A 115,343-nucleotide genomic window follows, 5' to 3' on the forward strand; every position below is an offset into this window, starting at 1 on the left:
CCCGCGTTTCGCATCGGCGATGGTAAATACATCCTTTGGCATGTATTCCATCGTCTTTTGTAAACTCTCCCAACCTTTAGGACCAAAGGCTTCGTAAAAGGCGATATTAGGCTTGTAAGCTACCGCGTAATCAGCTGTCGCATCAATCACCGCTTTATTAAATGCAAAAACGGGATCTACCTCTTTTTGAAATGCCGCAGGAATTAAAACGGGATCCGTATCCAAGCCCACGCATAGAAATGAGCGCTTATTTTCTATATGCTTAACTAATTCGGTTGAATTCATGGTGATTTAGGAAAAGGCATTGTATTAATGCCTAAATATCGATAATTTTGGCACAAATTAAGGCCTTTCCTAGGCAATATCAAACAAAGGAATTTATTTTCTATGCAATTTATCCAGCACGATCTACCCGGAATTATTGAATGTATCCCTACTAAATTTCACGATGACCGCGGTCATTTCTACGAATCATACAACCAAACGCGTTTTGCTGCGAATGGGATTCCGGAAAATTTTGTGCAAGACAATTATTCCTATTCAACTGCTGGCGTTATTCGTGGACTTCACTTCCAAAAAGAACCGCACGGCCAAGGAAAATTGGTTCGTTGCATGACGGGCAAAGTGATGGATGTGGTGGTCGACTTGCGTAAGAGTTCGCCGACTTTTGGCCAACATGGAACATATATTCTAGATGCTGAAATAGGCAATATGCTTTATGTTCCCGTGGGATTTGCCCATGGATTTGTGGCCTTGGCAGACGCCATTTTTGTATACAAATGCACTGATTTTTGGAACAAAGAGGCTGAGTCAGGAATCCGTTGGAATGACCCAACCTTGAACATTGATTGGGGAGTGGATAATGCCATTGTATCAGACAAGGACCAAATATTACCCCTATTTGACCCAAACGAAACAATATTTAAGTAATTTTCATACCTTTGCAACAATGACTCGCAAGCTGATTTTATCAAGCCCATTATTGGAAATAACCATCTCAAGGTTATGCCAAGAGCTCATTGAAAATCAAATTCAAGATACAGAAACGGTCATTTTAGGCCTTCAACCCCGCGGAATTTATTTCGCAGAACGTATCGCCGCCGAATTAGGCAAACAATTAAATACCTCTTTCCCTGTTGGACGCTTAGACGCTACCTTCTTCCGCGATGATTATCGTCGTCGTGATACGATTGCGCCTAGTACAACAGACATTTCCTTTTTGATCGAAAATAAACGAGTCATTCTGGTGGATGATGTGCTAGCAACCGGTCGGATGGTACGTGCCGCTTTGGATGCGATGAACTCCTTTGGCCGACCAGCTAAAGTCGAACTATGTGTCTTAATCGACCGTATATATAACCGAGATTTACCCATTAACGCGGATTACGTAGGTAAAAGTGTCAATACGCTCCCTACTGAAAAAGTACTCGTGGAATGGAAAGAACAAGGACACGAAGCAGATAAAATTTGGTTAATTACCCAATAACAATATGTTGAAATCGCCACACTTATTAGGAATCAAAGATTTAGATGAAGAATCTATTCACCTAATCGTTAAAACGGCTAAAGAATTCAAAGAAGTTCTCAACCGACCGATTAAAAAAGTTCCTTCTTTGCGTGATGTTACGATTGCCAATGTATTCTTCGAAAATTCTACCCGGACACGTTTATCTTTTGAACTTGCAGAAAAACGCCTATCTGCGGATACGATTAATTTTTCAGCCTCTGGAAGTTCAGTCAAAAAAGGAGAAACACTACTTGATACAGTAAATAACATCCTAGCGATGAAGGTGGACATGATTGTCATGCGCCATGCAAGTCCTGGTGCACCGCATTACTTAGCGAAACACATCAAAGCAAATATCGTCAACGCCGGCGATGGAACGCATGAACACCCTACGCAAGCACTTTTAGACACCTATTCCTTACAGGAAAAATTAGGTGATTTGTCTGGTAAGAACATCGCGATTATTGGAGATATCCTTCATTCACGTGTCGCGCTTTCGAATATTTATGCCTTGAAAAAACAAGGAGCCAATGTCCGCCTTTGTGGACCTAGCACCTTGATTCCGAAGCACATACAATCACTTGGCGTCGAAGTTTCCCACGATGTAAAAAGCACGTTGCAATGGTGTGATGCTGCGAATGTTTTAAGAATACAGTTGGAGCGCCAACAAATTAAATACTTCCCAAGCTTGCGTGAATACTCCCAATTTTTTGGAATCACACGTCAAATGTTGGAAGAACTGCCCAAAGAAATCGTCTTGATGCATCCAGGCCCGATCAATCGCGGGGTGGAATTAAGTTCCGATGCGGCAGATTCACCTCATTCGATCATTTTAGATCAAGTAGAAAATGGTGTGGCGGTTCGGATGGCGGTGTTGTATTTACTTGCTTCGCGCGGCTAATAAATCCTTATAGGCTTCGAATAATTGATTCCCTGTGATTTGATTTCCACAGGCATAATGGCCTAATGGACAAGATTTTTTCCCGTGGTCACCACAAGGCCGACAGGCTAAATCAACCTCAACAATTCGATTCCAAGTTGCCAAAGGTCCAAATCCAAAAGCAGGTATCGTTGAACAAAATACCGCAACCGTAGGCGTGTCTACCGCTGAACAAATATGCATCGGTCCAGAATCATTCACAAAGGACATCAAACTATGTTGATAGATTCGAATCGCATCGACTAAGCCATGTTTTCCAGCTCCATTGATAATCTGGCTTTCCGGACAGGCTTTAGCTATTTTCTCTGCTAAATGAACTTCATTCGGGGCACCCATTAAAACCACAGGCTGCGATGCTGGCAAAAGCTTGATGAAATCAATCCAAACGCTAACAGGTGTCCGCTTCGTTTCCCAAACAGATCCGGGAGAAATACAGATATAATCCTGGACAGGCAAAATATTGTCACCTGGAAGAGACAAAAAGGGCTTATAAACCTTTGGTCCTAACCAAGAAGTTAATAATGCCGTATTGCGTTCCGTTTCATGTTTTCCATTTCCCCATTCGTGCTCCACACGTTCCGTAAAGAACCAAGACAACGGGTTTTTATCGAACCCTATGACCTTGTTAGCGCCAATGGTCAAACTCAATAAACCCATACCAAAGAATCGTTGGGCCACGAATACCTGATCAAAGCTTTCCGATTTTAAATCCTTTTGCAAAGCTTTCCAAGAAGTCCATTTGTGCTTTTTATCATAAGCCCAAACTTTGGTAAGATTCTGATGTGGATATGCTTGAAAAATGGATTCATTCCCTTTACGGACCAATAAATGAATAGATGTTTCTGGGGATTCGAGGCGAATTTTCTCCAACAAAGAACTAATCAGAATGGCATCCCCAAGGAAAGCCGTTTGAATAATAAGTACTTTGTTTGATATGGACATGAAAGAAATATGCGTGATTCGGCATAAAATTAGTTAATTTTGAAATCTTTTGCGCTACGATTATTTATGAATTCAATTCAGTTAACAACTTTGGACAATGGGATAACGATTGTTCACCGACAAGTTCAGCATACCGAAATTTCACATTTGGGTATTATGTTGGACATAGGCAGTCGGGACGAGTTGGACAATGAACAAGGATTAGCGCATTTTTGGGAGCATTTAGCCTTCAAGGGTACCCAAAAGAAGAACAATATGCAGATCATCAATCGCCTCGAGGTAATCGGTGGTGAACTGAATGCTTATACGACAAAAGAAAAAATCTGTTTTCACGCATCGGTTTTGAGTCCCTATTTCGAGCGGGCTTTGGAGTTAATCACTGATATAACCTTTCATTCAACATTTCCAGCGAAGGAAATTGAGAAAGAGCGCAGTGTGATTTTGGAGGAAATGTCCATGTATTACGAGGCTCCAGAGGATGCAATACAAGATGATTTTGATGAATTATTGTTCCCAAATCATTCCTTGGGTGTTAATATTTTAGGCACGAACGAAACCGTTAATTCGTTTAAAAAGAAAGACTTAGACGCCTTTATTGCACGCAATTTGGATACGAGTCGGATTGTTATTTCGTCGATCGGAAAACACAGCCACGATAAAGTATTTAAATGGGCAGAAAAGCATGTGGGTCAAATTCCAGTTAAACGGAATCAGGTTAAACGCATTACGCCCCCAAGTATGTTGCCCTTGGAGCGCGTGACAAAACGGGGATTAAATCAATCGCATGTAGCTTTAGGCCGACAATCCTATGCGATCAAGCATCCCGATCGATTGGCATTTTTCATGTTGATCAATTTATTGGGGGGCCCATCCATGAATTCCTTGTTGAATGTTTCCATTCGCGAAAAAAGGGGCTTGGTTTATTCCATTGAGGCTAATTTCACATCATATGTAGACTCGGGTTTTTGGGCGATCTATTTTGGTACGGAATCGAACCAGGTGAATAAATCAATCAAATTGATACATAAGGAATTCGATAAATTAAAAGATCGTAGTTTAAGTCCGGCACAATTATTGAAGATTAAATCCCAATTAAAGGGCCAAATGGCCATGGCGGAGGAAAGCAATTTGAATTTCATGTTGATGATGGCCAAAAGCCTCCTTGATCGTGAGAAGATTGAAACAATCGAGGAGATTTTTGAGCAAATTGATCTAGTTTCTTCCGAGCAATTACAAAGCTTAGCGCAGGAAATGTTCCAGTCGGAGCAATTAAGTTACTTGATTTTTGAACCCTAATCCCGGTGCATCTTTACCTGCATATTCCATTTTGTCATCAAGCTTGTCACTATTGTGATTTTCATTTTTCTACGCGTTTGTCGGGAAAAGCGGCTTTAGTTGAAGCATTGATAAAAGAGATCGAACTGCAAAAAGATTACTTAAATACACGCGAATTATCGACCATTTATTTCGGAGGCGGAACTCCGTCGACCTTAAGTCCTGATGAATTATCAGCCATATTCAAGGCCATACACAAGCATTTTGAGGTATTAAAGGGGGCAGAAATCACCTTAGAAGCCAATCCAGAGGATTTAACACCTGAATACCTGTTGGTCTTAAAGGAATTAGGTGTGAACCGACTGAGCATCGGAATTCAATCATTTCACGGATCTAATTTGACATTTATGAATCGGAATCATGATGTCACACAAGCTCGAAAATCTATTCAGGATGCGCAAGCCATCGGTTTAAGCAATATCAGCATCGATATAATTTATGGAATTCCATCGAACGATTTGGACATGTTGGAACAAGATCTTGCCGCCGCAGTTGCCACAGGAGTCCAACATATTTCGGCTTACAGCTTAACCATAGAACCGAAAACGGTTTTTGGACATCAACTGAAGAAAGGCATTTTACAGGAAACGCCTGAGCAACACATGGCAGCAGCCTTTGAATTCACGCATCAATACTTAGAAAAACAGGGTTTCACGGCGTATGAGACGTCAAATTTTGCTAGAACAGGATTTGAATCCCAGCATAATTCAAGTTACTGGAAGCAGGAATCGTATTTGGGCATTGGTCCGGCGGCACATAGTTTTAATCAAACGACCCGACAATGGAATGTGGCGAATAACGCGACATATGTCAAGCAGATAGCCTCAGGCATCATTCCTGCGGAAGTGGAAGAATTAAGCCCGGAGAATCAAATCAATGAATATATCATGACTCAGCTGCGCACGCATTGGGGAATCGATTTGAATTATTTGCGGGAGCGCTTTGCTGCCATTGAAATTCCTTTTCCTGAAAAAGAGATTGTTAGCTGGGTTTCATCTGGCTATGCTATGATGGAAAATAATCGACTAAAGCTTGTGGGCCAGGGGAAATTGATTGCAGATGGATTGGCGGCGGAAATATTTATTGTTGGCGAATAAACGCTTTGGCAAACCTTTCAGGATTGCCAAAGCTTGAGGCGAATTTCATTCGTCAACTCCTCAGACTAAAGTCTGAGGCTATATAACACGTATTAACCCCAGACTTCAGCCTATGGCACGGTTTATAACCCCAGACTTCAGTCTGGGGAATTAAAACGATCATAAGGTCTATACATCCAATCACTTCTATCTTAGCTCATTTTTTGTATTTTTGCCTTCATAACAAGACAGAATTTATCAAATGGCCAAACGCGTCGACTTAAACAACACTTCCCGCTCCACCCCTCGTGGCAACAAGTTCGACCGTTTAAATAGAGCCCCTAAAAAAGGTACATCTTCCTTCTTTAAAAAAATAGGCCGACTAATCTTATACATTTGGATCAGTACCATCGTGGCCGTTGTCCTTTTCAAATTTGTTCCCGTATATTTCACTCCTACGATGGCATCGCGCAAAATCGATGCACTTATGGATGGCGAACCGAGCAAAATTCATAGCCAGTGGACTTCATACGAGGAAATCGACCGGAATTGTCCATTAGCCGTCATCGCTTCCGAAGATCAATTATTCCCAGAACACCACGGTTTTGATTTTGAAGCAATGGGTACCGCTTTAATCAAAAACCAAAAAGGGAAACGAATTAAAGGGGCGAGTACGATATCCCAACAAGTTGCTAAAAACGTATTTCTTTGGCAGGGTCGCTCTTATTTTAGAAAAGCTTTAGAAGCCTATTTTACCGTATTAATTGAGTTTATCTGGGGAAAAGAACGCATCATAGAGGTCTACTTAAATGTCGCTGAAACAGGAAAAATGACCTTTGGCGTGGAAGAGGCTTGTCGGCGATATTACGGCCACACCTCCGCAGAAGTCAGTACCACCGAAGCTGCCCGCATTGCCGCATGTCTTCCAAACCCCATTCGCTTTTCAATTAAAAACCCTTCGGGTTATGTCAGCAAACGCACATCTTTCATTAAACGTCAAATGAGTGCTTTGGGTGGTAAAAAATTCCTAAGAAACTTATAGTAATTCGATGGCAGGGTCCCAGAAATGGGATTTAAATTCAAGGATTTGATCATCTTGAACGCGAATTCCTTCGGAAGCCAGCAATTCCTGCATCCGATCGCCCCCAAAGAAATTCTTTCCTGTTAATACTCCATTCCGATTAACCACTCGATGTGCAGGGATGTCCGCGAGCGTATGCGATGCATTCATCGCCCAACCTACCATGCGAGCTCCGCCTTTCATTCCTAAATAAGCAGCTATCGCTCCATAGGTTGTTACTCGGCCCACAGGAATCTCGCGAACCACCTGATAAATTAAATCAAAAGAATTAGTTGAAGTAGACATTAGTCTAATTGGCGTTCTTCAATCTCACGCTCCAATTCCGCATACCATTTTGTCCCGAATTTACGAATCAATGGATCCTTCAAAAACTTATAGACAGGCACGCCTAATTCCTTTCCATGCGAACATGCATCAGAACAAATAGTCCAACGCTCATAATTAATCGCCTGGTATTCAGCTAATTTTTGAATTCGGATCGGATATAAATGGCAAGAAATTGGCTTACGAAAATCGGTTTTACAGGCAAAATACGCCTGCTCAATCCCACATTTCAAATAGCCTTTATCATCGTAAATCGCATATACACATTCACGCCCCGCGATAATTGGCGTAGAATAATCCCCATCGGGCTCTAAAATATAATTACCTTGCTTCGCTAACTCCGATAAGCCATCTTCCGACAAAAATGGTTTGATTTCATCTTGAATTCGATCCAAAATGGCTAATTCATCTTGCTCCAAAGGTGCTCCCAAATCCCCTTCCACACAACAAGCTCCTTTGCATTTAGTCAAATCACAGACAAAATACTCATCTGCCACATCTTCACTGATAACTGTATCGTCAATTAATATCATAGAATTCAAAATTTACACAAAGGTAAAGCTAATTCCACGATGCGCAATAAAAAGCAAGGGCTTCCGTTAAATCAAATATTTTGGTAATTTTACAATTGCATCAATAAAAAGCCCGCTTGAAAAAATCCTTCCTACTCATACTGCTTCTTTTATCTGTTGGAAATCTTTGGGCTAACCATGCGATTCCGGACACCATTTCCATCGGGAATGTCCGTGTATCCATTCACCCTTCTGCAAAACCCATTTTTGAAAAGGAATTTGCCATGTTGGGGGCCAATAAAAAATACGTCGCTTCGCTTGTCGACAAGATGCGCCTCTATTTCCCTGTCATTGAACCCATTTTAACGCAAGGAAATATCCCGCCAGAATTCAAATTTTTATGCGTTCAAGAAAGTTCTTTGAACCCAAATGCCATCTCCACATCGAATGCAGTAGGATATTGGCAATTTAAATTAGAAACAGCAAAGGATGTGGGATTAAAGGTGGATCAAGACATTGATGAGCGCCGACATATCATCGAGGCAACCAAAGGAGCCGTCAATTACTTTACACGCAATAATGGAGTTTTAAACAACTGGGTTAGCACATTACTCTCTTATCGTGTTGGCCTTGGAACAATCAAAAAACTACCTTATGCAAGCAATTGGGCAGGAAAAACAGAGATAGAGGTTGATTCATCGACCGATTGGTACGTCTTGCGTTTTTTAGCTTACAAAGAGTTTTGGGCTGAACAAATGGCTAGCCTACCTGTCCTAAATGACAGCACAAATTTGATTACACATGTAGACACCAAAGGCAAAAACCTCTACGAATTATCAGATGAATTGAAAATCAGTTACGATGATTTAAAGCGCTACAATGCCTGGATATTAAAAGATTGGATTCCCACGGATAAGAGTTATACGCTCTATCACCCATCGAATCTAAAGGTTTTCAATTCCGAAGAAGTCAAGCAAGAAGAGCCTATTTTTACCGCTTCTGTCGATTCAACGAAATTGTATGTTCCTACCAAAAAGGTAAAAACACAAAACAAACAGATTCTCAGCGATCAATTTGAAATTAGGACGCATACCGTTGTTTCAGGTGACAATTTAAGCAATATCGCCGCGCGCTATGAAATGAAATTAGCCGACTTGCTTCGTTTAAATGATATGAATTTGTCTAGCATGATTACGATCGGACAAAAAATCAAGGTCAACCGTCGGGTACCCATGCTTGAAATCATCGCGCAAAAACTAGATGAAAAAAGTGCCAAAGAAGAACCCGTCAAAAAAGCTCAAGAAGCACCTGCACAAGATTTCAAAGTAGAAGTAGAAGAAGTTCGCAAGATCTCATCCGTTGATTCTGAAAAATCCTTTTACATCGCTCCAGCGGAATCACGCGAAATCGTGATCAAATCAGATGCAAAGGAAGAAACCAAAATCATGGAGCAAACGCAGGTTAATCCTATAAAAGAATCGCCGATTATCGCACCTGAAGTAGCGAAACAACCTACGGGTACCGTTTTCTATATTCATGAAGTAGAAGCTGGCGATACCTTGTTTAAGATTTCAAAAATTTACCAAGTCAGCATTGAAGACCTAATCAAATGGAATAATTTGGGTAAAAACCCAAGTATTCGAGTAGGCCAAAAAATCAAATTGAAACCTTAGATTACCCGGAGCATGTAAAGCCCATCACGGAGAGGCAATAGCATTTTTTCTACCCGTGTATCATCTAAACACTTTTGATTAAAATCACGCAAAGCATTCGTGGATTTATCAGTTGCCTTGGGATCAACTATTTTGCCACTCCAAAGCACATTGTCAACTAAAATCAATCCACCAGGTCGCATTTTAGAAATGATTAAATCGAAATATTTGGCATAATTACGTTTATCCGCATCGATAAAAACGAGGTCGATAGGCCCATCAATATTGGCTAATTCTTGCTGCGCATCTGCAATCCGATAATCGATTTGCTTCGCATAATCTGAACATTCAAAAAAGGAACGAGTGAAACTTTCTAACTCCTCATTAATATCAATCGTAATCAATCGGCCATGGGGCTGCAAACCCTCCGCTAAACAAAGGGCTGAGTAACCCGTATAAGTACCTATTTCAACGATTAATTGCGGAGATATCAGTTTGGCCAACATAGACAAATACCGTCCCTGTAAATGACCAGATAGCATTCGAGGCTGCAAAATGCGCGCATGCGTCTCCCGATCCAAGGATTGCAATAAATCAGAGGGTTTATCTGAAAATTGTCTTGAATACTCCTCGATGGCTTCGTCGATGAAATCCATTACTTAATTCCTGTATAAAAGAAGTCCAAGGATTCAGCTGGCTTATCACTCAAGAAATAATCATCTACCTGAATGGAATTAACCAAATCATTGCTCGATTTCGAAATCGATAAGCGACTCAAGCGATTCGCGATATCATAAGGAACCTGCAACCACGTACGTGGCAAGCGATATTGTAAATTGAAAATATCAAAACGCGTGATTTTCTTCACCGATTTCTTATTCGCTTCGTAATAATCCATCACTTTTTGATTGCCATGGACACCTTGCATAATCACCTCTGAGAAGTATTTCTTCATCAAATCCCCCAATTCATTCGCTAAATACTCGCGCACATGCCATGGATTACGCGATAATGAAAAATCACGGTTCACCGTTGTCAAATATAATTTCCCACCCGGTTTTAATACCCGAGCTGCTTCTTGCAAGAAAAACGCATCGTTCTCTATATGCTCAATCACCTGAAACGTAATCACAAAATCGAAGTGATTATCAGGCAAATCCTGCAAAGGGGGCAAAAACATATCAATAAACTTGAAATCTGGATATTGCGCCGACAAGCTTTGCATCAATTCCGTGTTTTTATCTACACCTGTATAGGCACTTACTTTATCCGCCAAAACAGCCACGCCACGACCTGTACCACATCCTATTTCTAACACATTGCCGCCAACTAACGAGCTAACATGTTGGTAAGGAAACAATAATCGTTGGTGAACCGGATTATCCGAAGGAATTTCAGATGAGGCAATTTCAGTAGTTTTGTACATGCAGATTAAATTTGACACAAAGGTAAAATTTTTAAGGCAGAATCTGTAATTTGAAATATGCTTTCCTTGTTTCCCGTTTCAAGTTCTGAAAACCTGTTGCCATTTGATGGTGAGGTATATTATTATCCAAACTTCTTCAATCCTTCTGAAAGTCAGGCCTATTTAACGCAACTGACTACTGAAATCCCTTGGAAACACGATGAACTGGTCATTTTTGGCAAAGTCATTCAAACGCGACGCAAAGTGGCCTGGTATGCAGATCACAATAAATCCTATACCTATTCGGGCCGAATGAAGGTGGGACTTTCCTGGACGCCTACCCTATTAAGCATCAAAACAGCTATTGAACAAAAACTAAAAACGAGCTTTAATGGATGTTTACTGAATTACTACCACGATGGAGATGATGGAGCTTCTTGGCATGCTGATGATGAGAAATCCATCCAAGTCAATAGCCATATCGCTTCCATTAGTTTAGGAGCCACACGTAAATTCGAATTCAAACATAAGCAAACACAGGAGAAGATCAGCCTTCTTTTAGAACCGGGAAGTTTACTCGTTATGAAAGGAACAACCCAAACTCATTGGATCCACCAATTACCAAAATCAAAAAAAATCAAGGTTCCTCGGCTTAATTTGACATTCAGACAAATGATTTAAAAAAAAATGCCGACCTTCGTGTCAAATTTACAGCAATCAACGTGTCAGAAGAAAACGAATCAAGACAGCCATTTAAGCGCCCATTTAGACATTTTACTAGTCCTAAAACAGAAAACAAAGAGTTTGTTTTTGGGGTACAATCCGTATTGGAAACACTTCGTTCGGGAAAAGAAATCGACCGTTTATTGGTTCAACGCGAATTAGGAAACAGTGAAATCCTAGACCTAGCACGTGAAAAGGGCATCCAAGTACAGAAAGTTCCTTTGGAAAAATTGAATCGCATCACGCGTAAAAATCACCAAGGAGCCATCGCTTTCGTTTCAGCCATTCATTATGCCAAATTAGAAAATGTCATTGCAGATACGTTCGAAAAAGGCGAAATTCCTTTCATTTTGATTCTAGACCGCATCACAGATGTGCGTAATTTTGGTGCGATTGCCCGTACAGCTGAATGTGCAGGAATCCATGCCATCGTTATCCCAGCACGTGGAGCCGCACAAATCAATGGCGATGCCATGAAAACTTCTTCAGGCGCCTTGAACTTCATACCGGTTTGTCGGGAAGATAGCTTATTGCAAACCGTCGATTTTCTACAAAACTCTGGATTAAAAGTCGTTGCTTGTACGGAGAAAGGTCGTAGTTCAGTTTATGCAGTTGATTACAGCGGACCTGTTGCCATCATTATGGGATCAGAAGAAGATGGAATCTCCGACGAATTAATTCGCAAATCCGATGATTTAGCTGTTATTCCTCAAAGCGGACAAGTAGGCTCACTCAATGTATCTGTTGCGGCGGGAGTAGTTATTTTTGAAACCGTACGCCAAAGAAGCATTTAATTTTTGCGCAAAATTTGTGTAGCCGAAGCCTGTGCTTTCGGAAGAATGGTTACGTCCGCTATGTTCACATGTGCTGGAGCTGTGACAATATACCGAATCAAATCCGCAACATCCTCTGCAACTAAAGGTTCATACCCTGAATAAACTGCATCCGCTTTTTGTTGGTCGCCCTTAAATCGAACAGCCGAAAAATCCGTATTCACCGCGCCAGGTGCCACATTCGAAACTTTGATCCCGTGAACATTTAAATCTTGACGCATGCCCTGTGAAAGCGCCTCTACTGCGGCTTTGGAAGCGCAATACACATTCCCATTCGGATAGGTTTGCTTGCCAGCTATCGAAGATAAATTAACGATATGACCCGCAGCACGTTGAATCATCCCTGGGATAACCAAACGGGAAACATTCAATAAACCATCCACATTACTATGCATCATCGCATCCCAGTCGTCAGGATCCCCATCCTGAATCGCACTCATTCCATGCGCATTTCCCGCATTATTAATCAAAACATCAATGTTTTGCCAAGCTTCGGGAAGTGATTGAAATGCTGCCTCTACCCCATTGCGATCACGTACATCAAAAGTTAGTAAATAGGAATCCGTAGGCAATTCATTTTTCAATGCTTCCAAACGCTCTAAGCGGCGTCCACAAAGAATTAAATGATATCCAGCAGCAGCTAATGCTTTTGCCGTCGCTAATCCGATTCCTGAGCTCGCGCCCGTGATGCATGCAATCTTATTCATGGTAAAATTTTTATCGAAGGTAATGCCTTCGAGGTGTTCTAAAAAATTTGCGCGTAATTTGTATTAAATATTATAACGCATGAACTTCTTAATTGTTGGACTAGGCAACATCGGCCCCGAATATCTTTTCACTCGACACAACATCGGCTTCATGGCTTTGGACTACCTAGCCAAAGATAAATCAATCAGCTTTAGCCAAGACCGCTTAGGCGCCATCGCATCTTATAAGCTTAAAGGACACCAAATACATTTATTAAAACCGAGCACTTATATGAATTTGAGTGGCAAGGCGGTTAATTATTGGTGCCAACAATTAAAAATAGAAAAAGAACGTCTATTAATATTGACAGACGATATCGCATTGCCATTCGAAACACTACGTTTAAAGCCCAAAGGGTCTAGCGGTGGCCATAATGGACTAAAAAGCATCGAGGCAACATTGAATACACAAGAATATGCCCGCTTACGCATGGGAATTGGATCGGATTTTTCGAAAGGCCGACAAGCGGATTTTGTATTAAGTAACTTTTCCGAAGAAGAAATTGGACTTATTCCATTCATCTTGAATCGATCGAATGAAATCATTGATTCATTCTGCCTACAAGGCATCCAACAAACAATGAACAAATACAACCAATGATTGTACTTTTTAAAGAATTTTATAATTTTTCCTAAATTTTTAAATTAGAATTATCCCAAAGGTTTACAATTGTTATCCAAATTTAATTTGGAATAAAATGAAAAAACATAAAATTTATTCTGATTTTTAACTCAAAATCGAAAAATAATAAATTTTACATTCCAAAATTGTCCAAAAGCAAGTTTTGCTATATTAAAAAAATGCAATAATTTTGTATCGTTGATTTAGTTAATAAATATAACGAATTTATGAAAAAGCAATTTTTAATGGTTAGCGTTTTAGTAGGACTAAGCCTAACAGCAACAGCGGTAAAAGCGAGCGGAACGGCATCAAATGTAGATGCGTCGACAACAGTATTGTCACACAAAAAAGAAACCCTATCTGAAGTTATTCAGTCATTGATAAAGAAAGATTTTGTAGGAGCATACGCATCTACATCAGCAAGTTTAACAATTTCGATTTTAGAAAATTACCAAAACAACCAGTCGGCTTATTTAAAAGCTAGCAAGGCAGAACAAGCTCTTTTCAACGAGACAGTTCAATCCATTGTGAATCAGGCAGGTGTTTCGGATGAAAAAACGAGTAATTGGGTAAAAGAAATTAACAAATCTGCGAAAGCAATTAACGCTATATGGTCTGTTTTGGCCATCGAACCGAAAATTGAAGCAGATTTCAACAACGAAACAGAACAAAATCAAGATTTGATCGTTGTATTTCAAAATTAGATTGTAAGTAGTTTTCATAGTTAAATAGGTTTAGAGGTAATCAAAAAAGGCGCTGTTTCTGACGGCGCCTTTTTTATTTTTTTTGCATTAAACTCATATTATTTAAACAAAACATCTATATTTGTATAAATTTTCATAGTTAAATAGGTTTAGAGGTTAAACAAATAAGGCCAGAAGTTTCTTCTGGCCTTATTTTTATTTCAACAATTGGATAAGCTATTAGCTAATCGAAGCACCATTCCAGATCGCCTTACTAGGTTGCATGAAAGCTAAACTACCATCAGCATCCTCCGCCATTAAGATCATCCCCTCACTCTCCTGCCCCATAATTTTACGTGGTGCTAAATTCGCCAAGAAACAAACTTGTCGGCCTATCACATCCGCTGGCTCAAAATGCTCAGCAATACCACTTAGAATGGTACGCACTTTTTGACCATCATTAACAGCCAATTTCAACAACTTTTTACTCTTTTCGACTTTCTCCGCCGCAGTGATGTGCCCCACGCGCAAATCCATCTTGGTAAATGATTCAAAATCAATGGTCTCCTTGATTGGATTCACTTGCTTACTCGCTAATTCCATCGCTTCTTTCGTTTGCTTTAATTTATCAACCTGTGCTTGAATCACATCGTCTTCTAATTTCTCAAATAATAATCCTGGATTAGCCAGTTTTTGACCCGTTGGGATTAATTCAAAATCACCGATTGTTGACCAATCAGCTTCTTGAATTCCCAATGCTGTCCTTAACTTAGCAGCCGTAAATGGAATAAAGGGCTCCAAAGCAACAGAGGCATGAGCCACCAATTGAACTGCAAAATTCAAAACAGTTCCTGCCTTCTCTTTATCTTCTTTGATAATTTTCCATGGTTCCGCATCGGCTAAATACTTATTACCAATCCGCGCGATTTCCATCGCTAACACCAAAGCATCCCGGAATTTGTAATTCGCTAAAGCAGCCTCCAACTTCGCTGGAATATCAGCTAAAGCATGCTTGACATCATCTTCCAAACCCGTTCCAGCAGCCTTTGCAGGCACAATACCTTCAAAATTCTTATCAATCAACACAAACGCACGATTCACAAAATTGCCCAAAATAGCTACGAGTTCCGAGTTGTTTTTGGTCTGAAAATCGGCCCAAGTAAAGTCGGCATCTTTAGTTTCTGGACTTGAAGCCGTTAATGCATAACGCAATACATCTTGCTTACCTGGAAAATCCTGTAAATATTCATGTAACCAGACCGCCCAATTACGCGAAGTTGAAATCTTATCCCCTTCTAAGTTCATGAATTCGTTCGCCGGCACCTGGTCTGCTAACTGAAATTCCCCATGTGCCATACACATGGCAGGGAATATCAAACAATGGAAAACAATATTATCTTTCCCGATAAAATGTACAATCCGACTATCCTTCGCCTTCCAGTACTTCTCCCAATCCGTCGTTAATTGGCTTGTCATTGAGATATATCCAATCGGTGCATCAAACCATACATAAAGCACTTTCCCTTCCGTATCTGGCAATGGAATAGGCACTCCCCAACTTAAATCACGGGTCATGGCACGCGGACGAAGTCCATCTTGCAACCAAGATTTAACTTGACCACTAACGTTTGGCTTCCATTCAGGATGCGAATTCACATAATCCTCTAATGCTCCTTGCCATTGATCCAAAGGCAAGAACCAGTTTTTGGTTTCTTTTAAAATCGGCGAAGCACCACTTAGAGACGACTTAGGATTGATTAACTCTGTAGGTGACAACGAAGACCCACATTTCTCACATTGATCCCCATAAGCACCCGGCTGATGACATTTTGGACATTCGCCTGTAATGTATCGATCAGCTAAAAACTGATCCGCAGCCTCATCAAAATACTGTTCAGTTACCTCTTCAATAAATTTTCCTTCCTTGTACAAATGCAAGAAAAAATCTTGCGACATCTTGTGATGCACAGGATCTGATGTTCTACCATAAATATCAAAGGAAATACCAAAGTCTTCGAAAGAAGATTTGATGTTCGCATAATAGTAATCAACCACTTCTTGTGGCGTTTTCCCCTCCTTTTGTGCCTTAATCGTAATAGGCACCCCATGCTCATCCGTACCGGAAACAAAAATGACATCCTGCTTCTTTAAACGTAAATAGCGCACATAAATATCAGCTGGCAAATAACATCCTGCTAAGTGTCCGATGTGAATTGGACCATTCGCATAGATTAAAGCGGCCGTGACAGTTGTCCGTGAAAACTCCGACATACAATAGTTTTAAAATGAACTACAAAAATAGGACATTTTCACTCATAAAATTCCAAAAGACTACTTGCACAATCAAAAAAATAAATTTATCTTTGCGAACATTTTAATTCAAAAAGGAAAAAATACATGTTAATTATTTCGATCAAAGAGAACGAGTCAATTGATAAAGCCCTTAAGCGCTTTAAAAAGAAGTTTGAAAAAACAGGTGTAGTAAAAGAATTACGTAGAAGATCTGCTTTTGAAAAACCATCAATCGCTCGTCGTACGGAAATGATTCGTGCTGCTTACAAGCAAAAGACATACGGAAATATCAACAACTAGTTTGTTTCGATTTTTCTTAGAATTGACTACTTTCGATCTATGAATCGCGAAGTAGTCAATTTTTTTTTAAAGCACCTACAAGTAGAACGGCGATTAAGTCCTTTAACACTTCGCTCCTACGAAATTGACCTCCTTCAATTTCTCGATTTCCTTGCTCCCGAAAACCTGCTTGTCAATCAAATCAAAAGTCAAACGATTCGTGCTTGGCTCGTAGCATTATCTAATCAAGGCATACAAAACCGTTCCATTAATCGGAAACTGGCTACACTTCGAACTTTTTACAAGTATTTACAGCGGCGCGGAGATGTGACCGACAACCCCATGCAAACGATTCGCATGGTTAAAACGAGCAAGACATTGCCCACATACCTGCGAGAATCGGAGATGGAACAGGTCTTTGCCCAACAAGAAATTCCTAAAAATACATTTGAAGAGGTACGCGACCAACTCGTTTTAATGTTACTCTACGGGACTGGAATGCGCTTGGCGGAATTGATTCAATTGACGCCCCAACAAGTTAACTTATCCGCAAAAACCCTACGGGTTATCGGGAAACGCAATAAAGAACGTATTATTCCCATGCCAACGATACTCGTAGATCTCGTGAAGCAATATCAAGCGCTGAATCCCTTTCAGAGCCAATATTTAGTAATCACCGACAAAGGAGAACCCTGCTATCCGATGTTCGTCCAGCGCTTAGTCAAGAAATATTTAGGAGAAGTAAGTACCCTAGAAAAGCTTTCGCCCCACGTGTTGCGGCATAGTTATGCAACCCATCTGTTAAATCGAGGGGCCGATTTAAATGCAATCAAAGAATTATTGGGACACTCGAACCTAGCTGCGACACAAGTCTACACACATAATTCAATGGAAAAGCTGAAGGAAATCTACATACAAGCTCACCCCAAAGCCTAACGAATCATTGGGCCTTGTTGGTTAATTTGTGAAACATAGGCCTCAGACCCAATACCCACAGCATTAAATGCTTCAGACATTGCTTTAGCGACCAGTTTCGCAGTTTCTTCCCCTTTCGATAAGGCAAATAAAGAAGGTCCAGAACCTGAAATAGAACAACCTAAAGCGCCAGCTTGTAGCGCAGCCGCTTTCACTTCTTGAAATTGAGGGATTAAAATAGAACGTGCAGGCTCGACAATCACATCGACCAAAGAACGGCCAATTAAATCATAATCCGACGTTAATAAACCCGCCACTAAACCCGCCACATTCCCCATCTGCGTAATCGTTTTACCTAAGGTAATTTCACGTTCAAGGATGCGACGAGCATCTTTGGTATTCACTTCAATCTGCGGATGAACAATACTTGCATACAAATCCGAAGGCGTAGGCAATTGAATGATATCCAAGGGATCATAGCTACGAATCACAACAAAGCCCCCTAATAAACTAGGACCCACGTTATCCGCGTGCGCTGAACCACAGGCCACACGCTCTCCCTCCATGGCGAAAGGCAATAATTCTTTTTGACTTAAGGGTTTCCCCATCAATTCATTGGCAGCAAAAACACCCGCTACCGCAGAAGCCGCAGAAGAACCCAAACCGGATCCCAAGGGCATGTCTTTATGCAAAGAAAGCTCAAAACCTTGATCGGGCTGACCGATAAATTCCAAATATTTTAAAATAGCAATCCCAGCCGTATTTTTAGCAACTTCCTTAGGCAATCGACCTTCATCACCTGTAATTTCTTTGATTACAATACCTGGAGTTAATTTTTTCGTCAAGACAACTTCATCACCCGGACGATTCACCGCAAATCCAAAAATATCAAATCCACAAGCTACATTGGCAACAGTTGCAGGGGCATATACGCGAATACTTTCCATATTAAGACAAATAGCTTCCAATTGACACGATATCCGCAAAAACACCCGAAGCGGTTACCTCAGCACCTGCACCAGGCCCTTTAATTACCAAAGGACGATCATGGTAACGCTTTGTCGTAAAGGCAATTACATTATCCGCACCATCCATTTGATAAAACGGATGATCAGCACCTACAGCACGTAAACCAATCGAAATCTTTTGATTTTCTAGTTTAGCAATGTAACGAAGCACTTTTTTCTCCGCGTATGCATCATTGACCAAAGCTTCAAAATAAGCATTCGCCTTGTCCAATTCTTCAAAAAACGCATCGACTGTTGGCGCTGCCTCACATGCCGGAGGGATGATTTTCTCAATCGTTATATCTGCAAACTCTAGTTTCAATCCAATTTCCCGACTCAAAATCAAGATCTTTCGCGCCACATCCATACCGCTCAAATCTTCCCGAGGATCGGGTTCTGTATAGCCTTTGGCTTTTGCTTCACGCAATACAGCAGCAAATGATTTACCAGGCACAAACTGATTGAATAAGAATGACAAGGTTCCTGAAAGAATTCCTTCAATTTTCTCGAATCGATCGCCTGAGGCAATCAAGCCTTGCAAGGTATTAATCACGGGCAAACCCGCCCCTACATTCGTCTCATACATAAACTTCACTCCTTTGCTTAAAGCTGTTTGGTGCAAAGCTGCATATTGCTCATAAGGCCCAGAATTGGCAACTTTATTCGGTGTTACCACCGAAACGTTCGCTTCAAAAAGGCCTAAATAATGTTGGTGTATTTCCTTACTCGCCGTACAATCCGCAAAAATGGAATTCGGCAAGTTCAATTGCTTGATTTCTCCCACAAATTGATCCAAAGATTCAGCAACACCCGTAGACTCCAATAACTCAATTGCTTGATCGATTGGAATACCTGCAGGGTTAATCAGTTGTTTACGCGAATTTGCGATACCCACTAATTGGATGCGCAGGCCTTTGTATTTTTCTAAATAGCGTTCTTGCCCAACCAATTGGTTTAACAAGGTTTTACCAATCAAACCAGCCCCAACTAAATATAGGTTCAAGGTTTTGATTTGTGAGAAGAAGAAGGTCTCATGAATGACATTCAAGGCCTTAGAAAGGTCTTTCTTCTCGATAACAACGGAAATATTCAACTCGGAACTACCTTGTGCTGTGGCAACAATGTTAATTCCATTTTTACCTAAAACAGAGAATAAACGGCCACTCACACCCGTATGCTTACGCATCCCCTCGCCTACAACCGCAATCACTGATAAATCCTGTTGGATATCAATCCCTTCAATATCACCGGAAGCAATCTCCTGAGCGAATTCTTTGGCTAAAATCTTATCAACTTTCGAAGCCACTTGCGGATCAATCGCGAAACAGATTGAATGTTCCGATGAGGCTTGCGAAATCAATACCACAGAAATCTTCTCTTTGGCCAACACGGTAAAGAGTTTTGCGGAAACACCCGCCACACCGATCATCCCTGACCCCTGAACATTCACAAGCGCCAACTCATCAATGGAGCTAATACCTGTAATAATATAAGGGCTCGGTGAAGATACGCGCGATACGACGGTTCCCTCAAAAGCTTGATTAAATGTATTTAAAACCCGAATCGGGATATTTTTCGCAAAGGCAGGCTGAAGTGAAGGAGGATAGATAACCTTCGCGCCAAAATGGGTTAATTCCATCGCTTCGGCGTAAGAAATCGAAGGAATCGTAAATGCGGCAGCCACTTTTCGTGGGTCAGCAGTCATCATTCCATCGACATCAGTCCAAATTTCAATCTCCTGAACCGCTAATGCAGCCCCAAAAATGGATGCTGTATAATCGGAACCACCGCGACCCAAGGTTGTCGTTTCACCAGCGTCATTGGAACCAATAAAACCTGTGATAAGCGCAATTTCATTTGGATGAGCTGCAAAATTGGCCTGAATCAACGCATTGGTTTCTTCAAAACGAACCTCCGCTTTACCAAAATGATTATTAGTTTTCACTACATCCCGTGCATCCAAAAAACGAACAGGTAAACCGCGCTGTTCCAAAATAGCAGCAATTAAGGCAGTTGAGAGTCGCTCACCAAAACTCACTAATAAATCCGATGTTTTGGGCGAAATCTCATGGATTAAATTGATTCCTTTCAGCACATCGCGTAATTCATTCACTAAGGTACGAATCTGAGCAATGACCTGCGATTGTGCAGTTACTGGAATAAAATGACGTATAACTTCAAAATGACGTGCTTCAATCTGTTCGATGATCGTAGGCTCAAGCGTCTTCTTACTTGCGGCCGTTGTTCCTGCTGCTAACAATGCATTCGTAACTCCACTCATGGCAGAGAAAACAACAGCGAAAGAAGATTTTACTTGATGATTGGCTTCGATAATTGCCAAAACTGATTCGATACTCGCAATGCTCCCACAACTGGTACCACCGAATTTTAAAATTTTTTCCATCAGAAAAGAAAATGAAATGATTCTTGACTCTACAAACAGCCAAGTAATTCTACAAATATACTAGTTTAAGCCGTATTTCCCCCAAGAACCTTATGTCCTTTCCGCTTTCTTTTCGAAATTTTATGATAATTTTCTGACATCACCGAGATATTCCCATCCACCTCAAAAACCGCCAAATCCACTTCCTCCAATTTCAATATCCCATGTTCCCGAATGGCCGCATTCAATTGCTCCACATTCAAGGATGCTTTCGATAAGCCATTAGCAATAATCTTTCCCTGATATACCAAAACAATAGGCTCCCCTTCCACAACCTTACTCAAACCCGGAAAAGCTAATTCGAGTTTTTTAAAGATTAAATTAGTCACAAACAAGGCAAAGGCAGCAAACAATCCACCCGAAAGTGATGTATCCGTCCCCACCATGGCGTTTTGAACTGAATTTGAAATCAACAAGATGAAAACTAAATCTACGACCGACAATTGTGCAAACTCTTTCTTCCCAAAAAGACGAATAGCCGCCACGATGAACACGTAGACGGCTATTGACTTGAGGGCTATGATGACAAAGCCTTCCATATTACTTTTTCTTTTCGGCTGCCATCACCATGGAAAGGTTATTTTTGGCAGCTAAATCATATACATCCGTTAAATCCTGAACTGTTCTTGATTTATCAATTGAGATAATCAAAGAATTGGCTTTTTTCGTTTTTAAGATTTCTTTCAATTGACTATCTACTTGATCCAAGGCAAATGGCTGAGCATTTCCATCGATAAAGAAGTTGTTATTCGCATCCACTGAAACACGAATCGACTCCACAACAGGTGGGGTAACTTTCGTTGAATCTGCTTTTGGCAACAATAAACGAATGGCATCCGGAGATGCTAACGTCGAAATCATTAAGAAAAACATCAATAGAAAAAATAGAATATCCGCTAGGGCGCCTGTTTCTACTTCCGATGCTTCTCGTTCGCGCTTTCTAAAATTCATAGGATAATTTATTTTTTATTAGCAGGCTTGTGTAACAAGTCGATGAAATCCATCGCTACAATTTCCATTTTGTTAATTGAACGATCAATCATCGTTGTCAACAAAGTATACATCACATAAGCAATGATACCAACGATCAAACCCGAAGCAGATGTCACCATCTTCTCATAAATACCCGATGCAATCGTTGAAATTTCAATTTTATTTGAAGTCGAAATATTATGGAATGTACGAATCATACCCGTTACCGTTCCCAAGAAACCGAACATCGGCGCAATACGTGCAATCGAACTTAAGATACCCAAGTTCTTTTCCATGTTATAAATCTCCAACTTCGCTTTGTTCTCAATAGCATCTTCAATATCACGAATAGGTGAACCTAAACGTCCTAAACCACGCTCTAACAAATTAGCAATTGGAAATTTTGAATTCTTGCAATAAGTCACAGCACCTTGAATATTACCAGCTAAAAGCAATTCATTGATGTTGTGAAGGAAATTCTCATCAATACGGGATGTCTTACGGATGTATAAATAACGTTCAATGAAAAGAAATAAGGCTGCTGTAAACAAGAATAAAATCGGATACATGACATATCCACCCTTTTCCAATAAACTTAATACCGTGAATTCCTCGACCTGAGCCGCATCTAACAGAATAAAATTAAGTAATGAAGACATATAGCTTTGTTGAAAATTTTAATGATTTAATATAAACTTAAAGTTGGCCAAAATTATTGTCTTTTTCAAAAAAATCGACCGCATTTATTCAATTATTCTTGCGTGCTGTACCAATACCCCTCCTTCAAACTGAACATCGACATCCACAATTCCTTTATTGAGGTCTTTGCCATTACCTGAGCAATCAAATGATTGGCATAAGGCAACATGCTCGCACGAAATGCCTTCATTCCTGGGATTGCTTGCCTTTCAGCAACTGTCAGTTTCGCTATTTGGTCCATTAATGCATAAAATGCAGGTAAATCCAATTGATTAGCTTTTTCAATGTGCATTAAATGTCCTTGAGCCAATTGAATATCGGCCAAAGTTTCGAAGGCTCCTGCTGCTCCAATCAGTCTTTGCGGTTGATGTAGTTCACAAGCTTCATACAAACTTTGTAAGCCTGATTGAATATAGGCCTCCAATTCTTTGTCTAGATCCACATGGTATTCACTTTCTTTCTGAAAAAGGGATTGCAATTTAAGCCCACCCAATTCGAGACTTGTTTTAAACAATATCGTTTGGCCTTGAAACAGGATAAATTCCACGCTACCTCCACCTATATCCATCACCAGAGAAACGGCATCCCAAGGCTCAGGCAAGGAATGACGAATGCCTTGGAAAATATAATCCGCCTCTTGAATTCCTGAAATCACTTTAATCGGTATCCTCAGTTGGCTCTCCACCAATTCAATGAAACCAGATGCATTTCGGGCGTTCCGAAGGATACTTGTTCCAATGCCTTGAATCGAAACACAGTTTTTGTCTTGCGCATGCCAAAGAAATCGTTCTAAAGCTTCGAGGGCTCTTGCCATGGCGTCCAACTGCAATAAACCCGTTTCCATGGCACCTTTTCCTAATCCCACGGGACGATGGTCTTCATACAAAATCTTCATCCCCCCATTTGAAGGGTCTTGCTCAGCAATCAAAAGCTGAAACGTATTTGTTCCTAAATCAATAATTGCACGTGGCTGTGGCATCCTAAAAGGGTTTGGAACAAAAGTACATCGAAAGGCTGTTTATTAAAAAACAATTCGTAATTTAGAAACTATTACAACCCAAATTTCCTACATGCTGGATCCAGAATTTGATGACCATAAGGAGGATATCCAATCTTCGTTAAATCGCTTCGAGAAAATGCTCAATGAGGATGAAAATTCATTCTTTGATTTGGACACGTTGGAGCAAATTGCGGAGCATTATTTCATTCAAGGGAAATTTGATGAGGGCTTAAAAGCCTGCAACATTGGCTTAGAACATTTCCCCTATACCCTCGAATTAATCACGCTTAAAGCCCAAATTTTGGGTGAAATGCAACAGGCTGAGGCAGGTTATGAGTTGATCGAAAATGCGATGTTGCTCTTCCCAACCGATCTTGATTTATTAATGGTCAAAGGTTCGCTTTTGAGCCAATTAAAGCAACACGAAAAAGCAGTAGAGATTTTCTTACACATTTTAGAATATTCGGAGGAAAAAGACGACGTCTATTTCCGTTTGGGACTTTGCTATTTAACTTGGCCAAAACCCCGCGAAGCTGTAGATATGTTCAAGAAATCACTTGAGCATAACCCAGAAAATGAAAATGCGCTTGTCGAATTAGCAAATGCCTTGGATGAAATTGGCAAAATCGAGGAGAGTATCCCCTATTACGAAAAGTTCATCGATCAAGATCCATTTTCGTACACAGCTTGGTATAATTTAGGGATAGCCTATTCCAAACAAAAGAAATACGAAAAGGCCATCGATGCCTATGAATATTCATTGGCCATCGAACCCACCTTTGCCTCTTCCCTATTCAATTTAGGCAATACCTACATGAATTTGGAGGAATATGTGAAAGCAGAGGAAGCTTACCGACTCTGTTTGCAACACGATGAGCCGAACCCGGAACTCTACTGCTGTTTAGGTGCAAGTTTAGAACGCCAAAAACAATTCAATGAGGCCTTAACTTTTTATAAAGATGCGGTTAAAATTGATCCACTTTGGGACGAAGGTTATTATGGTTTAGCTGTTTGTTTAACAGAATTAGACAAGTGGTTTGAATCCCTGCATTTCCTTAAAAAAGCGATCAAACTTAACGAGACAAATCCATTGTACTGGACAGGATTAGCCGATGTTGAGGCTTATTTAGGTAATTCCATTTCAGCAGATGAAGCTTTCCAAAAATCCATCGAGCTCGACTCATTTTTTGCCCCTACATGGGTTAAATGGGCCCAAATGCACTTTGAATTAGGGGATTATGAGAAGTCGGCCGACATCATGCTTTCCGCCATCGATGAACTACCCGAAGAAGCAGAATTGTATTACCGTTCAGCCATCTTTTTAATCAAAGCTGCCCAATTTAAAGAGGCATTTCATTTCTTAGAAACAGGCTTAATGCTGGACTACGATAAGCATGTGCTTATATTCGATTATTTCCCAAATTTGGAAACCCAAAAGGCTATTTTCAAGTTAATCCAGCAGTACAAAAAATAATCATTTTCCAATTGCCCCGATTTTCTGCCACTCATCCAAAAGGATATGCACGGAAAACTAACTTCCTTAAATTCGTAAAATTTATAAATTTTTTCTATGAAAAAACTACTCTACACAGGTTTGGCAATCTTCTGCCTTGGCATGCAAGTTTTTGCCCAACAAAAGTCTAAATCCTTACCTATTCCAGAAAAAGTCACTGCGGCTGAAGGAATTACAGAATACAAATTAGCCAATGGATTGAAAGTTTTACTTTTCCCAGATCCATCTAAACAAACGATTACCGTAAACATTACCTATTTAGTGGGCTCACGCCACGAAGGATATGGTGAAACGGGTATGTCCCATTTATTGGAACACATGGTTTTTAAAGGAACCAAGGAAAAGCATAAAGAAGTTGCCAAAGAAATCTCTGACCACGGTGCACAATTCAATGGTACAACCTGGTTAGATCGCACAAACTACTTTGAGACATTTGCTTCTACGGATGAGAATTTAGATTGGGCATTGGACATGGAAGCAGATCGTATGATCAACTCTCGCATCGCTAAAAGCGAACTAGAGACGGAGATGACTGTCGTTCGAAATGAATTTGAAAGTGGCGAAAATGACCCAGGATCTGTTTTGATGGAGCGTGTTGTGTCTACTGCATTTTTATGGCATAACTATGGAAACTCAACCATTGGTGCTCGTTCAGATATCGAAAAAGTGCCTATTGAGAATTTACAAGCTTATTACCGCAAATATTACCAACCGGATAATGCCGTGTTATTGGTAGCTGGAAAATTTGATGTAACGAAAACATTGAAATTAATCAATGAGAAATTTGGTATCATTCCGCGTCCTGAGCGTGTATTAACTCCTACTTTCACAGCAGAACCGACACAAGATGGGGAGCGCGAGGTGACTTTACGTCGGGTGGGTGATGTCCAACAAGTAGGCATGGCATATCACATCCCATCAGGCTTACATCCTGATTTCATTGCCTGCGATGTATTAGTTGATTTATTGACTGATGCACCATCAGGACGCTTGTACAAGGCATTAATTGATACAAAAAAAGCTTCGAGTCAGTTTGGTTATACGATGCAATTAAAAGAGCCAGGTTTGGTGTATTTCGGTGCTGAGGTATTGAAAAGCAAATCGGTGGATTCTGTTAAGAACATTATGATTGAAACGATTGAGCAATTTGCTAAACAAGCACCAACTCAAGAAGAAGTTGATCGTATCAAGACCAAAGGCATCAAAAACATCGAGTTATTATTGAACAATGCACAACGTGTTGGCGTGGGTTTATCCGAATACATTGCTCAAGGCGACTGGCGCTTGTTATTCCACACAAGAAACCTATTAGAGAAGGTTACTGCGGCCGACGTACAACGTGTAGCAGCCAAATACTTCAAGTCGGCGAATCGCACATCCGGTATTTTCTATCCTACCGAAAAACCTGACCGTGCGGAAATTCCAGAAGCAAAAGATGTGGCGGATGTATTAAAAGATTTTAAAGGAAAGGCGGCTGTTGCAGAAGGTGAGGCATTTGATCCATCCCCGAGCAACATTGATGCCCGTACAAAAACAGAGAAGATTGCCGGTGTATCTTTGGCATTATTACCTAAGAAAACGCGTGGAAATTCGGTTTATGCACGTTTAACCTTGCGTTTTGGCGATGAAAAGACCTTATTAGGAACAGCAACTGCAGCGGATTTGGCGGCGGATATGTTGACGAAAGGAACAGCGAAACATACACGCCAACAATTCCAAGATGAATTGGATAAGTTAAAAGCTCGTGTTTCAATAACAGGAGAAGCTCGTCAGGCGAATGTATCGATCGAAACGACACGTGAGAATTTATTGCCCGCCTTGCAATTAGTTGCGGAAGCCTTGAAGCAACCAAACTTCCCAGCTGACGAATTCGAGAAATTGAAGCAAGAGAATTTGACGCAAATTGAAGGTCAAAAATCAGAGCCTCAAGCGAAAGCGATGGATGTATTAGGACAATGGCGTTCAGGACATTATCCTAAGAACGACGTTCGTTACCAACCAACGATGGCCGAGCAAACAGAACGTTATACTGCGGCTAAATTAGAAGAGGCGATTGCTTTCTATAAAGGTTTTTATGGCGCATCGAATGCAACCTTCTCGGTAGTTGGGGACTTTGACGAAGCCGCCATTAAAACATTCGTAAAATCAGAATTAGCTGACTGGAAATCACCTAAGGCTTATACACGGGTTCCAGATAAATTCCACGAAAATGGTAGTCAGGTAAAATCGATTGAAACACCGGATAAAGCGAATGCATTCTTCTTAGCTTATCAGCCTTTGAAAATCTCGGATTCAGATCCTAATTATGCAGCTCTTGAATTGAGTAATTATATGTTGGGCGGCGGCAGTGGCCTAAGTTCACGTTTAATGAATCGTATCCGTCAGAAAGAAGGTTTATCTTATGGCGTAGGTTCACAATTTGCAGCGAGTCCGTTGGATCAAAATGGAGCTTTCTTAGGGTATGCTATTTATGCTCCTGAGAATATTGCCAAATTAGAGGCAGCCTTCAAAGAGGAAATTGAGAAGGTATTGAAAGAAGGCTTTACACAGAAAGAAATTGATGAGGCGAAGAAATCGTGGATTCAAGCGAAGCAAGTAACGCGTTCACAAGACAATGCGTTGGTGGGAACGTTAAATAACAATTTATTCTTGGGACGAAATTTAAAATGGTCTGAGGAATTAGAGAACAAGGTGAAAAACTTAACACCGGAACAAATTCTAGAAGCTACGCGCAAAACAATCGACTTGACAAAGATGTCTTTCATCAAAGCGGGGGATTACGAAGGTGCTGCTAAGAAGATGGCTGAGAAGGCCAAAAACACACCGTCAGAGTCTGGCGCTGTGGGTGGTGCACCGAAGCAGTAAAACAAGAATAGCCGTTCATGGAACGGCTATTTCAAACATCAAAAAAGGAGCCTCTCGGCTCCTTTTTTATTAACAATACTCTTCGAATACCCCTTCTAAATGCTGAGCAATCAAAGCCGCCGAACGGCCTTCAATGTGATGACGCTCAACAAAGTGAACTAATTCACCGTCTTTGAACAAGGCAATTGATGGAGATGATGGTGGATAAGGCAAAGTATATTCACGCGCTTTTTGCGTAGACTCTTGATCCACACCCGCAAACACTGTTGCTAAATTCGTTGGTTTCTTTGCAGAAGCCGCAACTGCAGCTTTAACGCCTGGACGAGCAGTAGATGCAGAACAACCACAGACCGAGTTGATAAACAACAAGGTCGTACCTGGTTTTGCCATGGTATCTTCTACTTCAGCAGCCGACTTCAATTCTTGAAATCCACCCTCTACGATATCCATCCGCATGGGATGTACTAAATGTTCTGGATACATATTATTTCTATTTTAATTTGCTAAACACACTTACATAAAGCCAAGTTCCAATTTGGCAACTTCCGACATCATATCTTGTGAATACGGTGGATCAAACGTTAATTCGACAGAAACCTCTGCAACGCCTTCCACTTCCCGAATAGCCTTCTCGATGTCCACGGGAATACTTTCCGCAGAAGGACATGAGGGCGACGTCAAAGTCATCAAGATATATACATTGTTCACCGGAAAAATCTTGATTTCATAAATCAACCCAAGCTCATACACGTCCACCGGAATTTCGGGGTCATATACCGTCTTAATTGCTTTTACTACTTCTTCCTTTAATTCTGCTTCCGTCATGCTTCTATTATCTTAAGCCATTGCATTAAACGCAACCGCATAATTTTTCATTTGTTTTACCATGGCTACCAAACCATTTGAACGTGTTTGGGCCAAATGCTGCGCCATCCCAATCTGATCAATAAAATACAAATCAGCTTGCATAATCTCTGCTGGCGTGTGATTCGATAAAACCCGAATCAACATACTGATCATTCCTTTTACAATAATCGCTTCCGAATCTGCAAAAAAGACAATATGATCCCCATGCTTTTCGGCATGTAACCAAACCTTACTTTGGCAACCTTTAATGACATTTTCCTCCGTTTTGAAGGCTTCGTTCATCGGGCTTAATTTCTTACCCAAATCAATCAAATATTCGTATTTATCAGCCCAATCTTCAAAGAGACCAAACTCTTCGATTAACTCGTCTTGGGTTTCATTGATCGTTGCCATATTAACTCAACATTGTTATCGTACGTTTCAACGCTTTCACAAACAAATCAATCTCTGATTTGGTATTGTAAAACGCGAAGGACGCCCGACAAGTTCCTACTAATTCATAACGTGCCATCAGCGGTTGGGCACAATGGTGACCCGTACGAATTGCGACACCAAACTTGTCCAACAAAACACCGATGTCTTGTGGATGTACACCATCAATCACAAAACTAACCACGGCAATTTTCTCGGGTGCCTGACCTACGATACGTAAACCATCAATTTGCATTAATTGTTCTGTTGCATAGTCCAACAAAGCTTTCTCTTGTTCCCAAACGGCATTCTTTGGCAAAGATTTCAAATAATCCAAGGCAAAGCCAAAGGCATATACATCCGCGATGTTTGGTGTTCCAGCTTCAAATTTGTAGGGTAACTCATTGTATGTTGTACCCGCAAAACTCACTTCCTTAATCATCTCTCCCCCACCTTGATACGGCGGCATCGCTTCTAGCAATGTACGTTTTCCGTACAACACACCCACACCCGTAGGACCAAATAATTTATGTGCCGAAAAGGCTAAAAAATCAATATCCAACGCTTGAACGTCAATTTCAAAGTGTGCCACTGATTGTGCTCCATCGATTAACACCTTCGCTCCTACGCGATGCGCTTGCTCGATGATATAGGAAATCGGGTTAATCGTTCCTATCGCATTCGACACATGGTTTACAGCAACAAACTTAACTCGGTTTGAGTCTAATAATTCCACATAGGCCTTCATATCCAACACGCCAGCCTCGTCGACTGGAATCACTTGAACCTCCGCTCCTTTTTCTTCAGCAATCATCTGCCAAGGAACAATGTTTGAATGGTGTTCCAAATTCGATACAAGAATTACATCGCCTTTGGAAAAATTAGCCCGACCGTAAGTCTGAGCCACTAAATTAATCCCAGCAGTCGTTCCGGAAGTGAAGATGATTTGATCCGTAGATTCCGCATTCAAGAAATCTTTCAACTTCTTTCTGGTCAATTCATAACCCGTTGTCGCACGCTCTGCAAGCGTGTGTAAACCGCGGTGGATATTGGCATTGTCTCGTGTGTAATAATGATTCAGCGCATCAATCACCATTTGAGGCTTTTGCGTCGTTGCTGCATTATCAAAATACACCAAAGGAGCCCCATTGACCTGTTGGTCTAATATGGGAAAATCCTTCCGTACTTGCTCAATATCAAATTTATCTGCCATGATTATACACCTAATGCTTGTTGTATTTTCGCTACGACCCGATCAGAAATAGATTCTTTCAATTCAGGTATTTCTACTTTATCAATGACTTGTTGGACGAATGCCAACATCAACAAAGTCTTTGCTGCTTCCTCCGAAATACCGCGTGAACGCATGTAAAACAAGGCCTCATCGCTCAATTGACCTGTTGTCGTTCCATGTGAACATTTCACATCGTCCGCCCAAATTTCCAATTGAGGTTTGGTATTCATCGTTGCTTTATCAGAAGCCAACACATTTTTACATGATTGAAAGGCATTCGTTTTTTGCGCGTCAGGACGAACAAAAATCTTTCCGTTAAATACACCCGTTGAATTACCTAGCAATACACCTTTGTATAATTCGTTCGATTCTGAATTGGGTTTGCGATGATCTACAACCGTGTGTGAATCAATAAATTCATTGTTTCCGGGAACATACAATCCATTCAAATTCGAAAGGACATTTTCTCCATCCACATAGAAATGTAGGTTATTGCGCACAAATCCTCCATTGATGGAGAAAGTAAACATATCCACCTGGCTATTAGCTTGTTGGAAAATAAACGTATGATCAACATGCGTCGTTTTCAGCGCAAAATCTTGCGTTTTGACGAATGTCAAGTTTGCTGATTCTTCCACCCAAATCTCTTGAACATAATTCGAAAGAATGGTTTCTGAAGATGAATTTGATCTTAAATCATCGACCCAAGTGACATTCGCCCCTTTTTCGATGTAAATCAACAATTTACTTTGAATGGCTGAGGCAATGCTTACATCTGCCAAAAGTTGGTGTACAATGGGTTGGGGCAAAGTAGTTCCTGCTTTAACCCAAATAACTTGATGGGTGGTCGTTAAGGCATCATTCAAATCATAAAGGGAGTTTTGATCCAAGATTTGATTCCGCTTTTCCCATTTTGTAATGAAATCAGGGTTTTGGGCTGCGAAAGCTGAAAATTCAAGAATTTCAACGCCGTTTGGCAAAGAACCTACGGTGGTGAATTTTCCATTCAACGATTGCAATTGGAGAGATCCCTCAATAGATGTAGAACTTGCATTCGTAGGAGTTTCCGACGAATTCCAATTCCAATCGATGTCATTTAAGGACTTCAGGGATGCATATTTCCATTCCTCCCATTTATTTGTAGGAAATCCTTTGGCCAAGAAACGATCCATGGCCGCTTGTTTTTCTTTCCCGAGGGAAATACTTACTAATGTATCAGTTGCCATGTGTTAATCTACTAAAGCCGAAATAATCCAATCGTATCCTTTTTCTTCTAATTCAAGAGCCAATTCCTTCGTTCCTGATTTAACGATACGGCCTTTGTAGAGGACGTGAACGAAATCTGGCACGATGTAATCCAATAAACGTTGGTAGTGCGTCACGACAATCGTCGCGTTCGTTGGACTCTTTAATTTGTTAACACCTTCCGCAACAATACGAAGGGCATCAATATCTAAACCTGAATCGGTTTCATCCAAAATAGCCAATTTAGGATCTAGAACGGCCATTTGGAAAATCTCATTCCTTTTTTTCTCTCCACCTGAAAAACCTTCGTTTAATGAACGACTCAATAATGACTGATCGATGTTCACATAGGCCATTTTCTCTTTGAACATTTTCAAAAATTGAACAGCGTCTAGGGGCTCTTCGCCACGGTATTTACGAATTTCGTTCACCGCAGACTTCATAAAGTTGGTCGTAGAAACACCTGGAATTTCAACTGGGTATTGAAATGCTAAGAAAACACCTTCAGCAGCGCGTTCTTCGGGAGCTAAATCCAATAAGTCTTTACCTTGAAACTCAACTGAACCTTCTGTTACTTCATAATCTTCCCGACCAGCTAATACGGACGCTAAAGTTGATTTACCAGAACCATTGGGTCCCATGATGGCATGAACTTCGCCGGCTTTGATTTCCAGATTAATCCCACGAAGAATTTCTTTTTCTCCGATGCGCGCATGTAAATTTTTAATTGATAACATATCGTTCTAATTGAATAAGGCTAATGAGGCACAAAATTAAAACCTAATCAGATACAAAACCACACTTTATTTAGATTCACTCTAAATAGTATGAAATTTTATCTAATTTTTGCTTATCTTTGTGACACAAAAAGCAAAATACCATGATCACGATCTCAGAAATTGCAGCGAATCGCATTAAAGAAATTCGTCAGAAAGAAGGATTAACGGAAGCATTCAACGTTCGCGTTGCCGTGGAAGGTGGTGGATGTTCTGGCTTGATGTATCAATTAGACTTCGCATCTGAACCTCAGGCAAGCGATATGATATTCGAAGACAAGGGCGTTAAAGTAATGGTCGACAAAAAATCCATTCTTTATTTAGCTGGAACGGAACTCGATTTCTCAGATGGCTTGAATGGCAAAGGATTTCAATTCAAAAACCCGAATGCAACACGTACTTGCGGTTGCGGCGAGAGCTTCTCGATCTAAATTCCCAAAGGAATCTGTTTGGATTCCAAAATGAACGGTTTCATTAATTCATAAACGCGGTAGATAGGTAAACCCATCACCGTGTAAAATGACCCATTCAATTGCTCAATACCGGCCATACCAATAAAATCTTGTACGCCATAGGCACCAGCTTTATCTAAAGAAGACCCGCCACGTATATACCACTCCATTTCCCAGTTGGCCAATTCCCTAAAACTAACAAAAGCCGAATCAGCTGCCGTTACGATTCCTTGCGGACTAGCCAATGCAATTCCCGTCACAACCTCATGCGTTTTACCTGACAATTTTTTCAGCATTTGTAGCGCATCTTGCTTATCCAAAGGCTTATTCAAAATCTCACCATCCAAAATTACTACCGTATCAGCTGCTAAAATCAGGGCATTTTCACAAGACTCTAACAAAGCTTTCGCCTTACGTTCAGCGAGCATGACAGGAACTTCTTGAGGCTTCATATCAATCGGGAAAGATTCATCCACATCTGAAGGCAATACCGAAAATTGAAATCCAGCTTGTGATAAAATCTCTTTCCGACGAGGGGAATTCGAGGCTAGAATGAAAGGAAATTGAAGGCTAAATGAATCTTGCATGACCAAAAATAGGATATAAATGTGACCTTTTGAAAAATAAATTTTAAAAACATTTGTAATTAATGTAATTACATTTAATTTTGCTACATCAAATTTCAGTTATGGGAATTTCAGAGGATTTAAAGCAGAGCAAATTTACAACGCCAACTAGCAAGGCGATTGTAAACATTATATACACAGGCAACTGGATGATGCAGCAACAGCACGATCTTTTGAAACCCTTTGGTTTGACCGCCCAACAGTACAATGTACTACGGATATTACGTGGACAACAAAACAATCCGATGACCGTTTTAGGAATCACAGAACGGATGATGGATAAAATGTCTAATGCCTCCCGATTAGTCGACAAGCTATTAGAGAAAAAATTAGTGTTAAGACGTGAATGTCCGCATGACCGTAGAGCGGTTGATGTCATTATTCTACCGGCAGGTTTGGCCTTATTAGAAGAAATCGATCAGGTGCAGTTGGCTTGGGAGAAAAATTTCGCAAGCATAAGTTCCGAGAAGCTAGATCAAATCAATGAGATCTTGGACGAAATCAGAAATGTATTTACTAACAATTAAACAATAAATAAAATGAAAAAAGTAAGCCTAATCTTGACAGCGCTCGTAATGAGCATCGCATCTTTCGCAGCACCAAAAGCAGTGAAAGTAAACACAGCAGCAAGCTCAATCGCTTGGTATGCAGAAAAAGTAACTGGTAAGCACAATGGTACAGTAGGTATCTCAGCAGGTGCTTTGAACGTAGACGGTAACAAATTAGTAGGTGGTAACTTCACAATCGACTTGAAAACAATCAAGGCATTGGATATCACGGATCCAGGTTACAACCAAAAATTTGTTAGCCATATCTCTTCAGGAGACTTCTTTGAAGTTGAGAAATTCCCAACAGCTACTTTCGTGATCACGAAGATTGCAGGAAACCAAGTAACAGGTAATTTGACAATCAAAGGAATCACTAAATCAATTTCTTTCCCAGCTGAAATTTCAGTAAAAGGAGGAAAGGTTGCTGCTAAGGCTTCGATCACAATTGATCGTACAGATTACAACATCCAATACGGTTCAAAGAAATTCTTTGATTCAATTGGCGACAAAGCTATCATGGATGACTTCAAATTAGTTGTATCTTTAGTTAGCGAATAAATTAATCCGCTTAAGAGCCGAGGTGCAAATCTGCATCTCGGCTTTATTATTTACTCATAAAAAATCAACAACATGTCTTTAATTAATGATTTATCTTGGCGCTATGCGACCAAGCGTATGAATGGCAACAAAGTATCTGCGGATAAAATTGAAAGCCTTTTAGATGCGATTCGTCTTTCTGCTTCAGGATTTGGTTTACAACCTTACCAAGTATTTGTGATTGAAAATCCAGAATTGCGTGCGCAAATCCAACCGATTGCTTATGGCCAACCGCAAATTACAGAGGCGTCGCATATCTTAGTTTTTGCTGCGTGGAATGATATTACAGAAGAAAAAATCGATGCATTTATTCAATTGGTTTCTGAAACGCGTAATGTCCCTGTAGAAGCTTTAGCGGATTACCGTGGAGCAATCGCAGGATCTATGTTACAATTGCCTATGGAAGTTCAAGCCGGTTGGGCTGCTCGTCAAGTGTATTTGGCAATGGGAACAGCTTTAGCAGCTGCCGCTGAATTGAAAATCGACACAACACCGATGGAAGGTTTTGTTCCTGCGAAATTGGACGAGTTATTAGATTTATCTGCCAAAGGATTACATTCTGTATTAATTCTAGCTGTAGGCGAGCGTGACGCTGCCAATGATTACATGGCAAACGCTGCCAAAGTTCGTTACTCAAAAGACGAATTATTTGTTCGCATGTAATAGAAACAGTCTATTTTTTTCAAAAAAGGTCGCCCCAACAGGCGGCCTTTTTTTATTATCAGTTTCTTAAACCTTTTACGAATTTCTTACCTGAATATAGAATAATCATTGGGGCAAAATGACTGTAATTTTAACATGCAGCTCGAGCAATTCATAATCTAATACCTAACCCTTTAAACATGAAAAATCATGAAACAAGAATTTTTCCCCATGTCTGCATGGGGTATGCAAGAATTGAATTCGATGGAACTTATCCACATTGATGGTGGTGGTTTCTGGGAGACTTTTGGCATAATCACGGGAGTCGCCGTCGTGATAGCAGCAGTTATTTACACGGGCGGCTTAATCGCTATTTTACTTTAATTAAATCATGAAAACGACAACGAATTGGACACGTGTCACGGAACAGGAGCTTCGGGACATACAAGGTGGAGGCTGGTTTGATGATTTCAAAAAAGGCTTTAAAGAAGGCTTCGACTGGGCAATTGGCGTCCTCAAAGACCTTACTGATTTTTTCAAATAAACAGGCGGGGCTTTGCCCCGCCAAAAATCTAAACCCATGAAAACACAAACAATCGATGATATAAAAATCCAACTGGAACTATTCCGCAACAACCTCGTGGAGGAATTTGAAGACGCAAATAAGCGAGTTCAGCTGAAGATTAATGGTCACTTTAAAATACTCTATCTTAAAGTACCTGATAATCTCCCTGCAGAGGAAATCGAAAAGATTGTCCCTGAATTGTTCACGAAAGCTATTGAGACTATCGGGAATCGAATCCGACAGAAACTCGAAGAAATGCAAACGGTCCCTCACTAGGGACTGTTTACAATTTTATTAATTCTTCTACAGTAACGTTAAAATAAACAGCTAGTTGATATAATCGATCAATGCTCAACTTGGATTGGCCGGATTCCAACTTTGCATAACTGCTTTGTGAGATTTGAAGATTAAATGCGACGTTCTCTTGTGAGAGTTCGCGATCCAATCGCAAACGGCGAATATTTCGAATAACATGTTTCATAGTGGTTAGATTTAACCACCCAATGTATCAAAGCTACAAGCGCTTCAAACCTAAAAAACTGATAATTTAAATCAAGAAATTGATTTAAGAAATTCCGGAAGCGTAAAAACAGGGCTCAATCCCAAAACCTCACCCTCTTTAATCATTAAAGGCCAACCAGATTCAAAATCATTGCGAATACTTCCTTCGAGTATTGCCTCCCGAACTGCAATTTTAATCAAACCAATTTCTTTTCCTGGACCAATATCGAATACTTGCATAATCATCTCCCCTGTGATAACAGGTTGGAAATTACGAAGGGAGTCACTCGCTTCCACTTCTTTGAGCTTTTCCTCTACTAAGTCGAAGTTTCTTAAATAGCGTTTCACCTTGTCGCCATTTTTGGAGGTGATATCTGCCCGACAAAGTGTCATAAGTGCCTCTAATTCATCACCGGCTTCGAAGAGTAATCGGCGTAAGGCAGAATGGGTTATTTCCTCTTTAGATAAGGCAATCGGGCGTAAATGTAAGCGGACCAGCTTTTGCACCAACTTCATTTTCTCATTCAAAGGCAATTTCAAACGCTTGAAAATCGACGGAACTTGTCGGGCACCCATTTCCTCATGACCATGAAACGTCCAGCCTTTCCCTTTGACAAAACGTTTGGTTTGCGGTTTCGCAATATCATGCAAAATCGCTGCCCAGCGCCACCAAAGATCATTAGTATGTTGGGAAATATTATCCAATACCTGTAAGGTGTGATAGAAATTATCCTTATGCCCCTTCCCTTCTTCGGTATCCACCCCTTTGAGTTTAACAAACTCGGGAAAAATGCGGGCTAATAATCCGCAAGCATCTAATAACAGAAAGCCATAAGATGGCTTTTGGCATAAAATAATCTTATTTAACTCTTCCGAAATACGCTCCATGGAGATAATTTCCAAGCGCTCATTCTCTTTTTGCAAGGCCTCAAAGGTCTCTGGATAAATATCGAAACCCAATTGGCTCGCGAATCGAACCGCGCGCATCATCCGCAATGGATCATCTGAAAACGTGATTCCAGGCTCTAAAGGAGTTCGAATAATTTTCGATTTTAAATCAGCAATTCCGTTAAAAGGGTCTAATAGCTTCCCCCAATTCGACTGATTCAGTTGAACCGCCATCGCATTGATGGTAAAATCTCGCCGATTTTGGTCATCCTCCAAAGTCCCTTCCATCACCAGTGGCTTCCGAGAATCCCTTTGGTAAGATTCCTTACGGGCTCCAACAAATTCAAGATCCCAGTCATCGACCTTTAACATCGCTGTACCGAAATTCTTAAAAATCGAAACACTGTGATCTGGCAAATCAAATTCACGGGCTACTTCTTCCGCCAAGGCAATACCAGAACCGATACAAACAACATCAATATCCTTACAAGGTCTACCTAAAATTGAATCACGCACAAATCCACCTACGACATAGGATTCCATTTGAATACGATCGGCAGCTAGCCCGATGCGACGAAAAATATCTTCAGAAATGATCTCCTGCCCTGTCTTCATTTATCCTCTAATCAATGAATAATCACCACCTAAGCCCAATTTGACAATTTTGGATGGTTTATTATTCCCCTTCGTTGGGTTGGGGTTTTTCAATATATAATCAACTTGTTCTTTGATAGAACCAGCAATACTTTCAAAATTCAATGGTGAAGCTTCACCGGATATGTTCGCGGAGGTTGAGACGATTCCTCGTTGGTAACGATAAATCAAACCTTTACAAAACTCATCTTTGACCAAACGAATGGCAATACTACCATCCGGACCTAATAAATGGGCACTTACATTTTTCCCTTTTGGGTAAATAACGGTTAAAGGATCTTCAGCAAAATCCACTAAGTCCCAGGCGATTTCGGGAACTTCTTCGACGTATTCACTCAATTGCTCAATCTTCGAAATCAGCACAATTAAGCCTTTTTCTGCAGGTCTTTGTTTGATTTGCAATAGTTTCTCAATACTTGCGTCATTGCGAACATCACAACCTAATCCCCAAATCGTGTCGCTGGGATAAAGAATGACACCCCCTGATTTTAAGGAGGTAATCGCATCATGATATAGATTTGGCGTCATGGCCACAAAGGTAAGATTAAATTCGTCAAAAATGCCCCTTGCAAGTCAATGTTTGCCCTTAATTGGCTACCTTTGCAGCCATTAATTTTCATTAAACCCGTTGATTTCAACATGCTAGGTATCCAACAATCGATTCAAAAAAGTTTACAAGAAGGACTTCAACATCTTTTTTCAATCGACGCGCAAGAAATCGTTTTACAAGAAACCAAAAAGGAATTTGAAGGTACTTTCACCTTTGTTGTTTTCCCTTTTACCAAACAAGCATCCAAAGCTCCTGCACAAATTGCTCAGCTTTTGGGGGAATATATGTTGGCCAACAACCTTAAAATCAAAGCATTTCAGGTCGTTCAAGGCTTTTTGAATCTTAGTTTACAAGATGATGTTTGGGTTGAAATTTTGAATGGAATTAATCAGGATGCACATCCATTTACATTGGCAGATAAAAAAGAAAAGGTACTAATTGAATATTCCTCACCGAATACCAACAAACCTTTACACTTAGGCCATTTACGTAATAACTTTCTCGGATTCTCTGTTTCTCAAATCTTGGATGCAGCGGGTTATGAAGTAATTAAAACGAATTTGGTGAATGACCGCGGAATTCATATTTGTAAATCGATGTTGGCCTACCAACTTTTTGGCAATGGAGAGACTCCTGAATCAAGTGGTTTGAAAGGTGATCATTTAGTTGGAAAATACTATGTGGCATTTGACAAAGCTTACAAAGTAGAAATTGAAACCTTAGTCCAACAAGGAATAGACCCGGAAGAGGCCAAAAAGCAAGCTCCTATCCTATTGAAAGCGCAGGATATGTTATTAGCCTGGGAGCAAAATGAGCCAAGCGTTATTGCCCTTTGGGAACAAATGAATACGTGGGTATTCGATGGATTTGCGAAGAGTTATGCACAAATGGGCGTAAGCTTTGATAAAATTTATCGAGAATCAAATACCTATTTATTGGGTAAAAAATTGGTCGATGAAGGCTTAGCTCAGGGTGTGTTTTTCAGAAAAGACGATGGATCAGTTTGGATTGATTTAACGGAAGAAGGCTTAGATGAAAAATTGGTTTTACGTCGGGATGGGACATCTGTTTACATCACACAAGATATGGGAACGGCTCAATTGAAATATGAAGATTTTGGTGCCAAACGTTCCGTTTATGTCGTTGGGAATGAACAAGATTACCATTTTGAGGTATTGTTTCATATTCTCAAAAAACTAAATAAACCCTTCTCGGAAGGCAATTATCACTTATCCTATGGAATGGTGGATTTGCCTAGTGGCAAAATGAAATCGCGCGAAGGAACTGTTGTGGATGCGGATGACTTAATGGCCGAAATGGTTAACACGGCGCAATCGAGAACATTGGAATTAGGTAAAATTGAAGGTTTTTCAACGGAAGAAGCCATTGCTTTATTTAACCAATTAGGATTGGGAGCTTTGAAATATTTCTTATTGAAGGTTGACCCGAAAAAACGGATGTTGTTCAATCCGGAAGAATCTATTGATTTCCAAGGAAATACGGGTCCATTTATTCAATATACGCATGCTAGGATTTGTTCGTTGACCCGAAAGGCGGCAAGTATGGGAATTAATATAAAAATTTCTGCTGGTAAATCGTATGAATTAGCTGAATCCGAGCAAGAGTTAATCTTCTTGCTAGGAAATTATAAATCGAAAATCCAGGAGGCTGCGGCGCAGTTTGCACCGTCGGTTATCGCACAGTATACTTATGATTTAGCGAAGCAATTCAACAAATTTTACAATGAATTGAGTATTTTAAATGAAGAAAATGTAGATAGCCGAAACATTCGGTTAAATTTAGCTTCCTTAACGGGTGAAACAATTAAAGCATCTCTGGCGTTATTAGGAATAGTTGCACCAGAACGTATGTAACGTGAAAAACAAATACAAAATTCTCATCCTCTTAATCATTATCACCATGATCGTAAGCCTTATGAAAATCGGATCGCTATTAACTGCATTGGCTTTGCCATTCACACAAAAAGTAGCATTAGAACGCCCTATGGAAACAACACAGTCGGCAGAAAAGAACTTCTTCTCTTTCAAAATGAAGGGGATAGATGGAAAAGAAATTGATTTCAGCCAATTTAAAGGCAAGAAAATCGTCGTATTAAATACGGCTTCAAAATGTGGATATACGCCACAATATGCGGACTGGGAAGCATTTCACAAGGCTAATCCTGAAATCGTTATCTTGGGATTTCCTGCCAATGAATTTGGAGGACAAGAACCTGGAACAAATTCAGAAATCGCCTCATTTTGCTTGAAAAACTACGGAGTATCATTCCAAATGATGGAGAAAGTCGTTGTAAAAGGCGCTGGAAAATGTGATTTATACCAATGGTTAAGTGATAAATCGCAAAACGGTTGGAACGAAAAAGAACCCACTTGGAATTTTTGCAAATATGTCATCAATGAAAAAGGGGAACTGACTAATTTCTTCGCATCAGGCATTAAGCCCACAAGTGCAGAATTTCAAGCAGCATTGGCGAAATAATACATGAATAGATGGGTTGAAGCGGCTAGGCCAAGAACATTACCTCTTGCAGTAGCGAGTATCATGTTGGGCAATTTATTAGCCTATTCAAATGGTAAATTTGATTGGATAATTGCAGCATTAGCCATCTTAACGACTGTTGGATTACAAGTACTTTCCAACTTCGCCAATGACTACGGTGATTCGGCCAATGGAATTGATAATCAGGATCGTAAGGTAGCTTTACGAGCTGTTCAAACTGGTAAAATAAACCGTCAAGAAATGAAGCAAGTCGTTATTTTAACGGCTTGCATTTCTTTTTTAATGGGTATTGGGTTACTAGCTTATAGCTTGCAACGAGCCTCTTGGGAAATTTGGATAAATTTTATTGGATTAGGAATCGCCTGTATTTTAGCCGCTATTGCCTATACCGTTGGAAAAAAACCATATGGGTACATGGGATTAGGTGATTTGTCAGTCTTCATCTTTTTTGGTTTAGTGGGAACCATGGGGACCTATTTCCTTCAAACTCAATCTATCCCATTTCACATCGTCTACCCTGCCTCGGGATGTGGTTTATTGTCGGTAGCCGTCTTAAACCTGAACAATCTACGTGATTTAGAAAACGACAAAAAATCAGGTAAAAATTCGATCCCCGTTCGCATTGGTAAAACAAAAGGGTTCATTTACCAAAAAGCCTTATTGATTTTAGGAGTCTTACCCTTTATCTGTTACCATTTGGTCGTATTCAAAAAGGGGCCATCCACTGTTGGCAACCTGTTAGTTTTACTCGGATTTTACCCCATCATCTTGATGATCAGGGAATTAAACTCAAAAATGACGCCAGCGGAAATAGATCCCTATTTAAAGAAGACGGCATTAAGAACTTTATTATTAATTTTGCTATTCGGAATTAGCGAAATCATCCAATAACCTCGAACACGACTATGAAACATATCTACACAATTCTTTTTGTGGGTATTTTAAGCGCAAGCACGACAGCCACATTTGCACAAGACAGCACAAACTACCTTGAGTTGGGTTTGACTCAAAACAAAACGGGAAATTATGCTGATGCGCTTCGAAACTTCAGTTTAGAAATTGAGAAGAATGTCGCTAACCCCAATCCCATTTCATTTTACAACCGAGGATTTGCCAAGTACAATTTGAAGGATTTCCGTGGGGCTATTTTGGACTTTGACAAAGCGATTGAATTAAAGCCTACTTACTTTGAGGCATTCATTGCGCGTGGCCAAAGCTATAGCAAACAAGAAAACCACAAAGTGGCGATACAAGATTACAACGAGGCAATTCGTTTAAATCCCTTGGAGGCAACGGCGTATTTTAGTCGGGGAATTTCAAAATCGAAATTAGCCAATTACCGTGGAGCGCTTTCCGACTACAATAAATCCTTAGAGTTAAACGCAGAATATGCACCTGGCCTAGCAGCACGCGGTGAGGCTAAAGCACATTTGGCAGATTACAAAGGCAGTATTGAGGACTTTGATAAAGCGATAGAGATTAGCCCAAAACGTTCGAGTTATTTATCGAATCGGGCGTTTTCGAAAATGAAATTAGCGGAGTATCAAGCTGCATTGAAGGATTTTGAAGAGGCAATTAAATTGAGTCCAGATAATGCTGACGATTGGTATCATGCGGGATTTTGCAAAACGCAATTGGAAAATTTCCGAGGAGAAAATGGCGAAAAAGGCGCTTTAGAAGATTTCAGCAAAGCAATTGAAATGGATCCTAGCAAAGTAGAAGCCTATTATGGCCGTGGCTTTGTGAAATCAAAATTAGGAGATCCGCGTGGAGCCATTGAGGATTATACCAAAGCTGCTGAAATTGGCAACAATGAATCTGCGAAAATTGTTTATGACGCGAAAATGACGAAAGCGCTTTTGGATGAATTACGTAATGGCGTTCAGGACAAAGTCAAGATAGCTGAGTTTACAACAGAGCGTGCAGAAGTATATTTCAATCGTGGATCTGCGAAAGCAAAATCGGGAGATGCCAAACAAGCCATGGAAGACTACAACCGTGCGATTGCCCTAAACCCCATTTATGCTGAGGCTTACTTCTTCCGTGGTGTTGCAAAATCTAACTTAGGAGATCAGCGCAATGCCATTCAAGATTGCAGCAACGCCATCAAACTAAATGCCAAATATGCCGAAGCCTACTATGTTCGTGGCATTATTAAACTGGCATTGGGTGATACAACAGGTTGCCTAGACTTGAGTAAATCAGGTGAACTTGGTTACAATCAAGCCTACCAAGTTATTCGCGATCACTGTAATTAATTACTCGAAACGTAGGTGTTTAACAGATTCCCCTGAATTGGCTAATTCGATTAATGAATCGATGCCGATTTGTAGATGTGAGTCGACATAATTCGTAGTGACTTTTTTGTCAGATGCTTCCGTTTTAACTCCATCAGGAGTCATTGGATTATCAGAAACAAGCAACAAAGCCCCATGGGGTATTTTGTTGACAAAGCCCACCGTAAATATCGTCGCCGTTTCCATGTCGATACCCATAGCACGAATATCAGATAAATAGGTTTTGAAAACCTCATCGTGTTCCCAAACGCGCCGATTGGTTGTATAAACCAAACCCGTCCAATAATCAAGCTCGTGTTTTTTGATCATGGAAGATACGGCACGTTGTAACCGGAAGGAAGGCAAAGCCGGAACTTCTTTAGGCAAATATTCATCGGATGTCCCCTCCCCACGCACCGCAGCGATAGGTAAAATCAAATCCCCCAATTGTAAGTTTTTCTTTAAACCACCGCATTTACCTAAGAACAAAACAGCTTTAGGGGAAATTGCGGAAAGAATGTCCATCACGGTTGCAGCCATCGGGGATCCCATCCCGAAATTGATGATTGTAATGTTGTTTGCCGTCGCAGTTTGCATCGGGCGGTCTTGGCCTAAAATTTCTACTTGAAATTTTTCGGCAAACATATCTACATAATTCTTGAAATTTGTCAGAAGAATATACTGACCAAATGCTTCGATAGGAGTTCCAGTGTAGCGAGGTAACCAATTTTGTACAATCTCTTCTTTTGTTTTCATGAATATGTAAGGTTTGTTAATGAAAATAATCAACAAATAGATTAATTTAGGGTTTAGCTTTAAGCTCAACTTATGCTTGCTTCGTCTGAATTAGTCGCTGTATTTCCTGCATTTGATTACAAAATAACACAAAAGGAGGGAAAACTTTTCATTTTTGATGGGATCGGTAAAAAATACCGCTTACTGACTCCAGAGGAATGGGTTCGCCAACATTGTTTAAATTACCTGACGCAACATCTGAGTTATCCAGCAAGTAACATTCAAATCGAACGTAGCCACAAAATTGATCAGTTGAATCGGAGGACAGATATACAAGTATTTGATTCTACAGGTCAGGTGTTTATGTTGATTGAATGTAAAGCGCCTCATGTGGAAATTACATCAGTTACCTTCCAACAAGCATGTCAGTATCAAAAAAAAAATCTAGCCAAATATTTGGTCTTAACCAATGGCCAAGAAAATCACATTTATCAAATCGATTCCAACAAACAAGAAGCGATCAAATTAGCTCAATTCCCCTCATATTATGAAAATAACTAGTTTACTCGTAGGCCTGCTAGTCCTAAGCAGCCACTTTATATCCGCGCAAAACAAAGCCACCCGACCAAAACTCGTCGTGGGAATTGTAGTCGATCAAATGCGTTACGATTATTTGTACCGCTTTGCGAATCGATATGGCGAAAATGGATTGAAACGCATGATGCGCGAAGGCTTAAATTGCCAAGACAATCATTATAACTATGCTCCTACCGTAACGGCAGCAGGACATGCCAGCGTTTACACGGGATCAGTGCCAGCTGTTCATGGGATTGTTGGGAATGATTGGACGGATCGTGCAACAGGCAAAAAAGTATATTGTACTGATGATTCTACCGTTACGACCGTTGGAACGACTGGGAAAACGGGTTTTATGTCTCCCAAAAATTTGTGGACCAGCACAATTACGGACCAATTAAAAATTTCACAAAACTACCAAAGCAAAACAATTGCGATTGCCTTAAAAGACCGTGGAGCTATTCTTCCGGGAGGACATACGGCAAACGCGGCTTATTGGTATGATTCCAAAGAAGGTCGCTGGATTACATCTTCATTTTATATGAAAGAATTACCTACTTGGGTACAAGTATTCAATGCAGAGGAGCGAGCACAGAAATACAGCAAATTGGGATGGAACACTTTATATCCCATCGAAAGTTACCTAGCGAGCGCACCTGATAATGGCGAATTTGAAAGTAAAATGGCGGGTGAGACAGCGCCTGTATTTCCACATACTTTACAAGGCGGAAATCCGTTAGAACTCATTCGGACAAGCCCTTATGGTAATACTTTGACAAAGGATTTTGCTATCAAGGCGATGCAAGAGGAGCAATTAGGGAAACATGGAACGACCGACTTTCTAGCTGTGAGTTTTTCATCAACTGATTATGTAGGTCACAGTTTTGGTCCACAATCTATTGAATTGGAAGATACCTATTTACGTTTAGACCGTGATATTGCGGAATTATTAACGTTTTTGGATAAACAATATGGGAAAGATCAGGTATTGGTGTTTTTGACAGCAGACCATGCGGTCGCAGAAATCCCTGGATTTATCAAAAGTAAAAAATTACCTGGAGGCATTTTTGATCGAACAAAAGCAGTCGCTGATTTGAAAAAGGCCCTTATCACAGCCTATGGAGATGTGGAATTGTTGACAGGTGAAGATAATTCCCAACTACATTTCAATCAGGCAACGATTAAAAAAATGGGGATATCTCGCACCGATTTATACCAAGTTGTTCGTCAATCCATGGAAAAACAAGATGGTTTTGCTGATTTGATTGATTTACAATCGATTAGCCAAACATCGATCATAAGTCAATATAAAAACATCTTACAAAACGGTTATAACCCGGCACGCAGTGGAGATTTCATGTTATTATTAAAACCGCAATGGTTGATCGGTTACAAAACCGGAACCTCGCATAGCACCGTATATGCGTATGATACCCATGTGCCATTATTGTTTTATGGTTGGAAAGTTAAGCCTCAAGAGATCAGCACACGAACGGAAATCAGTGACATATCCACGACACTAGCGAATTGGCTGAATTGCATGGAACCATCAGGCAGTATTGGGCGGGTAATTCAAACTAAGTAGCCCATTAATTATATTATTTAAAGATTTATACCTAATTTAGTGGTCAATTTTTGAACTAAATCAAGAAAATAGCTATATGAAAATTGCGGTAGTTGGAACAGGATATGTAGGACTCGTAACAGGAACCTGTTTTGCAGAAACGGGGAATCATGTAACCTGTGTTGATATTAATGAAGCAAAAATCAAGCAGATGCAGGATGGGATTGTACCTATCTATGAACCTGGCTTGGAGGATATGTTTCATCGGAATGTAAATGAAGGCCGATTAAACTTTACAACTTCTTTGTCGGAAGGTATTGAAGGTGCGAAAGTGATCTTTTTAGCATTGCCAACGCCTCCAGGGGAAGATGGATCTGCCGACTTAAAATACATTTTAAAAGTTGCTCATGATTTAGGACCCTTATTGAAAGATTATACCGTAATCATCGACAAGAGTACCGTACCGGTAGGAACATCAGAATTGGTACATACAGCTATCTCGAAAGAGGCCAAAGTCCCATTTGATGTCGTATCTAATCCTGAATTTTTACGTGAAGGGGTTGCGGTAGAAGATTTCATGAAACCTGATCGCGTTGTGATTGGAACACAATCAGATCGTGCAAAAGAATTAATGAGCAAATTGTATGCACCTTTGGTTCGTCAAGGGAATCCGATCATTTTTATGGATGAGCGTTCAGCTGAAATGACCAAATATGCCGCAAATGCATTTTTGGCAACGAAGATTACGTTCATGAATGAGATTGCAAACCTATGTGAGAAAGTTGGGGCCAACGTAGACGACATCCGCAGAGGTATAGGAACGGACTCACGAATCGGGAAACGTTTCTTGTTTGCAGGAATCGGATATGGGGGTTCATGTTTTCCAAAAGACGTTCAAGCATTAGCGAAGACTTCGGAGGAAAACGATTACCAATTCCACATTTTGGATTCGGTGATGCGGGTGAATGAATTGCAAAAGACGAAGTTGATGCCTTATATTCAAGGACATTTTAAAAATGATTTGGCTGGAAAAACAATCGGCATTTGGGGATTGGCATTTAAGCCATATACAGATGATATTCGTGAGGCTCCTGCCTTGTACAACATCGAAGCATTATTAGCACTGGGTTGTAAAGTACGCGTGTATGACCCTGAGGCGATGAAAAACGTACGAGAGCAAATTGGTGATGTAGTGGAATATTCAAAAACTCCTTATGATGCCATTGATGGGGCTGATGCCTTATTAATTGTTACGGAGTGGCCACAATTCAGAACGCCGGATTTCGATCGTATGGAAACGCTTTTGAAAAACAAAGTCATTTTTGATGGTCGGAACTTATATGAATTACCTCAAATGCAAGAATTAGGTTATACCTACTACTCTATAGGACGCCAATCAGTTAACTAAGACAATGAAAAGAATATTAATAACAGGAGGAGCGGGATTTTTAGGTTCCCATTTGTGTGATCGATTTATCAAAGAAGGCTACCATGTGATAGCCATGGATAATTTAATCACGGGTGATTTGAAAAATATTGAGCATTTGTTCAAATTAGAACATTTTGAATTCTACCACCATGATGTGTCTAAATTTATTCACGTTCCGGGCGAGTTAGACTATATCTTACATTTTGCGTCCCCGGCATCTCCGATTGATTATTTAAAGATTCCTATTCAAACCTTGAAAGTAGGTTCTTTGGGTATTCATAATTGTTTAGGATTAGCACGTGTTAAAAATGCGCGCGTTTTAATTGCTTCTACATCGGAGGTATATGGTGACCCTACGGTACATCCTCAACCGGAAGAATATTGGGGAAATGTGAACCCGGTAGGACCACGTGGAGTATACGATGAGGCCAAACGTTTTCAAGAAGCGATGACGATGGCTTACCATACGTATCATGGATTAGAAACACGTATTGTTCGTATATTCAATACCTATGGACCTCGTATGCGTCTGAATGACGGCCGTGTATTGCCAGCGTTTATTGGACAAGCATTGCGTGGAGAAGACTTAACCATGTTTGGTGATGGATCTCAAACTCGTGCTTTCTGCTTCGTAGATGATTTAGTGGAAGGTATTTATCGATTGTTATTAAGCGATTATCCGCATCCAGTGAACATCGGAAATCCGGATGAAATCACTATTAAGGAATTTGGTGAGGAGATTATCAAATTGACTGGCACAAGCCAAAAGTTAATATCGCTTCCTTTGCCCACGGATGATCCGAAACAACGTAAACCTGATATTACGAAGGCCAAATCAATTCTTGGATGGGAACCCAAAGTATCCCGTGCTGAAGGACTTAAAATCACATACGAATACTTTAAGTCATTAAGCCCTGACGATTTACATCGAATGGCACATCATAAAGAGTTTTAGTTTATAGACCGGGGAAAACCGGTCTTTTTTTGTGCTTGTGGCGGAGGTGAGATATCTATCACAAAATCCCCAGACTAAAGTCTGGGGTTATTAATAACCCTAGGCTTTAGCCTAGGGAATCGACACAAAATACATCAGAAGCAAGAAATCGAGCCTCTACAATCAATTACATAACCCTATCAGCCTATTGAATCGCAGCAAGAGCGCCTCAAACTTTGGCAATCCTGAAAGGTTTACCAAAGAAATAGACGCGAGGTATCGCGTCTCTACATAAATGAACTATTTACAAACAAAAAAGGCTGCTCTTTCGAGCAGCCTTTTTATTCCGATTTCAGAATATCCTAGTTGAAGATATAACGAACACCGAATTGTGCTTGCCAACGAGATCCAAGTCCAAAAGAACGTTGGAAAGAATCAGTTAATGGCGTAGTACCAGAACGGTAAGGGAATTGGAATACTGGTTTACCAGTAGCCGCATCATTACCTGTATAGCTCAACAAACCAGCACGTAATGTAGATTGGTTTAAGCCCCACTGTGGAGAAACGTAGTTACCGAAGTTAAATACATCCAAAGTCAATTGTAATGTATTTTTCTTTCCAGCAACATTGATGTAGAAATCTTGGATTACTTTGAAATCAAAGTTGGCAGCCCAAGGTAACTCAGCACCATTACGCTCAGCATATTGACCACGACGAGATGATAAATAAGCATCTTGAGAAATGTATTTATCTAAATCATTCCATTGTTGTGCAGCTGTATATGTACCCAAATCTTTCAACATGATTTCAGATTGTCCACGAGGGATGTAGATCAAGTCATTAGCTGTTTGGTTGTCACCATTCATATCACCTGAGTACGTGTAAGAGAAACGACCTGCTGGTGCTACTGAATAAGTAAAACCAAAAGTAGTCGCTGCTTTTTCATTCAAGTAATTCAATTTATATGAACCATACGCGTTGATACGGTGTGCTTGCATGTAAGATGAATAAGATGCTACGTTCTCATTTGGATCACCCGATACAACACGGTCTCTCCATTGAGATTGAGCGATTGAACCACCATCATTCACTGAACGAGAATCTGAGTTCGTATAAGCTAATGAAGCAAATAAACCATTTTCAAATGATTTAGAGATCGTTGCTGTTAATGCATAAGAATAACCTAAATCCGTATTCTTGATTACGATTGCATCAGAAATGTTAGGTGATGCTGTTGTATTGATACCATTCGCTGGCGCATTAACACCTTTTACGTTTCCGTAAATTTGGAAGTTTTTAGCAGAACCTGGTAAGCCATTAGCACCTAATGTATAGTAAATAACGCGGTTATCAGCTCCTACTGCCTTCACAGTTGAATTTGGTAAGTTTACGTTCTCTAAGTATACCGCATTGATATCTTTCGTGTAGATACCTTCTAATGAAACAATCCAACCATCTCCAAATTGCTTATCTACTGCCAAGTTTCCTCGGAACACTTGAGAGAATTTAAAGTTTTGATCAGTAACAGCTAAGTTATAAGCTGTAGGAGTCAATGTTGATGAGATCGCTGGACGATATGCATTAACATCTGCATTAAATGGACGGTTTGTAGGGTTAGCTAAATTTTCTGAACCAAACAATACACCATTGTTAGACAATTGGTTTGACAACCAAACGTAAGGAACACGACCAGAGAAGATACCTAAACCACCACGTACTTGCGTTGTCTTATCATCTTTCACATCCCAGTTGAATCCAAAACGAGGAGACCACAATAACGTAGTTTCAGGAAATTTGTTTGTAGCTAATTTAACACCATCACGGAAAGTTAAAGCTGGTACATACGGATTGTTGTACTTAGGCTCATCAAACGATGGGAATGATGTAGCATCTCCACGTAGACCAAATGTCAATTTCAAGCCTTTAGCAGCTGTAATTTCATCTTGACCATAGAAAGAGAATGTACTTCCTTTCATTTCAGCAAATGGGAATTCAGCATAGTTCGACCATTGTTGTTGGTAACGAGCTGGAATAACCGTCAAATCACCGCTTGCAGATTTGATAAAATCATCAACTGATTTGAATTGGTATCCACCATAGTAGTTTGGAGCAAAACCGTTTCTAAATGCGTTGCTTTCGTATGCGATACCGAATGTGTAAACATTCTTTCCTTTGTAGATTGTTAAGTTATCTGACAATTGGAAAATATCCGAATCCAAAATGTTATTCGCAGAGAATGGCTCATAACCGAATGATGTCAACTCATTTAAGTTATTGTTTCCGATATCTACTGTAGGAAATGGATTGTTGTTTACTGGCGATTGACGGAAGTCACGCATCGCTGTGTAACCAACAGTCAAGTTGTTCGAAATAGAATTCGAGAATGTAGAGTTCAACTCTGCAATGTATGAATCTAAGTTGTTGTTAATACGGTACAATGAACCTTGGAAAGGCAATACCGTAGCAGATGGAGCACGACCACCTGATAATGAACCTGAACTTGATGGAGAGATATCCGCATAAGAACGCAAGTAGTTATACTTGATGTTCAATTTATGCTTATCAGAAATATTCCAATCTAAACGAATGTTCGCTTTTTGAGAATATTTTTCTTTGTCATAGTTCTCGTAAGCACCTGGATCATAGTTGTACTTCGTCAACAAGAATTGCTTCAAACGATCTAAATCATCTGCCTTAGCAATAGATTGATTCGCAGCAGTAGAACCTGTACGAGTAGCTACGAAGTTAGAACCTGGATCTGTTTGAGCCTCTTGCTCAAATGAACCGAAAACAAACAATTTGTTTTTGATGATCGCACCACCCACACGTGCTCCAAATTGACCACGTTGGAATTTACCATATTGGTTTGTTACATCACCGATTTTATTTCCTACCAAACCTTCGTTTGTTCCGAAATAGTATCCAGAACCAGTCCAATTATTCGTACCTGATTTCGTAACAACGTTGATATTAGCACCCGTTGCCATACCTTGACGAACGTCATAAGGAGCAATTAATACTTGGAATTGGTCAATCGCATCCACTGAAATTGGAGATGCACCTGCTTGTCCACCGATAGTTGGTGATAATGCAAAAGCATTGTTAAAGAATGCTCCATCAACTGTAACGTTGTTATACAATGCATTACGTCCGGCAAAGTTCAAACCATTTGCACGTGGATCCAAACGAGCAAAATCACCTAATGAACGGTTCAACGTAGGCAATGTCGTAATTGAATTGTTAGAAACCGTTGTAGCAGCACCTGTACGACCTGAGTTAATCACAGATGAACGAGACGCAACAACTTTAACTTCTTCCAATTGAGATTGATTAACCTCTAACTTGAAATTTTGACGAAGCTCTGAAGCCAAAGTCAAAACAATACCCGATTGAACAGCCTCTTTGTAACCTACGAAAGTTACTGAAACTTTGTATGGGCCACCCACACGCATGTTTACGATGTTGTAACGACCGTCAGCACGTGTAGACGCACCATAACGTGAACCTGTAGGTTCGTGAACAGCAATTACCGTTGCTCCCGGTAAGCCTTCACCCTTTTCATCAACAACACTACCCGCTAACGCGGAAGTGGTAGAACCCTGTGCAAACACTTGCCCAATGGGTAATGCCATCAAAAGCATAAAAAATGCTCCTAATAACACAGATTGAGTAATAAATCTTCTCTGCATAAATTTGGAATTTAGTTATAATTGAAATTGAAGAATTAAGCCACAAAATAAACCTAAAAAATCAAATACTCCAAAAATACTCGAAAAGGATTTGACCCCATCTCCCCTTTAACCCTTTGATATTTAGTATTAAAGACATATTAAATTTACCTATTCGCATGATGCGACCCTAGATTAGTCCTAAAAACATTTTAAATTTAACAGAAAGATAATTTTTAACTATTTAAAGAATAATTTTGCCTAAGATTTATTCAAATATGCACAATAGCGAGGAACCCATTAAATTAACAGCCTTTTCACATGGAGCAGGTTGCGGATGTAAAATTTCACCGCAAATTTTAGACACCATCCTAAAATCAGATACACCCAAGAAACACCACCCACTCCTATTAGTAGGAAACGAAAGTAGAGACGATGCCGCTGTTTTCGACTGGCAGAATGGTGAAGCAGTGATTTCTACCACCGATTTTTTCATGCCAATCGTGGATGATCCGTTTGATTTTGGAAAAATTGCCGCTACAAATGCCATTTCAGATATTTATGCCATGGGTGGCACTCCCCTGTTAGCCATTGCGATTCTTGGTTGGCCTGTCGATAAATTAGCCCCCGAAATCGCAGCACAAGTATTAGAAGGCGGCCGAGCAGCTTGCGCAGAAGCGGGTATTCCTTTAGCTGGAGGTCATTCCATCGATTCCCCTGAACCTATTTTCGGATTAGCAGTCACGGGAAAAGTTAAAAAAGCCGAATTAAAACAAAACGATACAGCAACGAAAGGATGTAAACTCTATCTTACGAAACCTTTAGGCGTCGGGATTCTATCCACAGGCCAAAAGCGCGGAATCGTTAGCCCTGAAGATTTAGCGCGCGCGGTTAAACAAATGAGCACACTAAATTCTTTCGGGGAGAAACTCGGGCCATTAACTTATGTAAAGTCACTAACGGATGTGACTGGTTTTGGATTATTTGGCCATTTGGTGGAAATGGCGGATGGTTCTGGACTGAGTGCAAAAATTCAATTTGATACACTTCCCTTACTTCCTAATATACATAGCTATTTAGACCAAAAATGCTTTCCAGGTGGAACTTCGAGAAATTTGGCGAGCTACGGTCACCGACTAAGCGACGAGATCAACGAGCGCCAACGATTTATAGGTGCTGATCCGCAAACTTCAGGCGGCCTGTTAATTGCCATTGACGCTTCACATACATCTGAATTTGAAACTTTTGCCAGATCACAAGGCTTTGAATTAAGCCCGATTGGAGAATTGATTGAAGCACAAGAAAAAGCCATTTATTTAGCCTAATGAAACTATTTTCACGCACCGTTGGAACAACGGGTACACCGATCATCATCTTACATGGAATTTTTGGTACATCAGACAACTGGCTTGGCATTGCCAAAGCTTTTGCTGAAACCAACCGCGTTTTCTTGTTAGACCAGCGTAACCATGGTCAATCCCCCTGGTCGGAGGAATTTGACTACCAGGTCATGGCAGCCGATTTAATGGAGTTTATTGAAGATCATGCTTTAGAAAATCCCATCATCATCGGGCATTCCATGGGTGGAAAAACGGTTATGCAATTTGGTCTAAATTATCCTGGAATCGCGCAAAAAATCATCGTAGTGGATATTGCTCCTAAATTTTACCCAGTACACCATACACAAATTTTGGCTGGATTAAATTCAGTAGACCTGCAAGCAATTCAATCGAGAAATGATGCCAATGATCATATGAAGCGCTTCGAGGAAAATGAAGGGGTTCGCCAATTTTTACTCAAGAACTTATATCGAAATGCCGAGGGCCAATTTGCTTGGCGCATCAACTTAGCTGTCATTACCAAAAACATCGATGTGGTAGGACATGAATTGTTCGTTAAAAATGCATGCGAAACAACCACCTATTTTATTAAAGGAGGGAATTCGCATTATATTCAACCAGAGGATGAACGCTACATTGCGGAGATTTTCCCCAACTTTGAATTAATCGAAATACCGAATGCAGGCCATTGGGTTCAAGCAGATCAACCGGAAGCTTTCGTTCAAGCATTAAAAGAGATTCTATGAAATTAGTGCTCATCCCTTGCCCCATTGCAGAACAAACAGCTGCACAAGTGCTCCCTGAGGAAGTTCGTCAAGCCGTATTTCATTGCAAGCATTTTCTAGTTGAAAACGTCCGTACGGCCCGCAGGTTTATTAGCGAATTAAAACTAGGCATTCAGATCGATGAGCTAACGTTTGAAATATTAGATAAGGATACCGACAGAAAAACGGTTTCTGACTTTTTCAACAAATACAATTCCGTTGATTACATCGGTGTCATTTCGGAAGCAGGTTGCCCAGGTGTAGCAGATCCCGGTGCCTTAGCCGTAGCCATCGCACAGGAAAAGGGCATCGAAGTTCTACCTCTGGTTGGCCCCTCTTCTATCTTACTCGCATTAATGGCATCTGGCTTTTCGGGCCAAATGTTTCGCTTTCATGGCTATTTACCCATCGATCGCGCAGCTAGAATACGAAGAATCGAAATACTACAAAAAGATGTGGAGAAATTGGGTGAAACCCAACTCTTCATCGAAACGCCATACCGTAATAATGCGATGTTAGAGGATTTAATCCAACAATTACCTGGAAATCAATTATTAGCAATAGGGTGTAATATTCAAGATTCAACAGGATTTACACAAACGAAAACCTTGAAACAGTGGTCGGAGGAAAAGCCTGATCTACACAAAAAACCCTGCATCTTTCTATTGGGACGCTCATAAAATTCGTAATTTGCACCAAAATATTTTTTCGTGATTCATCAAAAATCCTTTACCTGCAATCCTTTCCAAGAGAACTCCTATTTGGTGTGGGATGATGCCGGAATGGGTGTTATCATTGACCCAGGTTGCTATACCTATGATGAACGAAAAGAATTGCATGATTTCATCGAATCAAAAGGAATTAAGCTTCAATATATCTTAAACACACACGCACACATTGACCACCTGCTGGGTGTTGCTTACTTCCAACAAACCTACCAGATTCCATTTTGCCTACATCCTTTAGACAAACCCTTGTTGGAGGATGCATCGAATCGTGCACAAGTCTATGGATTCCCCCATTTCCAAATGGCCGAAGTAGACCGTTGGTTTATCAATGATGAACAAATCCAAATAGGCGAAATGAACTTCATGGTTCTATTTGTCCCTGGTCACGCACCTGGGCATGTTGCCTTTTATGAAGCATCCATGGGATGGGTATTTGGTGGAGATGTATTGTTCAAACGAAGTATTGGTCGGACAGATTTCCCTTTGTGCAATCACGCAGACCTAGTAAATAGCATCAGAACACAACTATATACCTTGCCTGGAGAAACTGTGGTATTTCCGGGTCATGGTCCTTCTACACGTATCGAAGAAGAAAAAACAGCTAATCCATTTGTCAAAGCATGAAAAAGGAAATCCCTAATTTATTAACCTTAGGAAATCTCTTAGCAGGTTGCATGGGTTTGTATTTTGTCATGCAAGGCAATTTGTTGTTTGCATCGTATTGCATTTTCATTTCCTTGATCTGTGATTTTCTAGACGGTTTTCTTGCTCGATTATTACATGCCTATTCTGAATTAGGCAAGGAGCTAGATTCCTTGGCCGACATGGTTTCTTTTGGCGTCCTACCCAGCTTTATGCTATACAATTTAGTGGAGCAAAGCTGTGGTGCCCAATGCACAGTGGGTCCACTCGGATTCTACAAGCCGTTTATGGTATTTTCATTGGCATTAATGTCGGCTTATCGATTAGCCAAATTCAACATTGACACTAGACAAACCGACTCGTTTATTGGAGTACCTACACCGGCAAACGGACTACTTGTTGCGTCACTGCCACTCATTTTACATTTCCAACCCGAATACTCGGCCTACATTTTACATTACAAAGGCCTTTTGATCTACAGCATTTTGATGAGTTATCTGTTGGTATCTGAGTTACCTCTGATGGCTTTTAAATTCAAGACTTGGAGTTGGGCCGACAATCAAAGTCGATACTTATTCTTAATTTATTGCGTTGCTATGCTAGTAATGTTTAAATTTGCAGCTTTCCCTGTTTTGGTGATATCCTATATTGCTTTATCAGGTATTCTTTCGTTAAATAAATCCTTTCAAAAATGAAATTCATCGCCGAAATCAATGTAATGCCACAAAAAGAAATTCTTGACCCACAAGGAAAAGCAGTTCGTATAGGCTTACAAAACTTAAATATCACGCAAGTAGCTGATGTTCGTATCGGAAAGCACATCACTTTGCAATTAGAAGCAGCAACTGAAGCGGCGGCGAATGAAATTGTAACAGAGGCTTGTAAGAAATTATTGGCAAACCTTATTATGGAAGAATTCGAATTTACGCTAACAGCGATCTAAATCAGAATTGGCCTGTATGCAGCATCACAAGCGTGCAGGCCTCTTCTACATCAATACCCAATTTACTCATTTCAGTCATCAAAGTCGGGTTTTCTGTACCCGGATTAAAGATTACGCGCTTGGGGCTTAATTGACGAATATAGGCCAACAAATCTTGTTGGTGCGCTGGCCCCACGTACAAAGTCACTGTATCAATTGCAGGAATGATCGGTTGATTTTGTTGAATCGAAATCCCAGCAACCTCCCCTTTTTTTATCCCAACCAAAAACACTTCATGCCCTTTCTCCAACAATAAGTTTGTTGCGATATAGGCATATCGAGCTGGATTTGTGGAAGCACCGTAAACTAAGACGCGCATATTATCAGTTTATTGGTACAATATTAATAAAATATCTCGCGTTTTTAGCGTAGCTTGACACGCAATAACAACCACTAATCTATATCAAATGCTACCTCCATCTCCCTGGACGGAAAAATGGGCGTTTATTAAACTGCCTATTCCGACCGATCAAACCTATCAAATTTCAAATTTTGGAAGAATCCGAAACCGGAATCAAAAAATCCTGCAAGGGTCGAGTATACAAGGATATCGAACGCTGAATATCCGAATTGGCTCCGAACATGTTAATTTTTACATACATAAACTAGTGGCATTACATTTCGTGAGCCTTAAATCCACAGAAAATCAATTTGTCATCCACAAGGACTACGATAAATTGAATAATATAGCTGAGAACCTGCAATGGGTGACGCGCGCGGAACTAACGGAGCATAATAAGCGAAATCCGGCAAATATAAACAAACGTAAGCCGCTTACCGGGCGCCACTACAAACTCAACCCAGGAAAAGTTAAAATCATTAAGCAGATGTTACTTTCTGGAAAAAGTCGGCCCAAAATGATTGCCAAGCAATTCGGCATAACCTCAACCCAGGTAACGCGCATCAAAAAAGGTGAAAACTGGAAACATGTTAGCTAGAACAATTTCGATGCAATGGCATGCACACTGTCCGACTTACTCATCGTATAGAAATGCAAGGCTGGAACTCCCGCTTGTATTAATTCTTTGCCTTGTTGAACCGCCCATTCAATGCCAACTTGCTTAATTGCTGCATTGTTAGCACATTTTTTTGCCTCAGTGGCCAAAGCCTCAGGCATCTCTAAATGGAATATTTCAGGTAAAATATCCAATTGACGTGCTGTTGCTAAAGGCTTTAAACCAGGGATAATGGGCACTTGGATATCCATGGCCCGACATTTATCTACAAAATCAAAGTAATGTTGATTGTTGAAGAACATTTGTGTCACAATGTAATCAGCTCCCGCATCTACTTTTTGTTTCAGATAGCGCATGTCTTCTTCCAACGAAACTGCCTCGAAATGCTTTTCAGGATAGGCCGCAACCCCAATACAGAAATTGGTCGGCAAAGACTCTGTCTCTTCATGCAATAAAATCCCTTGATTCATGGCATGAACCTGCGCCACCAATTCATTTGCATAGGCATGACCACCTGGCTTAGGAATAAAACGCTCTTCCCCTTTTTCCTGATCTCCACGAAGCACTAATGCATTTTCAATTCCCAAGTAATGTAAATCGATTAGGAAATCTTCAGTTTCTTCTTTGGTAAAACCACCACAAATAACATGTGGAACCGCCTCAACCTTAAATTTCTGCATAATAGCTGCACAAATTCCGAGTGTACCCGGACGCTTGCGAATCGGGATACGTTTCAATATTCCATCCATCATTTTCTCGATGTATTCCTCCCGATGATAAGTCACCTCAATAAATGGAGGATTAAACTCCATCAAAGGCTCAATGTGCGAAACAAGCTCACCCAAATGTTGGCCTTTCATCGGTGGAATAATCTCGATTGAAAAGAGGGTTTTGCCCTTTGCCGCTGCTAAATATTCGGTAATTTTTGTCATGTAATCTTAAACATCATAGGTTAAAACGGGACTCAACCACCGCTCAATCTCCTCTATAGGCATTCCTTTACGAGCAGCATAATCCAAGACTTGGTCTTTGGCAATTTTACCTAAACCAAAATACGTACTTTCCGGATGAGAGAAATAGAAACCGGATACCGAAGAAGCTGGGTGCATCGCATAACTTTCCGTCAATTCAATCCCTAATTGCTTTTCAGCGCCCAACAATTCAAATAAGCGTTTCTTTTCCGTATGATCTGGACAAGCCGGATAACCGGGTGCCGGACGAATCCCTTGGTATTTCTCCGAAATCATTTCCTCATTCGAGAGGTTTTCTTCTGCCGCATATGCCCAAAACTCCTTACGAACGCGCGCATGCAACAATTCAGCAAATGCTTCCGCTAAACGATCCGCCAAGGCCTTCACCATAATCGAATTATAATCATCATGCTGCTTCTCAAAGCGTTCCAACAACACTTCAATGCCCACGCCCGTTGTAACAGCAAAAGCTCCTACATAATCCGTCTCGCCACTTTGTAAAGGAGCCACAAAATCACTCAAACAACGGTTTGGAAGACTTGCCGACTTCTGACCTTGTTGGCGTAAATGATGTAACCAAGCACTAGAATCCGATGTTTCATCCTTACGAATGACATCATATTCGATATGCGTATGAACACCATGTTTGTCACATGGAACTTCTTTAACTTTTTCAACGATATCATGCAAAACGATATCATCCCCAAAACTATTCGCTGGGAAAAAGCCTAAAGCGGCTTTAGCTGTCAATAATTTATTGTCAATAATTTCCTTCAATAAGGTTTGCGCATCATTGAATAATTTTCTTGCTTCTTGACCGATGGTCTCATTTTCGAAAATGCGAGGGTATTTGCCCGACAATTGCCAAGTGGAGAAGAACGGAGTCCAATCGATATACTTCGCGATTTCGGCTAAATCATAATCTTGGAAATATTTCACACCTAAGAAGCTTGGCTTAGAGGCTTTGAACCCAGTCCAATCGATCCCAGATGGCTTTTGACGCGCTTGTTCAATCGACAAATAGTTTTTCTCTTGTTGGCGTGCTGCATGCGAAACCCTCAATTCCGCATATTCCTGCTTAATCTCGTTGAAGATTTCTTGCGAAGTCAAATCACTTTGCAATAATCGGCCAGCTACAGGTACCGAACGAGAAGCATCCAACACGTGAATAACCGGTCCACTGTAATGTGGATCAATTTTCACTGCAGTATGGATACGTGAAGTCGTAGCGCCACCAATCAACAAAGGCACTTTGAACCCTTGACGTTCCATTTCTTTGGCAACATAAACCATCTCATCTAAAGATGGCGTAATCAAGCCCGATAATCCAATGATATCAACATTGTGTTCTTTCGCTGCGGCCAAAATTTTCTCGCAAGAAACCATCACACCGATGTCAATAACCTCATAATTATTACAAGCTAAAACAACACCAACGATGTTTTTACCAATATCATGAACATCCCCTTTAACCGTAGCTAAAAGGATTTTACCCGCAGAAGAACTCTCGCCTCCTTGCTTTTCCGCTTCAATAAAAGGCAATAAATAAGCAACGGCCTTTTTCATGACACGCGCCGATTTTACCACTTGAGGCAAGAACATTTTCCCTTCACCAAACAAGTCACCCACAACGTTCATACCATCCATTAACGGACCTTCAATCACCTGAATGGGACGCTCAACTAATTGGCGCGCTTCCTCCACATCTTCATCAATAAATTCAGTTAAACCTTTGATTAAAGCATGTTCCAAACGCTTGTTCACAGGCAATGAACGCCATGCATCATCAACGACAGCTTCTTTGCCAACTGACTTAACTGTCTCAGCAAAATTCACCAACTTCTCCGTTGCCTCGGCATTGCGATTCAACAAAACATCCTCGCACAAATCACGAAGCGGTTGTTCGATTTGATCATAAACGCCTAATTGGCTTGCATTCACGATACCCATATCCATACCCGCTTTGATTGCGTGATATAAAAAGACGGTATGCATCGCCTCTCGAACCGGTTCATTACCGCGGAAAGAGAAGGAAATATTTGAAACTCCACCCGATACTTTGGCTAGTGGAAGGTTGTCTTTAATCCATTTCGTTGCTTTGATAAAATCATTGGCATAATTATTATGCTCATCGATTCCCGTGGCAACTGTTAAAATATTGGGGTCGAAAATAATGTCTTCTGCAGGGAAACCTACTTCATCCACCAAAATCCGATACGCTCTTTCACAAATTTCGATGCGACGCTCATAAGAATCTGCCTGACCAGCTTCGTCAAATGCCATGACCACAACCGAGGCACCGTATTGTTTCACTTTATTAGCTAATTCAATAAATCGGGCCTCACCTTCCTTCAGGGAAATGGAATTAACCACCGATTTACCTTGCACACATTTCAACCCAGCTTCGATTACCTCCCATTTAGAGGAGTCAATCATGATCGGTAAACGTGCGATATCAGGCTCTGCCATCAACAAATTCAAGAATTGTGGCATCATTTTCACGCCATCAATCATCCCCTCATCCATGTTAATGTCCAAAATTTGTGCACCTCCATCTACTTGCTCCCGAGCAACAGCAATAGCTTCTTCGAAATTCTCTTCACGTATCAATCGTGCAAATTTCTTGGAACCCGTTACGTTGCAACGCTCACCTACATTGACAAAATTGGTCAATGCGGTAATTTCCAAAGGCTCTAAACCTGAAAGCTTTTGATTATGACCACTAACAGGCAATTGATGCGGTGCATATTTAGCTGCCACTTCGGCAATTGCTCGAATGTGCGCAGGCGTCGTTCCACAACATCCACCAATAATATTGACAAAACCATTTTGTAAAAAGTCCTCAATCACCACAGCCATTTGTTCAGGGCTCTGATCGTATTCCCCCATTTCATTCGGCAGACCTGCATTCGGGTGAGCAGAAACGTAAAATGGTGATTTATCGTTTAAAGTCTTGACATAAGGACGCATTAAATCCGCTCCAAGCGCACAGTTTAAGCCCACTGACATCAATGGCATGTGCGAAATAGAAGTCAAAAATGCTTCCGTCGTTTGGCCTGAAAGCGTCCGACCTGAAGCATCTGTGATGGTTCCTGAAACCATGACAGACAAATAAGGTTTACTCGGGTTTGTTTTGAAAAACTCATCAATAGCAAAAAGCGCTGCTTTGGCGTTAAGCGTATCAAAAACGGTTTCGACCAATAAAACATCAGCTCCACCGTCGACTAATCCACGCACTTGCTCCGTATATGCTTCTACTAATTCATCAAAGGTAACGGCACGATAACCCGGATCATTCACATCCGGCGATAACGAAAGTGTACGGTTGGTTGGTCCAATAGATCCCGCCACGTAACGCGGCTTATGAGGCGTTTTAGCCGTAAATTCATCGGCAACCTCACGTGCAATTTTCGCAGATTCGTAATTTAATTCATAGACCAAATCCTCCATGTGGTAATCTGCCATCGCGATAGAAGTACCCGAAAAAGTATTCGTCTCCGCGATATCAGCACCCGCTTCAAAATATTTGGCATGAATTTCCTTGATAACATCTGGACGGGTAATGGAAAGCAAATCATTATTGCCCTTTACCTCATGTGGAAAATCCTTGAATCGATCACCGCGATAATCGGCATCTGATAACTTATATTCTTGAATCAATGAACCCATTGCGCCATCCAGGACTAAAATCCGTTGGCGTAATTGTTCGTATATAGATGGCTTCTGCATAATCCTGCAAATATACCACAAATGGCTTAAAATCTGAGCCGAAATCCCCTTAAAGTAGACCCATTTTTTTGATTTTTTCTAAATCATCCGGAGTATCAATTCCCATGGTTTCGAATTGCGTTTCGATCGTTTGAATTGTATATCCATTTTCAAGCCAACGTAATTGTTCCAGGGATTCAGCTAATTCCAAAGGGCTAGGTTTCAAATGACTTAATTCAATTAATACATCAGCACGATAGGCGTACAAACCGATATGTTTGAAAAATCGGTGGTTCGAAAGCCAGTCTTGCTCAGCAATACCACGTAGATGAGGGATGGTTTGTCGGGAAAAATACAAAGCCTCTCCTTTTTGATTAATTACAACCTTTGGCGTATTGACCGAGAAAAGCGTATCAACATCCATAATATGCTTAATGAGTGTCAAAATAGGCGCATTCGTTTTAAAACCAACAGCTAGTTCTTTTAATTGCGCGGGCTCAATAAAGGGTTCATCTCCTTGAATATTCACGACATAATCGATGGCATCGCCGAGTTTACTAAGGACTTCGGCACAACGATCCGTACCCGAAACATGATCCGCGCGCGTCATAATTACTTCAGCGCCAAAAGCTTCTGCAGTATTTTTAATTTGAAAATCGTCGGTTGCAATCACCACACGATGCCAACCATGAACCGCCATAACGCGTTCGTAGGTGCGCTGAATCATAGGTTTGCCACCTAAATCAACCAAGGGTTTACCAGGAAAACGTGTGGAGGCGAAACGAGCGGGAATAATGGCAATTACTTTCTTGTCGTGCATCATTTTATGATATAAGTGACGAAATTTTCCCAAATTTGCACATAATTGACGAAGATGCTTTCTGAATTATGCGAAAAATATTCAATCACCTTTTTACAGATACGATTTGGAGCTTGGGTTACTGGGGAACAGTAACCGAACCGCAGGTATGGATTGAAACGCGTCAACAGGAGCAAATCCAAGCATTCACGTTAAATCTTCATACGCTCGACCTGGTAAAAATCCCGCAAGCAAACGAACAAAGCAAGCCCTTACAGTGGTTGGCCGGCCTCACCGACGGAGGTGTATTTTTAAAGCTCCGACAAGGCAAAAACCCGGGAATAGAAGGATTGGAGGCTTATGATTTCCCCAGTGGAAAATTACGCTATTCGATACCACTCAAGCAATGGACTTCAATTGAAAACCAACATTTGCTCACGTATCAAGGAATTATTGATTTAGCATCTGGAAAAATAATGGGTCAGATTACAAGGTCACAAACAGAATCAAAGCTCCAGATTCAGTCGCCGATGCATTTCGAGGAAAGCCAAGCCGAATTCCAATCTTTCGCGACCCTATTTAATCAAAAATTTGAGGAAAAAATCGGAAAAGGAATTGATTATTGGGAAGGCTCCGATAAGCTGATATTTTCTTATTATATTTACGAGAACGCTTGGAAAAATAAGCTAAGAATTTGTGATTACGAATTCAATACGCTGTTTTTAGAGACCTTAGCCGAAGGCGATTTAATGGGCTATCATACCTTCCAATGCGTTCAAAATACGCTATTTTTCATCAAAGATAAACGTGAACTTTTCATCTATGCAGATTTATAAAATACGTTATACAGTCCTCTTTTTCATGCTTTTAGGTGCATTCAAAGGCATGAGCAACAGCCTTGATTCCTTGGGACTCAAAAAGGAAAACAATAAAACCTATTTGGTGTATAAAATAGGGGCTAAACAAAGCCTTTTTAGCGTATTGAAGCGCTTCAATCTTTCATTAACCGAGTTCAAACAGGTAAATCCTGAGATCGAAATACCGGTTAATTCGGGGGAATTGGTATTTATTCCATTACACTACTTGGACGAGAGCACGAACACCTTAGGTAATGTGGCTAAACCTATTGAAAAGCCATCAGCTCCCGTCGAGCCCGCTAAAAATAATGGCATTCATATCGTAACGGCGAAACAAAGCCTTTTGACTGTGGCGAATCTGTACAAGGTCACCATGGCTGAAATTCGTAAGTGGAATAATTTAACGAGCGACGTATTGAAGGAAGGCCAACGGCTAATCATAGCCGCTCCAGCTGCAACAACGCCAATCGATAAATCAGCACTACTTCCTGCCAAAGGAAGCGAAGAGACAAAAGCGCCCACAGCTGTGGCTGAACAAACAGATGCCAATGGCATGCGCAAAACGATTGAAACAGGCATGGCTGAATTAATCGATGTGCCAGACAATTCTGGCAAATATTTAGCCTTACATAAATCAGCACCTATTGGGACTTTGGTATTAGTTAAAAATTTAGCCAATGGACAAAGTATCTGGGTTAAGGTAATTGGGCGTCTACCGAATACCGATAGCAAATTGATCATCAAATTATCACCTAAAGCATTTGAGCGATTAAATGCTGTGGACAAACGTATTCGTGCGGAAATCAGCTATTTAGTACAATAAGATGGCGAAACGTAAAAGACCTATCACGGCAGGAACAATCGCATTTGAGGTATTATTCATCCTCTCTTATCCGTTTATTGCCGCTTTCTCTTTGGTCATAACGGTAGCCGTTTGGGTATTATCACTGCCTTCTCGAGTTTTAGCGTTCTTTGGTAATCGAAAATAAGCCATGGAAGCGCATGTGATTAAATTACTGGACGAGAAATTCCATTTTTTCAATCATGTGCGTTTCATTGAGCATGATCCGATTCAAATCCCGCATTTATTTACCAAGAAACAAGACATCGAAATCATGGGATTTTGGGTGTCGATGCTGGCTTGGGGCCAAAGGAAAACCATAATTTCCAAAGCGCATGAATTAATTAACTTTATGGATGGAGCACCCCATGAATTCATTTTACATCATCAAGAAAGTGACTTAAAACGCTTTGACACGTTCAAACATCGAACCTTCAACGCTACCGATGCCTTATATTTTATCTCATTTTTCCAAAGGCATTACCAGACACATAACAGTTTAGAGGATGCATTTGCAGGCCCTAATCAATCGGATGAACCAAGCGTTGAACAAGCGATTAATCGCTTTTATGAACGCTTTTTCGATGATGAATTTGCGCCTGTTCGAACACAAAAGCATATCGCATCCCCGGCTAAGAATTCAGCATGCAAACGCATCAACATGTTTTTACGTTGGATGGTCCGGAAAGACGATGCGGGTGTTGATTTTGGCATTTGGCATAAAATTCAGCCACACCAATTAGTGTGCCCTTTAGATGTACATGCCTTACGAACGGCGGAAAGTTTGCAATTGATTCAACCGGGGCCAACGAATTGGAAAAAAGCATTGGAACTAACAGATACCTTGCGAGCTTTAGATCCGCGAGATCCAGTCAAATATGATTTTGCCCTCTATGGCATGGGCATTGAAGAAAAAACAATATGGAAATAGTACGCATTCAAAGTCCGGACCAATCCGCTTTTTTTGAGCTCATTCCCGCTTATGGTGGCATGTTGACGCAATTAAATTGGAATGGAAATGTCATCGACATACCCTTTTCAGATCAGTTCGCCAACAACGAAAACCCGTACCATCCCAGTGCTTTATTGAGCCCTTGGGTAAACCGTGTGAGGAACGGGAATTATTCCTTTGAAGGAAGAAATTATCAATTACCAATCAATGAGCCTAATTTAGGCAATGCGATTCATGGGCTTTTGGCACGAAAACCCTTTGAAATAAGCCAGGAAAATTCAAAGGCAACTTTAAGCTATCTATATAATGCGGAAGAAAAAGCTTACCCCTTCCCTTTTGAGATGCAATTAATCTATTCGTTTACCGAAGAGAATATATTCCAAATGCGCTTTACTGCAAAAAATACAGGAGAAGGCAATATGCCTTTTGCATGCGGTTGGCATCCATATTTTAGGCTGACGGAAGGGAATCTCGCCGACTGGAGCATTCGATTTGATTCCTTGAGCAAATTCCATTCCGATAGCCAAATGATTCCTTTGCGCGAGGAAAACTATGATGCGAGTGCAGGAGTGAATTTAGGCGAAGAAGTATTAGACAACGTATTTCGTTTGAAATCCAAAGATAAACATATCACCCAATTGTATAATAAGTCGAAAAAGGAATCGTTGTACTTCGAACAATCCAGTATCGACTTCCCTTTTTTAGTTGTTTTTGCACCTGAAAATTCAAACTGTGTGGCAATAGAACCGATGTCGGCAAATACCGACGCGTTCAATACCGGAGACGGTTTACGCATATTGGCACCCGGAGAGTGCTTTGATTCGACAGTGAAAATTTGGCATGTAAAAGCCGACAAAGCAGATTAATTAGGCAAAACCTTTTTGTACATTTGTGTTTATGATTCAACGATTCTTATTCTTGGTCTTGTTATGTTTGAGCATGTTTACGGCAAAAGCCGAGGTGCTTGCGGATAGCTTGGCGAGCAAATGGAAAAAGGATTTTAATACTGGGATTAACATCAATCAATCGAGCTTTTCTGACAACTGGAAAGGTGGTGGTACAAATACCTTTGCCATTGGTTGGTTTTTAAATCATTCAGCCAAAGTCGTTAATAACAATTGGCGTTTAAACAGTGATTTAAACTTACAAGTAGGTTTTCTTCAAAACAGAACCCAAAGTCTTCGAAAGAATGTTGACCGGATATTTTATGAGTTTAAAGCCGGTTATCGCATTAGTCCCAAATGGGATTTTTATGGGTCGACCAACTTTTCATCTCAGTTTTTTCAAGGTTTTGAGTATGGTAAGAAGAATGCAGCCGGCATACCCGTTGATTCTTTGGTTTCCAATATCTTTGCTCCTGCATATCTTACATCTTCGATGGGTTTCGAATTCCATCCTGACAAGTCATTCTATACACGAATAGGTGTGGGTAGTTTACGCCAAACTTTCGTATTTGATGATCGGATTTCCAATGCTGGATTATTTGGTTTGGAGAAACCCGGCGACAATATTCGTAATCAGTTCGTATTTCAATACTTGATGAACATCGAGAAAGACATCTTTCAAAATATCAACATGAAAGCGCGATATTCGGCGCTAATCGATTATTTCCGCATGGGGTATTCGAATGGTGTTGTGCATCGTTTGGATGCGAATTTTACGATGAAAGTCAATAAATATGTCAGCACGAATTTACAAGCGGTGCTGTTCAAAGATTATGACCAAGATCCTAATTGGCAATTCTCCCAGATCCTTTCGATGGGCGTATTGTATCGATTAGCTGATTGATCTTTTCCGTTGTTGCATCCGTTCGTGCAACATTTGAATAATACCATCCTTCAATCCCAAATCTGGAACAAAGATTGTTTGACATCCCGCTAATTCCATGGCAGTCAAATAGATAGAAGCCGCAGGCACAATGACATCCGCACGGTCTGTGTTCAAGCGCAATTTATTCACGCGCTCTTCATAGGAATAGGAACTAATAAAGTCGGAAATCCGCTGCAACTCCTGAATATCCATGGTCTTATCCTCGCCCACTTGCGTAGATAGATTGTATAACTTACTAATATTTCCTCCGGTTCCGACGGCGTGAACAGGACCTCTCAACGATTCCATTTGAAGTGAAATCCATTTCTTCATTTTATCCCAATCACCTTCTTTTTCTTTCCCTTCTAATAAACGAACAGAGCCAATCTTGAAGGATTTCGAGGCAAATTTCTCTTGATTGCGGTAAAAATTCAACTCGGTTGAACCTCCACCCACATCGATATGCAAATAATTCTTTTTCGGGTTTAAGGACTTCACAACCACATCATTGATTAACTCGGCTTCACGAGCGCCATCAATGATTTGAATTTTCATATCCAAAATCTTGTGAATACGTGTAACAAGTTCAGCCGAATTGGAAGCCTCCCGCATCGCAGAAGTTGCGCAAATGGCATAATCCTGCACTTCGTGCAAATCCATCAATAATTTATAAGCATGCAATAATTTAAACACGCGGACTTCTGATTCCGGCGTGATAGCTCCTTGACTAAATACATCATGTCCTAAACGAAGGGCAAAACGTACATATTCAACGCGTTTAAAACTCATCATCCCGTCATTTTCCAGGACACTAGAAATCTGTAAACGAGCAGCATTCGAACCGATATCTATGGCAGCAAACTTCATATAACGGGGCTTGGTTTGTGTAAATAAAATCCATTGGCACTCGGCTCAAAGCTTATTTCCGTACCTAAAACAAATAACAATTGCCGCTTGTCGATGACGACAGGAATATCTTGAATCAGGTATTCCTCATCGAATTCTGTTTTTTGATCAAATCCCAAAACATAGGTTCCCCCACAAGTTCCGCCACGCATCCCGACACGCAAAAACGGTTCGGGCATCTTACCTTGTTGGACGAGCGCCACGAGATTTTCGTATGCCGTTTGAGAGAAAGAAATCGGAGAATTATTTGACATACATGCAATGATAGCCTGCACAAATTTAGTTAAATTTAACCTGCCATAAAGCTTTTTGACATTAACATTTTTTAAGGATTTAAAGGCAATAAAAACCTAATGATTCGTTTAGGTGATAAAAACTAACATATGAATTATTCCATTCTCTGGGCGGACGACGAAATTGATTTATTAACACCCTATATTTTATTTTTAGAAAGCAAAGGTTATCAAGTAACGGCTGTCAATTCTGGGGCTGACGCCTTGGACCTTGTTCATAAACAAAAATTCGACGTCTTATTTTTAGATGAAAACATGCCTGGAATGACAGGGCTAGAGGTCTTAATTGCGATTAAGCAAATTCGTCCGAATCTTCCGGTTATCATGATTACAAAATCGGAAGAAGAAGAATTGATGGAAGATGCTATCGGATCTAAAATTGCCGACTACCTCATTAAACCACTGAATCCAAATCAATTACTATTGTCCGTTAAGCGTATTTTTGACAAAAAACGTTTGGAAGAGGAGAAGACGAATTTAAGTTACCAACAAGAATTTCGGGAACTTTCCATGCGTTATCAAGATGATTTAAACGCGGCAGAATGGGCTGAAATCTATAAAAAGCTAACCTATTGGGAGCTGGAAATCGATCAGACAGAGAATAAATCGATGTCGGAGGTACTCATCAACCAAAAATCAGAAGCCAACGTCCATTTCAGTAAATTCATCGAGAATTCGTATGAATCTTGGTTACAGAAACCCAATAGCGACACGCCAATTTTAAGCCATTTGATGATGCGTAAACATGTTTTTCCGCGCCTTCAAGATAAGTCTCCGCTCTTCTTTATTTTGGTAGACAATTTACGTTATGACCAATGGAAAACCTTGGAATTATTTATCCAAGATTATTTCCAAGTGGAAGATGAAAAGACCTATTATTCCATTTTACCTACCACAACGGCTTATGCGCGAAACTCAATATTTGCAGGCATGATGCCGATGGAGATTCAAAAAAATTACCCCGACAAATGGGTGTTTGATTTAGGGGATTCGGAAGATGAGGAAGGTTATAATCAACATGAGGAGTTCTACTTAAATGAGCAATTAAAGCGCCTAAGAATCGACGCAAAGGCATCTTATCATAAAATTGTTCATCAATACCAGGGGAAACAGTTAGTTGATAATTTCAATAAATTATTGACCAACCAGTTGAATGTCGTTGTCTATAATTTTGTGGACATGCTTTCCCATGCAAGGACGGATATGGCCATGATTAAGGAATTAGCACCCGATGAATCCGCATATCGTAGCCTAACGGCGAGTTGGTTCCAGCACTCCCCCTTATTCGATTTCTTGAAGCGCATCGCAGAGAAAAAAGGGCGTGTAATCATCACTACAGACCATGGCATGATTCGCGTACAAAACCCGATTAAAATCATTGGAGATCGCAATACAAACACGAATTTACGCTACAAACAAGGGAAAAATTTAAATTGGGATGCCTCAAGTAAGATGATGGTCTGCCGAAAGCCTGAGCAATTATTCTTGCCGAAACCCAATGTTTCTACTTCGTATGTATTTACGAAAGAAGATTACATGTTTGCCTATCCGAACAATTACAATCAATATGTCAACCACTACCGTAATACCTTCCAGCATGGCGGTATTTCGCTAGAGGAATGTATTATTCCAGTAACCTATTTGACAGGAAAATAAGAGATTAAAGAGAGCTTATCGGCACGATATGCCCACCTTCGCATTTCAAGATTTTTCCTGGAACACGTTCGATGGTGTGGTAATCGTGGCTAGCCATGATGATCGAAGTCCCTTGTTGGGTCAATTGCTTAAATAATTGCATGATTTCCATCGAAACCTCCGGATCTAAATGCCCAGTAGGCTCATCTGCAAGAATTAACAACGGATTATTCAACAAAGCACGAGCAATCGCGATGCGTTGCTGCTCTCCGCCGGACAATTTATGTACGCGTTTGTGTATGGCATTGGACATACCTACCTGCTCCAAAACAGCTTCGATACGAGTTTTGATTTCAGCCTTATCTGTATGTCCTGTTGCTTCTAATACAAAAGCCAAATTCCGCTCAACATTGCGGTCGGTTAACAACTGAAAGTCTTGGAATACAAATCCTAATTTGCGACGTAGATACGGAATATCTTGATTTTTAATCGTCACCAAATCATAGCCAGCAACTTGAGCAGAGCCCGCATCAATGGCTAATTCACCGAAAATAGCTTTGAAAAAGGTACTTTTTCCTGACCCCGATTTACCAATCAAATAATAAAATTCACCTGCCTCAACTGTTAACGATATATCTGTTAAAGTAGGAACTCCTTCCTGCGAGATATGAACATTTTCAAAAGTCAATACAGACATAAAAATTAAATTATTGGTTAGACTTGGCGTGATCAGCTAAGAAAGTTGCTAAACCACTATCCGTTAATGGGTGTTTTAATAAGGCTAACATCGCAGACAATGGGCCTGTCATTACATCAGCGCCAATCTCAGCACATTTGATAATGTGAATTGGATGACGAACAGATGCAGCTAAAATTTGAGTTTCGAACTCGTAATTATCGTAAATCACACGAATTTGATCGATCAAATCCATGCCATCAAATGAAATATCATCTAAACGGCCAATGAAAGGAGAAACATAAGTTGCTCCCGCTTTAGCAGCTAAAAGCGCTTGCCCAGCTGAGAAAACCAACGTACAATTGGTTTTAATCCCACGATTTGAAAAATATTTCAATGCCTTGATACCATCTTTAATCATTGGTATCTTCACAACAATCTTGTCGTCCAATTCAGCTAACTCCTCCCCTTCACGGATCATGCCTTCGTAATCTGTGGCAATTACTTCCGCAGAAACATCCCCATCAACTAAGTCACAAATAGCTTTATAATGACGTAAAACATTATCTTTTCCACTAATGCCTTCTTTGGCCATTAAAGAGGGATTGGTTGTTACACCATCCAAAACGCCTAAATCTTGTGCTTCTTTGATATGGGCTAAATTCGCCGTGTCGATAAAAAATTTCATATGGGGAGGTTTATAAAAGGCAAAAAAAAATGGCAAATTCACCGCTACAACCAACCTACCTTTGCTTCTTTCACGACCTGGAGGATTCAGCGGGAGCTGGTAATTTGCCGATGCAAATATGGCAAAATCTGCGCTTTTTTCAAAATATATGCCAATAATTTCCGAATACCCCTTAACTTTAATTTCAAATTAAAAATATGCGAATTCTTTCCTTTTTCTGCCTTTCCTTATTGCTACTTGCTTGCTCTTCAGATGCTGATTCTTGGCTACAAGAAGCGAAGAGTCGTTTACAAAAAGGAGAGACAGTATCTGCCAAAGAAGCAATTAAGAAAGCATTGGAGAAAAATCCTGGATTAGCAGAAGCTTATAATTTGCAAGGTGTTATCGCTTTTCAAGAGAAAAGTTGGGATGAAGCAAGAACCAACTACCAGAAAGCCATTGAATTAAAACCATCCCTATACTCGGCGCAAATGAACTTAGGTGCACTTGAAATGGAACAAGGTATTTGGGCTAAAGCATTAGCTCCTACCGAAGCAGCTATCAAATTACAACCTGATTCAAGCGCAGCTTATTTACAACATGGTATTGTACAAGCAGCCCTGGGTAAACCGGATGCCGCCATTGCCGACTTCACCTTGAGTATCTCAAAAAACGCTAAAGAGATCAATGCCTTGTACAACCGAGGAAATATTTATTTCCAACAAGAAAAATATGCATTGGCCAATCAAGATTTTGAAGCAAGTGTGCAAATTGACCCCAATTTTGGAAAAGGGTTTTATGCGATGGGCTTGAGTTATTATAAAGTTAACGAGAAAGAAAAAGCTTGTTTTGCTTTGCAACAAGCACAAAAATTAAAATATCCTGGAGCCAAGGAGGCCGTAACTAACCTGTGTAACTAAACTTATGAAAACGAAAAAAGCCATCTCATTTTTGGGAATCCTCTTTTCCATAACTTTTCTTTTATTTACGTATTGGCAGTTTAATGACCCTGACCCCATTTTATGGGTTCCTATTTATGGGGTTGCCACGTATGTATCATTCCAGGCATTCCGAGGAATGGTCAATAAAGAATTAACCCTAGTTTTATTTGTCCTAAGTACATTTGCAGGCATCCAATTATGGGTTGAAATGACTGCTTGGGAAGGATTTATGACAGATGGCTTGGCAATGAAAACAATGAATCAAGAATTAGCTAGAGAGGCAGTTGGCCTCTGGATTGCTTCATTTTCATTTGCCTTGTATTACCTTTTAGAAAAAAAATAAGATGCTTGAATTAGGTTTTGCTTCAGCGATTTTACCCAATTTGTCTTTGGAACAGGTGTTGGATTTTGCTCATCGCGCGCGCTTTTCGTGTGTAGAAGTGATGTGCTGGCCTTCACAAAACAGCGATACCCGTCGCTATGCAGGTGTAAGTCACATTGCCGTGGACCAATTAGATTCCTTGGGCTTATTGAATTTAAAAACCTATTTAAAGCAACACCCCGTAAAGATATCTGCGTTGGGTTATTATCCGAATCCCATGGACCCCAATGAGGAGCAGGCACAGTTTTACCGCGAACATATCAAAAAGATTATTCGCGCAGCTGCAGTACTCGAAATACCTGTGGTTAACACGTTTATTGGAAGAGATTTTACCAAAAGTGTCGCCTACAACATGGACAAATTCAAGGAAGTTTGGCCAGAAATTATTGCCTTAGCAGACACATTAAACATCAAAATAGGCATTGAAAACTGCCCCATGTTTTTCACAGATGATGAGTGGCCAGGAGGCAAAAACTTGGCAACTACGCCTAAAATTTGGGATCAACTCTTTAGCATTATTCCTTCGACGAATTTTGGACTTAACTATGATCCTTCACACATGGTTTGGCAACAGATGGATTATTTATACCCCATCTATCACTATGCGGAAAAGTTACATCACATTCATTTAAAGGATGTCAAGGTCTATCCAGAGAAATTAGACCGCGTAGGAATCATGGCGAATCCATTGGAATACCATTCCCCAAAATTACCGGGTTTAGGCGATATTCACTGGGGAAAATTCATCAGCGCCTTGCATGATATTAGATACCGTGGACCTATCGTGATTGAAGTGGAAGATAAAGCCTTTGAAGGCTCAGATGACGATGTACAAAAGGCCATCTACATGGCAAGAAATCACATCAACACATTTTTACCTTAAGGAACTGGAACCATTCTGACAGAAGCATCTACATACGTCGACTTGTATGTACGCGTTCCAGAAAAAGTAAATTCAGATTTTATGAGGGTTTCAATATTACCTATTCCATCCAATACAAAGTAATTGGTATCCGAGATTTGCAATTGAGTGTCATTATTAATTAACTTCCATTTACCGGATGCGGAGTTATTTCCGGTATTATCAATTGCAATACACGTACCATCCGACTTGAATGTCAAACGCACTTTGGACATATCATATTGCGATCCTTCTGCGGTTCTACCGCGTTGGTAAACCGTCCCATTTAAATAACCACTAGCTATTACTTCTTGAATCTGCCAAGTGGTACTCAACAATATTTCTGTTTTTGTTTGGGGATTTAAACTAGTATCTGATTGACAGGAAAACAAAAAACTCAAACAAAACAGGATATACAGGTATCTCATAAGCGGTTTATTAAACGGCAAAATTACGAATTTTTAACAATAAAAAAGGGGGACTTTTTAGCCCCCCGAAATTGTTAAAACGCAAAAAACTTATTTAGTTGGCTTTGCGAAAATATTCACATCAATATTCGGATTGAGTTCAATGGAAACAGTATCTACTGTCATCATTCCACCCATGGGACTCGCTGTTTCCATCGTGTATGGAAAATACAATCCATCTACAGCCTTGTAATTTGAAAAGTTAACTTCCGTGTCAACTTCTTGTCCATTGGCTTTTAATTTGCCTGTCACTTTTACGATAAAATACGTTGAAGCTGACACATAAACTTGCGATTCTTCACCACTTGCCTTGCTTACCTTCAACAAGTAAACATCAGCACCATCTAACTTTTCTTTGCTTACTAAATCAATTTTTGCCCCATCTTTCAGCGCGTTGATTAACGTTGATCCAATATTTTTCTGCGATGCAGCTAATTTCACTTGATCCCCTGGCATTTGCTCAGGCTCACCCGTGCCGCCCATCATGGCAGGTCGCATCATCCATCCCGTTTCACCATTAATCGCAGTGATAATTTTATTACCCATTACTTCTACCTCTGTACGAAAACCTTTACCGACCAGAATCGATGTTTTACTTTCAATATCCATCCCCTGAACACTGAATTTATTTTTCATCACCAAACTTTTAACTGAAGTCCATTTTTCAGGACTTCCCATGGCAGCTTGATGCTTACTCAAAACTTCTTCTGTGGATTGTGCTTTTAAGATGATAGTGCTGCATAAAAGCAAGCCTAACATGAATGCGTTACGTATGTTTTTCATAAGGGTTTATTTTTTTCCGAAAGGTATTGATTTCACAACAATATTTCATTCCACTAAACATGTAATCAAACCAATTATCAGTTTACTGATTATTTTTCGGAATCGAACGCATGATGATTCCCCAAGCAAGGAACCCAACAATCCCAGCTGCAAAGAATGCGGCGCCAGGGAAATTATGCTCTGATGTCGTGAAATAAGCAAATAGGTTCGATGCAAAAAGCGGACCTAAAATCGTGGTAATGGATTGAAGACTTGTCAAGCCACCCTGCAATTCGCCTTGCTCATTCGCCCCCACTTGTTGGGTTATTAAGCTCTGCAAAGCCGGACCCGCCAATCCTCCCAATCCGAAAGGAACCATAAATGCGTACATCATCCAAGATTTAGAGGCAAAGGCAAAAAGTAAAAAACCCGAAGCCCACAAAAGCAAACCAAATGAAATAGCTTTCCGCTCCCCTATTTTGGGGGTAATCACGCGAGTCAATCCACCTTGAACAATGGCCACGATTAAACCTACAAAAGCTAAGGAATAGCCGACTTCATCTGGGGACCAATTAAATACTTTCATCGTAAAATAGGACCAAGTACTCGGATGTGCCTGACTCGCTAATTGAATACAGAAATATCCAGCGATTAATCCTAAAACGAGCGGATGATAACGCGACATGTGTTTTAGCGACCCAAACGGATTCGCGCGCTTCCAATTAAACGGTCGACGATTCGCTAAACTCAAGGACTCCGGCAATACAAAATACCCATAAAGCGCATTCAGCATGGTCAAACCCGCTGAGGCATAAAATGGCAAATGCACATCAATATTACCCAAAGCACCGCCAATGGCGGGTCCCACAATAAATCCTAAACCAAAGGCAGCACCAACCATACCAAAATTCTTGGCACGATTTTCAGCCGTTGATACATCGGCGATATAGGCTTGAGCCGTGGTAAAACTTGCCCCAGTAATCCCAGCAAGAATCCTACCTACGAACAGCCAAGTAATGTTGGGTGCGTTTGCTAGTAATAAATAATCTAAGGAGAAGCCAAAAAGGGAGGCCAAAATAACGGGTCTCCGACCGAATTGATCCGATAATCCCCCTAAAATGGGTGAAAACACAAATTGCATAATGGCATACGAGGCCATCAACCAACCGGAATATTGCGAGGCAACACTTAAATCCCCTCCTGTAAAACCCCGAATCAATGTGGGCATCATCGGAACAATGATTCCAATTCCCATTACATCAATCAATAAGGTAACAAATATAAAACCTATAGCCGCGTCGCGCTTTTTTAGCATATCATTAATTTATTCGGCAATTTACTAAAATTGATACGCAATTTTACCTTGTAAAAAATCTTTACTAATCTGGGCGCATTGCACAGGTAATTTTGCTTTATCAGGAACAGCATCCAACTCAACAATAGCCCAGCCACCAAATTTTATTTTATCCATGGCAGCAAAAACGCCAACCAAGTCAACATTGCCTTGCCCTAATTCAACGAATTTATAAGATTTAGGGTTCGAATCTCCCTTGATTGGGCATTCTACATCCTTGATGTGCATACTGTGCAATACCTTTTGGTATTTTATCACCGCCTCCGCAGGTTTCCCTCCCCCTTGGTGATAATGTGCTACGTCTAATAACAAACGAACATATTGGGGATCCATGGATTTAACCAAAGCATCTACCTCCTCAGGTGTCTCACCATATTGATTCATGTGATTGTGATAAGTTGCCTGAATACCTATTTCTTTCGTTAAAGCACCTATTTCATTCATGGCTGCTGCCAAACGGGCTAATTCATCTGCCGTAGGTGCCACATTATTTTTTCGTAAACTATTCGTTAACTGAATCGAACTACCACCCAAAGCTTTCACAAATCGAGCATGATTTACATGCATCGCCACATTTGCTTCCATTTTCGCAGGATCAATTTCGACATTTCCACTCGAGAACATAACCAAAGACAAACCTTTGGCATCCAATAATTGCTTCAAATCGCTTGGATTATCTTTATACTTCGCATAGGTATTCGCACGCAATTGTATGCCTTTGTAACCTAATACCGACAATTCCTCAATAGCTAATTCATCCTTTCCACCCCATGTGATGGCCGAATAACCCAAGCGATAGGTCTTGGATTTTGCTGAAGGTAAAAATGCCGCGAGGGCTAATAATGAATTTTGTGCAAGAAAGCGACGACGAGATAACATAGGGAGGTGAGAGTTAAGAGTTAAGAGTTAAGAGTTAAGAGGTAAGAGATTGGACGTTAGACATTAGTCGTTGGACGTTAGATGTTTAAATAGGTTTTACCTCTAAAACAACAAAAAAAATCAGAGATAAAAAAGAGAACTATGGCGAATAACCTAAATACTTTTATTCCCCTAGGCTAAAGTCAATGGAAAGAAATATCATGAAAATCTACCAAAAATAGACGCGAGGTATCGCGTCTCTACATAAACGATGATAACTTCGGCCAATCACATGAAAACAGGAAACTGACCACTGACAACTGATTACTGCCCACTAACGCGCTGCCTTCAAATACTCCGCCAAAGCCACCAACTGATCAGTCCCGATATAATCCACGCCTAAATCCAAGAAAGTCTGATAAGCCATCAATTCCTCCGGCGTTGCCCACAAACGAACTTTGCGGCCTGAAGCATGTACCTTATCGATATAGCTCTTCAATTTAGTCCGCAATGTAGGTGACATGGGTGATGCCCCATTCCAAATGCCGAATTTATAAAAAGCCTCGCTTTCTAAAACCACATGGGATGCTAAAAAGGAAGGTACTTCCTCGTTCGACCGACCGTCAAACGTAATCCAATTCGGGAATTTGACATAATCCGAAACGGCAGGCCGATTACCCGAAATGACAATTCGGAAATTATTTTTGAGCAATAAATCTTTATATGGCTCAATAGCCTTCAATAATAACGGCATAGTTGAATCCGCAGAGGTTTTCGAATCAATCAATAATTGATGATAGTTCCCCGCTTTTCCAGAAGTTAAAACTTGAACTAAAGGATCTAAATACAAATTCTGAAAGGTCCTTGAAGCTTTCAAATCCTTCACATCATGGGCTACCAACAATTGGCCATTGACCGCATAAACATCCACTTCAATGGAACCAAAGCCCAACGAAAAGGCCTCGTAAAAAGGCCTCTCGTGTTCATAATCATTGTGCGCATGTGCTTTTGTCAACAAATTTTGACCCCAAACAGTACTGGAAATCATCAACAACAAAAGCAGCTTTTTCATAAAATTATCCTTTTAAATAATCCCCAGAAGCAATTCGTTTCTTCGAATCAACGGGTTTATTGTAAAGATATGCATATGAAGTAATTTCCTTGTCCTTTAATTTAACCGTCACATGCTCACGTATAAATAAGGATTTCTCAGAGCTTTCTGGATCAAATTCCTCGTATTCATCCAAGACATTCAACAACTTGATCGTGTTTGAAAGCAAGTACAACTCCCCAACCACCTGATCTTTGGCATCATCCGAAGGAATAATTCCCGGATAATCTGCCACTTGATACATTTGGCCTTGATAAGTCGCCATGCCCACATAATCCGAGTTGCGAGCGATCAAGCGATGTAAGTCATTTCCACAATCACGACGCAAAGTTCCATATACGAATAAGTATTCCTCTACATCAGGTTCTGGCAATTTGGCTTCTTCCAAAGTCAATACCAAATCCTCTTGCTCCACGACCGTACCTTCATTCAAGACTACGTTTCCAATAATCCCTTCAAACGGCGCCGAAACAATCGACTCCATCTTCATCGCCTCAATCACATACAATGGAGCGTTTTTCTTCACTTCCTCACCCGGTTTCACCAATATACGACTCAAACGTCCTTGCAAAGGTGCTCCAATATCTCCTTTGGCCTTCGCTTTGGCATGTTGGGCACGCTCAACCTTGATGTTCTTATCCAAGATTTTCAATCGGCGAGCTTGACCATTCAATTCAAACGTAATGTTTCGTAAGCCGGATTCATCAGGGTCTGACATATATAAATACTTCACGATGATCGTCTTACCTGGCTCAATCGTGATCATGATTTCCTCATCCTGCTTTAAGCCATAGAAAAAGGCTGGCGTAGGCATCGCAGACAAATCACCATACAAAGCTTGATTCTTATAATAATCCTCGTAAACCTTTGGATACATTTTGTATGACAAGTAATCCAAGAAGCCTCCTTCATTGTCAGGGAATTTCGCAACAAATGCCGCATAATCCTTATCAAAATCAATCGGCGCTAAGTTATCGTTCGGACGTCCTTCGTAAGCCGTTTCTCCTTTCAAGATGATTTCCTGCAATTGCTTTGGAAAACCTTGATAAGGTTGACCCAATCCCCCTTTGAAGAAATCCTTCACAGATTCTGGGAAAGATAAAGTAGAACCTTTGGCATATACATCTTCTGCCGACAAGCTATTTGCCGTCATGAAAATGGCCATATCGCCTACTACTTTCGAAGATGGAGTTACCTTAACAATATCACCAAATAACTTATTCGCTTCCGAATAATTGTCCTTCAATAATTCAAACTTATCCCCTACGCCCAAGGCAATCGCCTGACCACGTAAGTTGGTGTATTGCCCACCCGGAATCTCATTATTATAAACCTCTGCTGTTCCTGCTTTTAATTCCGACTCAAATGGAAAGTACATCGTACGAACCGCTTCCCAATAATTGGAATAATCATTCATGGCATCCAAATCCAAACCACTATCGTAAGGATGACCTTGCATCATCGCTACCAAAGAGTTTAAATTCGGTTGGGAAGTTAAGCCAGACATCGCTGCCAAAGCCCCATCAACCACATCAACACCCGCCTCAATCGCCTTCAAATACGTAGCCGATTGAACCGAAGCTGTATCATGCGTATGTAAGTGAATCGGTATAGCAACCGCTTTCTTTAATTCAGTAACCAATTTCTCTGCCTGGAATGGACGTAACAATCCAGCCATATCTTTAATGGCAAGCATGTGCGCTCCCGCATCTTCTAGTTGGCGCGCTAAATCCAAATAATACTGCATGTTGTACTTCTCATTCGTAAACACATCACCTGTGTAACAAATCGCAGCCTCAGCAATACCAGGCGTGCGCTCACGAACCGCTTTGATAGATACCTTCATCGCATCGATCCAGTTCAAGGAATCGAAAATACGGAAGACATCGATCCCGGATTCGGATGATTTCTCTACGAACTTCTCGATTAAATTATCCGGATAAGCCGAATAACCCACGGCATTGGAACCACGGAATAACATCTGTAAAAGCATGTTTGGCATCGCCTCTCTGAACTCTTCCAAACGCTTCCAAGGAGATTCATGCAAGAATCGCATCGCCACATCAAAAGTTGCACCACCCCATACCTCCATCGAGAATAAATTCGGGAAGGTTTTAGCGAAACCTGATGCTACTGCCAACATATCTTGCGTACGAACACGTGTCGCCAAAAGCGATTGGTGTCCATCGCGGAAAGTTGTATCCGTAAATAAAACTTGTTTCGAATCGCGAATGTGTTTCGCGAAACGCTCAGGTCCTAATTCTGTCAATAATTGTTTGTGTCCACGGGGGAATTCCGCAAACTCATCCACTGAAGGGATAATTGGCGTACGGAAAGGAGCAGTAGGCTTCACTTTCACGTCCGGATTCCCATTCACGATTACCTCTCCCAAATAGCGTAAAGCTTTTGTTGAACGGTCACGTGTAGGCTTTATATTAAATAATTCCGGATGATTCGCGATAAACGGAACTGTACAATTTCCTTCTTGGAACACGGGATGCGTGATCACATTACGCAAGAAAGGAATATTGGTTTTCACCCCACGAATACGGAACTCAGACAATGCTCGGTTCAAACGCTCAGAGGCCCCACGTAGCGTACGGCCTTTGGCAGAAACTTTTACCAACATTGAATCGAAATAGGGCGAAATCTTAACCCCTGGATACGATGATCCTTCATCCAAACGAATACCAAAACCGGCAGCATTACGGTAAGCGATGATCGTACCAAAATCGGGCTTAAAGCCATTCGATGGATCTTCTGTGGTAATCCGACACTGAATCGCAAAACCCTTCAAAGGAATATCTTCCTGGTTTTGGATGAAAATACCTGGATCGGATAATTTATAATTTTGCGCAACCAAGATTTGGGTACGCACGATATCAATTCCCGTTACCTCTTCGGTAATGGTGTGTTCCACTTGAATACGTGGATTCACTTCGATGAAATAGATATTTTCATCTTTATCCACTAGGAACTCAACGGTTCCCGCATTGTAATAATTAACCGCCTTACCGATTGACAAAGCGTACGCATATAATTTTTGCTTCGTTTCTTCTTTTAAACCAAAAGAAGGGGCAACCTCTACAACCTTTTGAAAACGGCGCTGTACGGAACAATCACGTTCGTAAAGGTGAACCAAATTACCATGTTGGTCACCGAGTAATTGAACCTCAATATGCTTGGGATCATCGATGAATTTCTCGATGAACAATGTATCATCACCAAAGGCGTTTTTTGCCTCATTTTTCGCTTCTGAATGTGCTTTTTCTAATTCCTCTTCCGTACGAACAACACGCATTCCACGACCACCTCCACCAGCTGCGGCTTTCACCATCACTGGGAATGTGATACGGCGGGCTTCGGATAAGGCATTTTCGTACACCGACATATCTCCTTTTGAATCTTGGATCATCGGTACATTGGCTTTCAAGGCAGCAACTTTGGCAGCTACTTTATCCCCTAATGCATTCATGGCTTCAGGAGACGGACCTACGAAAACGATGCCTTCTTCACGGCAGCGACGCGCTAAACCAACATTTTCTGATAAGAATCCATAACCCGGATGAATGGCATCGATCTTTTTGGACTTACACAAAGCAATAAGTCCTTCGATATCCAAATAAGGTTTTAATGGCTCATTGTCCTTACCGATTTGGTAAGCCTCATCCGCTTTATAACGGTGTAAAGAATAGCGATCCTCAAAGGTGTAAACCGCAACAGTTCTGATTCCAAGTTCAGAAGCGGCACGCATAATACGGATGGCAATTTCACCGCGGTTCGCGATGAGAAGACTCGAGATTTTCTTAACGTATGATTTTGGCATGCTAATATTTTTAGTGCATTGTAACAAAAATGATAAATTAATTGGGATTTAAGTACAATGACCGCTATTTTATTTGGCAAAACTTGAAAATTTACAATTTTTATAGGCTTCGTTACCAAAATATGCAGGGCGAAAAAAATATCTACATCCTTCCTGTGAAATTTCTTAACTTGCAAGTCCAAAATTCACCCATTTTATATGAGCGCAACGAAACCTTTTATTGGCATAACCTTAGGAGACTACAACGGTATCGGTCCCGAAGTCATTTTAAAAGCCTTAGGCAGTCAGCGTATCTTAAAATGGTGTACACCGGTGATTTATGGCTCCCAACAAGTCATTAAATTCTACCGAAAGCAATTAGATCTACAAGATTGGTCAATCAAAAGCATTGATTCCATGGAAGAAGCAACAGAAGGACATACTTCGTTGATTACTTGTTGGGACGATTCCAACACCGTTGTAGAACCTGGAAAAGTAACCCCTGAAGCCGGTAAAGCTGCATTTGCATGCTTAGACCGTGCCGCACAAGATTTAGACAAGGGATTATTGGCAGCCTTAGTTACTGCACCTATCAATAAGCATAATATCCAGTCGGAGGACTTCAAATTCCCTGGCCACACCGAATACTTAACCGAACGTTTCGAGGCGAAAAACTCCTTGATGATGATGGTGAGCGAAGGCTTCCGCATGGGCGTTGCGACGGGACACCTACCCTTGCAAGATGTCAGCAAAGCCTTGACGAAGGAATTAATCAAAAATAAGATCGATGTTTTCTTGCAGAGTTTACAAGAAGATTTTGCCATCGAGAAACCCAAATTAGCCGTATTGGGATTGAATCCACATGCAGGCGAGTCGGGCTTATTAGGTCAAGAAGAACTGGAAATCATCCAACCGGTGATAGAAGAATACCGCAAGAAAGGTGTTTTGGTTTTCGGTCCTTACCCGGCAGATGGCTTCTTCGGAAAAGCACAATTCAAGGAATTTGATGGGGTTTTGGGCATGTACCATGACCAAGGATTGATTCCGTTTAAATACATTGCTTTTGAGACGGGTGTGAATTTCACGGCGGGTTTACCGATCATCCGTACATCACCTGATCATGGAACGGCTTATGACATCGCGGGTAAAAATGAAGCTGACCCAAGCTCGTTTTTACATGCATTTTTTCTAGCAATCGATTTGGTCAAAAACCGCATGCACGTTTAGTCTATGGCAAAAAAGGTCTTGATCATTGATGAAGTTCACCCATCCCTCGCTGCGGATTTACGTTCCTTGGGCTTTGAGGTAGACGAACAGCCCCAGATTCACCCGAATGAGGTGCAATTAGCAGGCTATCAAGGCTTAGTACTTCGGTCAAAAATGTCACTCGGGGCCAAAGAACTGGAAGGATCTACATTAGAATTCATTGCCCGTGCGGGAGCCGGATTGGATTTGATCGATGAGGCTTATTGTTCAGCAAATCAAATCGCCGTTTTCAGTGCCAACGAAGGCAATCGCGATGCGGTGGCGGAACATGTAATCGGCCAATTAATTACGCTAGCTAGGAAAATCAATACAGCAGATACACAAGTTCGCAATGGAATCTGGGACCGTGAAGGAAATCGGGGCTGGGAATTACAAGGCAAAACATTGGGCATCATTGGCTATGGGAATATGGGTCAAAGTCTTGCCAAGAAACTGCAAGGTTTCGACATGAATATTTTGGCCTATGACAAATATGCGCCAGCGACTCATGCATTAAAGGATATTTTCGAGCAAGCCGACATCCTAAGTTTACACGTTCCCTTAACGGACGAAACGAAGGAGATGGTTAATTCAGCTTTTATTGAACAATTTAAGAAACCCATCGTGTTGATCAATAGCTCACGTGGGTCCATTTGCTCATTGGAAGCATTAGCTGCAGGATTATCGAGTGGCCAATTGCGCGGTTTAGCTTTAGATGTCTTGCCCAATGAAAAATTGGCCACATGGACTCCAACCGAAAAAGCCTTGTTCAATCAGATTGCCTCACATCCCATGACCTTATTCAGCCCGCATGTAGCAGGTTGGACCACAGAAAGTTATTGGAAAATCAACGATGCGCTCATCGACAAAATCAAAACCCATTATCAGCTATGAATTATCCAGAAAACATTGCTGAAAAACTAGGGTTCCACCAGATCAAGGAACACATCCAAGCGGCTTGCTTAAGCCCGATGGGTGCGGAATATGCCGCCAAAATGAAATTCTCCACGCGTTTCCCCGTTGTCAAACAATGGGTAGAACAAGTGCATGAGATGAAACAAATCATGGCGGAGCATGGGGGTGAATGGCCCCAACAAGATTATTTTGACCTACGCCCATGGTTCGCACCTTTGACACTAGAAGGTCATTATTTAGCACCTGAAGAATGGCGTGATTGGCATCGTGGATTAGATATCCTCTATCAAGTCATTCGCTTTTTCGCGAACATTGATTCGGTAAAATACCCCGAAATAGCGAAGATCACGCAGAATTACCTCAACAAAGAGGAAGAACAGGGATCCAATTTCCGACAAATCATTCCCATCGTACAAGAGTTGGACCGCGTATTTGACATCAATGGTCAAATCAAGGAAACAGCTTCGGCTGCGCTAGGTGATTTGCGAAGAAAACGTTTTGCGGAAGAACAAAACCTACGTAAAAAATTAGACTCCTATATTCAGCAGGCTTACAAGGAAGGCTGGGTCAGCAAGGATTTTTCGTTGACGCTACGGAATGGTCGGATGGTGATTCCATTAGCTGCAGAACATAAGCGCAAAATCAAAGGTTTTGTGCAGGATGAGTCGGACACCGGGAAGACCGTTTATTTGGAACCGGCAGATGCCTTGGTTTTGAACAATGAGATAAAGTCATTGGAATCCGCGGAACGACGGGAAATTATTCAAATTCTCTCACGCTTATCTGATCGTGTTCGTCCGATGGTTCCCATGTTGACAGCCTGGTATCAATGGCTCGGAATCATCGATTTTGTACGTGCCAAAGCCGTTTGGGCCATCGAACACGATGCCATTTTACCTCATTTAAAATCCATACCTTGGGTGGACTGGAAAGGCGCAAGACATCCCATCTTAGAAGAATCGCTTGCTAAAATTGGCAAGAAAATTAAGGCTTTGGACATCACGCTGGATGACCAAAAACGCATCATGGTCGTCTCAGGGCCCAATGCCGGAGGTAAATCGGTGACATTGAGTACCATCGGATTATTGCAATATTTATTCCAAGCCGGTTGCTTAGTTCCTTTAACGGAAGGATCAACCATGGGCTTTTTCGACCAAATCTTTTTGGACATGGGCGATGAGCAAAATCTGGAAAATGAATTAAGTACCTATTCCTCTCACTTGAGCAATATGCGATATTTTCTAGCGCATGCGCAGGAGAAAACGCTTTTATTGGTTGACGAATTTGGAACGGGAACAGAGCCCTCTTTGGGAGGAGCCATCGCGGAATCGATCTTAGAGAAATTAGCCGATAAAGGCGCATATGGTGCTATCAATACGCACTTTGGCAATCTGAAAAGTTTAGCAGATCGCAAGCAAGGTTTATTCAATGCGGCGATGCGTTACGATACGACCCATTTAGAACCGCAGTTCATTTTGGACATGGGGAAACCGGGTAGTTCTTTTGCTTTTGAGATTGCGCAAAAAATAGGCTTACCGAATCAAATCATTGAAAATGCCCGAAAAAAACTGGGTAAAAACCAAGTGGATTTCGATAAGTTATTAATGGAAACGGAGACGGAGAAGCAGATTTGGGAGGCAAAAAATACGAGTTTAGCTGTTCAATTAGCACAGGCAGAAAGTATCAAAGAGCAATATGCAAGCCTGAAGAGTCATTTGGAAGAAGAGCAGAAACGTTTGCTCAATCAAGCCAAGGCAGAAGCGAAGCAATTGGTCAAAGATGCCAATCAGAAAATCGAACAAACCATTCGAGAAATCAAGGAGAAATCCGCTGAAAAAGAGGTAACCAAGGAAATCCGAAAAGGCCTTAATGAATTTTCAGAGAAAAAATTAAAGGTGCAGGCCCCCGTAACTCCTTCTACACCACAAAAAGCTACAATCAACGGACCAATTGCGGTAGGCTCTTGGGTAGCGATTAAACAAGCGGATGGTGAAGGTGCGATAGGTGAAGTGATGGAAATGAAAGGCAAAGACGCTGTTGTCGCCTTAGGTGGAATCCGCACCACGATTAAATTAAACCGCTTAGAACAAGTTAAGGCGCCTAAAGCGGAAAAGTCGGCTCGCTCAGCCATGCGTGGTATCGATATGAATGATCGCATGGCCCATTTTGGTTTGACGCTCGATGTGCGTGGTAAACGCGGCGAGGAAGTTTATGTGATTTTGGATCAATACATGAATGATGCACTTTTACTCGGCGTACCCGAAGTTCGTATTTTACATGGCAAAGGCGATGGTATTTTGCGCAATTTGGTCAAAGAGCAGTTGAAACGTTACCGCGAAATCAAATTAGTGCAAGATGAACATGCCGACCGCGGAGGTGCCGGAATATCCATTGTAACGTTTAAGTAATGAAATATCTGATTATTTTATCTTGTTTCTTGTTGAGCGGTTGTATGATCGATTACAATTTGGGCTTGACAAAAATTCAAGAAGGAAAATTTCAAGAGGCAACTGAACTGTTGACACTCGCACATGCCAAATACCCGAAACATCCTCAAATTCTGTTTACACGCGGAATTAGTCGGGGATTTCAAGAAAACTACTCGGGAGCCGTGGCTGATATCACCCGGGCGATTCGTTTGGAAGATGATCATGCCGACTACTATTTTTACCGTGCTTATTTCAAATCGAAAATGGGAAATGAAAAAGGTGCGATTTCGGATTATTCCAAAACGATTTCCATCTACCCTTACTACTCTGAGGCTTATTTTAATCGCGGAATCAAATTAATGAGCATTGGGAATGTAACCGATGCCTGCTATGATTTTCAGTATGCGGCTGATTTGGGAGATACCTTATCCTTGGGCTATTTAAATATTTATTGTAGGAGCTTAAAGCGGCCTGAATAGGGTATGAAAAAGCAAAAAAAATCCCGAACTTTGAAGGATAGGCTTTAGAGCTTAGAAAAAGAAATCAATTTATTTACTGCCTGGGCGCAATTGTGTGAGCAGGATTAATTTTAACAACATGTCTATTGCAAAAACTGGCGATAAAGTAGCCGTACATTACACTGGAAAACACGATGATGGAGCAATTTTTGACTCATCAGTTGGACGTACTCCATTAGAATTTCAATTAGGTTCAGGAATGGTGATCAAAGGTTTCGATGATGGCGTTACGGGTATGACAATTGGTGAGAAAAAAACCGTTGTAATTCCTGCGGCTGAGGCTTATGGGGAGCATTCTCCAGAAAATACGGTTACGATTGAACGTGCTCAAATTCCACCACACATTGAATTGGAATTAGGTTCTTCACTAAGCATGCACCAAGATGGTGGTCATGTTGTGGAAGTTGTCATCACAGATTTGACAGAAACACATGTAACATTGGACGCAAACCATCCATTGGCTGGTCGTGATTTAACATTTGAATTGGAATTAGTAAGTATTCAATAGCTTTTATGAAAATTGATTTGCGCTCCTTTGTCCCTCATGGACTCGTAATTATTGGATTTATCATCATTTCCTTTCTGTATTGTGGCCCCGTGTTGCAAGGAAAGGTTTTGATTCAACATGATATTATGCAAGCCCAAGCGGCGGCACAGGAGAGCATTCAATTTAAAAAGTCGACGGGAACGGATGCGTGGTGGACCAACTCGATGTTTGGGGGAATGCCAACGTATCAGATTTCGGGATCTTATCCATACAGCATTTCCAGTTATTTGGGGAGTTTTATTACCAATTTATTCCCGACACCCGTGAATTTAATCATGCTTCAATTACTAGGCATGTATTTATTCTTGTGGGCGATGGGAGCTTCGCCCCTATTAGGCTTTGCGGGAGCCGTATTTTATGCCTTCGCGACCTATAATTTAGTCATTATTCCAGCAGGACATACGTCCAAAGTGTTAGCGCTTGCCTATGCACCGATGGTCCTTGCGGGAATTCGGATGTGCTGGGGAACGCGTAAATGGTTAGGTGCGGCGGTATTTGCGCTCGCAATGGCCTTGGAATTATATGCCAATCACGTGCAGATTACCTATTATTTATTCTTCATTATTGGGGCTTACAAATTGTATATGTTGGTGCACTCCTACCGAAACAAAACCTTAATCGACTGGTATAGCCGTGGATTATTGTTGGGCCTCGGTTTGATTTTAGCCATCGGAACTCACGGCATGCGTCTTTGGAATAACTATGATTATGCCAAAGAGACAACCCGTGGAAAGTCTGAATTAGCAGCTAATGCCAAACGTGGAGACGGATTAGACAGTGGTTACGCCTTTGATTGGTCTTATGGATTATCAGAAACGGGAACCTTATTGATTCCCAATTTCAAAGGTGGAGCCTCACAAGGAGACTTGGGCGGAACAAAATCTGCGACCTACAAAACGATGGTTGATGCAGGATTTCCGGAAGATCAGGTATTGGGATTTGTAGAAAAGGCACCGACCTATTGGGGAGAGCAGTCCTATACAGCTGGTCCAGCGTATGCAGGAGCTTTGGTGATCTTCCTGTTTTTATTCGGGGCATTTTTTGTCAAATCAGCCGAAAAATGGTGGATTCTTGGCATCACAACTTTGTTTTTAACGATGGCTTGGGGAAAGAATTTCCCATTGAATTATGTTTGGTTTGATTACATTCCGATGTTCAACAAGTTCCGTGCGATTACGATGGTTTTATCGTTTGTGCAGTTTGGAATGGTGAGTTTAGGTCTGATGGGATTAATCCAGTTGGCCAAACACAAACCAAGCTTCGCTGAAATCAAGAAACCGCTCCTATATGCTGTAGGACTTAGTGGCGGCTTATGTTTACTATTCGGAATTCTACCGGATCTGTTCTTCGATTTCAAAGGAGCGCAAGATGGAGCAGCCATTATACAAGATCAAGCCTTGAATACAGCGATTTGGAATAGCATCCGATTGGATCGGATTGATTTGTTCCAAGCTGATGCGTTTAGAAGTTTGGTTATAATTCTCTTGGGGGCAGCTTTGATTTATGTTGCGAGTCTTGCGAAAGTAAAGAAATCCATTTGGGTGATTGGTATTGTCTTGTTGGGAATATTTGACTTGACTCCCGTTGCCAAACGCTATTTTGGCAAGGAGGCCTTTGTATCCAAGAGCACTTTGGAGGAACAAATTCAGCCGACGGCGGTAGACCAACAAATCTTAGCCGATCATGGGACATTCCGCGTATTAAACTCGACGGTTTCTTTCATGAATGATGCGACGACAAGTTATTATCACCAATCATTGGGTGGTTACCATGCGGCTAAATTGCGTCGTTACCAGGAACTAATCGAAAAGTATTTTGCAGGTAATCCTGGCCAAATGAACGTATTGAATATGTTGAATACCAAATACATCATTGTAGCGGATTCAGCAGGTCAGCCGGCTGTACAAACCAATCCTACTGCTTTAGGAAATGCTTGGTTTGTGCAATCGATTCAGTGGGCTAAGAATGCGGACGAGGCATTAAATGGCATCGAGAAAATTGATCCGGCAAAGCAAGTCATTTTGGAAGAACAAGATCGTGCGATTATAGGTAAAGTTACATTGGATTCTACAGCAATTTCTTCGGTACAATTGCAAGAATATAAGCCGAATCATTTGACTTATACGTCAAATTCGACAAAAACAGGTTTAGCTGTATTTTCCGAAATCTATTACCGTGGCAATAAAGACTGGAAGGCTTACATCGATGGCAAGGAAGTTCAGCATGCACGTGCAAACTATGTTTTACGCAGCTTAGTGGTACCGTCAGGAAAACATACCATCGAATTCAAATTTGAGCCATATTCAGTTGAAATGGGCCAAAAAGTTGACGGCATAGCTTCCATTGGCTTACTCATATTTATCGCATTGGCCATCGGGCTGACGATTAAACAACAAACAAAAACAGACGCATGATTTATTCCATGACCGGTTTTGGGAAATCCCAAAAAGAGGCGCAAGACTTACAAATACGTGTTGAGGTGAAAACCTTGAATTCAAAGTTTACTGATATTTTTTGTCGGCTCCCCAAATTCATTTCAGCACGAGAAATTGAGATTCGTAATTTCTTGACGCAGCAATTGGAACGTGGTAAGATTGAATTAAGTGTTCAAATTCAAAAGAATCATGATGGAGCAGAGGCGAGCATCTTACCACAGGGACAGATTGCTTTGTATTACGCAGAATTGAAACGTGTGGCATCGGAATTAGGCGTTTCAAGTTTAGACGAAGGAGCCTTGTATTTGCAGGCGTTGAATGTACCTGTAAGTATCTCACAAGAGACCAAAGAAGAGAACGAAGAGGAAATTGAAGCTTTATGGCAAGTGATTTATGAGGCGATTCAAGAGGCAGTAGCGGAATGTAAGGAGTTTAGAGCACGTGAAGGCAAAATAGTCGAAGACAAGTTTAGAGAATACATTGCATCCATTGCGTCGGGTTTACAGCAAGTATCGGAACAAGATTTAGTGCGTATGCCAGGTATTCGTGAGCGGATGAAAAAGTCGCTTTTAGAATTAGGATTGAATGAAGATTTCGACAAAAATCGCTTTGAGCAAGAGGTCGTATATTACATCGAGAAATTCGACATATCGGAAGAAAAGGTTCGTTTGAATACCCACTTGGGCTATTTTATTGACATCCTTGCCGAAGGAAATGGCAAGAAACTTAACTTCATGGCGCAGGAGATTGGTCGGGAAATTAACACGATTGGATCCAAAGCGAATGACTCGCAGATACAGCGATTGGTGGTGAATATGAAAGATGAGTTAGAGAAGATCAAGGAGCAGACGGCGAATGTGCTTTGATGAGGTAAGAGGTAAGAACTAAGAGTGAAGAACTAAGAGTGAAGAAGTAGGAAGAATATAACTTATAGTGATGCGATCAAACTTTTTAATCCCTAGGCTGAAGCCTAGGGATATAAATTAACCCCAGGTTTTAACCTGGGGACTAGACAGGAAGTATCGCGTCTCTACAAAACAGGATCAGACTCGAAGTATCGCGACACTACAGTCCATTGAGCAACGCTATCCCCACACATCCCAATCCCAAACCAAGCCATTGTCGGCCTGAGAGTTTTTCCTTAAAGAATGCATAAGCGGCCAAGGCGCTCAACAAAATCACACTTAAATTGTATGTCGTTAAGACAACGGCAACGTTGTTTTGGTAGGCATCTAAGGCCTTCAATAGGAAGTAAAATGAAAAGAAATTAGGCAAACCTAAGGGAATAGCGGCCAATACAGAATTCGTATTCCAGTTTAATGTACCATTCACCGACTTCCAGATTAACACGATGGCAGAACTCGCCATGGAGCCAATCAACAACATCATAATAAACGGCAAAGTACCTCCTACCTGAGCGGTTAACGTACTATTTAAAAAACTGAAAAGCGTATTCGTAAGACCGTAAGCGACAAAAACGGCCAATAATAATGAAACAACGGGTTTAACGCCAGCTGTCGAACTTACCTGCGGACTGCAGAAATAGATTGCAGCAAAGGAGAACAACAATCCTGCTAAAATGCTAATCGAAATATCTCCTCCCGTCTTCAGAATGAACAAATTAATCAACACGGGAATCACCAACGAGATATTATTCGCCAAGGAAGTAGGCGCCATCCCATTCCGCTGTGTAGAAAATCCGGAAAGCAAAAAGGTAATTACGAACCCGATTCCCATCGCCATCAATAATCCGGTATCAGAAGCAGAAGGCCAATGAAAGGGAATCGCAGAAGGCTGGTGCAAAAATGCTGTTAAAAAACAAACAGGATAATTTAACAAAATCGCAATGCGTGTATCCACCTGAAAGCGGGCATGTGCTCTGAAATTCACAAGCAATAATACTGAGAATACAACGCTTAAAAGTAAATAAAGCATACTATGATTTTTTAACGAGATCTTCTAAAATACCTACCCATTCAGGCGAATTATTCAAGCTTTCAACCAATTGCCAATGCTCTCCGCCTGCTTCTTCGAACAATTCTTTGTACTCCTCTCCTACTTCAATCGTAGTTTCCAAACAATCCGCGACAAAGGCAGGCGAAAAGGCTAAGATTTTCTTCTTGCCTTCTCCGACTAATTTCTTGATGGTTTCATCGGTATAGGGTTGCAACCAAGGATCCCGACCTAAGCGACTTTGGAAAGCAGTCCCAAAAGTTCCAGGCTTTAAGCCCATTTCAGCCGCAATCCGACGCGTCGTTTCATGGCATTGCGCCCGATAACAACCATGGTTTTTCTCTGTAATGGTTTCGCAACAGGTTCCGAAAACACAAGTATTTTTAGAATAATCTCCCTTCCGGATATGGCGTTCTGGAACACCGTGGTAAGAGAACAAATAATAATCGAAATCAACATCCTTTTGGTAATTCGCAGCTTTGGCAGCAAAATACTTGGCAAAATCAGGATGATCATAAAAATAACTAACCAAAGATAAATCTGGCATCACTTGCCAGTCCTTCATCAATTCCATCACACGCTCATACACAGAACCCGTCGTAGCGGATGCGTATTGCGGGAAGAATGGAATAATGATAAGTTTCTTCAAGCCCTTCGATTGCATATCTGCCAAAGCAGATTTCATGTCAGGTGATTGATAGCGCATCGCTAAACGAACGTAATAACCGTCTCCTAATGAAGCCTGTAAATCACGTGCTACATCCTCTCCATAGTATTTGAGCGGTGAACCACGTTCATCCCAAAGCTCTTGATAGATTTTGGCCGATTTAGGTGCACGGAATGGAGCAATAATCCCATTAACGAGCAACGAACGAAAAATGTAAGGGATATCAATCACCCGGCCATCCATCAAAAACTCACGCAAATACTTACGAACAGCAGGGGTCTTCGGATTATCCGGCGTACCCAAATTCACTAATAAAACTCCAATCATAGCACAAATTTGGCCTAATTTATCAGAACACCCAACCTTCTGGCGTTATTTTTGTCCGTCTAGGTCCTTCGATACAAGGTGCTAAATCTTGGCAACCTGTAGAACCTGGTGGACAAGCATAGGTCTCGCCCGGTACGGGAAATACAATGGGAAACTCACCTGCAGGTATATTTGTTTTACGATCAATAATGAAAATTTTCTTGCGAACTGAGAACACATTGAATATTCCTAATACTTTTTCCGTCGGGTCACTCAATGACTTAATGTTCATACTAAAACGCGTTTCAGCGGGAACATCAAACAAAGAACCACTCGATTGCACTTGTGAAATCAAGGATTGATAAAAATTAAACGCATTTTTCGTAATCGAACGCTGCTCTAAACGGAAATAATAAGACTTCCAACCATCAAACGGAATGCGCGCAACTTGTCGGCCTACGACGCGTTGGCCATTTGTCAACACATCCGAAAACACATTTAAGTCGTTGTTGGTCGATATATCCCAGCAATTTCCATTGCAACGATAATTCAAAATTTGATCATTCGGGAATTTAGGTTGAACGCAATCCAAGGTTTTCACAAAATCGAATTTGCCACCATCTGAACATGTCGCACAGAAATCCAACTTCTCGAAATGTTTCCAATTCCACATGTAATAATCGCCTTCGGATGGAAGATCCTTAAAGTCCAAATAAACCGTAAATCCAGCACGACGTGGATCGACACGTGAATATTGATCAAAGGTCTCAAAACGATTGATGACATTCTCAATCTCTGGAACACCACGCATCGTTTCTACCGTACTTTCATACTGCTTTCCTACCAAGGTTTTGACATAAAGCTTATAACTGCCTCCCACTCTACCTTTGAAACCTGCTGGGGGGAAATAGGTCCCAAGCGGGATACCTTCCTTAAAAACGGTTTTAATACCATCTTGATCAGTCACATAAACCTCCGCTTTGACAACAGCTTGCGCTAATACGGACGTTAGTCGGTTCGCGGAATTCGTCAAACGAATCTTACACAATTCGGGATCATCGGAAATGTCAGCCTCAATCGTCATAAACGATGTGGCGTTCACTTGCACAAAATCTTTAATCGGGTTCACACAGGCCCATGTACCTAAAGCGACAAGGGAAGCGAAAAATATATATCGTAGAAAATTCAAACGCATTTCTATAAGAATTTAAAATTATAGGTAAGAGAAATAAATGGTGAAGCGAAAACGCTCAACTCATAGGCTTTCAAGCCATTTTTGGTCGATTTAAAGAAGACCGAATACGGGTTTTGACGTCCATATAAATTATAGACAGTAAAGACCCAGCTTCCTTCCCAGCGTTGCTTGCGCATCGATGGATTATTAATCGTCCATGAGAAATCTAAGCGGTGATAATCCCGCACACGATCATTATTACGCTCCGCAAACACCGGGAATTTCTTTCCACCGATCTCATAACTTCCAGAAGGCGACGAGAACGGACGGCCCGTATTGTAAGCAAATGTAAATGAGAAGCTATGGTGCGTCGTTGGCTGAATGTTTAACATCATGTTAAACGAGTGAGGCTTGTCGTAATTTGTCGCAAACCACTCACCACCATTAATCGCTTGAACTTCCGGAAAATCACCCACCATTTGATTGAAAGCTCTTGCATAAGTATAGGAAATCCAACCCGAATACTCCCCTTTCTTCTTTTGAACCATGAATTCCATACCATAAGCCTTGCTCTTACCCGTGATTAATTGGGTCTCAATGTTCGGATTCAACTGCAAATTCGCTCCCGACACAAAATCCAAGGTATTACGCACATCACGGTAATACGATTCTACCGAAGCCTCATAGACGTTATCATTGAAGGTTTTAAACAATCCCAAGGATAAGAAATCACTGACTTGGGGTTTGATGAATGAGTCGGCGGTTTTCCAACGGGACGTTGGCAATGGAGTTGTGTTATTCGACAACAATTGGAAAAACTGTTGTTGGCGATTATAACCAAACTTCATCGTCGTATTTTCAGCCAATGAATATTTCATCGTCAAACGAGGTTCTAGGCCACCATAAGATGCCATCACATCGCCATCGCCATAATTCACCTTATTCACGATTGAATTCAAGGAAGGCATTTGACCGGGCAGGTATTGATTCACGGTTCCCGCTCCAATTCGCCAGTATTGGGAATAACGTAAGCCCACTTGAACTGTTAATTTTTCATTGATTTTCCATTCATCATCAGCATAAATTCCTGCTTCGATCGATTGCTCATCCGGTAACATGACACGTGCCACACGGGAAACAACGCCATCGTTCAAAGATCCGGGCTTGATATCATAACGTGTAGCGGTTACCCCAAAATTCATTTTGTGATTTTCACGCGGTTGGTAATCAAAACTTGCCGCAATATTACGATACAGAATCGAGCTCTGTAAATCAATCGTGTTCACTGTATCAGGTGCCCATGTTTTGGTCGAATAATTCGTCAAAGAGGCGCTGATCATCATATTTAACTTATCGGAGAAATAATGATTCCAGTGAATTGAGGCATTTTTATGGCCATAATCAAAGGATGTTTGCTTCGCTATCACATTTTCAATACTGAACAAGGAATCCACGCGATAGTAATCATGACTTAAATAAGTCGAAAGTGAAATTGTATTCTTGTTATTCGGTCGGTAAAATACCTTCGTCGCTACATCCGAGAAATTCGCACGAATATTTTTCAAGTAATCTGGCGCAAACCATTTGAACATGAAGTCATTGACAGATAAACGCCCAGCTACTAAAACGGATAATTTATCTTTAATCACGGGAATTTCAGCCATAACGCGGTTGGAAACCAAACCAATCCCCCCTTGCATCTTAAACTTCTCCGTATTAGGTTCCGTCATTTTAATATCCAAAACCGCTGCGGTTCTTCCTCCAAAACGAGCAGGAATACCTCCTTTATACAATTCCAAATCCCGAATGGCATCGGATGCGAATACCGAAAACAAACCAAACATGTGTGTCGGGTTGAAAATGGGTGTATCGTCAATGAAAATTAAGTTTTGATCCACGTTCGAACCACGAATGTTTAAGCCATTCGCTCCTTCCCCAACTGATGAAACACCCGGCAAGGATTGTAAACTACGGATTACATCAACCTCTCCCATCATCGTAGGAAGTTTTTTGATTCCTTTTAAACTCAATACCGTCACACCCAAAGATGGCGTCTGAATATCGCGCTTGCTTGTTGATGCAGATACAATTACCTCTTCTAATTGTTTGGTAACGTCATTTAGCTCCACATCTAAGGTCACATCGCCCTTCAAATAGACTTTGGTACGATAAGGGTTATAGCCCACGTGGCTGTATTTAATGACCACTTCACCATAAGGTAAATAGATTCGGTAATTACCAAGACTGTCTGTATGAACCCCTGATTTCTTAAAATCAACGGATATATCAGCACTTCTAAGTGGTTCGCCTGTTTGGGCATCGATTACTTTTCCGGAAATGGAGGGTAATGAAGTGGATTGTGCTTTTAGGTCAAACATCACACAAGTGACACCTAATAGCAACATTAGGGTAATTTTTTTGATCATAGTTGATTGGTCAAATTTTGCAAACACCAATGTTACGCAAATTCTCAGACTTTTCTTACCCCATTAGCGACCAAAGGGCTGATATTGCGACGAAAAGGAGAGCAAATGGAATGAGTACTTTCCAGCAGAGGTACATGAATTGGTCTACACGAAGGCGAGGCAAAGTCCACCTAACCCACATTTGGATTGCAATTAAAACGTATGTTTTTAGCATGATCCAGCCAAAACCCCACAAAGTTGCAGCGATTGTGCCGGGTGTACCATTCGTCCAATCAGCCAAACGGACTGATCCGATATTTGGAAAAGGAGAATACCAGGCACCCCAAAATAAGATAACTCCGACAACACTGACGAGCAACATCATGCCATATTCAGACAAAAACAAAAGCGCCCAGCGCATGCCGGCATATTCCGTGTGAAACCCACCCACTAATTCTGATTCTGCTTCGGGAATATCAAAGGGTGCCCGATTGGCCTCAGCTAGCGAAGCAATAAAATACAAGATGAATAAGATAAAAAACAGTGGCATTCGAACCACATTCCAGGCTAAAACCCCACCAATCGATTGAATTTCAATCCCAAGCGATTTTAAACCAAACAAATACTGCACTTCCGAAGAAAAAATGCCTTGTTGGGCCGCAATATCCTGCAAATTCAAACTCCCTGATATAATCACCACACAGAGAATCGTTAAACCTAAAGGAATCTCAAATGAAACGAGTTGGGCGGCAGAACGAATCGCACCTAGTAAGGAATATTTATTGTTGGAAGTCCAACCGGCCAACAAAATTCCCAGGGTATCCAGTGAAACAATTCCCATCAACAACATGATACCCATCTCGGTTTGCGAGCCTTGTAACCAGGTACCTGAACTCAAAGGAACCACGGAAAAAGCACCAAAAATCGACAAGAAAATAATCCAAGGGGCAAATAAAAATAAGCGCTTTTGAGCCAAAGCAGGAACAATGTCCTCCTTTTGGAACAACTTCAATAAATCAGCAAAAACCTGCAATAAACCCCATTTACCCACTTCCATGGGACCTAAACGGTCTTGCATGAAGGCAGATAGCTTGCGCTCGACATATACGCCTATGATGACATTGACTGTCAACAAAACCAAGCATATCAGGAGCGCGATGAACATTATTGAATCGCGTTTAAAGCGTGTAAGAAATCGGCTTTCAAATCCTCAATCGATTCTAATCCCACAGCCACACGTACCAAACCATCTGTAATACCTAATGCCACTTTTTCCTCCGCGGCAATTTTCGCATGCGTGGTAGAAGCGGGATGCGTAATGATCGTTCTTGAATCCCCTAAATTCGGTGAAATGGAAGCAATCTTCAGAGCCTTACTGAAAGCAACGACTTTTTCAAATCCACCTTTGATATCCAAGGTTAAGATTCCGCCACCATATTTCATTTGGCGTTTAGCTAATTCATATTGGGGATGAGATTTCAAATAGGGATATTTCACCTGAAATAAAGCCGCATGACCATCCAAAGCTTCTGCTAATGCCAAAGCATTTTCAGAATGTTTCTGCATACGTAAGTCTAATAATTCTAAACTTTTAGAAAGCACCCAAGCATTAAATGGAGACAATGAAGGTCCTGTATGACGCGCAAAGAACCGAATTTCATCCATGTAAACTTTCTTACCACAAATGATTCCACCTAATACACGGCCTTGACCATCGATGTATTTCGTAGCTGAATGAATCACTAAATCCGCTCCTAAATCCAAAGGTGTCTGTAAAATGGGTGTTGCAAAGCAATTATCCACCGCCAACACAATATCACGACCTTTCTTTAAATCTGCCAAAGCTTTCAAGTCGATCAATTCTAAACCTGGATTAGACGGAGATTCGCAGAATAAAAATTTAGTATTCGGTTGGATGGCTTTTTCCCAAGCATTTAAATCAGCTCCAGGAACAAACGTACATTCGATTCCCCATTTGGCAGTAATCTTTGTTAAGATCTGGATACAAGACCCAAACAATGCATTGGAAGCCACAATGTGATCACCTGCTTTTAATAATCCGGCCATCGATGCAAAAATTGCAGCCATCCCAGTTGAGAAGGCTAAGCCATCTTCCGCATTTTCCAACATCACCATTTTCTCTACGAATTCATCCACATTGGGATTCATGTAGCGAGAATAGATATTTCCCGACTTCTCTTCAGCGAAAATAGCGCGACCTTCTTCAGCATCTTCGAATGTGAAACTCGAGGTTAAATAAAGAGGGACAGAATGTTCACGGTTATGAGAACGTTCGGCTTGAATACGGATAGCTTTTGTTTGTTTTTGCATCAGGCTGTAAAATTAATCTACAAAAGTAATAGAATAGTGGGAAAACGCGTCAATTCCGCATTCAGTATTTTTTGCCCTGATGCTAGCCCACAGCCAAACAGAATTATTTAAAGATTAATGAGTAAATTTCAGCGTTGAGCTTCCTTTAGCTAACAATAAAAAAGAACTATGAAAAAACAATTACTCTATGCTTTGAGCGTCGCGCTCATGTGCATTTCAATCGAATCAAATGCCCAAAAATGGACAAATTTATTCGATGGAAAAACCTTCAAAGGTTTCAAACAATTAGGTGGAACCGCGAAATATGAAGTCAAAGATGGCGTGATGGTGGGAACAACCGTTCCGAATACCGGCAACTCATTTATGGCCACCGAACAAGAATACGGGGATTTTATTTTGGAAGTAGATGTAAAAGTCGACAACAAAATGAACTCAGGCATTCAATTCCGTAGTCTTTCGGTCCCAGAATATCAAAATGGACGTGTTCATGGTTACCAAGCAGAAATCGACCCTTCTACACGTGGATGGTCAGGCGGAATTTACGATGAATCTCGTCGGGGCTGGTTATCTCAAAATGAACTAAAACCCGAAGCGAAAAAAGCATTCAAATTAGGAGATGTTTGGAATCATTACCGCATCGAGGCGATTGGAACTACGATTCGCACATGGATTAATGACGTTCCTGTGACTTATTTAGTTGACGATATGACTGCCAAAGGTTTCATCGCATTCCAAGTTCATGCCATTTATGCCGACATGAAACCGGGCATGCAAGTGATGTGGAAAAATATCCGCATTCAAACAGGAAAAGACATGCAACCTCGTCCATTGGATGGTAAAACGGTTGTGGACAACTATATGTTGAACAATTTATCTGAGCAAGAAAAATTAGAAGGCTTCAAATTATTGTTCAATGGAAAAGATTTAACGGGTTTCCGTTCAGCATTCAAGACTACGGCACCTCCATCTGTTTGGACGGTTGAAGATGGGACATTACATGTAAATTCTTCTGGTGGTAAAGAATCCGTGAATGGTGGAGACATCTTAACGAATGAACAATTTGGTGCATTTGAATTAACCTTTGACTTCAAATTAACGGAAGGTGCGAATTCAGGAGTTAAGTATTTCGTAAATGAAACCTATGATTCGGGGATGTCGGCAATCGGCCTAGAATATCAGGTTTTAGATGATGCCAAACACCCAGATGCTAAATTAGGAACTGTGGGAAATCGTACCTTAGCGAGTCTGTATGACATCATTCCTTCAAACAAATTAGACCCTCGTTTCCAACGGAAAATTGGCGAATGGAATCAAGGACGCATCATTGTGTATCCAAACAACATTGTCCAACATTGGTTGAACGGTTTTAAAGTGTTGGAATACGAGCGCAAAAGCAATATTTTCAAAGTACTCGTGGCACACAGCAAGCATGCAAAATGGAATGGATTTGGCATGCAAGATAAAGGCCCTATCTTATTTCAAGAGCACGGGGATTCCGTGTTTTACAAAAACATCAAAATCAGAGAAATTAACTAAATCTTACCATGGAAAGAAGATTATTTATTCAAAAAGGAGCTTTGGCGACACTGGGAACACTCGCTTTTAGTGCAAAATCATACAGTAAGATTATTGGAGCAAACGACCGTGTTCGCGTGGCATGTGTTGGTTTCTCCGATCGTCACCGTGCATCACATGTGCCACCATTCAAAGCTTTGGCGAAAGGCATGAACTTTGAAATGGTTGCACTTTCGGATCTTTGGAACCGCAGACGTGATGAAGGAAAGGCATATTTAGAAAAAGAATTAGGGGGAACAATTCAGACTTATCGTAACAATGAGGAATTGTATTCTGCCAAAGGCATTGATGCGGTATTCATTTCCACGGCGGATTTCCAACATGCTTTGCATACCATAGAAGCGGTAAAAGCAGGTTGTGATACGTACACGGAGAAGCCATTGGCAGAAACGATGGAAGATAACCGTGCGGTATTGAAAGCGGTAAAAGAATCAGGTCGTATTGTTCAAATTGGTTCACAGCGCCGTTCAGGAGAAAACTACTGGGCAGCAGAAGAATTTATCAAATCAGGTAAATTCGGTGATATCAAAATGGTGGAATTGATGTGGAACGTAAACCAACCGGGTCGTTGGAGACGCCCTGAATTGACTAGCATCTTGAAGGAATCCGATATCGATTGGAAGCGATTCTTGATGAACCGTCCAGCAGATACGTTTGATCCACGTAAATATTTAGAATACCGTTTATTCTGGCCATATTCATCAGGAATTCCGGGCCAATGGATGTCACACCAAATTGATACCGTTCACTGGTTTACAGGCTTAAAGCATCCAAACTCAGTGGTTGCTAATGGTGGAATTTACCAATGGAATGACGGTCGGAAAAATGCCGATACCATGACTGTGGTATTCGATTATGGCCAAGGAAACAAAGGATTCCAAGTACAGTTTACCTCTCGTTTCTCGAATTCGGCAGGTGGCACGAAAGAGATTTACTACTCAAATGGGGGTGAATTGAATTTGGATACCAATACCATTTCTCCAAACGGAGGTTTGCGTGAGCGTGAGGCGAAAGCGATGGGCTTGCAGGCGAACTTATTACCGACAATGAAAATTGAGGGTGCAAAAGTAGCGACTGATGCAGATACAGGAGGAGATGTTTTAACGTTCAACCACGTGAAAAACTGGATGGAGTGTGTTCGTTCTCGCAAAACTCCTAATGCTCCGATTGAAGCAGGTTACCAACACTCGATCGCAACGATTATGTCGAATGCCGCTTATCGCACAGGCCAACGCGTTACTTTTGATGAAAAGACGCAAGAGGTGATGGCGGGAGATAAAATCTTTAAGTATTAGTTAAGAGGTAAGAGGTAAGAGTTATAAAGTCCGAAGTCGAAAGTCCGAAGGTTGCATATACACCTTAAGGCTTTAGGCTTCGGATTTTTTATTAGACGTTGGACATTCAACTCTTGTATTTTTGAATTCAATAATTGAATAAGTTCTTTAGACTATAATTTTAGAACCCTTACTTCTATTGCACCTCCAACACAAAGTTTGCAGATTTCCTAAAGTAGTTAAACCTCCCCTAGAAATAGGTATAATGTGGTCAATTTCTAGAAGTAAATTGGGTTCATTTATTATTCCATTACCACAAGAACGACACATAAATTTATCCCTTTCCTTAATATAAGTTCTTAATATACTTGTCATTAAAGACCTTTGGCCCTTAGATGAATTTATATAGTCAATTTTATTATTAATGAATTGAATAAAATCATTAAGATTTTTAATATCAAAAATAATATTTGACTTCATTGAACTATTACCTCCTGATGAAACATATTGAAATGTAAACGTTGGAAAATAAGAAGTACTTAAATCAATTTGGAGAAAGCCTAAGTTTTCAATTAATCTTTGCTTGTAATAAGTAATTATTAATCTAGGGATTTCATTTTCTATACTATCCAAAATTTCTTTTCTTTCTTTTAGCAATATTTTTTTTCCTTCCTCTGCTGATGAAAAATTATTTAAAAGCTCTCCGAACTTATTAAGTGTATCCTCATTAATATCAATCTTGAAATATTTGCACAAATATTTAAACGGTTCATTTGCCGCATTTCTACAAATTGATAATGAGCAATTGTAAACTTGATTGCTTTTATGCATTTTTTTCAATTCCCTTCTTTGAAAACTGTATTTACTGGTATCAATCATACCTGCAATGCCATAACTTTGATTTTGAAAGTCAAAATATGAGTTTTTCAATTCTTCTATATGGCGATTTAAATCGTTACAATTTTGAATATGGCTGTCAATTCCATCTTTTATTGCTAAAAACTTACCCCCTTTAAAATAAAGAAAGACAAACAGTTCAACTGATCCATAAACTAATGCAATTATTAATATTAAAATGAAGAGATTAACATCAAATAACCAACTTAAAATAATAAGCGCATAGAGGTAAACCAAATATTTTCCCCATCCCAATCTTGCCCAAATACTTTTCATATTTTAAATTAATTAAATATCAATTTATATGATTGTCACCAAAAAATATAGTCGTTTTTATTTTTTTTTACTTTTTCATGTAATTTCAAAGCAAACAATCCAAACACAATGAAATCAAACTTAAAAGACATATTCTTTTTTCTAGCTAGTATAATTGCATTGTATTTACTTTTTGACATTTCACAAAATGGTAGATATGTTATTACAGAAAATCGGGATTTACTTGATACAAGAAATGGTAAAATCTATTTTAATTATTTGAAAGAAAAGAGAATTCCCGGTAAACCAGAGTATTATTGGGTTTTAAAATACGAAGAAGTTAAGTAACTGTTAAATAACGAACTGTTAATTGATAATTTGAAAGAATTCAGAATATTTCGAATACATATATTTAGAAGTAGTATCTATCAAATTGTGTAAATAGAGAATCTTTATTCCTTTTATTTTTCAATATGTTCAATATCAATATTCAGAAAAAAAAAGCCTGCATCAAACGTCCAAAGTCCAAAGTCCAACGTCTATCTTTCCATTTGCCTTGCGTTATTGTTTTAACTATCTTGCAACAAATACGTATTTCCACACATGGCTCAAATACCCACGCAATCTAAGAAGGACTTAATCACACACATCGCGATATTAATCTCGTTGTTTCTTGTGTTATTCTTTGGCTTTTTCTTTGTGTATTTACCTTGGAGTACGCACCATGGCGAAACGATTCAAGTGCCTAATTTGAAGGGCATGACGGTCGACAAAATGGAAGAGGCCATTGATGCCAATGACTTATCTTACGAGGTAGCTGATTGCACGTATACGGCTGATAAACCTCCATTGACAGTTTTATCCCAATATCCTTTGCCAAATGCTTTAGTAAAATCAGGTCGTAAAATTTACATTACGATTAATTCAGAAACACCGCCTACGATTAAGTTGCCAACTTTAGTTGGATTGTCGGTTCGCAGTGCGGAGCAACAATTATACATTGCTGGCTTGCGCAAAGGAATAGTGCATGAGGTGAATGACCCGCGTGTGAAGGAAGTTATTGAAGTTCAAGCCTTTGGCAAAAAAATAGAAGCTGGCGCAAGTATCCCAAAAGGCACGATGGTCGATTTATACATTGGAAATGGTACGGCGGATGTCGACATGGAGATTCCAGATTTTGTAGGTAAGCCGATGGATGAAGTGACCATTGTTTTGGCAGGAATGAATTTAAAAGTGGGTAAAATCACCTACGAAGCGAATGACTCATTTCCCGCAGGAACTGTCTTTAAACAGAGCTGTGCGACTTGCGAAGGAACAAGTGTTAAACCTGGCGACCTGATCGACCTTTGGGTTGTGGGTGGCGAAGATCAATAATCATGGATATTACAATTGAAGAATTAAAAGAGCGTTTGGACAAAGGGGAAAACTTGAACCTCATCGATGTCCGCGAAGAATATGAATTCGATGAATTCAACATCGGGGCAAAACTGATTCCTTTGGGCGAATTGCCTGACCGTTTGGAAGAAATCGAAGCCTGGAAAGGCCAAGAAATTTTAGTGCATTGTCGTTCTGGCGCACGTTCAGGTCGTGCCAAAGAATATTTAGAAAGCGAAGGTTTCACGAATGTTCGCAACGTATTAGGTGGCATGCTCGCTTGGCAAGCCGCTGGATATTAAGATGGAATCCATTTCCGCGAACGATTTCAAGGAACATTTATCCGCTCTTTCCCTGTTGGACATTCGAACGCCCAGGGAACGAGCGGATTTTGATTTAGGGGGTATCCACATCCCTTTGGATGATTTATTAACGCGCATCCAAGAATTAAATCCCACGATTTTATACACCGTCATCTGCTACAACGGAACCCAAAGCCAAATCGCCTGTCGGCTGTTAACGGCCAAAGGTTATCTCGCCCAAAATGTCACAGGTGGTCTAGAAGCTTATTTAAGCTTGCCTTGAATGTAATTGAAAGCTTTATCGGGATGCACAAACTCGAAATCATCCTGATGACGGAACCAGGTTAATTGTTTTTTGGCATAATGCCTAGAGTTTCGCTTCAACAAACGAACCATTTCGGCTTCGTCATACTCACCTCGGAAAAAACCATATACTTCTTTGTAGCCTAAGGTTTTTAAGGCGTATCGGTCCTGAAAAGCCTCAAAATCTTTGGCTTCTTGAACTAATCCGTCGGCCAACATCATATCCATGCGCAAGTCGATTCGCGCATACAATTCCTCACGCGGTCGGTCTAGGCAGATCTTAATCATCTCAAAAGGACGATCGGCTTTTTGCTGATTGCGGAATGACGTGTAGGATTTGCCAGTAGATAAACATACTTCCAAAGCCCGCACAACCCGTTGGGGATTCTGCGAATCCACTTTCGTGGCATATTCAGGATCTAAGGACTGAAGTTGAGTGAAGAGTTTTTCCAAACCATCCGTTTCCAAAGCAAGCATCAGGTTTTCCCGTAGATTTAAATCCACATCGGGCATATCATCCAAACCTTCCATGAGGGCCTTTAGGTATAAACCTGAACCTCCAGTCAAGATGACAATATCATGTGTTTGGAATAAATCCGTCAGGACTTTCAGGGCCTCACGCTCGAAATCACCCGGGGAAAAATAGTCGTGAATGGAATGAGAATCAATGAAATGATGCTTGACACCACCCTGTTCATCTCGACTGGGTTTTGCGGTACCAATGCTCAATTCTTGGTAAAATTGCCGAGAATCGGCGGAGATGATTTCGGTATGAAAACTTTTGGCCATTTCGACACATAAAGCTGTTTTGCCAACAGCCGTAGGACCCGCAATGACCAAAAGTGTTTTTTTCATCTTAATATGTATTCTTTTTGCCGTACCATTTACGGCCAGCTTTTGCTTTATCGAACGAACGCGGATTATCGGCAGGTTTCGCTGCAGCTCCAGGTCCAGCAGGTTTTCCTCCACGATTTGGAGGTCCTTGTTTGGCTTTTTTCTCGATTGTTAAAACCTTCATCGGGTAACGATGCGCTTCCACAACAGGAACTTTCTTGCCTATAACCTTTTCAATATCCTTCAAATAGGCTTTTTCCTCAATATCACAGAAGGAAATGGCAGTACCATTGGCACCCGCACGCCCTGTCCGACCAATCCGGTGAACATAGGTTTCTGGGATATTCGGTAATTCAAAATTAATGACATATTCCAAATCATCCACATCAATACCACGCGCGGCAATATCGGTCGCAACTAATACACGCGTTGTTTGAGCCGTAAAGTTTTTCAATGCCGTTTGACGTGCATTTTGGGATTTATTTCCGTGAATCGCTTCAGCTTTGATACCAGCTTTCAATAGTACCTTGACAACTTTATCGGCACCATGTTTTGTCCGTGTGAAAACCAGGGCAGTTTTGATTTTGATATCTTCTAGGATATCGAGCAATAAGGTATTCTTGTTGTTTTTGTCAACAAAATAAACTGACTGATTGATGATTTCAACTGTCGAAGAAACAGGCGTAACAGATACCTCAGCAGGGTTTCGCAAAATAGACGCGGCCAATTGAACGATTTCTGGAGGCATGGTTGCCGAGAAAAAGAGCGATTGTCTTTGACGAGGCAATGCAGCTAATAGTTTTCTTACATCATGAATAAAGCCCATATCGAGCATACGATCAGCTTCATCAAGAACGAAATATTCGACATTGGCAATCGACAAATGTTTTTGATTCATCAAATCCAATAAACGACCTGGAGTAGCAATAACCACATCGACTCCGGCACGAAGGGCGGAAACTTGTGGACTCTGCCCTACTCCGCCGAAAATAACGGTATAGTTCAAGGAAGTGTGACGTGCATAAGCTTTAAAGCTTTCGCCAATTTGAATCGCTAACTCACGTGTGGGAGTTACGATTAAGGCACGAATTTTTTTTGGTTTTTGGAAGGTTTGCTTGGCATCCATTAATTGGATGATGGGCAAAGTAAAAGCAGCAGTTTTTCCAGTACCTGTTTGGGCACAACCTAATAGGTCGGTGCCTTTTAATACAATCGGAATCGCTTGTGCTTGAATGGGTGTTGGGTTCGTATAACCCTCCTCGTTGAGTGCCTTTAAGATCGGCTCAATGAGGTGTAACTCTTGAAATGTCATATTAAAATGAGAATGTGTGCTTATGAGTAATAACTGGAAATAACAAGCATTCTCATAATGATGCCGCAAGTTACGGCTTTATTTCCGCATTTCGCGCTTTCGGCCTTCAGCCGCGCGCGGTGGGTAACGCTGCCGGGGTCATGACCCCGGCAGCGTGGCTGTTAACTTGCGAACGTTTTTTTTCGGACATAAATTGTCCAATAACTTGATAATCTACAACCGAACTGCGGCTTGAATTTCTTCGGATTTTTGGGTCCCAATTAATAGCTTCTCACCCGATTTGAAGATTAATTGAAGCCCTTGATTTCCCGAAACATTATACACTTTCCCTTGTCCATTAAAACCATATTTAATTCCCCAGCCACCATATTCCATCAAGGGGCTGTAAGTTCGAACCTGAGCTGATTCAATCGAATCCCACGGATAAAATTGTTCTTTGAAGTGAAAGGGAACAAAACGCACATGAACTCCATCAGTGCTAACGCGCGTCGTTAAACGCATCTGCCAAAACAAAATTGGTAATCCTAATGCGATAAAACCTGTGACAAAATAGGCCACATTTGTTTGGGGCGGCTCCTGAACAAACGCGTAGATCATTGAGCCCCATGTCCCTATCAAGATCAACCACAACCACCATTGCGTAAAGCGTTGGGTTTCTTTAAAATCAGTCATTTTTCGAATAATTTGAGAGCGTAATTTTAGCTAAAAAATCAATATATTGTGTTAAAATTCTAAACCTGTGAACAAAAAATTAAGCTACATCATCGGCGCCTCGTCGGTTGGTACATTGATTGAATGGTACGACTTCTACATTTTTGGCAGTTTAGCAACCGTTTTATCGACTAAATTCTTTCCTACCGACAATCCCACAGCAGCATTTTTAAATACCTTAGCCACCTTTGCGGCAGGCTTTGTTGTTCGTCCTTTTGGAGCCTTGTTCTTTGGCAAAATCGGAGATGTGATTGGTCGGAAATACACCTTCATGGTGACCTTAATGTTGATGGGCGGAGCGACTTTCGGCATTGGATTAATCCCTTCCTATCAAAGCATCGGAGCATTAGCCCCCATTTTGGTCCTAGTTCTGCGCTTATTGCAAGGCTTGGCATTAGGTGGCGAATATGGCGGTGCGGCGACTTACGTAGCTGAACACTCGCCAGAACACCAAAGGGGATTTTATACCTCTTGGATTCAAACCACTGCGACGCTCGGGTTGATCATTTCGCTCGGAGTAATCATGCTAACTCGAAGTGTTTTATCTGCAGAAGAATTTGATAATTACGGTTGGCGCATCCCATTTCTCATCTCCATCGTTATGGTCATCGGATCCATCATCGTCCGCAAAAACATGGCAGAATCCCCATTATTTGAAGAAGCCAAAGCAAGCGGAAATGTGGCTAAAAACCCGCTTAAGGAATCATTTGGAAATAAATTGAATTTAAAATTTGTACTACTGGCTTTGTTTGGCGCAACCATGGGACAAGGTTTGGTTTGGTATACGGGCCAATTTTATGCCCAAACATTTTTATTGAAAATATGCCATTTAGAAGAAACCCAAACGAATCTGATTTTAGTCATTGGTTTACTCGCGGGAACTCCCCTATTTGTACTTTTTGGCGCACTATCGGATAAAATTGGCCGCAAAGGAATTATGTTGGCCGGCATGGCTTTAGCACTTATCCTTTATAGACCTATCTTTTCGAAAATGTACGATTTAGTAGACACTAAGCAAAAAACAGAGGTTGCAGGTTCTATTTCCTATGTAAAAGGAAATACGGTTCGAACATTTACAGACGGAAGTATCGAAACGATTTCGGATTCAGGTTCCAAAATCCATGTCCCAGGGGATATACAATGGAAATTAGTGGGTCTCATTTTTTGTTTAATTAGCTTTGTCAGCATGGCCTATGGCCCTATTGCTGCATTTTTGGTTGAATTATTTCCCATTAAAATTCGTTACACCTCCATGTCTTTCCCCTATCACATTGGAAATGGAATATTTGGTGGATTAATGCCTGCGATTGCGACATTTTTAGTCACCACAGCTGCCAAAAATACCAGCATTGCCAAGCCCTATTTGGAAGGATTAAACTACCCGATTGCCATGATTTCGGTTTGTTTGATCATCGGCTTGGTCTATATGAAAGACGCCAAAATCAAAAAGGAAATCGAAATGAATGGCCTAAAGCGACTTTTGGGTATCGTTTGGATGGTTTTAGGCATTGCAACGGGATTATACCTCGTCTATTTCCAAGCTGTTCCTTTGTGGCAAAAGGGAGGCAACGATCTAGTCCCTGCCATTATTTACACGTTTATTTTAGCTCCCTTCATCACGGTTGGCATGAGCCTTTTCGGCTATTTTGCTTTGCGTGGTGAATTTGACCAATAAAACAATGAGAATTACGAGTTTACAAGAATACCACGAAGCGTATTCCCTAAGTATTGAAAAACCAGAAGAATTCTGGGCGAATATTGCCAATGAATTTGATTGGATTAAACCATTTACCAAAGTGTTGGATTGGAGTTTTGATGACTATTCTGTCAAATGGTTTGAAGATGGTCAAATGAATATTACTGCCAATGCGCTGGATCGTCATCTAAAAACAATTCCGGATCAGGCAGCGATTGTTTATGAGCCTAACGAACCGGGAGATGAAGCAATCACCTTGACCTACCGCCAACTGCACGCACGGGTTTGTAAATTCAGTAATGTATTAAAAGCACAAGGTGTCAAAAAAGGAGATCGGGTATGTATTTACATGCCAATGATTCCCGAATTAGCCATTGCTGTTTTGGCCTGCGCGCGTATCGGGGCGATACACTCGGTCGTATTTGGTGGCTTTTCAGCACAATCGATTTCGGATCGGATCAATGATTCGCAATGTAAAATCGTGATAACGACGGATGGTGCTGTTCGCGGGAATAAAAGCATTCCGATGAAAGAAACCGTGGATGAGGCATTAACTTCTTGCCCTTGCGTAGAAACAGTCATCGTCAAAACACGTACAAAAACACCGGTTTCCATGTTGAAAGGCCGGGATTTATGGTGGGAAGAGGAAGAGTCACAAGCATCCGAAGAATGTGCAGCAGAGCCAATGAATGCGGAGGATCCTTTGTTTATTCTTTATACCTCTGGCTCAACCGGCAAACCGAAAGGCGTTGTACATACCTGTGGAGGTTACATGGTTTATACGGCCTATACATTTGCCAATGTTTTCCAATACAATCCAGGTGATGTCTTCTTCTGTACGGCCGATATCGGTTGGATCACAGGCCACTCCTATTTGGTTTATGGACCTTTATTGAATGGAGCAATTTCTGTTTTATTCGAAGGAATCCCGACCTATCCAGATGCAGGTCGTTTCTGGGATATCATCAAACGTCATCAGGTCAACATTTTCTACACGGCTCCTACGGCGATTCGTTCGTTGATGGGTTTTGGCGATTCGTTTTTGGAGGGCAAAGACTTAAGTTCTTTGCGCGTATTAGGATCTGTGGGCGAACCGATCAACGAAGAAGCTTGGCAGTGGTATCATGAGAAAATCGGGAAAGGCAATTGCCCGATTGTCGATACCTGGTGGCAAACCGAAACCGGAGGATTAATGATCTCTCCAATTGCTGGAATTACGCCGTTGAAACCTGCCTTTGCCACACTTCCATTGCCTGGAGTCCAACCGATTTTAGTTGATGAATATGGCAAAGAAATCTTAGGTAATGGCGTTAATGGCAACTTGTGTATCAAATACCCTTGGCCATCCATTATCCGTACGACATATGGCGACCATGAAAGATGCAAATCCACTTATTTCTCAACCTATCCGGGACTTTACTTCACCGGTGATGGATGTATGCGTGATGAAGATGGCTATTACCGCATCACTGGTCGGGTCGATGATGTCATGAATATCTCAGGCCACCGCATCGGAACTGCTGAGGTTGAAAATGCAATCAATATGCACACGGGTGTCATTGAGTCGGCAGTTGTCGGATTTCCGCATGATGTCAAAGGACAAGGTATCTATGCCTATGTGATTTGCGAGCATCCAACGATCAACGATGAATTAACAAGAAAAGATATTTTGGCGACTGTAGCTCGTGTTATCGGGCCTATTGCCAAACCGGATAAGATCCAATTCGTTACAGGTTTACCCAAAACCCGTTCGGGCAAAATCATGCGCCGAATTTTACGTAAGGTAGCAGAGGGTGAATTTGGAAGCCTAGGAGACACGTCTACTTTGTTGGATCCGAGTGTGGTGGATTCGATTATTGAAGGGGCGCTTTGAAAGAGTTAAGAGTGGAGAGTGAAGAGTGAAGAGTGAAGAGTGAAGAACTAAGAGTGAAGAATTAAGAATATAGTGAGTGCCCGAGGTGAAAACTTCGGGCATTTTTTATATGAAAAAACCTCAGAATAAATCCTGAGGTTTTTTATCTGAGTAATAAAGTAACTCTTCACTCTTAGTTCTTAACTCTTACCTACCAAAAATAAGTATACAACATCAACAACATCATCACAATTATCACAGAGCCCGCGATAAATGAAGGTGCCAATTTGAACATCTTCGCATCGATTTCCAAGCCTTTTGGATTGTTCTTCGATTCAGGATCTAACAATGAGATAACCACCATCGAAGTGATACAGAATGTAAATACCCATCCCATACGATCAATAAAAGGAATCACATACATGCCATCTGCATCTTGGAAAGACGAATAGAAGATAGAATCTGTAACGCCTGTCCAAGTAGGAATATACTTAGATACGACAGAGAAAGTTACACCACCCAATAAAGCGAATAAAGCTGCTTTTGAAGTCGTACGTTTCCAGAAGAATCCCATGATAAACAAGGCAAAAATACCCGGTGAAAAATACCCCGTATATTCCTGAATGAATTGGAAACCACCTTTCTTATCGATACCCATAAAAGGAGCGATTAAAATAGCGATGATTATAGCAGCAACCACTGCAAGACGTCCAATCGAAACCAATTGTTTCTCAGTTGCTTTGGGATTGATGTAGTTCTTATAAATATCCAACGTGAAAATCGTCGAGATTGAATTCGCTTTACCTGCCATTGAAGCAACTACAGCAGCTGTTAATGCTGCAAACGATAATCCTTTCAAACCTACTGGCAACAAGTTCAATAACACAGGGTATGCATTATCCTTGCTCAAAACGCCATCTTTCATCATTTCTGCTTGGAACATCCCATCTTTCCACAATAAATACGCCGCAATACCAGGTAAAACCACGATAATAGGCATCATCATTTTTAAGAATGCAGCAAACAAAATCCCGTTACGGGCTGTTGGCAAATCAGCTCCCAAGGCACGTTGGGTAATATATTGATTACAACCCCAATAGTTTAAGTTGACAATCCACATACCCCCAATTAACACAGCTAAACCTGGTAGCGATGGATAATTTGCGTTGTCTTTGCTGAAAATCATGTGGAAATGATCGGGCGCTTTGGTCATTAAATGATTCAAACCATTCACAACTCCTTCGCCTCCAAAACGTGTAGAAACTAAATTCAAGGCCAAATAAGAAGTCACCAAACCTCCCAATACCAAGAAAACTACTTGAATTACGTCGGTGTAACCAATTACCTTCATTCCGCCTAGTGTGATTACAATGGCAAATGCCGACATCGCAATCATACAAACCGTGAAGTCTAATCCGGAAATCGTAGAAACAGCTAAAGCGCCTAAATATAAAATGGATGTTAAGTTAACCGCGATGTATAACAACAACCAAAAAACAGCCATAATCAAACTCACCGTAGAATTATACCGTCTATTTAAAAACTGAGGCATGGTAAAAATCTTGTTCTTCAAATAGATCGGCATGAAGAAAATCGCAACAATCAATAGCGTTGCTGCTGCCATCCACTCATAAGTAGCGATCGCCAAACCCATCTGAAAACCATCTCCAGAAGTCCCAATGAACTGTTCTGCAGAGATATTTGATGCAATCAAGGAAGAACCAATGGCCCACCAGGTTAATGATCCTTCCGCTAAAAAGAAATCATTTGAATCCGCAATTTTTGACTTTTTCTTATTGTAAATCCAATAACCGTAGCCTGAAACGACGATAAAATAAAATAAAAATACGAGATAGTCGAGCAGCTGTAAACTGTGTGCTTGCATAAAAAGTGGGTTTAGTTAAGGGTAATCTTTGCGAAAATAGGGTATTTCAGGAGAAAAGAAAAGGATTTAACGGAATTATACTATTCCCAATAATTCGGTCTAACTAATACGACCTCTTCCTCCCGATCAACAATCACTTGCCCAGGTAATAAATCTTTCGTCTTTCGAACATATTTTTTCGCGGTCACAATAACAGGACAAAGCGACTCAGTCGCCCGTTTAGAAAAATGCGCAGCAAGTTCTGCAGCCTTCTCAATCACATGTTTGGGTACCGTTTGCTGTTGGGGATTTCGAATAATCACATGGGAACCCGAAACATCCCGCGCATGCAACCAAATATCAAATTTCTTTGCATATTTCAGCGTCAATAAATCGTTATTCTTCGCATTCTTGCCCACCCAAATCGTCCATCCCGATGTCACAAATTGCTTAAATGGCAATTCTTCCGACGATTGTTTGGTCGATTGTTGGACCTTTAAATATTGTAAATAAGGCTTCAACTCCCTTCGAACCTGAGCTGCTTCGACGCCTTTCAGTTGGGTCCCTAATTCAACAATTTCAGCCTTTTTTCTGGCAACTGTAGCCTCCCATTGCGCAATTTCTTTGGAGAAATTCTTCGCCTTTCGATAGTAATTCTCGGCGTTTTCAGGGCCCGACAACAAAGGATTTAGTTTAATAGTAACCTTTCCTCCGTGGTAAAAATCGTCTAGTTCAACCGACTTAGCTCCTGAGGGAATCAGATTCAAAAAGGCCATCAAAATATTTCCAATTTCTTCATAAGCTAAACTCGAATCACGTTTAACTTGCTGCTTTTCTAAACTTTCCAGGTAATGAATCGCCTTAAGGTGTAATTTACCCAGAGTTTCCATCAACAAAGATTTCTCCCTCCGAAATTCCCCTACCGAATAATGCAAGGAATAAAATTGATTCAAAGCATCAAACACATTCTTCGTTTGATAAAGGACTTCTCCATCATTAGGAAATAAAGTCAATGCAATTCCTTTAGCCGTCTCAACGATTGAAATCTGGGGTTCATCAAGCCATTGCAACGTTTGCTGCAAGAGTTTCCATTGACCTTCCATCGATTGATTCGTATAGCCCAACCTTTGCAAATAATTGCCTCCTTCTTTTCCTAAAGTTGGATACAATGCCATCCAATCCCCTTCGGCTTCTTGAAAGGCTTCATAGGACTGATCGATCGACCGATCCAATTGTCCCAAAGTCAAATCAAAATCCTTACCTAATCGTTTCTGAAATTGGCCTTGATGTTCCCCTACTTGAAAAAGGATTACATTGGAACGATTGCCAAATAATTTCAAAACCAAAACCTGTTCACCCAGGAAATATAAACCAATAGCGCGCTCATTCTCAAAAACACGTACATCTTGCACTTCATGAAGGAGCAAATCAGAAAACA

The 115,343-nt window shown here is 40.8% G+C and carries 114 protein-coding genes (2 of these 114 running past the window's edge); 62 read left to right on the forward strand and 52 right to left on the reverse strand.

What is annotated here, in order from left to right; translation table 11 throughout:
* Positions 1-285 carry the 5' end (the start) of an orotidine-5'-phosphate decarboxylase gene (pyrF, locus tag SKC38_RS10645; protein ID WP_377977125.1) on the reverse strand. Its footprint begins 543 nt before the window's first position, so the window shows 285 of its 828 coding nt (coding positions 1-285); its start codon is at positions 283-285; its stop codon lies off the left edge, out of view.
* A gap of 102 nt (positions 286-387) precedes the next feature.
* On the opposite strand from pyrF, the gene rfbC reads away from it, so the two are divergent.
* Genes rfbC through SKC38_RS10660 form a run of 3 tightly spaced genes read left to right on the forward strand, consistent with a single transcriptional unit; the run spans position 388 to position 2,408 of the window.
* A complete protein-coding gene (gene rfbC, locus SKC38_RS10650) occupies positions 388-930 on the forward strand; it encodes a dTDP-4-dehydrorhamnose 3,5-epimerase (RefSeq protein ID WP_377977126.1) in 543 nt (180 codons plus the stop codon).
* A gap of 19 nt (positions 931-949) precedes the next feature.
* The gene (gene pyrR / locus SKC38_RS10655; protein WP_377977127.1) at positions 950-1,486 is read left to right on the forward strand and encodes a bifunctional pyr operon transcriptional regulator/uracil phosphoribosyltransferase PyrR; all 537 of its coding nucleotides are present in this window, start codon (positions 950-952) and stop codon (positions 1,484-1,486) included.
* 4 nt (positions 1,487-1,490) lie between these two features.
* Complete coding sequence (locus tag SKC38_RS10660; RefSeq protein ID WP_315576515.1) at positions 1,491-2,408, forward strand: aspartate carbamoyltransferase catalytic subunit; 918 nt, start codon at positions 1,491-1,493, stop codon at positions 2,406-2,408.
* On the opposite strand, the gene SKC38_RS10665 is transcribed toward SKC38_RS10660, so the two are convergent.
* Complete coding sequence (locus tag SKC38_RS10665) at positions 2,388-3,389, reverse strand: glycosyltransferase family 9 protein (RefSeq protein ID WP_377977128.1); 1,002 nt, start codon at positions 3,387-3,389, stop codon at positions 2,388-2,390. The two genes, SKC38_RS10660 and SKC38_RS10665, sit on opposite strands and share 21 nt — an antisense overlap.
* 66 nt (positions 3,390-3,455) lie before the next feature.
* Between SKC38_RS10665 and SKC38_RS10670 the strand changes: the two genes are divergently transcribed.
* The 3 genes from SKC38_RS10670 (at position 3,456) to mtgA (ending at position 6,842) form a co-directional block, all read left to right on the forward strand.
* Positions 3,456-4,685: a M16 family metallopeptidase gene (locus tag SKC38_RS10670; RefSeq protein WP_377977129.1), complete on the forward strand. Its 1,230-nt coding sequence runs from the start codon at positions 3,456-3,458 to the stop codon at positions 4,683-4,685.
* A 5-nt stretch (positions 4,686-4,690) separates the two neighbouring features.
* Positions 4,691-5,821, forward strand: a complete 1,131-nt coding sequence (gene hemW, locus SKC38_RS10675; protein WP_377977130.1) for a radical SAM family heme chaperone HemW — start codon at positions 4,691-4,693, stop codon at positions 5,819-5,821.
* 241 nt (positions 5,822-6,062) lie between these two features.
* Entirely contained in the window at positions 6,063-6,842 is a 780-nt protein-coding gene (gene mtgA / locus SKC38_RS10680; protein WP_377977131.1) for a monofunctional biosynthetic peptidoglycan transglycosylase, read from the forward strand.
* Here the strand turns inward: mtgA and SKC38_RS10685 are convergent.
* Together SKC38_RS10685 and SKC38_RS10690 are read right to left on the reverse strand one after the other, a co-directional pair.
* Entirely contained in the window at positions 6,837-7,166 is a 330-nt protein-coding gene (locus SKC38_RS10685; RefSeq protein WP_377977132.1) for an MGMT family protein, read from the reverse strand. The genes mtgA and SKC38_RS10685 overlap by 6 nt on opposite strands.
* A complete protein-coding gene (locus tag SKC38_RS10690; RefSeq protein WP_377977133.1) occupies positions 7,166-7,738 on the reverse strand; it encodes a DUF3109 family protein in 573 nt (190 codons plus the stop codon). The genes SKC38_RS10685 and SKC38_RS10690 overlap by 1 nt, the downstream gene beginning before the upstream one ends.
* Positions 7,739-7,854: 116 nt before the next feature.
* Between SKC38_RS10690 and SKC38_RS10695 the strand changes: the two genes are divergently transcribed.
* A complete protein-coding gene (locus SKC38_RS10695) occupies positions 7,855-9,390 on the forward strand; it encodes a LysM peptidoglycan-binding domain-containing protein (RefSeq protein WP_377977134.1) in 1,536 nt (511 codons plus the stop codon).
* Here SKC38_RS10695 and SKC38_RS10700 read toward each other — a convergent pair.
* Both SKC38_RS10700 and SKC38_RS10705 read right to left on the reverse strand, forming a co-directional pair.
* Positions 9,387-10,025 carry an O-methyltransferase gene (locus SKC38_RS10700; RefSeq protein WP_377977135.1) on the reverse strand — a complete coding sequence of 213 codons (639 nt, stop codon included), beginning with the start codon at positions 10,023-10,025 and terminating at the stop codon, positions 9,387-9,389. The two genes, SKC38_RS10695 and SKC38_RS10700, sit on opposite strands and share 4 nt — an antisense overlap.
* On the reverse strand, positions 10,025-10,795 hold the full coding sequence (locus SKC38_RS10705) for a class I SAM-dependent methyltransferase (RefSeq protein WP_377977136.1): 771 nt from the start codon (positions 10,793-10,795) through the stop codon (positions 10,025-10,027). The genes SKC38_RS10700 and SKC38_RS10705 overlap by 1 nt, the downstream gene beginning before the upstream one ends.
* A gap of 57 nt (positions 10,796-10,852) precedes the next feature.
* Here SKC38_RS10705 and SKC38_RS10710 point away from each other — a divergent pair, with 57 nt between their 5' ends.
* Together SKC38_RS10710 and rlmB are read left to right on the forward strand one after the other, a co-directional pair.
* Complete coding sequence (locus tag SKC38_RS10710) at positions 10,853-11,455, forward strand: alpha-ketoglutarate-dependent dioxygenase AlkB family protein (RefSeq protein WP_377977137.1); 603 nt, start codon at positions 10,853-10,855, stop codon at positions 11,453-11,455.
* Between the two features lie 41 nt (positions 11,456-11,496).
* A complete protein-coding gene (gene rlmB, locus SKC38_RS10715; protein WP_377977138.1) occupies positions 11,497-12,291 on the forward strand; it encodes a 23S rRNA (guanosine(2251)-2'-O)-methyltransferase RlmB in 795 nt (264 codons plus the stop codon).
* Here the strand turns inward: rlmB and SKC38_RS10720 are convergent.
* Positions 12,288-13,037, reverse strand: coding sequence for an SDR family NAD(P)-dependent oxidoreductase (locus SKC38_RS10720; RefSeq protein ID WP_377977139.1), 750 nt, complete (start codon positions 13,035-13,037; stop codon positions 12,288-12,290). The two genes, rlmB and SKC38_RS10720, sit on opposite strands and share 4 nt — an antisense overlap.
* 79 nt (positions 13,038-13,116) lie before the next feature.
* On the opposite strand from SKC38_RS10720, the gene pth reads away from it, so the two are divergent.
* The gene (pth, locus tag SKC38_RS10725) at positions 13,117-13,677 is read left to right on the forward strand and encodes an aminoacyl-tRNA hydrolase (protein WP_377977140.1); all 561 of its coding nucleotides are present in this window, start codon (positions 13,117-13,119) and stop codon (positions 13,675-13,677) included.
* A gap of 248 nt (positions 13,678-13,925) precedes the next feature.
* Positions 13,926-14,402, forward strand: coding sequence for a hypothetical protein (locus SKC38_RS10730; protein WP_377977141.1), 477 nt, complete (start codon positions 13,926-13,928; stop codon positions 14,400-14,402).
* Between the two features lie 219 nt (positions 14,403-14,621).
* Here SKC38_RS10730 and metG read toward each other — a convergent pair whose 3' ends face one another.
* On the reverse strand, positions 14,622-16,652 hold the full coding sequence (gene metG / locus SKC38_RS10735; protein WP_377977142.1) for a methionine--tRNA ligase: 2,031 nt from the start codon (positions 16,650-16,652) through the stop codon (positions 14,622-14,624).
* A gap of 126 nt (positions 16,653-16,778) precedes the next feature.
* On the opposite strand from metG, the gene rpsU reads away from it, so the two are divergent.
* Positions 16,779-16,973 (forward strand): 30S ribosomal protein S21, encoded by a 195-nt coding sequence (gene rpsU / locus SKC38_RS10740; RefSeq protein ID WP_377977143.1) that lies wholly within the window; start codon positions 16,779-16,781, stop codon positions 16,971-16,973.
* Positions 16,974-17,012: 39 nt separating this feature from the next.
* A complete protein-coding gene (locus tag SKC38_RS10745) occupies positions 17,013-17,888 on the forward strand; it encodes a tyrosine-type recombinase/integrase (protein WP_377977144.1) in 876 nt (291 codons plus the stop codon).
* Here SKC38_RS10745 and SKC38_RS10750 read toward each other — a convergent pair.
* The 6 genes from SKC38_RS10750 to SKC38_RS10775 form a co-directional block, all read right to left on the reverse strand.
* Positions 17,885-18,814, reverse strand: a complete 930-nt coding sequence (locus SKC38_RS10750) for a homoserine kinase (protein WP_377977145.1) — start codon at positions 18,812-18,814, stop codon at positions 17,885-17,887. The two genes, SKC38_RS10745 and SKC38_RS10750, sit on opposite strands and share 4 nt — an antisense overlap.
* Position 18,815: 1 nt before the next feature.
* Positions 18,816-21,278 carry a bifunctional aspartate kinase/homoserine dehydrogenase I gene (thrA, locus tag SKC38_RS10755; protein WP_377977146.1) on the reverse strand — a complete coding sequence of 821 codons (2,463 nt, stop codon included), beginning with the start codon at positions 21,276-21,278 and terminating at the stop codon, positions 18,816-18,818.
* Positions 21,279-21,343: 65 nt separating this feature from the next.
* The gene (locus tag SKC38_RS10760) at positions 21,344-21,856 is read right to left on the reverse strand and encodes a DUF421 domain-containing protein (protein ID WP_377977147.1); all 513 of its coding nucleotides are present in this window, start codon (positions 21,854-21,856) and stop codon (positions 21,344-21,346) included.
* 1 nt (position 21,857) lies between these two features.
* Positions 21,858-22,268: an ExbD/TolR family protein gene (locus SKC38_RS10765; RefSeq protein ID WP_377977148.1), complete on the reverse strand. Its 411-nt coding sequence runs from the start codon at positions 22,266-22,268 to the stop codon at positions 21,858-21,860.
* Positions 22,269-22,276: 8 nt separating this feature from the next.
* Positions 22,277-22,948 carry a MotA/TolQ/ExbB proton channel family protein gene (locus SKC38_RS10770; RefSeq protein WP_377977149.1) on the reverse strand — a complete coding sequence of 224 codons (672 nt, stop codon included), beginning with the start codon at positions 22,946-22,948 and terminating at the stop codon, positions 22,277-22,279.
* A 92-nt stretch (positions 22,949-23,040) separates the two neighbouring features.
* The gene (locus SKC38_RS10775) at positions 23,041-23,967 is read right to left on the reverse strand and encodes a Ppx/GppA phosphatase family protein (protein WP_377977150.1); all 927 of its coding nucleotides are present in this window, start codon (positions 23,965-23,967) and stop codon (positions 23,041-23,043) included.
* A 91-nt stretch (positions 23,968-24,058) separates the two neighbouring features.
* Between SKC38_RS10775 and SKC38_RS10780 the strand changes: the two genes are divergently transcribed.
* On the forward strand, positions 24,059-25,462 hold the full coding sequence (locus SKC38_RS10780) for a tetratricopeptide repeat protein (RefSeq protein ID WP_377977151.1): 1,404 nt from the start codon (positions 24,059-24,061) through the stop codon (positions 25,460-25,462).
* A gap of 96 nt (positions 25,463-25,558) precedes the next feature.
* On the forward strand, positions 25,559-28,366 hold the full coding sequence (locus tag SKC38_RS10785; RefSeq protein WP_377977152.1) for a M16 family metallopeptidase: 2,808 nt from the start codon (positions 25,559-25,561) through the stop codon (positions 28,364-28,366).
* Positions 28,367-28,435: 69 nt separating this feature from the next.
* On the opposite strand, the gene SKC38_RS10790 is transcribed toward SKC38_RS10785, so the two are convergent.
* The 6 genes from SKC38_RS10790 to sufC are packed head-to-tail and all read right to left on the reverse strand — an operon-like array spanning position 28,436 to position 32,860.
* A complete protein-coding gene (locus SKC38_RS10790; RefSeq protein ID WP_377977153.1) occupies positions 28,436-28,849 on the reverse strand; it encodes a BrxA/BrxB family bacilliredoxin in 414 nt (137 codons plus the stop codon).
* 30 nt (positions 28,850-28,879) lie between these two features.
* Positions 28,880-29,191, reverse strand: coding sequence for an iron-sulfur cluster assembly protein (locus SKC38_RS10795; protein ID WP_377977154.1), 312 nt, complete (start codon positions 29,189-29,191; stop codon positions 28,880-28,882).
* 12 nt (positions 29,192-29,203) lie between these two features.
* Positions 29,204-29,626, reverse strand: a complete 423-nt coding sequence (locus SKC38_RS10800; RefSeq protein ID WP_377977155.1) for a SufE family protein — start codon at positions 29,624-29,626, stop codon at positions 29,204-29,206.
* 1 nt (position 29,627) lies between these two features.
* Positions 29,628-30,857 carry a cysteine desulfurase gene (locus SKC38_RS10805; RefSeq protein WP_377977156.1) on the reverse strand — a complete coding sequence of 410 codons (1,230 nt, stop codon included), beginning with the start codon at positions 30,855-30,857 and terminating at the stop codon, positions 29,628-29,630.
* Positions 30,858-30,859: 2 nt separating this feature from the next.
* The gene (gene sufD / locus SKC38_RS10810; RefSeq protein ID WP_377977157.1) at positions 30,860-32,104 is read right to left on the reverse strand and encodes a Fe-S cluster assembly protein SufD; all 1,245 of its coding nucleotides are present in this window, start codon (positions 32,102-32,104) and stop codon (positions 30,860-30,862) included.
* 3 nt (positions 32,105-32,107) lie between these two features.
* Entirely contained in the window at positions 32,108-32,860 is a 753-nt protein-coding gene (gene sufC, locus SKC38_RS10815) for a Fe-S cluster assembly ATPase SufC (RefSeq protein ID WP_377977158.1), read from the reverse strand.
* Positions 32,861-33,003: 143 nt separating this feature from the next.
* Between sufC and SKC38_RS10820 the strand changes: the two genes are divergently transcribed.
* Positions 33,004-33,330, forward strand: coding sequence for a HesB/IscA family protein (locus SKC38_RS10820; RefSeq protein ID WP_315576569.1), 327 nt, complete (start codon positions 33,004-33,006; stop codon positions 33,328-33,330).
* Here SKC38_RS10820 and SKC38_RS10825 read toward each other — a convergent pair.
* On the reverse strand, positions 33,327-33,938 hold the full coding sequence (locus tag SKC38_RS10825) for a Maf family protein (protein WP_377977159.1): 612 nt from the start codon (positions 33,936-33,938) through the stop codon (positions 33,327-33,329). The two genes, SKC38_RS10820 and SKC38_RS10825, sit on opposite strands and share 4 nt — an antisense overlap.
* A 101-nt stretch (positions 33,939-34,039) precedes the next feature.
* Between SKC38_RS10825 and SKC38_RS10830 the strand changes: the two genes are divergently transcribed.
* The 6 genes from SKC38_RS10830 to SKC38_RS10855 all read left to right on the forward strand — a co-directional run bounded on the left by SKC38_RS10830 (position 34,040) and on the right by SKC38_RS10855 (position 36,605).
* Positions 34,040-34,504, forward strand: a complete 465-nt coding sequence (locus SKC38_RS10830) for a MarR family winged helix-turn-helix transcriptional regulator (RefSeq protein ID WP_377977160.1) — start codon at positions 34,040-34,042, stop codon at positions 34,502-34,504.
* 12 nt (positions 34,505-34,516) lie between these two features.
* Positions 34,517-35,083, forward strand: a complete 567-nt coding sequence (locus SKC38_RS10835) for a YceI family protein (RefSeq protein WP_377977161.1) — start codon at positions 34,517-34,519, stop codon at positions 35,081-35,083.
* Positions 35,084-35,155: 72 nt separating this feature from the next.
* Positions 35,156-35,785 carry an NAD(P)H-dependent oxidoreductase gene (locus SKC38_RS10840; protein WP_377977162.1) on the forward strand — a complete coding sequence of 210 codons (630 nt, stop codon included), beginning with the start codon at positions 35,156-35,158 and terminating at the stop codon, positions 35,783-35,785.
* Positions 35,786-35,974: 189 nt separating this feature from the next.
* The gene (locus SKC38_RS10845; protein ID WP_377977163.1) at positions 35,975-36,148 is read left to right on the forward strand and encodes a hypothetical protein; all 174 of its coding nucleotides are present in this window, start codon (positions 35,975-35,977) and stop codon (positions 36,146-36,148) included.
* Positions 36,149-36,155: 7 nt separating this feature from the next.
* Positions 36,156-36,308 (forward strand): hypothetical protein, encoded by a 153-nt coding sequence (locus tag SKC38_RS10850; RefSeq protein WP_377977164.1) that lies wholly within the window; start codon positions 36,156-36,158, stop codon positions 36,306-36,308.
* A 36-nt stretch (positions 36,309-36,344) separates the two neighbouring features.
* Positions 36,345-36,605: a hypothetical protein gene (locus tag SKC38_RS10855; protein ID WP_377977165.1), complete on the forward strand. Its 261-nt coding sequence runs from the start codon at positions 36,345-36,347 to the stop codon at positions 36,603-36,605.
* Between the two features lie 7 nt (positions 36,606-36,612).
* Here SKC38_RS10855 and SKC38_RS10860 read toward each other — a convergent pair whose 3' ends face one another.
* The 3 genes from SKC38_RS10860 to SKC38_RS10870 form a co-directional block, all read right to left on the reverse strand.
* The gene (locus SKC38_RS10860) at positions 36,613-36,810 is read right to left on the reverse strand and encodes a helix-turn-helix domain-containing protein (protein ID WP_377977166.1); all 198 of its coding nucleotides are present in this window, start codon (positions 36,808-36,810) and stop codon (positions 36,613-36,615) included.
* Between the two features lie 71 nt (positions 36,811-36,881).
* Positions 36,882-38,333 carry a CCA tRNA nucleotidyltransferase gene (locus tag SKC38_RS10865; RefSeq protein ID WP_377977167.1) on the reverse strand — a complete coding sequence of 484 codons (1,452 nt, stop codon included), beginning with the start codon at positions 38,331-38,333 and terminating at the stop codon, positions 36,882-36,884.
* Positions 38,334-38,900, reverse strand: coding sequence for an L-threonylcarbamoyladenylate synthase (locus tag SKC38_RS10870; RefSeq protein WP_377977168.1), 567 nt, complete (start codon positions 38,898-38,900; stop codon positions 38,334-38,336).
* 111 nt (positions 38,901-39,011) lie between these two features.
* Between SKC38_RS10870 and argS the strand changes: the two genes are divergently transcribed.
* The 4 genes from argS to SKC38_RS10890 are packed head-to-tail and all read left to right on the forward strand — an operon-like array spanning position 39,012 to position 43,700.
* Positions 39,012-40,796 (forward strand): arginine--tRNA ligase, encoded by a 1,785-nt coding sequence (gene argS / locus SKC38_RS10875; RefSeq protein WP_377977259.1) that lies wholly within the window; start codon positions 39,012-39,014, stop codon positions 40,794-40,796.
* Positions 40,797-40,842: 46 nt separating this feature from the next.
* On the forward strand, positions 40,843-41,421 hold the full coding sequence (locus SKC38_RS10880; protein WP_377977169.1) for a glutathione peroxidase: 579 nt from the start codon (positions 40,843-40,845) through the stop codon (positions 41,419-41,421).
* Positions 41,422-41,424: 3 nt separating this feature from the next.
* Positions 41,425-42,333: a 1,4-dihydroxy-2-naphthoate polyprenyltransferase gene (locus SKC38_RS10885; RefSeq protein ID WP_377977170.1), complete on the forward strand. Its 909-nt coding sequence runs from the start codon at positions 41,425-41,427 to the stop codon at positions 42,331-42,333.
* Positions 42,334-42,347: 14 nt separating this feature from the next.
* Positions 42,348-43,700 (forward strand): tetratricopeptide repeat protein, encoded by a 1,353-nt coding sequence (locus tag SKC38_RS10890; protein ID WP_377977171.1) that lies wholly within the window; start codon positions 42,348-42,350, stop codon positions 43,698-43,700.
* Here SKC38_RS10890 and SKC38_RS10895 read toward each other — a convergent pair whose 3' ends face one another.
* Entirely contained in the window at positions 43,701-44,474 is a 774-nt protein-coding gene (locus SKC38_RS10895) for an AMP nucleosidase (protein ID WP_377977172.1), read from the reverse strand. It lies immediately after the preceding gene.
* 72 nt (positions 44,475-44,546) lie between these two features.
* Between SKC38_RS10895 and SKC38_RS10900 the strand changes: the two genes are divergently transcribed.
* The 4 genes from SKC38_RS10900 (at position 44,547) to SKC38_RS10915 (ending at position 48,977) form a co-directional block, all read left to right on the forward strand.
* Complete coding sequence (locus SKC38_RS10900) at positions 44,547-45,014, forward strand: type I restriction enzyme HsdR N-terminal domain-containing protein (RefSeq protein ID WP_377977173.1); 468 nt, start codon at positions 44,547-44,549, stop codon at positions 45,012-45,014.
* On the forward strand, positions 45,001-46,614 hold the full coding sequence (pafA, locus tag SKC38_RS10905; RefSeq protein WP_377977174.1) for an alkaline phosphatase PafA: 1,614 nt from the start codon (positions 45,001-45,003) through the stop codon (positions 46,612-46,614). Before SKC38_RS10900 ends, pafA begins: the two co-directional genes overlap by 14 nt.
* Before the next feature lie 76 nt (positions 46,615-46,690).
* On the forward strand, positions 46,691-48,001 hold the full coding sequence (locus SKC38_RS10910) for a UDP-glucose dehydrogenase family protein (RefSeq protein WP_377977175.1): 1,311 nt from the start codon (positions 46,691-46,693) through the stop codon (positions 47,999-48,001).
* 4 nt (positions 48,002-48,005) lie between these two features.
* Complete coding sequence (locus SKC38_RS10915) at positions 48,006-48,977, forward strand: UDP-glucuronic acid decarboxylase family protein (RefSeq protein ID WP_377977176.1); 972 nt, start codon at positions 48,006-48,008, stop codon at positions 48,975-48,977.
* A 341-nt stretch (positions 48,978-49,318) separates the two neighbouring features.
* Here the strand turns inward: SKC38_RS10915 and SKC38_RS10920 are convergent, their stop codons facing one another.
* The gene (locus tag SKC38_RS10920; protein WP_377977177.1) at positions 49,319-52,645 is read right to left on the reverse strand and encodes a TonB-dependent receptor; all 3,327 of its coding nucleotides are present in this window, start codon (positions 52,643-52,645) and stop codon (positions 49,319-49,321) included.
* Positions 52,646-52,902: 257 nt separating this feature from the next.
* On the opposite strand from SKC38_RS10920, the gene selD reads away from it, so the two are divergent.
* Genes selD through purS form a run of 6 tightly spaced genes read left to right on the forward strand, consistent with a single transcriptional unit; the run spans position 52,903 to position 57,041 of the window.
* Positions 52,903-53,949: a selenide, water dikinase SelD gene (selD, locus tag SKC38_RS10925; protein ID WP_377977178.1), complete on the forward strand. Its 1,047-nt coding sequence runs from the start codon at positions 52,903-52,905 to the stop codon at positions 53,947-53,949.
* Positions 53,949-54,710: an alpha/beta fold hydrolase gene (locus SKC38_RS10930; RefSeq protein ID WP_377977179.1), complete on the forward strand. Its 762-nt coding sequence runs from the start codon at positions 53,949-53,951 to the stop codon at positions 54,708-54,710. Before selD ends, SKC38_RS10930 begins: the two co-directional genes overlap by 1 nt.
* On the forward strand, positions 54,707-55,408 hold the full coding sequence (locus SKC38_RS10935) for an SAM-dependent methyltransferase (RefSeq protein WP_377977180.1): 702 nt from the start codon (positions 54,707-54,709) through the stop codon (positions 55,406-55,408). Before SKC38_RS10930 ends, SKC38_RS10935 begins: the two co-directional genes overlap by 4 nt.
* 30 nt (positions 55,409-55,438) lie before the next feature.
* On the forward strand, positions 55,439-56,080 hold the full coding sequence (locus SKC38_RS10940; RefSeq protein ID WP_377977181.1) for an MBL fold metallo-hydrolase: 642 nt from the start codon (positions 55,439-55,441) through the stop codon (positions 56,078-56,080).
* On the forward strand, positions 56,077-56,793 hold the full coding sequence (gene pssA, locus SKC38_RS10945) for a CDP-diacylglycerol--serine O-phosphatidyltransferase (protein WP_377977182.1): 717 nt from the start codon (positions 56,077-56,079) through the stop codon (positions 56,791-56,793). The genes SKC38_RS10940 and pssA overlap by 4 nt, the downstream gene beginning before the upstream one ends.
* On the forward strand, positions 56,790-57,041 hold the full coding sequence (gene purS, locus SKC38_RS10950) for a phosphoribosylformylglycinamidine synthase subunit PurS (protein WP_377977183.1): 252 nt from the start codon (positions 56,790-56,792) through the stop codon (positions 57,039-57,041). The genes pssA and purS overlap by 4 nt, the downstream gene beginning before the upstream one ends.
* Before the next feature lies 1 nt (position 57,042).
* Here purS and SKC38_RS10955 read toward each other — a convergent pair whose 3' ends face one another.
* Complete coding sequence (locus SKC38_RS10955) at positions 57,043-57,399, reverse strand: CoA-binding protein (RefSeq protein ID WP_377977184.1); 357 nt, start codon at positions 57,397-57,399, stop codon at positions 57,043-57,045.
* An 88-nt stretch (positions 57,400-57,487) separates the two neighbouring features.
* On the opposite strand from SKC38_RS10955, the gene SKC38_RS10960 reads away from it, so the two are divergent.
* Positions 57,488-58,018: an NUMOD4 domain-containing protein gene (locus SKC38_RS10960; RefSeq protein ID WP_377977185.1), complete on the forward strand. Its 531-nt coding sequence runs from the start codon at positions 57,488-57,490 to the stop codon at positions 58,016-58,018.
* On the opposite strand, the gene metF is transcribed toward SKC38_RS10960, so the two are convergent.
* From metF to kdsB, 3 genes are read right to left on the reverse strand one after another with little or no spacing between them, the layout of a single operon-like run.
* A complete protein-coding gene (gene metF, locus SKC38_RS10965; RefSeq protein ID WP_377977186.1) occupies positions 58,015-58,968 on the reverse strand; it encodes a methylenetetrahydrofolate reductase [NAD(P)H] in 954 nt (317 codons plus the stop codon). The genes SKC38_RS10960 and metF overlap by 4 nt on opposite strands.
* A gap of 6 nt (positions 58,969-58,974) precedes the next feature.
* The gene (metH, locus tag SKC38_RS10970) at positions 58,975-62,736 is read right to left on the reverse strand and encodes a methionine synthase (protein ID WP_377977187.1); all 3,762 of its coding nucleotides are present in this window, start codon (positions 62,734-62,736) and stop codon (positions 58,975-58,977) included.
* A 49-nt stretch (positions 62,737-62,785) separates the two neighbouring features.
* Entirely contained in the window at positions 62,786-63,538 is a 753-nt protein-coding gene (gene kdsB / locus SKC38_RS10975; protein WP_377977188.1) for a 3-deoxy-manno-octulosonate cytidylyltransferase, read from the reverse strand.
* A gap of 65 nt (positions 63,539-63,603) precedes the next feature.
* Here kdsB and SKC38_RS10980 point away from each other — a divergent pair, with 65 nt between their 5' ends.
* The 6 genes from SKC38_RS10980 to SKC38_RS11005 are packed head-to-tail and all read left to right on the forward strand — an operon-like array spanning position 63,604 to position 67,952.
* Positions 63,604-64,350 carry a hypothetical protein gene (locus tag SKC38_RS10980; RefSeq protein WP_377977189.1) on the forward strand — a complete coding sequence of 249 codons (747 nt, stop codon included), beginning with the start codon at positions 63,604-63,606 and terminating at the stop codon, positions 64,348-64,350.
* Positions 64,337-65,194 carry a septal ring lytic transglycosylase RlpA family protein gene (locus SKC38_RS10985; protein WP_377977190.1) on the forward strand — a complete coding sequence of 286 codons (858 nt, stop codon included), beginning with the start codon at positions 64,337-64,339 and terminating at the stop codon, positions 65,192-65,194. The genes SKC38_RS10980 and SKC38_RS10985 overlap by 14 nt, the downstream gene beginning before the upstream one ends.
* Before the next feature lies 1 nt (position 65,195).
* Positions 65,196-65,360, forward strand: a complete 165-nt coding sequence (locus SKC38_RS10990) for a hypothetical protein (protein WP_377977191.1) — start codon at positions 65,196-65,198, stop codon at positions 65,358-65,360.
* 3 nt (positions 65,361-65,363) lie between these two features.
* A complete protein-coding gene (locus SKC38_RS10995; RefSeq protein ID WP_377977192.1) occupies positions 65,364-66,143 on the forward strand; it encodes a TIGR02757 family protein in 780 nt (259 codons plus the stop codon).
* Positions 66,134-67,030, forward strand: a complete 897-nt coding sequence (locus tag SKC38_RS11000) for an aldose 1-epimerase (RefSeq protein ID WP_377977193.1) — start codon at positions 66,134-66,136, stop codon at positions 67,028-67,030. The genes SKC38_RS10995 and SKC38_RS11000 overlap by 10 nt, the downstream gene beginning before the upstream one ends.
* A gap of 31 nt (positions 67,031-67,061) precedes the next feature.
* Positions 67,062-67,952 carry a DUF3078 domain-containing protein gene (locus SKC38_RS11005; RefSeq protein WP_377977194.1) on the forward strand — a complete coding sequence of 297 codons (891 nt, stop codon included), beginning with the start codon at positions 67,062-67,064 and terminating at the stop codon, positions 67,950-67,952.
* Here the strand turns inward: SKC38_RS11005 and SKC38_RS11010 are convergent.
* Positions 67,941-68,840, reverse strand: coding sequence for a Ppx/GppA phosphatase family protein (locus SKC38_RS11010; protein ID WP_377977195.1), 900 nt, complete (start codon positions 68,838-68,840; stop codon positions 67,941-67,943). The genes SKC38_RS11005 and SKC38_RS11010 overlap by 12 nt on opposite strands.
* The gene (locus SKC38_RS11015; RefSeq protein WP_377977196.1) at positions 68,837-69,133 is read right to left on the reverse strand and encodes a HesB/IscA family protein; all 297 of its coding nucleotides are present in this window, start codon (positions 69,131-69,133) and stop codon (positions 68,837-68,839) included. The genes SKC38_RS11010 and SKC38_RS11015 overlap by 4 nt, the downstream gene beginning before the upstream one ends.
* A 129-nt stretch (positions 69,134-69,262) precedes the next feature.
* Between SKC38_RS11015 and porX the strand changes: the two genes are divergently transcribed.
* On the forward strand, positions 69,263-70,828 hold the full coding sequence (porX, locus tag SKC38_RS11020) for a T9SS response regulator signal transducer PorX (protein ID WP_377977197.1): 1,566 nt from the start codon (positions 69,263-69,265) through the stop codon (positions 70,826-70,828).
* 4 nt (positions 70,829-70,832) lie between these two features.
* Here the strand turns inward: porX and SKC38_RS11025 are convergent, their stop codons facing one another.
* Positions 70,833-71,504 (reverse strand): cell division ATP-binding protein FtsE, encoded by a 672-nt coding sequence (locus SKC38_RS11025; protein ID WP_377977198.1) that lies wholly within the window; start codon positions 71,502-71,504, stop codon positions 70,833-70,835.
* A 10-nt stretch (positions 71,505-71,514) separates the two neighbouring features.
* A complete protein-coding gene (gene fsa / locus SKC38_RS11030) occupies positions 71,515-72,171 on the reverse strand; it encodes a fructose-6-phosphate aldolase (RefSeq protein ID WP_377977199.1) in 657 nt (218 codons plus the stop codon).
* Positions 72,172-72,368: 197 nt separating this feature from the next.
* Between fsa and SKC38_RS11035 the strand changes: the two genes are divergently transcribed.
* The 3 genes from SKC38_RS11035 to SKC38_RS11045 are packed head-to-tail and all read left to right on the forward strand — an operon-like array spanning position 72,369 to position 74,356.
* Entirely contained in the window at positions 72,369-73,070 is a 702-nt protein-coding gene (locus SKC38_RS11035; RefSeq protein ID WP_377977200.1) for a tetratricopeptide repeat protein, read from the forward strand.
* A gap of 4 nt (positions 73,071-73,074) precedes the next feature.
* Positions 73,075-73,434 carry a transmembrane 220 family protein gene (locus SKC38_RS11040; protein ID WP_377977201.1) on the forward strand — a complete coding sequence of 120 codons (360 nt, stop codon included), beginning with the start codon at positions 73,075-73,077 and terminating at the stop codon, positions 73,432-73,434.
* Position 73,435: 1 nt separating this feature from the next.
* Positions 73,436-74,356: a sugar phosphate isomerase/epimerase family protein gene (locus tag SKC38_RS11045; protein ID WP_377977202.1), complete on the forward strand. Its 921-nt coding sequence runs from the start codon at positions 73,436-73,438 to the stop codon at positions 74,354-74,356.
* Here the strand turns inward: SKC38_RS11045 and SKC38_RS11050 are convergent.
* The 6 genes from SKC38_RS11050 to SKC38_RS11075 form a co-directional block, all read right to left on the reverse strand.
* On the reverse strand, positions 74,353-74,802 hold the full coding sequence (locus SKC38_RS11050) for a DUF5004 domain-containing protein (protein WP_377977203.1): 450 nt from the start codon (positions 74,800-74,802) through the stop codon (positions 74,353-74,355). The two genes, SKC38_RS11045 and SKC38_RS11050, sit on opposite strands and share 4 nt — an antisense overlap.
* A 90-nt stretch (positions 74,803-74,892) precedes the next feature.
* A complete protein-coding gene (locus tag SKC38_RS11055) occupies positions 74,893-75,624 on the reverse strand; it encodes an outer membrane lipoprotein-sorting protein (protein ID WP_377977204.1) in 732 nt (243 codons plus the stop codon).
* Positions 75,625-75,706: 82 nt separating this feature from the next.
* Positions 75,707-76,918 carry a TCR/Tet family MFS transporter gene (locus SKC38_RS11060; RefSeq protein ID WP_377977205.1) on the reverse strand — a complete coding sequence of 404 codons (1,212 nt, stop codon included), beginning with the start codon at positions 76,916-76,918 and terminating at the stop codon, positions 75,707-75,709.
* Positions 76,919-76,942: 24 nt separating this feature from the next.
* The gene (locus tag SKC38_RS11065; RefSeq protein ID WP_377977206.1) at positions 76,943-77,836 is read right to left on the reverse strand and encodes a sugar phosphate isomerase/epimerase family protein; all 894 of its coding nucleotides are present in this window, start codon (positions 77,834-77,836) and stop codon (positions 76,943-76,945) included.
* Positions 77,837-78,149: 313 nt separating this feature from the next.
* Entirely contained in the window at positions 78,150-78,887 is a 738-nt protein-coding gene (locus SKC38_RS11070; protein WP_377977207.1) for a PI-PLC domain-containing protein, read from the reverse strand.
* Between the two features lie 4 nt (positions 78,888-78,891).
* Positions 78,892-82,752 (reverse strand): pyruvate carboxylase, encoded by a 3,861-nt coding sequence (locus SKC38_RS11075; protein ID WP_377977208.1) that lies wholly within the window; start codon positions 82,750-82,752, stop codon positions 78,892-78,894.
* Between the two features lie 198 nt (positions 82,753-82,950).
* Between SKC38_RS11075 and pdxA the strand changes: the two genes are divergently transcribed.
* From pdxA to SKC38_RS11110, 7 genes are all read left to right on the forward strand, one after another.
* Complete coding sequence (gene pdxA, locus SKC38_RS11080) at positions 82,951-83,958, forward strand: 4-hydroxythreonine-4-phosphate dehydrogenase PdxA (protein WP_377977209.1); 1,008 nt, start codon at positions 82,951-82,953, stop codon at positions 83,956-83,958.
* A gap of 3 nt (positions 83,959-83,961) precedes the next feature.
* On the forward strand, positions 83,962-84,870 hold the full coding sequence (locus SKC38_RS11085; protein WP_377977210.1) for an NAD(P)-dependent oxidoreductase: 909 nt from the start codon (positions 83,962-83,964) through the stop codon (positions 84,868-84,870).
* Positions 84,867-87,299 carry an endonuclease MutS2 gene (locus SKC38_RS11090; protein ID WP_377977211.1) on the forward strand — a complete coding sequence of 811 codons (2,433 nt, stop codon included), beginning with the start codon at positions 84,867-84,869 and terminating at the stop codon, positions 87,297-87,299. The genes SKC38_RS11085 and SKC38_RS11090 overlap by 4 nt, the downstream gene beginning before the upstream one ends.
* Positions 87,299-87,799 carry a tetratricopeptide repeat protein gene (locus SKC38_RS11095; protein WP_377977212.1) on the forward strand — a complete coding sequence of 167 codons (501 nt, stop codon included), beginning with the start codon at positions 87,299-87,301 and terminating at the stop codon, positions 87,797-87,799. Before SKC38_RS11090 ends, SKC38_RS11095 begins: the two co-directional genes overlap by 1 nt.
* Before the next feature lie 118 nt (positions 87,800-87,917).
* Positions 87,918-88,346: an FKBP-type peptidyl-prolyl cis-trans isomerase gene (locus SKC38_RS11100; RefSeq protein ID WP_377977213.1), complete on the forward strand. Its 429-nt coding sequence runs from the start codon at positions 87,918-87,920 to the stop codon at positions 88,344-88,346.
* A 5-nt stretch (positions 88,347-88,351) separates the two neighbouring features.
* Positions 88,352-90,799: a YfhO family protein gene (locus tag SKC38_RS11105; protein ID WP_377977214.1), complete on the forward strand. Its 2,448-nt coding sequence runs from the start codon at positions 88,352-88,354 to the stop codon at positions 90,797-90,799.
* A complete protein-coding gene (locus SKC38_RS11110) occupies positions 90,796-91,686 on the forward strand; it encodes a YicC/YloC family endoribonuclease (RefSeq protein WP_377977215.1) in 891 nt (296 codons plus the stop codon). Before SKC38_RS11105 ends, SKC38_RS11110 begins: the two co-directional genes overlap by 4 nt.
* A 199-nt stretch (positions 91,687-91,885) precedes the next feature.
* Here the strand turns inward: SKC38_RS11110 and SKC38_RS11115 are convergent, their stop codons facing one another.
* The 6 genes from SKC38_RS11115 to SKC38_RS11140 all read right to left on the reverse strand — a co-directional run bounded on the left by SKC38_RS11115 (position 91,886) and on the right by SKC38_RS11140 (position 99,656).
* Positions 91,886-92,755, reverse strand: a complete 870-nt coding sequence (locus tag SKC38_RS11115; protein WP_377977216.1) for an EamA family transporter — start codon at positions 92,753-92,755, stop codon at positions 91,886-91,888.
* Position 92,756: 1 nt separating this feature from the next.
* Complete coding sequence (gene hemH, locus SKC38_RS11120; RefSeq protein WP_377977217.1) at positions 92,757-93,767, reverse strand: ferrochelatase; 1,011 nt, start codon at positions 93,765-93,767, stop codon at positions 92,757-92,759.
* Positions 93,768-93,789: 22 nt separating this feature from the next.
* Positions 93,790-94,941 carry a DUF4249 domain-containing protein gene (locus SKC38_RS11125; protein WP_377977218.1) on the reverse strand — a complete coding sequence of 384 codons (1,152 nt, stop codon included), beginning with the start codon at positions 94,939-94,941 and terminating at the stop codon, positions 93,790-93,792.
* A 2-nt stretch (positions 94,942-94,943) separates the two neighbouring features.
* Positions 94,944-97,325: a TonB-dependent receptor gene (locus SKC38_RS11130; protein ID WP_377977219.1), complete on the reverse strand. Its 2,382-nt coding sequence runs from the start codon at positions 97,323-97,325 to the stop codon at positions 94,944-94,946.
* Positions 97,326-97,401: 76 nt separating this feature from the next.
* The gene (locus tag SKC38_RS11135; RefSeq protein WP_377977220.1) at positions 97,402-98,490 is read right to left on the reverse strand and encodes a complex I subunit 1/NuoH family protein; all 1,089 of its coding nucleotides are present in this window, start codon (positions 98,488-98,490) and stop codon (positions 97,402-97,404) included.
* Entirely contained in the window at positions 98,490-99,656 is a 1,167-nt protein-coding gene (locus SKC38_RS11140; protein ID WP_377977221.1) for a trans-sulfuration enzyme family protein, read from the reverse strand. Before SKC38_RS11140 ends, SKC38_RS11135 begins: the two co-directional genes overlap by 1 nt.
* A gap of 168 nt (positions 99,657-99,824) precedes the next feature.
* Between SKC38_RS11140 and SKC38_RS11145 the strand changes: the two genes are divergently transcribed.
* Together SKC38_RS11145 and SKC38_RS11150 are read left to right on the forward strand one after the other, a co-directional pair.
* Complete coding sequence (locus SKC38_RS11145) at positions 99,825-101,192, forward strand: 3-keto-disaccharide hydrolase (protein ID WP_377977222.1); 1,368 nt, start codon at positions 99,825-99,827, stop codon at positions 101,190-101,192.
* Between the two features lie 8 nt (positions 101,193-101,200).
* Complete coding sequence (locus tag SKC38_RS11150; protein WP_377977223.1) at positions 101,201-102,526, forward strand: Gfo/Idh/MocA family protein; 1,326 nt, start codon at positions 101,201-101,203, stop codon at positions 102,524-102,526.
* 147 nt (positions 102,527-102,673) lie between these two features.
* Here the strand turns inward: SKC38_RS11150 and SKC38_RS11155 are convergent, their stop codons facing one another.
* Positions 102,674-103,678, reverse strand: coding sequence for an HNH endonuclease (locus tag SKC38_RS11155; RefSeq protein ID WP_377977224.1), 1,005 nt, complete (start codon positions 103,676-103,678; stop codon positions 102,674-102,676).
* 108 nt (positions 103,679-103,786) lie between these two features.
* On the opposite strand from SKC38_RS11155, the gene SKC38_RS11160 reads away from it, so the two are divergent.
* From SKC38_RS11160 to SKC38_RS11175, 4 genes are all read left to right on the forward strand, one after another.
* Complete coding sequence (locus SKC38_RS11160; protein WP_377977225.1) at positions 103,787-104,005, forward strand: hypothetical protein; 219 nt, start codon at positions 103,787-103,789, stop codon at positions 104,003-104,005.
* A gap of 255 nt (positions 104,006-104,260) precedes the next feature.
* On the forward strand, positions 104,261-105,031 hold the full coding sequence (locus SKC38_RS11165) for a PASTA domain-containing protein (RefSeq protein WP_377977226.1): 771 nt from the start codon (positions 104,261-104,263) through the stop codon (positions 105,029-105,031).
* A 2-nt stretch (positions 105,032-105,033) separates the two neighbouring features.
* Positions 105,034-105,333 (forward strand): rhodanese-like domain-containing protein, encoded by a 300-nt coding sequence (locus SKC38_RS11170; protein ID WP_377977227.1) that lies wholly within the window; start codon positions 105,034-105,036, stop codon positions 105,331-105,333.
* Position 105,334: 1 nt separating this feature from the next.
* Positions 105,335-105,616, forward strand: coding sequence for a rhodanese-like domain-containing protein (locus tag SKC38_RS11175; protein ID WP_377977228.1), 282 nt, complete (start codon positions 105,335-105,337; stop codon positions 105,614-105,616).
* Here SKC38_RS11175 and miaA read toward each other — a convergent pair.
* The 3 genes from miaA to SKC38_RS11190 all read right to left on the reverse strand — a co-directional run bounded on the left by miaA (position 105,598) and on the right by SKC38_RS11190 (position 108,454).
* Positions 105,598-106,491, reverse strand: a complete 894-nt coding sequence (gene miaA, locus SKC38_RS11180; protein WP_377977229.1) for a tRNA (adenosine(37)-N6)-dimethylallyltransferase MiaA — start codon at positions 106,489-106,491, stop codon at positions 105,598-105,600. The genes SKC38_RS11175 and miaA overlap by 19 nt on opposite strands.
* A gap of 1 nt (position 106,492) precedes the next feature.
* Positions 106,493-107,782, reverse strand: coding sequence for a DEAD/DEAH box helicase (locus SKC38_RS11185; RefSeq protein ID WP_377977230.1), 1,290 nt, complete (start codon positions 107,780-107,782; stop codon positions 106,493-106,495).
* 213 nt (positions 107,783-107,995) lie between these two features.
* A complete protein-coding gene (locus tag SKC38_RS11190; protein ID WP_377977231.1) occupies positions 107,996-108,454 on the reverse strand; it encodes a hypothetical protein in 459 nt (152 codons plus the stop codon).
* Between the two features lie 67 nt (positions 108,455-108,521).
* On the opposite strand from SKC38_RS11190, the gene SKC38_RS11195 reads away from it, so the two are divergent.
* The gene (locus tag SKC38_RS11195; RefSeq protein ID WP_377977232.1) at positions 108,522-110,168 is read left to right on the forward strand and encodes an MFS transporter; all 1,647 of its coding nucleotides are present in this window, start codon (positions 108,522-108,524) and stop codon (positions 110,166-110,168) included.
* A gap of 4 nt (positions 110,169-110,172) precedes the next feature.
* Positions 110,173-112,062: an acetate--CoA ligase gene (acs, locus tag SKC38_RS11200; RefSeq protein WP_377977233.1), complete on the forward strand. Its 1,890-nt coding sequence runs from the start codon at positions 110,173-110,175 to the stop codon at positions 112,060-112,062.
* A gap of 190 nt (positions 112,063-112,252) precedes the next feature.
* Here the strand turns inward: acs and SKC38_RS11205 are convergent, their stop codons facing one another.
* Together SKC38_RS11205 and SKC38_RS11210 are read right to left on the reverse strand one after the other, a co-directional pair.
* The gene (locus SKC38_RS11205) at positions 112,253-113,926 is read right to left on the reverse strand and encodes a sodium/sugar symporter (RefSeq protein WP_377977234.1); all 1,674 of its coding nucleotides are present in this window, start codon (positions 113,924-113,926) and stop codon (positions 112,253-112,255) included.
* Positions 113,927-114,006: 80 nt separating this feature from the next.
* Positions 114,007-115,343: the 3' portion of an NFACT RNA binding domain-containing protein gene (locus SKC38_RS11210; protein WP_377977235.1), read on the reverse strand. 226 nt of this gene lie beyond the right edge of the window; only the last 1,337 of its 1,563 coding nucleotides appear in the window; its start codon lies off the right edge, out of view; its stop codon occupies positions 114,007-114,009.

Source organism: Aquirufa echingensis, from assembly GCF_042714525.1.
Lineage (GTDB): Bacteria > Bacteroidota > Bacteroidia > Cytophagales > Spirosomataceae > Aquirufa > Aquirufa echingensis.

Excerpts from the sequence above, each read along its gene's own strand:
- SKC38_RS11145 (WP_377977222.1), top strand. The coding sequence starts at position 99,825 with ATGAAAAAACAATTACTCTATGCTTTGAGCGTCGCGCTCATGTGCATT.
- SKC38_RS10900 (WP_377977173.1), top strand. The coding sequence starts at position 44,547 with ATGCTTGCTTCGTCTGAATTAGTCGCTGTATTTCCTGCATTTGATTAC.
- SKC38_RS10930 (WP_377977179.1), top strand. The coding sequence starts at position 53,949 with ATGAAACTATTTTCACGCACCGTTGGAACAACGGGTACACCGATCATC.
- SKC38_RS11185 (WP_377977230.1), bottom strand. The coding sequence starts at position 107,782 with ATGACATTTCAAGAGTTACACCTCATTGAGCCGATCTTAAAGGCACTC.
- SKC38_RS11170 (WP_377977227.1), top strand. The coding sequence starts at position 105,034 with ATGGATATTACAATTGAAGAATTAAAAGAGCGTTTGGACAAAGGGGAA.
- SKC38_RS10860 (WP_377977166.1), bottom strand. The coding sequence starts at position 36,810 with ATGAAACATGTTATTCGAAATATTCGCCGTTTGCGATTGGATCGCGAA.
- SKC38_RS10775 (WP_377977150.1), bottom strand. The coding sequence starts at position 23,967 with ATGCCACAGCCACGTGCAATTATTGATTTAGGAACAAATACGTTTCAG.
- SKC38_RS11015 (WP_377977196.1), bottom strand. The coding sequence starts at position 69,133 with ATGTCAAATAATTCTCCGATTTCTTTCTCTCAAACGGCATACGAAAAT.
- SKC38_RS11140 (WP_377977221.1), bottom strand. The coding sequence starts at position 99,656 with ATGCAAAAACAAACAAAAGCTATCCGTATTCAAGCCGAACGTTCTCAT.
- SKC38_RS10765 (WP_377977148.1), bottom strand. The coding sequence starts at position 22,268 with ATGAATTTTAGAAAGCGCGAACGAGAAGCATCGGAAGTAGAAACAGGC.
- SKC38_RS10885 (WP_377977170.1), top strand. The coding sequence starts at position 41,425 with ATGAATAGATGGGTTGAAGCGGCTAGGCCAAGAACATTACCTCTTGCA.
- SKC38_RS10780 (WP_377977151.1), top strand. The coding sequence starts at position 24,059 with ATGCTGGATCCAGAATTTGATGACCATAAGGAGGATATCCAATCTTCG.
- SKC38_RS10800 (WP_377977155.1), bottom strand. The coding sequence starts at position 29,626 with ATGGCAACGATCAATGAAACCCAAGACGAGTTAATCGAAGAGTTTGGT.
- SKC38_RS11105 (WP_377977214.1), top strand. The coding sequence starts at position 88,352 with ATGAAAATTGATTTGCGCTCCTTTGTCCCTCATGGACTCGTAATTATT.
- fsa (WP_377977199.1), bottom strand. The coding sequence starts at position 72,171 with ATGAAATTTTTTATCGACACGGCGAATTTAGCCCATATCAAAGAAGCA.
- SKC38_RS11090 (WP_377977211.1), top strand. The coding sequence starts at position 84,867 with ATGAATTATCCAGAAAACATTGCTGAAAAACTAGGGTTCCACCAGATC.
- SKC38_RS10770 (WP_377977149.1), bottom strand. The coding sequence starts at position 22,948 with ATGTCTTCATTACTTAATTTTATTCTGTTAGATGCGGCTCAGGTCGAG.
- SKC38_RS10850 (WP_377977164.1), top strand. The coding sequence starts at position 36,156 with ATGAAAACGACAACGAATTGGACACGTGTCACGGAACAGGAGCTTCGG.
- SKC38_RS10895 (WP_377977172.1), bottom strand. The coding sequence starts at position 44,474 with ATGAAAACAAAAGAAGAGATTGTACAAAATTGGTTACCTCGCTACACT.
- SKC38_RS11125 (WP_377977218.1), bottom strand. The coding sequence starts at position 94,941 with ATGCGTTTGAATTTTCTACGATATATATTTTTCGCTTCCCTTGTCGCT.
- SKC38_RS10855 (WP_377977165.1), top strand. The coding sequence starts at position 36,345 with ATGAAAACACAAACAATCGATGATATAAAAATCCAACTGGAACTATTC.
- SKC38_RS10720 (WP_377977139.1), bottom strand. The coding sequence starts at position 13,037 with ATGAATAAGATTGCATGCATCACGGGCGCGAGCTCAGGAATCGGATTA.
- SKC38_RS11040 (WP_377977201.1), top strand. The coding sequence starts at position 73,075 with ATGAAAACGAAAAAAGCCATCTCATTTTTGGGAATCCTCTTTTCCATA.
- SKC38_RS11165 (WP_377977226.1), top strand. The coding sequence starts at position 104,261 with ATGGCTCAAATACCCACGCAATCTAAGAAGGACTTAATCACACACATC.
- pdxA (WP_377977209.1), top strand. The coding sequence starts at position 82,951 with ATGAGCGCAACGAAACCTTTTATTGGCATAACCTTAGGAGACTACAAC.
- SKC38_RS11085 (WP_377977210.1), top strand. The coding sequence starts at position 83,962 with ATGGCAAAAAAGGTCTTGATCATTGATGAAGTTCACCCATCCCTCGCT.
- SKC38_RS10745 (WP_377977144.1), top strand. The coding sequence starts at position 17,013 with ATGAATCGCGAAGTAGTCAATTTTTTTTTAAAGCACCTACAAGTAGAA.
- SKC38_RS11160 (WP_377977225.1), top strand. The coding sequence starts at position 103,787 with ATGAAATCAAACTTAAAAGACATATTCTTTTTTCTAGCTAGTATAATT.
- SKC38_RS11110 (WP_377977215.1), top strand. The coding sequence starts at position 90,796 with ATGATTTATTCCATGACCGGTTTTGGGAAATCCCAAAAAGAGGCGCAA.
- SKC38_RS10985 (WP_377977190.1), top strand. The coding sequence starts at position 64,337 with ATGCAGATTTATAAAATACGTTATACAGTCCTCTTTTTCATGCTTTTA.
- SKC38_RS10990 (WP_377977191.1), top strand. The coding sequence starts at position 65,196 with ATGGCGAAACGTAAAAGACCTATCACGGCAGGAACAATCGCATTTGAG.
- SKC38_RS11155 (WP_377977224.1), bottom strand. The coding sequence starts at position 103,678 with ATGAAAAGTATTTGGGCAAGATTGGGATGGGGAAAATATTTGGTTTAC.
- SKC38_RS11010 (WP_377977195.1), bottom strand. The coding sequence starts at position 68,840 with ATGAAGTTTGCTGCCATAGATATCGGTTCGAATGCTGCTCGTTTACAG.
- SKC38_RS11100 (WP_377977213.1), top strand. The coding sequence starts at position 87,918 with ATGTCTATTGCAAAAACTGGCGATAAAGTAGCCGTACATTACACTGGA.
- pyrR (WP_377977127.1), top strand. The coding sequence starts at position 950 with ATGACTCGCAAGCTGATTTTATCAAGCCCATTATTGGAAATAACCATC.
- SKC38_RS10865 (WP_377977167.1), bottom strand. The coding sequence starts at position 38,333 with ATGAAGACAGGGCAGGAGATCATTTCTGAAGATATTTTTCGTCGCATC.
- SKC38_RS10670 (WP_377977129.1), top strand. The coding sequence starts at position 3,456 with ATGAATTCAATTCAGTTAACAACTTTGGACAATGGGATAACGATTGTT.
- SKC38_RS11025 (WP_377977198.1), bottom strand. The coding sequence starts at position 71,504 with ATGTCTGTATTGACTTTTGAAAATGTTCATATCTCGCAGGAAGGAGTT.
- kdsB (WP_377977188.1), bottom strand. The coding sequence starts at position 63,538 with ATGATGCACGACAAGAAAGTAATTGCCATTATTCCCGCTCGTTTCGCC.
- SKC38_RS11060 (WP_377977205.1), bottom strand. The coding sequence starts at position 76,918 with ATGCTAAAAAAGCGCGACGCGGCTATAGGTTTTATATTTGTTACCTTA.
- SKC38_RS11130 (WP_377977219.1), bottom strand. The coding sequence starts at position 97,325 with ATGTTGCTATTAGGTGTCACTTGTGTGATGTTTGACCTAAAAGCACAA.
- SKC38_RS10790 (WP_377977153.1), bottom strand. The coding sequence starts at position 28,849 with ATGTATCCAGAACATTTAGTACATCCCATGCGGATGGATATCGTAGAG.
- hemH (WP_377977217.1), bottom strand. The coding sequence starts at position 93,767 with ATGATTGGAGTTTTATTAGTGAATTTGGGTACGCCGGATAATCCGAAG.
- SKC38_RS10660 (WP_315576515.1), top strand. The coding sequence starts at position 1,491 with ATGTTGAAATCGCCACACTTATTAGGAATCAAAGATTTAGATGAAGAA.
- acs (WP_377977233.1), top strand. The coding sequence starts at position 110,173 with ATGAGAATTACGAGTTTACAAGAATACCACGAAGCGTATTCCCTAAGT.
- SKC38_RS11190 (WP_377977231.1), bottom strand. The coding sequence starts at position 108,454 with ATGACTGATTTTAAAGAAACCCAACGCTTTACGCAATGGTGGTTGTGG.
- SKC38_RS10710 (WP_377977137.1), top strand. The coding sequence starts at position 10,853 with ATGCTTTCCTTGTTTCCCGTTTCAAGTTCTGAAAACCTGTTGCCATTT.
- SKC38_RS11150 (WP_377977223.1), top strand. The coding sequence starts at position 101,201 with ATGGAAAGAAGATTATTTATTCAAAAAGGAGCTTTGGCGACACTGGGA.
- SKC38_RS10840 (WP_377977162.1), top strand. The coding sequence starts at position 35,156 with ATGTCTTTAATTAATGATTTATCTTGGCGCTATGCGACCAAGCGTATG.
- miaA (WP_377977229.1), bottom strand. The coding sequence starts at position 106,491 with ATGAAAAAAACACTTTTGGTCATTGCGGGTCCTACGGCTGTTGGCAAA.
- SKC38_RS10690 (WP_377977133.1), bottom strand. The coding sequence starts at position 7,738 with ATGATATTAATTGACGATACAGTTATCAGTGAAGATGTGGCAGATGAG.
- SKC38_RS10880 (WP_377977169.1), top strand. The coding sequence starts at position 40,843 with ATGATCGTAAGCCTTATGAAAATCGGATCGCTATTAACTGCATTGGCT.
- SKC38_RS11135 (WP_377977220.1), bottom strand. The coding sequence starts at position 98,490 with ATGTTCATCGCGCTCCTGATATGCTTGGTTTTGTTGACAGTCAATGTC.
- metF (WP_377977186.1), bottom strand. The coding sequence starts at position 58,968 with ATGACAAAAATTACCGAATATTTAGCAGCGGCAAAGGGCAAAACCCTC.
- SKC38_RS10890 (WP_377977171.1), top strand. The coding sequence starts at position 42,348 with ATGAAACATATCTACACAATTCTTTTTGTGGGTATTTTAAGCGCAAGC.
- SKC38_RS10805 (WP_377977156.1), bottom strand. The coding sequence starts at position 30,857 with ATGGCAGATAAATTTGATATTGAGCAAGTACGGAAGGATTTTCCCATA.
- SKC38_RS10835 (WP_377977161.1), top strand. The coding sequence starts at position 34,517 with ATGAAAAAAGTAAGCCTAATCTTGACAGCGCTCGTAATGAGCATCGCA.
- SKC38_RS11050 (WP_377977203.1), bottom strand. The coding sequence starts at position 74,802 with ATGAGATACCTGTATATCCTGTTTTGTTTGAGTTTTTTGTTTTCCTGT.
- SKC38_RS10870 (WP_377977168.1), bottom strand. The coding sequence starts at position 38,900 with ATGACGCCAAATCTATATCATGATGCGATTACCTCCTTAAAATCAGGG.
- SKC38_RS10825 (WP_377977159.1), bottom strand. The coding sequence starts at position 33,938 with ATGCAAGATTCATTTAGCCTTCAATTTCCTTTCATTCTAGCCTCGAAT.
- SKC38_RS10700 (WP_377977135.1), bottom strand. The coding sequence starts at position 10,025 with ATGGATTTCATCGACGAAGCCATCGAGGAGTATTCAAGACAATTTTCA.
- SKC38_RS11075 (WP_377977208.1), bottom strand. The coding sequence starts at position 82,752 with ATGCCAAAATCATACGTTAAGAAAATCTCGAGTCTTCTCATCGCGAAC.
- SKC38_RS11005 (WP_377977194.1), top strand. The coding sequence starts at position 67,062 with ATGATTCAACGATTCTTATTCTTGGTCTTGTTATGTTTGAGCATGTTT.
- SKC38_RS10980 (WP_377977189.1), top strand. The coding sequence starts at position 63,604 with ATGCGAAAAATATTCAATCACCTTTTTACAGATACGATTTGGAGCTTG.
- SKC38_RS10750 (WP_377977145.1), bottom strand. The coding sequence starts at position 18,814 with ATGGAAAGTATTCGCGTATATGCCCCTGCAACTGTTGCCAATGTAGCT.
- argS (WP_377977259.1), top strand. The coding sequence starts at position 39,012 with ATGCTAGGTATCCAACAATCGATTCAAAAAAGTTTACAAGAAGGACTT.
- SKC38_RS10785 (WP_377977152.1), top strand. The coding sequence starts at position 25,559 with ATGAAAAAACTACTCTACACAGGTTTGGCAATCTTCTGCCTTGGCATG.
- sufD (WP_377977157.1), bottom strand. The coding sequence starts at position 32,104 with ATGGCAACTGATACATTAGTAAGTATTTCCCTCGGGAAAGAAAAACAA.
- SKC38_RS10935 (WP_377977180.1), top strand. The coding sequence starts at position 54,707 with ATGAAATTAGTGCTCATCCCTTGCCCCATTGCAGAACAAACAGCTGCA.
- SKC38_RS11115 (WP_377977216.1), bottom strand. The coding sequence starts at position 92,755 with ATGCTTTATTTACTTTTAAGCGTTGTATTCTCAGTATTATTGCTTGTG.
- SKC38_RS10955 (WP_377977184.1), bottom strand. The coding sequence starts at position 57,399 with ATGCGCGTCTTAGTTTACGGTGCTTCCACAAATCCAGCTCGATATGCC.
- sufC (WP_377977158.1), bottom strand. The coding sequence starts at position 32,860 with ATGTTATCAATTAAAAATTTACATGCGCGCATCGGAGAAAAAGAAATT.
- SKC38_RS10830 (WP_377977160.1), top strand. The coding sequence starts at position 34,040 with ATGGGAATTTCAGAGGATTTAAAGCAGAGCAAATTTACAACGCCAACT.
- SKC38_RS11035 (WP_377977200.1), top strand. The coding sequence starts at position 72,369 with ATGCGAATTCTTTCCTTTTTCTGCCTTTCCTTATTGCTACTTGCTTGC.
- purS (WP_377977183.1), top strand. The coding sequence starts at position 56,790 with ATGAAATTCATCGCCGAAATCAATGTAATGCCACAAAAAGAAATTCTT.
- SKC38_RS11000 (WP_377977193.1), top strand. The coding sequence starts at position 66,134 with ATGGAAATAGTACGCATTCAAAGTCCGGACCAATCCGCTTTTTTTGAG.
- SKC38_RS10995 (WP_377977192.1), top strand. The coding sequence starts at position 65,364 with ATGGAAGCGCATGTGATTAAATTACTGGACGAGAAATTCCATTTTTTC.
- SKC38_RS11095 (WP_377977212.1), top strand. The coding sequence starts at position 87,299 with ATGAAATATCTGATTATTTTATCTTGTTTCTTGTTGAGCGGTTGTATG.
- metH (WP_377977187.1), bottom strand. The coding sequence starts at position 62,736 with ATGCAGAAGCCATCTATATACGAACAATTACGCCAACGGATTTTAGTC.
- SKC38_RS11045 (WP_377977202.1), top strand. The coding sequence starts at position 73,436 with ATGCTTGAATTAGGTTTTGCTTCAGCGATTTTACCCAATTTGTCTTTG.
- SKC38_RS10730 (WP_377977141.1), top strand. The coding sequence starts at position 13,926 with ATGAAAAAGCAATTTTTAATGGTTAGCGTTTTAGTAGGACTAAGCCTA.
- pth (WP_377977140.1), top strand. The coding sequence starts at position 13,117 with ATGAACTTCTTAATTGTTGGACTAGGCAACATCGGCCCCGAATATCTT.
- SKC38_RS10960 (WP_377977185.1), top strand. The coding sequence starts at position 57,488 with ATGCTACCTCCATCTCCCTGGACGGAAAAATGGGCGTTTATTAAACTG.
- SKC38_RS10920 (WP_377977177.1), bottom strand. The coding sequence starts at position 52,645 with ATGCAGAGAAGATTTATTACTCAATCTGTGTTATTAGGAGCATTTTTT.
- SKC38_RS10915 (WP_377977176.1), top strand. The coding sequence starts at position 48,006 with ATGAAAAGAATATTAATAACAGGAGGAGCGGGATTTTTAGGTTCCCAT.
- SKC38_RS11205 (WP_377977234.1), bottom strand. The coding sequence starts at position 113,926 with ATGCAAGCACACAGTTTACAGCTGCTCGACTATCTCGTATTTTTATTT.
- rpsU (WP_377977143.1), top strand. The coding sequence starts at position 16,779 with ATGTTAATTATTTCGATCAAAGAGAACGAGTCAATTGATAAAGCCCTT.
- selD (WP_377977178.1), top strand. The coding sequence starts at position 52,903 with ATGCACAATAGCGAGGAACCCATTAAATTAACAGCCTTTTCACATGGA.
- SKC38_RS11070 (WP_377977207.1), bottom strand. The coding sequence starts at position 78,887 with ATGAAAAAGCTGCTTTTGTTGTTGATGATTTCCAGTACTGTTTGGGGT.
- SKC38_RS10820 (WP_315576569.1), top strand. The coding sequence starts at position 33,004 with ATGATCACGATCTCAGAAATTGCAGCGAATCGCATTAAAGAAATTCGT.
- SKC38_RS10685 (WP_377977132.1), bottom strand. The coding sequence starts at position 7,166 with ATGTCTACTTCAACTAATTCTTTTGATTTAATTTATCAGGTGGTTCGC.
- SKC38_RS11065 (WP_377977206.1), bottom strand. The coding sequence starts at position 77,836 with ATGTTATCTCGTCGTCGCTTTCTTGCACAAAATTCATTATTAGCCCTC.
- thrA (WP_377977146.1), bottom strand. The coding sequence starts at position 21,278 with ATGGAAAAAATTTTAAAATTCGGTGGTACCAGTTGTGGGAGCATTGCG.
- pafA (WP_377977174.1), top strand. The coding sequence starts at position 45,001 with ATGAAAATAACTAGTTTACTCGTAGGCCTGCTAGTCCTAAGCAGCCAC.
- SKC38_RS10705 (WP_377977136.1), bottom strand. The coding sequence starts at position 10,795 with ATGTACAAAACTACTGAAATTGCCTCATCTGAAATTCCTTCGGATAAT.
- SKC38_RS10795 (WP_377977154.1), bottom strand. The coding sequence starts at position 29,191 with ATGACGGAAGCAGAATTAAAGGAAGAAGTAGTAAAAGCAATTAAGACG.
- SKC38_RS10910 (WP_377977175.1), top strand. The coding sequence starts at position 46,691 with ATGAAAATTGCGGTAGTTGGAACAGGATATGTAGGACTCGTAACAGGA.
- metG (WP_377977142.1), bottom strand. The coding sequence starts at position 16,652 with ATGTCGGAGTTTTCACGGACAACTGTCACGGCCGCTTTAATCTATGCG.
- SKC38_RS10845 (WP_377977163.1), top strand. The coding sequence starts at position 35,975 with ATGAAACAAGAATTTTTCCCCATGTCTGCATGGGGTATGCAAGAATTG.
- SKC38_RS11055 (WP_377977204.1), bottom strand. The coding sequence starts at position 75,624 with ATGAAAAACATACGTAACGCATTCATGTTAGGCTTGCTTTTATGCAGC.
- porX (WP_377977197.1), top strand. The coding sequence starts at position 69,263 with ATGAATTATTCCATTCTCTGGGCGGACGACGAAATTGATTTATTAACA.
- pssA (WP_377977182.1), top strand. The coding sequence starts at position 56,077 with ATGAAAAAGGAAATCCCTAATTTATTAACCTTAGGAAATCTCTTAGCA.
- mtgA (WP_377977131.1), top strand. The coding sequence starts at position 6,063 with ATGGCCAAACGCGTCGACTTAAACAACACTTCCCGCTCCACCCCTCGT.
- SKC38_RS10665 (WP_377977128.1), bottom strand. The coding sequence starts at position 3,389 with ATGTCCATATCAAACAAAGTACTTATTATTCAAACGGCTTTCCTTGGG.
- SKC38_RS10760 (WP_377977147.1), bottom strand. The coding sequence starts at position 21,856 with ATGGAAGGCTTTGTCATCATAGCCCTCAAGTCAATAGCCGTCTACGTG.
- rfbC (WP_377977126.1), top strand. The coding sequence starts at position 388 with ATGCAATTTATCCAGCACGATCTACCCGGAATTATTGAATGTATCCCT.
- SKC38_RS11175 (WP_377977228.1), top strand. The coding sequence starts at position 105,335 with ATGGAATCCATTTCCGCGAACGATTTCAAGGAACATTTATCCGCTCTT.